At 70.9% G+C, this 112,845-nt stretch carries 102 protein-coding genes and 1 pseudogene (1 of these 103 only partly in view); 38 read left to right on the top strand and 65 right to left on the bottom strand.

The window, feature by feature from the left end:
* Positions 1–389, bottom strand: partial view of a DUF6758 family protein gene (locus ACZ6ZP_RS27165; RefSeq protein WP_351163518.1) — the 5' portion only. Its footprint begins 253 nt before the window's first position; 389 of the gene's 642 nt are visible here — the first part of the coding sequence; the start codon lies at positions 387–389; its stop codon lies off the left edge, out of view.
* 160 nt (positions 390–549) lie between these two features.
* On the opposite strand from ACZ6ZP_RS27165, the gene ACZ6ZP_RS27160 reads away from it, so the two are divergent.
* Entirely contained in the window at positions 550–1,803 is a 1,254-nt protein-coding gene (locus ACZ6ZP_RS27160; protein WP_361464408.1) for an MFS transporter, read from the top strand.
* An 18-nt stretch (positions 1,804–1,821) separates the two neighbouring features.
* Here ACZ6ZP_RS27160 and ACZ6ZP_RS27155 read toward each other — a convergent pair whose 3' ends face one another.
* The gene (locus ACZ6ZP_RS27155) at positions 1,822–2,406 is read right to left on the bottom strand and encodes a suppressor of fused domain protein (RefSeq protein ID WP_351163512.1); all 585 of its coding nucleotides are present in this window, start codon (positions 2,404–2,406) and stop codon (positions 1,822–1,824) included.
* Positions 2,407–2,877: 471 nt separating this feature from the next.
* On the opposite strand from ACZ6ZP_RS27155, the gene ACZ6ZP_RS27150 reads away from it, so the two are divergent.
* On the top strand, positions 2,878–3,999 hold the full coding sequence (locus tag ACZ6ZP_RS27150; RefSeq protein WP_351163509.1) for a magnesium and cobalt transport protein CorA: 1,122 nt from the start codon (positions 2,878–2,880) through the stop codon (positions 3,997–3,999).
* A 24-nt stretch (positions 4,000–4,023) separates the two neighbouring features.
* Entirely contained in the window at positions 4,024–4,536 is a 513-nt protein-coding gene (locus ACZ6ZP_RS27145) for a hypothetical protein (protein WP_351163506.1), read from the top strand.
* A 15-nt stretch (positions 4,537–4,551) separates the two neighbouring features.
* Here the strand turns inward: ACZ6ZP_RS27145 and ACZ6ZP_RS27140 are convergent, their stop codons facing one another.
* Positions 4,552–5,328: a hypothetical protein gene (locus tag ACZ6ZP_RS27140; protein ID WP_468614070.1), complete on the bottom strand. Its 777-nt coding sequence runs from the start codon at positions 5,326–5,328 to the stop codon at positions 4,552–4,554.
* A gap of 207 nt (positions 5,329–5,535) precedes the next feature.
* Between ACZ6ZP_RS27140 and ACZ6ZP_RS27135 the strand changes: the two genes are divergently transcribed.
* The 3 genes from ACZ6ZP_RS27135 to ACZ6ZP_RS27125 are packed head-to-tail and all read left to right on the top strand — an operon-like array spanning position 5,536 to position 8,553.
* Positions 5,536–6,813 carry a magnesium transporter MgtE N-terminal domain-containing protein gene (locus ACZ6ZP_RS27135; RefSeq protein ID WP_351163503.1) on the top strand — a complete coding sequence of 426 codons (1,278 nt, stop codon included), beginning with the start codon at positions 5,536–5,538 and terminating at the stop codon, positions 6,811–6,813.
* The gene (locus ACZ6ZP_RS27130) at positions 6,800–7,375 is read left to right on the top strand and encodes a DUF1003 domain-containing protein (RefSeq protein WP_351163500.1); all 576 of its coding nucleotides are present in this window, start codon (positions 6,800–6,802) and stop codon (positions 7,373–7,375) included. The genes ACZ6ZP_RS27135 and ACZ6ZP_RS27130 overlap by 14 nt, the downstream gene beginning before the upstream one ends.
* A 44-nt stretch (positions 7,376–7,419) precedes the next feature.
* Positions 7,420–8,553 carry an Mrp/NBP35 family ATP-binding protein gene (locus tag ACZ6ZP_RS27125; protein ID WP_351163497.1) on the top strand — a complete coding sequence of 378 codons (1,134 nt, stop codon included), beginning with the start codon at positions 7,420–7,422 and terminating at the stop codon, positions 8,551–8,553.
* A gap of 79 nt (positions 8,554–8,632) precedes the next feature.
* On the opposite strand, the gene ACZ6ZP_RS27120 is transcribed toward ACZ6ZP_RS27125, so the two are convergent.
* The 5 genes from ACZ6ZP_RS27120 to sigE all read right to left on the bottom strand — a co-directional run bounded on the left by ACZ6ZP_RS27120 (position 8,633) and on the right by sigE (position 14,023).
* On the bottom strand, positions 8,633–9,307 hold the full coding sequence (locus tag ACZ6ZP_RS27120) for a hypothetical protein (protein WP_351163494.1): 675 nt from the start codon (positions 9,305–9,307) through the stop codon (positions 8,633–8,635).
* A 186-nt stretch (positions 9,308–9,493) separates the two neighbouring features.
* Positions 9,494–9,967: a sec-independent translocase gene (locus ACZ6ZP_RS27115; protein ID WP_361464412.1), complete on the bottom strand. Its 474-nt coding sequence runs from the start codon at positions 9,965–9,967 to the stop codon at positions 9,494–9,496.
* An 82-nt stretch (positions 9,968–10,049) separates the two neighbouring features.
* Complete coding sequence (locus tag ACZ6ZP_RS27110; RefSeq protein ID WP_469408725.1) at positions 10,050–12,065, bottom strand: S1C family serine protease; 2,016 nt, start codon at positions 12,063–12,065, stop codon at positions 10,050–10,052.
* A 126-nt stretch (positions 12,066–12,191) separates the two neighbouring features.
* On the bottom strand, positions 12,192–13,259 hold the full coding sequence (locus ACZ6ZP_RS27105) for an anti-sigma factor family protein (RefSeq protein ID WP_351163485.1): 1,068 nt from the start codon (positions 13,257–13,259) through the stop codon (positions 12,192–12,194).
* Complete coding sequence (gene sigE, locus ACZ6ZP_RS27100; RefSeq protein ID WP_249587925.1) at positions 13,256–14,023, bottom strand: RNA polymerase sigma factor SigE; 768 nt, start codon at positions 14,021–14,023, stop codon at positions 13,256–13,258. The genes ACZ6ZP_RS27105 and sigE overlap by 4 nt, the downstream gene beginning before the upstream one ends.
* Before the next feature lie 153 nt (positions 14,024–14,176).
* On the opposite strand from sigE, the gene ACZ6ZP_RS27095 reads away from it, so the two are divergent.
* On the top strand, positions 14,177–14,875 hold the full coding sequence (locus ACZ6ZP_RS27095; protein WP_351164015.1) for an O-methyltransferase: 699 nt from the start codon (positions 14,177–14,179) through the stop codon (positions 14,873–14,875).
* A 100-nt stretch (positions 14,876–14,975) separates the two neighbouring features.
* Here the strand turns inward: ACZ6ZP_RS27095 and ACZ6ZP_RS27090 are convergent, their stop codons facing one another.
* Positions 14,976–15,143 (bottom strand): DUF3117 domain-containing protein, encoded by a 168-nt coding sequence (locus tag ACZ6ZP_RS27090; protein WP_003966491.1) that lies wholly within the window; start codon positions 15,141–15,143, stop codon positions 14,976–14,978.
* A gap of 320 nt (positions 15,144–15,463) precedes the next feature.
* On the opposite strand from ACZ6ZP_RS27090, the gene chcB reads away from it, so the two are divergent.
* Positions 15,464–16,264, top strand: a complete 801-nt coding sequence (gene chcB, locus ACZ6ZP_RS27085) for a 2-cyclohexenylcarbonyl CoA isomerase (RefSeq protein ID WP_351163481.1) — start codon at positions 15,464–15,466, stop codon at positions 16,262–16,264.
* A gap of 19 nt (positions 16,265–16,283) precedes the next feature.
* On the opposite strand, the gene ACZ6ZP_RS27080 is transcribed toward chcB, so the two are convergent.
* Positions 16,284–16,874, bottom strand: coding sequence for a DNA-3-methyladenine glycosylase I (locus ACZ6ZP_RS27080; protein WP_351163479.1), 591 nt, complete (start codon positions 16,872–16,874; stop codon positions 16,284–16,286).
* Complete coding sequence (locus ACZ6ZP_RS27075) at positions 16,871–17,278, bottom strand: DivIVA domain-containing protein (RefSeq protein WP_366461268.1); 408 nt, start codon at positions 17,276–17,278, stop codon at positions 16,871–16,873. Before ACZ6ZP_RS27075 ends, ACZ6ZP_RS27080 begins: the two co-directional genes overlap by 4 nt.
* Positions 17,279–17,402: 124 nt before the next feature.
* Here ACZ6ZP_RS27075 and folP point away from each other — a divergent pair, with 124 nt between their 5' ends.
* Complete coding sequence (folP, locus tag ACZ6ZP_RS27070; protein WP_351163473.1) at positions 17,403–18,263, top strand: dihydropteroate synthase; 861 nt, start codon at positions 17,403–17,405, stop codon at positions 18,261–18,263.
* Between the two features lie 49 nt (positions 18,264–18,312).
* Here the strand turns inward: folP and ACZ6ZP_RS27065 are convergent, their stop codons facing one another.
* Together ACZ6ZP_RS27065 and dapE are read right to left on the bottom strand one after the other, a co-directional pair.
* Complete coding sequence (locus ACZ6ZP_RS27065) at positions 18,313–19,068, bottom strand: LOG family protein (RefSeq protein WP_351163470.1); 756 nt, start codon at positions 19,066–19,068, stop codon at positions 18,313–18,315.
* Positions 19,069–19,156: 88 nt separating this feature from the next.
* Positions 19,157–20,248, bottom strand: a complete 1,092-nt coding sequence (gene dapE, locus ACZ6ZP_RS27060; RefSeq protein ID WP_351163467.1) for a succinyl-diaminopimelate desuccinylase — start codon at positions 20,246–20,248, stop codon at positions 19,157–19,159.
* A gap of 62 nt (positions 20,249–20,310) precedes the next feature.
* On the opposite strand from dapE, the gene ACZ6ZP_RS27055 reads away from it, so the two are divergent.
* Together ACZ6ZP_RS27055 and ACZ6ZP_RS27050 are read left to right on the top strand one after the other, a co-directional pair.
* Complete coding sequence (locus ACZ6ZP_RS27055; RefSeq protein WP_469408722.1) at positions 20,311–21,219, top strand: VldE C-terminal domain-containing protein; 909 nt, start codon at positions 20,311–20,313, stop codon at positions 21,217–21,219.
* 303 nt (positions 21,220–21,522) lie between these two features.
* Positions 21,523–21,993: an ATP-binding protein gene (locus ACZ6ZP_RS27050; protein ID WP_351163461.1), complete on the top strand. Its 471-nt coding sequence runs from the start codon at positions 21,523–21,525 to the stop codon at positions 21,991–21,993.
* Between the two features lie 87 nt (positions 21,994–22,080).
* On the opposite strand, the gene ACZ6ZP_RS27045 is transcribed toward ACZ6ZP_RS27050, so the two are convergent.
* The gene (locus tag ACZ6ZP_RS27045) at positions 22,081–23,073 is read right to left on the bottom strand and encodes an ArsR/SmtB family transcription factor (protein WP_469408887.1); all 993 of its coding nucleotides are present in this window, start codon (positions 23,071–23,073) and stop codon (positions 22,081–22,083) included.
* 82 nt (positions 23,074–23,155) lie between these two features.
* Here ACZ6ZP_RS27045 and ACZ6ZP_RS27040 point away from each other — a divergent pair, with 82 nt between their 5' ends.
* Positions 23,156–24,400, top strand: coding sequence for an MFS transporter (locus tag ACZ6ZP_RS27040; protein WP_351163455.1), 1,245 nt, complete (start codon positions 23,156–23,158; stop codon positions 24,398–24,400).
* Here ACZ6ZP_RS27040 and ACZ6ZP_RS27035 read toward each other — a convergent pair.
* Positions 24,313–25,416 carry a bifunctional succinyldiaminopimelate transaminase/glutamate-prephenate aminotransferase gene (locus ACZ6ZP_RS27035; RefSeq protein WP_399979116.1) on the bottom strand — a complete coding sequence of 368 codons (1,104 nt, stop codon included), beginning with the start codon at positions 25,414–25,416 and terminating at the stop codon, positions 24,313–24,315. The two genes, ACZ6ZP_RS27040 and ACZ6ZP_RS27035, sit on opposite strands and share 88 nt — an antisense overlap.
* A gap of 93 nt (positions 25,417–25,509) precedes the next feature.
* Complete coding sequence (gene fdxA / locus ACZ6ZP_RS27030; protein ID WP_030573070.1) at positions 25,510–25,830, bottom strand: ferredoxin; 321 nt, start codon at positions 25,828–25,830, stop codon at positions 25,510–25,512.
* A gap of 143 nt (positions 25,831–25,973) precedes the next feature.
* Here fdxA and ACZ6ZP_RS27025 point away from each other — a divergent pair, with 143 nt between their 5' ends.
* Positions 25,974–26,993, top strand: coding sequence for a GNAT family N-acetyltransferase (locus ACZ6ZP_RS27025; RefSeq protein ID WP_383820679.1), 1,020 nt, complete (start codon positions 25,974–25,976; stop codon positions 26,991–26,993).
* A gap of 40 nt (positions 26,994–27,033) precedes the next feature.
* Positions 27,034–27,870 (top strand): transglutaminase-like domain-containing protein, encoded by an 837-nt coding sequence (locus ACZ6ZP_RS27020; RefSeq protein WP_361464428.1) that lies wholly within the window; start codon positions 27,034–27,036, stop codon positions 27,868–27,870.
* On the opposite strand, the gene ACZ6ZP_RS27015 is transcribed toward ACZ6ZP_RS27020, so the two are convergent.
* Positions 27,863–28,669, bottom strand: coding sequence for a helix-turn-helix transcriptional regulator (locus ACZ6ZP_RS27015; protein ID WP_351163442.1), 807 nt, complete (start codon positions 28,667–28,669; stop codon positions 27,863–27,865). The genes ACZ6ZP_RS27020 and ACZ6ZP_RS27015 overlap by 8 nt on opposite strands.
* Positions 28,670–28,718: 49 nt before the next feature.
* Here ACZ6ZP_RS27015 and ACZ6ZP_RS27010 point away from each other — a divergent pair, with 49 nt between their 5' ends.
* Positions 28,719–29,237: a DUF2000 domain-containing protein gene (locus tag ACZ6ZP_RS27010; RefSeq protein WP_366461420.1), complete on the top strand. Its 519-nt coding sequence runs from the start codon at positions 28,719–28,721 to the stop codon at positions 29,235–29,237.
* A gap of 69 nt (positions 29,238–29,306) precedes the next feature.
* Entirely contained in the window at positions 29,307–30,161 is an 855-nt protein-coding gene (locus tag ACZ6ZP_RS27005) for a transglutaminase family protein (RefSeq protein ID WP_383820674.1), read from the top strand.
* A gap of 18 nt (positions 30,162–30,179) precedes the next feature.
* On the opposite strand, the gene ACZ6ZP_RS27000 is transcribed toward ACZ6ZP_RS27005, so the two are convergent.
* From ACZ6ZP_RS27000 to ACZ6ZP_RS26965, 8 genes are all read right to left on the bottom strand, one after another.
* The gene (locus ACZ6ZP_RS27000) at positions 30,180–30,809 is read right to left on the bottom strand and encodes a response regulator transcription factor (protein WP_351163434.1); all 630 of its coding nucleotides are present in this window, start codon (positions 30,807–30,809) and stop codon (positions 30,180–30,182) included.
* Positions 30,806–32,089, bottom strand: coding sequence for a sensor histidine kinase (locus ACZ6ZP_RS26995; protein ID WP_383820669.1), 1,284 nt, complete (start codon positions 32,087–32,089; stop codon positions 30,806–30,808). Before ACZ6ZP_RS26995 ends, ACZ6ZP_RS27000 begins: the two co-directional genes overlap by 4 nt.
* The gene (locus ACZ6ZP_RS26990) at positions 32,056–32,790 is read right to left on the bottom strand and encodes an ABC transporter permease (protein ID WP_351163428.1); all 735 of its coding nucleotides are present in this window, start codon (positions 32,788–32,790) and stop codon (positions 32,056–32,058) included. The genes ACZ6ZP_RS26995 and ACZ6ZP_RS26990 overlap by 34 nt, the downstream gene beginning before the upstream one ends.
* On the bottom strand, positions 32,784–33,725 hold the full coding sequence (locus ACZ6ZP_RS26985; protein ID WP_361464436.1) for an ABC transporter ATP-binding protein: 942 nt from the start codon (positions 33,723–33,725) through the stop codon (positions 32,784–32,786). Before ACZ6ZP_RS26985 ends, ACZ6ZP_RS26990 begins: the two co-directional genes overlap by 7 nt.
* Positions 33,726–33,868: 143 nt before the next feature.
* Positions 33,869–36,085: a hypothetical protein gene (locus ACZ6ZP_RS26980; protein WP_469408717.1), complete on the bottom strand. Its 2,217-nt coding sequence runs from the start codon at positions 36,083–36,085 to the stop codon at positions 33,869–33,871.
* A 142-nt stretch (positions 36,086–36,227) separates the two neighbouring features.
* The gene (locus tag ACZ6ZP_RS26975) at positions 36,228–36,596 is read right to left on the bottom strand and encodes a DUF6113 family protein (protein ID WP_351164013.1); all 369 of its coding nucleotides are present in this window, start codon (positions 36,594–36,596) and stop codon (positions 36,228–36,230) included.
* A 101-nt stretch (positions 36,597–36,697) separates the two neighbouring features.
* Positions 36,698–37,618 (bottom strand): N-acetyl-1-D-myo-inositol-2-amino-2-deoxy-alpha-D-glucopyranoside deacetylase, encoded by a 921-nt coding sequence (gene mshB, locus ACZ6ZP_RS26970; RefSeq protein WP_351163419.1) that lies wholly within the window; start codon positions 37,616–37,618, stop codon positions 36,698–36,700.
* Between the two features lie 74 nt (positions 37,619–37,692).
* Entirely contained in the window at positions 37,693–37,887 is a 195-nt protein-coding gene (locus ACZ6ZP_RS26965; protein ID WP_160507048.1) for a hypothetical protein, read from the bottom strand.
* Positions 37,888–38,036: 149 nt separating this feature from the next.
* Here ACZ6ZP_RS26965 and ACZ6ZP_RS26960 point away from each other — a divergent pair, with 149 nt between their 5' ends.
* Positions 38,037–40,220, top strand: coding sequence for a S9 family peptidase (locus ACZ6ZP_RS26960; RefSeq protein ID WP_469408715.1), 2,184 nt, complete (start codon positions 38,037–38,039; stop codon positions 40,218–40,220).
* Between the two features lie 163 nt (positions 40,221–40,383).
* Here ACZ6ZP_RS26960 and ACZ6ZP_RS26955 read toward each other — a convergent pair whose 3' ends face one another.
* The 5 genes from ACZ6ZP_RS26955 to ACZ6ZP_RS26935 form a co-directional block, all read right to left on the bottom strand.
* Positions 40,384–41,457 (bottom strand): ABC transporter ATP-binding protein, encoded by a 1,074-nt coding sequence (locus tag ACZ6ZP_RS26955; RefSeq protein ID WP_351164012.1) that lies wholly within the window; start codon positions 41,455–41,457, stop codon positions 40,384–40,386.
* A 52-nt stretch (positions 41,458–41,509) separates the two neighbouring features.
* A complete protein-coding gene (locus ACZ6ZP_RS26950) occupies positions 41,510–42,505 on the bottom strand; it encodes an ABC transporter ATP-binding protein (protein WP_351163413.1) in 996 nt (331 codons plus the stop codon).
* A gap of 6 nt (positions 42,506–42,511) precedes the next feature.
* A complete protein-coding gene (locus ACZ6ZP_RS26945) occupies positions 42,512–43,480 on the bottom strand; it encodes an ABC transporter permease (protein WP_351163410.1) in 969 nt (322 codons plus the stop codon).
* Complete coding sequence (locus ACZ6ZP_RS26940; RefSeq protein ID WP_249587949.1) at positions 43,473–44,396, bottom strand: ABC transporter permease; 924 nt, start codon at positions 44,394–44,396, stop codon at positions 43,473–43,475. Before ACZ6ZP_RS26940 ends, ACZ6ZP_RS26945 begins: the two co-directional genes overlap by 8 nt.
* 66 nt (positions 44,397–44,462) lie before the next feature.
* Positions 44,463–46,094, bottom strand: coding sequence for a peptide ABC transporter substrate-binding protein (locus ACZ6ZP_RS26935; RefSeq protein WP_351163406.1), 1,632 nt, complete (start codon positions 46,092–46,094; stop codon positions 44,463–44,465).
* Between the two features lie 178 nt (positions 46,095–46,272).
* On the opposite strand from ACZ6ZP_RS26935, the gene ACZ6ZP_RS26930 reads away from it, so the two are divergent.
* Entirely contained in the window at positions 46,273–46,857 is a 585-nt protein-coding gene (locus ACZ6ZP_RS26930; protein ID WP_361464446.1) for a Uma2 family endonuclease, read from the top strand.
* Here ACZ6ZP_RS26930 and ACZ6ZP_RS26925 read toward each other — a convergent pair.
* The 8 genes from ACZ6ZP_RS26925 to ACZ6ZP_RS26890 form a co-directional block, all read right to left on the bottom strand.
* Positions 46,854–47,366 carry a GNAT family N-acetyltransferase gene (locus ACZ6ZP_RS26925; protein ID WP_469408711.1) on the bottom strand — a complete coding sequence of 171 codons (513 nt, stop codon included), beginning with the start codon at positions 47,364–47,366 and terminating at the stop codon, positions 46,854–46,856. The two genes, ACZ6ZP_RS26930 and ACZ6ZP_RS26925, sit on opposite strands and share 4 nt — an antisense overlap.
* Before the next feature lie 218 nt (positions 47,367–47,584).
* Entirely contained in the window at positions 47,585–48,736 is a 1,152-nt protein-coding gene (locus ACZ6ZP_RS26920; protein ID WP_351163399.1) for an ABC transporter ATP-binding protein, read from the bottom strand.
* Positions 48,729–49,790: an ABC transporter ATP-binding protein gene (locus tag ACZ6ZP_RS26915; protein WP_351163397.1), complete on the bottom strand. Its 1,062-nt coding sequence runs from the start codon at positions 49,788–49,790 to the stop codon at positions 48,729–48,731. Before ACZ6ZP_RS26915 ends, ACZ6ZP_RS26920 begins: the two co-directional genes overlap by 8 nt.
* A gap of 11 nt (positions 49,791–49,801) precedes the next feature.
* Positions 49,802–50,764: an ABC transporter permease gene (locus ACZ6ZP_RS26910; protein WP_351163394.1), complete on the bottom strand. Its 963-nt coding sequence runs from the start codon at positions 50,762–50,764 to the stop codon at positions 49,802–49,804.
* Positions 50,757–51,686 (bottom strand): ABC transporter permease, encoded by a 930-nt coding sequence (locus tag ACZ6ZP_RS26905; protein ID WP_351164011.1) that lies wholly within the window; start codon positions 51,684–51,686, stop codon positions 50,757–50,759. The genes ACZ6ZP_RS26910 and ACZ6ZP_RS26905 overlap by 8 nt, the downstream gene beginning before the upstream one ends.
* An 87-nt stretch (positions 51,687–51,773) precedes the next feature.
* On the bottom strand, positions 51,774–53,399 hold the full coding sequence (locus ACZ6ZP_RS26900) for a peptide ABC transporter substrate-binding protein (RefSeq protein WP_351163392.1): 1,626 nt from the start codon (positions 53,397–53,399) through the stop codon (positions 51,774–51,776).
* Between the two features lie 637 nt (positions 53,400–54,036).
* Positions 54,037–55,911, bottom strand: coding sequence for a translational GTPase TypA (gene typA / locus ACZ6ZP_RS26895; protein WP_351163390.1), 1,875 nt, complete (start codon positions 55,909–55,911; stop codon positions 54,037–54,039).
* Between the two features lie 298 nt (positions 55,912–56,209).
* Positions 56,210–58,522 carry an ABC transporter family substrate-binding protein gene (locus tag ACZ6ZP_RS26890; RefSeq protein WP_351163388.1) on the bottom strand — a complete coding sequence of 771 codons (2,313 nt, stop codon included), beginning with the start codon at positions 58,520–58,522 and terminating at the stop codon, positions 56,210–56,212.
* 388 nt (positions 58,523–58,910) lie between these two features.
* Here ACZ6ZP_RS26890 and ACZ6ZP_RS26885 point away from each other — a divergent pair, with 388 nt between their 5' ends.
* The 7 genes from ACZ6ZP_RS26885 to ACZ6ZP_RS26855 all read left to right on the top strand — a co-directional run bounded on the left by ACZ6ZP_RS26885 (position 58,911) and on the right by ACZ6ZP_RS26855 (position 67,394).
* Entirely contained in the window at positions 58,911–59,228 is a 318-nt protein-coding gene (locus ACZ6ZP_RS26885) for a hypothetical protein (protein WP_351163386.1), read from the top strand.
* Positions 59,229–59,415: 187 nt separating this feature from the next.
* Positions 59,416–60,249 carry a hypothetical protein gene (locus tag ACZ6ZP_RS26880; RefSeq protein WP_351163384.1) on the top strand — a complete coding sequence of 278 codons (834 nt, stop codon included), beginning with the start codon at positions 59,416–59,418 and terminating at the stop codon, positions 60,247–60,249.
* Positions 60,249–62,186: a fumarate reductase/succinate dehydrogenase flavoprotein subunit gene (locus tag ACZ6ZP_RS26875; protein WP_361464453.1), complete on the top strand. Its 1,938-nt coding sequence runs from the start codon at positions 60,249–60,251 to the stop codon at positions 62,184–62,186. The genes ACZ6ZP_RS26880 and ACZ6ZP_RS26875 overlap by 1 nt, the downstream gene beginning before the upstream one ends.
* Complete coding sequence (locus tag ACZ6ZP_RS26870; RefSeq protein WP_361464455.1) at positions 62,183–63,037, top strand: succinate dehydrogenase/fumarate reductase iron-sulfur subunit; 855 nt, start codon at positions 62,183–62,185, stop codon at positions 63,035–63,037. Before ACZ6ZP_RS26875 ends, ACZ6ZP_RS26870 begins: the two co-directional genes overlap by 4 nt.
* A 112-nt stretch (positions 63,038–63,149) precedes the next feature.
* A complete protein-coding gene (locus ACZ6ZP_RS26865; RefSeq protein WP_469408706.1) occupies positions 63,150–64,409 on the top strand; it encodes an alpha/beta hydrolase family protein in 1,260 nt (419 codons plus the stop codon).
* Positions 64,410–64,482: 73 nt separating this feature from the next.
* Entirely contained in the window at positions 64,483–66,564 is a 2,082-nt protein-coding gene (locus ACZ6ZP_RS26860; protein ID WP_469408705.1) for a TPM domain-containing protein, read from the top strand.
* A 116-nt stretch (positions 66,565–66,680) separates the two neighbouring features.
* Positions 66,681–67,394 carry a PspA/IM30 family protein gene (locus tag ACZ6ZP_RS26855; protein ID WP_366463364.1) on the top strand — a complete coding sequence of 238 codons (714 nt, stop codon included), beginning with the start codon at positions 66,681–66,683 and terminating at the stop codon, positions 67,392–67,394.
* Positions 67,395–67,462: 68 nt separating this feature from the next.
* Here the strand turns inward: ACZ6ZP_RS26855 and ACZ6ZP_RS26850 are convergent, their stop codons facing one another.
* The 9 genes from ACZ6ZP_RS26850 to ACZ6ZP_RS26810 all read right to left on the bottom strand — a co-directional run bounded on the left by ACZ6ZP_RS26850 (position 67,463) and on the right by ACZ6ZP_RS26810 (position 78,990).
* Complete coding sequence (locus tag ACZ6ZP_RS26850; protein ID WP_351163371.1) at positions 67,463–70,141, bottom strand: SpoIIE family protein phosphatase; 2,679 nt, start codon at positions 70,139–70,141, stop codon at positions 67,463–67,465.
* 166 nt (positions 70,142–70,307) lie between these two features.
* Positions 70,308–70,724, bottom strand: a complete 417-nt coding sequence (locus ACZ6ZP_RS26845) for an ATP-binding protein (RefSeq protein WP_351163369.1) — start codon at positions 70,722–70,724, stop codon at positions 70,308–70,310.
* 197 nt (positions 70,725–70,921) lie between these two features.
* Positions 70,922–71,308: a (deoxy)nucleoside triphosphate pyrophosphohydrolase gene (locus ACZ6ZP_RS26840; RefSeq protein ID WP_351163367.1), complete on the bottom strand. Its 387-nt coding sequence runs from the start codon at positions 71,306–71,308 to the stop codon at positions 70,922–70,924.
* Between the two features lie 18 nt (positions 71,309–71,326).
* Positions 71,327–71,512, bottom strand: a complete 186-nt coding sequence (locus ACZ6ZP_RS26835; protein ID WP_351163366.1) for an SPOR domain-containing protein — start codon at positions 71,510–71,512, stop codon at positions 71,327–71,329.
* 231 nt (positions 71,513–71,743) lie between these two features.
* A complete protein-coding gene (locus tag ACZ6ZP_RS26830; RefSeq protein WP_351163364.1) occupies positions 71,744–73,438 on the bottom strand; it encodes a purine-cytosine permease family protein in 1,695 nt (564 codons plus the stop codon).
* A 203-nt stretch (positions 73,439–73,641) separates the two neighbouring features.
* Positions 73,642–74,394 carry a GntR family transcriptional regulator gene (locus tag ACZ6ZP_RS26825; protein ID WP_351163362.1) on the bottom strand — a complete coding sequence of 251 codons (753 nt, stop codon included), beginning with the start codon at positions 74,392–74,394 and terminating at the stop codon, positions 73,642–73,644.
* A 196-nt stretch (positions 74,395–74,590) separates the two neighbouring features.
* Complete coding sequence (locus tag ACZ6ZP_RS26820) at positions 74,591–75,856, bottom strand: alpha/beta hydrolase (RefSeq protein ID WP_351163360.1); 1,266 nt, start codon at positions 75,854–75,856, stop codon at positions 74,591–74,593.
* A 133-nt stretch (positions 75,857–75,989) separates the two neighbouring features.
* Complete coding sequence (locus tag ACZ6ZP_RS26815; protein WP_351163358.1) at positions 75,990–77,210, bottom strand: DUF4190 domain-containing protein; 1,221 nt, start codon at positions 77,208–77,210, stop codon at positions 75,990–75,992.
* Positions 77,211–77,415: 205 nt separating this feature from the next.
* Positions 77,416–78,990: a S8 family peptidase gene (locus ACZ6ZP_RS26810; RefSeq protein ID WP_361464464.1), complete on the bottom strand. Its 1,575-nt coding sequence runs from the start codon at positions 78,988–78,990 to the stop codon at positions 77,416–77,418.
* Between the two features lie 261 nt (positions 78,991–79,251).
* Between ACZ6ZP_RS26810 and ACZ6ZP_RS26805 the strand changes: the two genes are divergently transcribed.
* The 3 genes from ACZ6ZP_RS26805 to fxsT all read left to right on the top strand — a co-directional run bounded on the left by ACZ6ZP_RS26805 (position 79,252) and on the right by fxsT (position 86,373).
* Complete coding sequence (locus ACZ6ZP_RS26805) at positions 79,252–80,358, top strand: threonine synthase (RefSeq protein WP_361464466.1); 1,107 nt, start codon at positions 79,252–79,254, stop codon at positions 80,356–80,358.
* 316 nt (positions 80,359–80,674) lie between these two features.
* Positions 80,675–82,126, top strand: coding sequence for a VMAP-C domain-containing protein (locus tag ACZ6ZP_RS26800; protein WP_351163352.1), 1,452 nt, complete (start codon positions 80,675–80,677; stop codon positions 82,124–82,126).
* Between the two features lie 263 nt (positions 82,127–82,389).
* Positions 82,390–86,373 (top strand): FxSxx-COOH system tetratricopeptide repeat protein, encoded by a 3,984-nt coding sequence (fxsT, locus tag ACZ6ZP_RS26795; protein WP_469408702.1) that lies wholly within the window; start codon positions 82,390–82,392, stop codon positions 86,371–86,373.
* Positions 86,374–86,406: 33 nt separating this feature from the next.
* Here fxsT and ACZ6ZP_RS26790 read toward each other — a convergent pair whose 3' ends face one another.
* The 7 genes from ACZ6ZP_RS26790 to ACZ6ZP_RS26760 all read right to left on the bottom strand — a co-directional run bounded on the left by ACZ6ZP_RS26790 (position 86,407) and on the right by ACZ6ZP_RS26760 (position 92,550).
* On the bottom strand, positions 86,407–88,266 hold the full coding sequence (locus ACZ6ZP_RS26790; protein WP_469408700.1) for an HEXXH motif domain-containing protein: 1,860 nt from the start codon (positions 88,264–88,266) through the stop codon (positions 86,407–86,409).
* Between the two features lie 38 nt (positions 88,267–88,304).
* Positions 88,305–88,490: a hypothetical protein gene (locus tag ACZ6ZP_RS26785; protein WP_351163344.1), complete on the bottom strand. Its 186-nt coding sequence runs from the start codon at positions 88,488–88,490 to the stop codon at positions 88,305–88,307.
* A 103-nt stretch (positions 88,491–88,593) separates the two neighbouring features.
* Entirely contained in the window at positions 88,594–89,676 is a 1,083-nt protein-coding gene (locus ACZ6ZP_RS26780) for an effector-associated domain 2-containing protein (protein ID WP_469408698.1), read from the bottom strand.
* Positions 89,677–89,687: 11 nt separating this feature from the next.
* Positions 89,688–89,987, bottom strand: coding sequence for a trypco2 family protein (locus tag ACZ6ZP_RS26775; protein ID WP_351163340.1), 300 nt, complete (start codon positions 89,985–89,987; stop codon positions 89,688–89,690).
* A 103-nt stretch (positions 89,988–90,090) separates the two neighbouring features.
* Positions 90,091–90,498, bottom strand: coding sequence for a rodlin (locus ACZ6ZP_RS26770; protein ID WP_351163338.1), 408 nt, complete (start codon positions 90,496–90,498; stop codon positions 90,091–90,093).
* A gap of 111 nt (positions 90,499–90,609) precedes the next feature.
* Positions 90,610–91,500, bottom strand: coding sequence for an LCP family protein (locus ACZ6ZP_RS26765; RefSeq protein ID WP_469408696.1), 891 nt, complete (start codon positions 91,498–91,500; stop codon positions 90,610–90,612).
* 639 nt (positions 91,501–92,139) lie between these two features.
* A complete protein-coding gene (locus tag ACZ6ZP_RS26760; protein ID WP_351163334.1) occupies positions 92,140–92,550 on the bottom strand; it encodes a rodlin in 411 nt (136 codons plus the stop codon).
* Between the two features lie 206 nt (positions 92,551–92,756).
* Here ACZ6ZP_RS26760 and ACZ6ZP_RS26755 point away from each other — a divergent pair, with 206 nt between their 5' ends.
* From ACZ6ZP_RS26755 to ACZ6ZP_RS26745, 3 genes are all read left to right on the top strand, one after another.
* Positions 92,757–93,167 (top strand): rodlin, encoded by a 411-nt coding sequence (locus ACZ6ZP_RS26755; RefSeq protein ID WP_351163332.1) that lies wholly within the window; start codon positions 92,757–92,759, stop codon positions 93,165–93,167.
* A gap of 206 nt (positions 93,168–93,373) precedes the next feature.
* Positions 93,374–93,631 carry a chaplin gene (locus ACZ6ZP_RS26750; RefSeq protein WP_383821045.1) on the top strand — a complete coding sequence of 86 codons (258 nt, stop codon included), beginning with the start codon at positions 93,374–93,376 and terminating at the stop codon, positions 93,629–93,631.
* A gap of 121 nt (positions 93,632–93,752) precedes the next feature.
* The gene (locus ACZ6ZP_RS26745) at positions 93,753–94,664 is read left to right on the top strand and encodes a chaplin (RefSeq protein WP_469408695.1); all 912 of its coding nucleotides are present in this window, start codon (positions 93,753–93,755) and stop codon (positions 94,662–94,664) included.
* Between the two features lie 208 nt (positions 94,665–94,872).
* On the opposite strand, the gene ACZ6ZP_RS26740 is transcribed toward ACZ6ZP_RS26745, so the two are convergent.
* Complete coding sequence (locus ACZ6ZP_RS26740) at positions 94,873–96,177, bottom strand: NAD(P)-binding domain-containing protein (RefSeq protein WP_351163328.1); 1,305 nt, start codon at positions 96,175–96,177, stop codon at positions 94,873–94,875.
* Positions 96,177–97,508, bottom strand: a complete 1,332-nt coding sequence (locus tag ACZ6ZP_RS26735; RefSeq protein WP_361464484.1) for a carboxylate--amine ligase — start codon at positions 97,506–97,508, stop codon at positions 96,177–96,179. The genes ACZ6ZP_RS26740 and ACZ6ZP_RS26735 overlap by 1 nt, the downstream gene beginning before the upstream one ends.
* 130 nt (positions 97,509–97,638) lie before the next feature.
* Between ACZ6ZP_RS26735 and ACZ6ZP_RS26730 the strand changes: the two genes are divergently transcribed.
* A complete protein-coding gene (locus tag ACZ6ZP_RS26730; protein ID WP_366463374.1) occupies positions 97,639–98,928 on the top strand; it encodes a glycoside hydrolase family 26 protein in 1,290 nt (429 codons plus the stop codon).
* 10 nt (positions 98,929–98,938) lie between these two features.
* Here ACZ6ZP_RS26730 and ACZ6ZP_RS26725 read toward each other — a convergent pair whose 3' ends face one another.
* The 9 genes from ACZ6ZP_RS26725 to ACZ6ZP_RS26685 all read right to left on the bottom strand — a co-directional run bounded on the left by ACZ6ZP_RS26725 (position 98,939) and on the right by ACZ6ZP_RS26685 (position 109,430).
* Complete coding sequence (locus tag ACZ6ZP_RS26725; RefSeq protein ID WP_469408692.1) at positions 98,939–100,048, bottom strand: GNAT family N-acetyltransferase; 1,110 nt, start codon at positions 100,046–100,048, stop codon at positions 98,939–98,941.
* A complete protein-coding gene (locus ACZ6ZP_RS26720; protein WP_351163320.1) occupies positions 100,048–100,728 on the bottom strand; it encodes a YveK family protein in 681 nt (226 codons plus the stop codon). Before ACZ6ZP_RS26720 ends, ACZ6ZP_RS26725 begins: the two co-directional genes overlap by 1 nt.
* Positions 100,728–101,858, bottom strand: coding sequence for a glycosyltransferase (locus ACZ6ZP_RS26715; protein ID WP_469408690.1), 1,131 nt, complete (start codon positions 101,856–101,858; stop codon positions 100,728–100,730). Before ACZ6ZP_RS26715 ends, ACZ6ZP_RS26720 begins: the two co-directional genes overlap by 1 nt.
* A complete protein-coding gene (locus ACZ6ZP_RS26710) occupies positions 101,855–102,595 on the bottom strand; it encodes a polysaccharide deacetylase family protein (protein WP_469408885.1) in 741 nt (246 codons plus the stop codon). Before ACZ6ZP_RS26710 ends, ACZ6ZP_RS26715 begins: the two co-directional genes overlap by 4 nt.
* A gap of 34 nt (positions 102,596–102,629) precedes the next feature.
* The gene (gene murJ / locus ACZ6ZP_RS26705) at positions 102,630–104,282 is read right to left on the bottom strand and encodes a murein biosynthesis integral membrane protein MurJ (protein WP_383820594.1); all 1,653 of its coding nucleotides are present in this window, start codon (positions 104,280–104,282) and stop codon (positions 102,630–102,632) included.
* Complete coding sequence (locus tag ACZ6ZP_RS26700; protein ID WP_469408883.1) at positions 104,279–105,565, bottom strand: O-antigen ligase family protein; 1,287 nt, start codon at positions 105,563–105,565, stop codon at positions 104,279–104,281. Before ACZ6ZP_RS26700 ends, murJ begins: the two co-directional genes overlap by 4 nt.
* A gap of 98 nt (positions 105,566–105,663) precedes the next feature.
* Complete coding sequence (locus tag ACZ6ZP_RS26695) at positions 105,664–107,145, bottom strand: sugar transferase (RefSeq protein ID WP_469408689.1); 1,482 nt, start codon at positions 107,143–107,145, stop codon at positions 105,664–105,666.
* Positions 107,142–108,296, bottom strand: a complete 1,155-nt coding sequence (locus ACZ6ZP_RS26690) for a glycosyltransferase (RefSeq protein WP_383820590.1) — start codon at positions 108,294–108,296, stop codon at positions 107,142–107,144. Before ACZ6ZP_RS26690 ends, ACZ6ZP_RS26695 begins: the two co-directional genes overlap by 4 nt.
* A gap of 33 nt (positions 108,297–108,329) precedes the next feature.
* Positions 108,330–109,430: a DUF3344 domain-containing protein gene (locus ACZ6ZP_RS26685; RefSeq protein WP_351163309.1), complete on the bottom strand. Its 1,101-nt coding sequence runs from the start codon at positions 109,428–109,430 to the stop codon at positions 108,330–108,332.
* A gap of 344 nt (positions 109,431–109,774) precedes the next feature.
* Between ACZ6ZP_RS26685 and ACZ6ZP_RS26680 the strand changes: the two genes are divergently transcribed.
* The 6 genes and pseudogenes from ACZ6ZP_RS26680 to ACZ6ZP_RS26655 form a co-directional block, all read left to right on the top strand.
* Positions 109,775–110,014: a chaplin gene (locus tag ACZ6ZP_RS26680; RefSeq protein WP_351163307.1), complete on the top strand. Its 240-nt coding sequence runs from the start codon at positions 109,775–109,777 to the stop codon at positions 110,012–110,014.
* A 179-nt stretch (positions 110,015–110,193) separates the two neighbouring features.
* Positions 110,194–110,871, top strand: coding sequence for a hypothetical protein (locus ACZ6ZP_RS26675; RefSeq protein WP_399979006.1), 678 nt, complete (start codon positions 110,194–110,196; stop codon positions 110,869–110,871).
* A gap of 328 nt (positions 110,872–111,199) precedes the next feature.
* Positions 111,200–111,481 carry a hypothetical protein gene (locus ACZ6ZP_RS26670; protein ID WP_351163303.1) on the top strand — a complete coding sequence of 94 codons (282 nt, stop codon included), beginning with the start codon at positions 111,200–111,202 and terminating at the stop codon, positions 111,479–111,481.
* Between the two features lie 117 nt (positions 111,482–111,598).
* Complete coding sequence (locus ACZ6ZP_RS26665) at positions 111,599–111,745, top strand: chaplin family protein (RefSeq protein WP_351163300.1); 147 nt, start codon at positions 111,599–111,601, stop codon at positions 111,743–111,745.
* Positions 111,746–111,993: 248 nt separating this feature from the next.
* Positions 111,994–112,497, top strand: coding sequence for a DUF5949 family protein (locus tag ACZ6ZP_RS26660; protein ID WP_351163297.1), 504 nt, complete (start codon positions 111,994–111,996; stop codon positions 112,495–112,497).
* A 178-nt stretch (positions 112,498–112,675) separates the two neighbouring features.
* Positions 112,676–112,845 (top strand): annotated as a pseudogene (locus ACZ6ZP_RS26655) (vitamin K epoxide reductase family protein); the annotation flags it as partial.

The raw sequence follows: 112,845 nt of genomic DNA, 5'->3' as shown, positions 1-112,845 counted from the left end.
ACGTTCAGATACGGGCCGGGGTCCGGGCCGTCGATGCCCGCGTACCGCGCGCCGAGACCGACACCGAGCTCCTCGGCGATCAGGACCAGCTCGCCGATGCCGCCGAGCGGCGCGGGCCCCGAGCAGGCCACGGCGGTCGCACGGCCCCCGCTGCGGTCGTCGCCCGCGCAGGCCACGCCCGTGAAGAGCCACCCCACCGGCAGCGGCCACGGCATCCACACCGGCACCTGGGCGCGATGCACCACGACTTGGAGGGCCTCGACGCTGGGCGGGATCACAGGCTGCAGCGGATGCACCGTCCCGTGCACATCGCACTGCCAGGAGTCGGCAAAGAGACCGGGAGCCCTGACCCGGCCACCACACTTCGGGCAACTGGGTTCGCCCCTCATAGCGCCCAACGGTCCTCCCCGGTCGTCGCTCCGTCAAGGACGATCACCCGTCCGGTGGCGCCGTCACCAGGCAAAACTAGATGTAGCTTGCATCTTTTAGGCTGGCTAACTAATATGTGTATACGTCAACGATCTCGACGGAAGCCGCTAAGGAGCAGGCATGAACAGCAGCACAGGAGGCCCCGCCGAAGGGGATCCGTTCGACGAGGGGGCGACCAGTCTGCTGCGGCAGCCGAAGGCCGTCTGGGCCACCGCGGGCGCGTCGGTCGTCGCCTTCATGGGCATCGGGCTCGTCGACCCGATCCTCCCCTCCATCGCCAAGGGCCTGGACGCCTCCGCCAGTCAGGTCTCCCTGCTCTTCACCTCGTACTTCCTGATCACCGCCGTCGCGATGCTGGTGACCGGCTTCGTCTCCAGCCGGATCGGCGGCAAGAAGACCCTGCTCCTGGGCCTCGCGCTCGTCGTGGTCTTCGCGGGGCTCGCGGGCACCTCGGGCTCGGTCGGCGAGCTGGTCGGGTTCCGCGCGGGATGGGGGCTCGGCAACGCGCTCTTCGTGTCGACCGCCCTGGCGGTCATCGTCGGCGCGGCGGCGGGCGGCAGCGCCGCCGCGATCCTGCTCTACGAGTCGGCGCTCGGCCTGGGCATGGCGTGCGGGCCGCTGCTCGGCGCGGTGCTCGGCAACGCGAGCTGGCGCTACCCGTTCTTCGGCACCGCGGTCCTCATGGCCGTCGGGTTCCTGTGCATCACGGCGTTCCTGAAGGAGCAGCCGAAGCCCGCGCGGAAGACCTCACTGCTCGCCCCGATCAAGGCGCTCGGCCACGGCGGCCTCGCGTCGGCCGCAGCCTCCGCGTTCTTCTACAACTACACGTTCTTCACGGTCCTGGCCTTCACGCCGTTCGTGCTGAACATGACCCCGTACAAGTCGGGCGCGATCTTCTTCGCCTGGGGTCTGCTGCTCGCGGTCTTCTCGGTGCTCGTGGCGCCTCGGCTGCAGGCGAGGTTCGGCTCGCTGAAGGTGCTCGGCGGTTCGCTGGTGCTTCTCGCGGTGGACGTGCTGGTGCTCGGGTACGGCAACCACACCACCGCCATCGTCTGCACGATCCTGTCCGGCGCCTTCATCGGCGTGAACAACACCGTCTACACCGAGCTCGCGCTCGGCGTATCGGACGCGCCGCGCCCGGTGGCCAGCGCGGGCTACAACTTCGTCCGGTGGTTCGCGGCCGCCGCCGCGCCGTTCTTCGCGCCGAAGATCGAGGAGTGGACCGACATCCACGTCCCGTTCGCGGTCGCGGCGATCACGGCGGTGCTCGGCGCGGTCGTGGTCTGGGTCCGCAAGGACTCCCTCACCCACGAGGCGGCGGAGCTCGAACCGAAGCACGCGGCGGAGGACGGCGTCACCGTCTTCGCGAACTGACGCACCCGGTACGTCGGTTCAGTCCAGGGACACGGACTTGCGCAGCGGATCGCGCAGGTCCGTTCCGCTGGTCAGCCACCGCTCCTGGAGGGCCTGCGCGCCGTGCACCCGCTTCCACGCGCCCTCGTTCGGCGTCATGGGCAGCAGCGGCAGGAACCGGACGGGCTCCATCGGTTCGTCGAGCTCCAGGTCCTCCACCAGACCGCCCGGCTCCGCGACGAGGACCGACGTGAACTGCGCGCCGGGCCACAGCGGTTCACCCACGTCGAGCGAGGCGCCTGGGGCCACGATCAGCCCCTCGACCTGGGGCGACGCGGCCAGCACGGCGAGGGGGCGCAGCACCTTGTCCGTGTCGGCGACCCCGCCCCGCACCGACAGGATCAGCTCCGCGCGCGGGCCCTTGACCGGGTCGGCCAGCGGGGCGGTGGGGTCGGCCATCGGCTGGGACGACATGCCGAGGGTGGCGTACCTGACCACGTCCCCGTCCGTGAATCGCAGCACTTCGACGCGGTCGGTGCCGAGGAAGGTCACCGCGGCGCGGGCGTCCGGTTCACCGAGGCCAGTGCGGAGACGGGCTTCGACCAGAGCAAGAACATCAGCCATGTCGCGAGCATAGAACTCGTCAGTGGCGGGTAAAGGCGGGGCTTGACACTTCAGTCGGCTGATAGTGTTGGCCGCTGGTTCCGGGCAGCACGCAGAGCGCGCTTTCAAGCCCGGGCAGATGACTTCGCGCGCTACGCGCTTGGGACTTCCCCTACGGGGGACCGGCCGGAGGAGGTGGGGCTGCCATGGATCGAAGTCGACCGTGCAGTACCACCCGTTCTTCCGTCTGACACCTCACGCAGCTCTGTAGCTGCCACTGTGCGCCCGCACTCCCCGTGCTCGCGTGCGACGGAAGAGCACTTCGTTTCCACCTGATCTCTCTGAGTTATCTGATCTGAGTCAGTAGCGAAGCTGCCACCGCGATGGTGCGGTGCTCCCCGCTTTGTGGACGTGCCAAACATCCTCAGCAGGACGTCCCCATTCCGGGTAGTTCCACCCGCCGCCGGCGGCCTCCGTCAAAGGAGCCTGCCCATGTCGATGATCCGTGACCTTCGCGCCGCCGTCCGCCCCTCGCTCCGCAAGGACGGCAGCGCCTACAGCTCGTACGACACCACGCGCGACCCCACCGCCGCCTCCGCCGTCGTCGACTGCGCCGTCTACCGCGACGGCCGGCGCGCGGCCTGCGACGACACCCTCACGCCGCACGAGGCGATGCTCCAGGTGCGGCGCGACGGCGGCTTCGCCTGGATCGGTCTGCACGAGCCGACCGAGGCCGAATTCGCCGGTATCGCCGCCGAGTTCGGGCTGCACCCCCTCGCCGTCGAGGACGCGGTCCACGCCCACCAGCGGCCCAAGCTGGAGCGCTACGACGACACGCTCTTCACGGTCTTCAAGACCATCCACTACGTCGAGCACGCCGAACTCACCGCCACCAGCGAGATCGTGGAGACCGGCGAGGTGATGTGCTTCACCGGGCGGGACTTCTTCATCACCGTGCGGCACGGCGGCCACGGCTCGCTGCGCGCCCTGCGGCGCCGGCTCCAGGAGGAGCCCGAGCTGCTCGCCAAAGGCCCCTCCGCGGTCCTGCACACCATCGCCGACCACGTGGTCGACGGCTATCTCGCGGTGGCCGACGCCATGCAGGACGACATCGACGAGGTGGAGACCGAGGTGTTCTCCGCGCCGAGCAAGGGCAAGGGCACCGCGCGCGGTGTCGACGCCGGTCGGATCTATCAGCTCAAGCGTGAGGTCCTGGAGTTCAAGCGGGCCGTCTCGCCGCTGCTCCGGCCCATGCTGCTGCTGAGCGAGCGGCCGATGCGGCTGGTCGACCCGGACATCCAGAAGTACTTCCGTGACGTCGCCGACCACCTGGCCCGCGTCCAGGAGCAGGTCGTCGGCTTCGACGAACTGCTCAACTCGATCCTCCAGGCCAACCTCGCGCAGGCCGCGGTCGCGCAGAACGAGGACATGCGCAAGATCACCTCCTGGGCGGCGATCATCGCCGTGCCGACGGCGGTCTGCGGGGTCTACGGCATGAACTTCGACCACATGCCCGAGCTGCACTGGCGGTTCGGCTACCCGATGGTGCTCGGCCTCATCGGCGGCGTCTGCTACGCCATCCACCGCACCCTCAAGCGCAACGGCTGGCTCTAGCACCCCACTCGGTAGGCTGCGCGCATGACAGAATCGCTGCTCGCCCAGGCCCTCCTGGAAGAGGCCACCAAGAAGTCGGGCCTCATCTGGGTGCGCGGCGAAGAACCGGCCCGCGCCCTGTGGCACGTCTGGCACGAGGGCGCGGCGCACCTCGTCGGCGACGGCCCCGGTGAGCAGCCGCTGCCGGGGCTCGTGGACGGCGGCACCGCCGAAGTGACCGTACGCAGCAAGGACAAGGGCGGCCGGCTCATCGCCTGGACGGCTCTGGTGACCGAGCTCGCGCCGCGCTCCGACGCGTGGGAGGCGGCCGTCGCCGAGCTCAAGGGCAAGCGGCTGAACGCGCCCGACGGCGAGCTGATGCCGCAGCGCTGGGCCGACGAATGCCGGGTCGTCCGGCTCACCCCGCAGGACACGATCACCGACCTGCCCGACGGCTCCCTCGCGGCCCCGCCGCTGCCGACCGGGGCGACCACCCGGCAGCCGGTGCCCGATGCGCTGCCCCGGCTGCTGTTCAAGCGCAAGAAGCGGCGCGCCTAGCGCGTCCGCGCGCCCTCAGGACTGCGGCAGCTGCTCTCCGTAGTCCACCATCTCTTCCTTTTCCGGCTCGCTGAGCGGGAAGTCCCTGCCCCAGTCGCTGAGTCGGAGCGTGCCCGCGTCGCCCGCGCGCTCCAGGCTCAGCGGGTAGGGCTTGCCCTTCAGGGAGACGTCCAGGGTGCCGCCCGCGCCCTTGTCGCCGGTGATCTCGATGCTGGGGTTGCCCGACGTCGTGCCGCGCTCGCCGGTGGCGAGCTTGCCGTGCAGGGTGAGCATGCCCTCCAGGAGGACGTCCTTGTCGGTGAAGCCGCTCAGCTGCTGGTAGGAGGCGTCCTCCTGGGGGACCTTCACGTACTTGCCGTCGAGCTTGGCCGCGGCGCCCTCGTCCGCCTTGCCGGGCTTCTCGCCGCCCTTGGCGTCCTCGTGGGTCCAGAAGGCGGAGTCGGCCTTCAGGAAGAGCTCCTTGCCGACGCGCAGCAGCTGGAACGTCTCGCCCTTGGAGGTCACCGAGCCGATGCCGCCCTCGTCCTTCAGGCGCATGTCGAGCTTGTACGTGTGGCCCTTGCTGACCAGCGTGCCCGAGAGCCGCACCGCGGGCGCGGCGTCGGCCGCCGCGCGTGACTTACTCTGGATCTTGGCGGCGGAGAGTTTCCCGATGCCGTTCGTTCCTGCGTCCGGATCCTCTTCTTCACCGCTGCACCCGGTGAGACCGGCGACCCCCAGGACGAGCCCCGCGCACACCGCGCTCACGAGTGCCGTCCTGCGGGTACGGCGGACCGGGGGAATGAGTGACACAGGGGGCGCTGCCTCTCGTGGGGACGACGGCTACGGCTACGGCAGTACGGCAGCGTACCCGTGCTGACTAGGTGGATCGTCGCCAGTGGGGCCGGACGCTCCGCCGGGGCGTATCCGACCGGGACGGGCTAGCCTGAAGCCCGCATTGCCCGACAGAACGGCACAAAAAACGCTACGAGCACGCTATGAGCAAGGGAGGCACGCGAGATGGCGGCAACCGCCTCCCGGGTCTTCGTCTCGCATCTGGCGGGTACCGCCGTCTTCGACCCGAACGGCGACCAGGTCGGCCGGGTGCGCGACCTGGTGGCGACGCTCCGGGTGCAGCGCAGGCCTCCCCGGCTGCTCGGCCTCGTCGTCGAGCTGTCCACGCGGCGCCGCATCTTCCTGCCCATGACCCGGGTGACCGGCATCGAGACGGGCCAGGTCATCACCACCGGCGTACTGAACGTGCGGCGCTTCGAGCAGCGGCCCACCGAGCGGCTCGTGCTCGGCGAGATGCTCGACCGGCGGGTCAGGCTCGTGGAGTCGGACGAGGAGGTGACGGTCCTCGACGTGTCGGTGCAGCAGCTGCCGGCCCGCCGCGACTGGGAGATCGACCGCATCTTCGTACGCAAGGGCAAGGGCGGCACCTTCCGGCGCAAGGGCGAGACGCTCACCGTCGAGTGGTCGGCCGTCGACGGCTTCTCGCTGGAGGAGCACGGGCAGGGCGCCGAGAGTTTGCTCGCCACCTTCGAGCAGCTGCGCCCCGCCGACCTCGCCAACGTGCTGCACCACCTCTCGCCCAAGCGGCGGGCCGAGGTGGCGGCCGCGCTCGACGACGACCGGCTGGCCGACGTCCTCGAAGAGCTCCCCGAGGACGACCAGATCGAGATCCTCGGCAAGCTCAAGGAGGAGCGCGCGGCCGACGTCCTGGAGGCGATGGACCCGGACGACGCCGCCGACCTGCTCGCCGAGCTGCCCGAGGACGACAAGGAGCGCCTCCTCACCCTGATGCAGCCGGACGACGCCGCCGACGTGCGGCGCCTGATGGCGTACGAGGAGCGCACCGCCGGCGGTCTGATGACGACCGAGCCGATCGTGCTGCGGCCCGACGCGACGGTCGCCGACGCCCTGGCGCGGGTGCGCCAGCAGGACCTCTCCCCCGCGCTCGCCGCGCAGGTCTACGTGTGCCGTCCGCCGGACGAGACGCCGACGGGCAAGTACCTGGGCACCGTGCACTTCCAGCGGCTGCTGCGCGATCCGCCGTTCACGCTGGTCAGCTCGATCCTCGACGACGATCTGCAGACGTTGCTGCCGCAGACCGCGCTGCCTCAGGTCGCCGGGTTCTTCGCCACGTACGACATGGTGGCGGCCCCCGTGGTCGACGAGGGCGGCTCGCTGCTCGGTGCGGTCACCGTCGACGACGTGCTCGACCACATGCTGCCGGACGACTGGCGCGAGACCGAGTTCCACCAGGAGGAGGGAACACCTCATGGCGCCGGCTGACCGGGAGCGGGACAGCCGCGTCGAGCCGCGGACCGCTCCGCGCTTCCGGCTCGACCAGCCGCGGCCGCCGCGCCGCAAGCTGCTTCCGGAGTACGACCCCGAGGCCTTCGGGCGGCTCTCGGAGCGGATCGCGCGGTTCCTGGGCACCGGGCGCTTCATCGTCTGGATGACGATCACCATCATCGTGTGGGTCGCCTGGAACGTCTGGGCGCCGCAGGCGCTGCGCTTCGACCCGTTCCCGTTCCTGTTCCTGACCCTCGCGCTGTCCTTGCAGGCGTCCTACGCGGCTCCCCTGATCCTGCTCGCGCAGAACCGGCAGGACGACCGGGACCGGGTCAATCTCGAACAGGACCGCAAACAGAACGAGCGCTCCATCGCGGACACCGAATATCTCAGCCGTGAGATCGCCTCGCTGCGCATGGGCCTGGGCGAGGTGGCCACCCGCGACTGGATCCGTTCGGAGCTCCAGGACCTGGTCAAGGAGCTGGAGGAGCAGCGGAAGGGGAGCCGCGTGGTATTCCCGTCCGAGGAGAGCGGCGGGCGTGATGTAGGCGACCGTTGACGGCCCTTTCCGGGGCAGGGTTACCGCGCCGTACTATCGGTCGTATGGCTACGGAAGACGCGGTGCGTGAAGCACTGGCGACGGTGAACGACCCCGAGATCCACCGACCGATCACCGAGTTGGGGATGGTCAAATCGGTAGATATCTCCCCTGATGGGGTGGTAGCGGTCACCGTGTACCTCACGGTCTCCGGGTGCCCGATGCGCGAGACCATCACGAAGAACGTGACCGACGCGGTCGCCGCCGTCGAGGGCGTCACGCACGTCGACGTCACCCTCGACGTGATGAGCGACGAGCAGCGCAAGGAGCTGGCGAGCGCACTGCGCGGCGGCACCGCCGAGCGCGAGGTGCCCTTCGCCAAGCCCGGCTCGCTGACCCGTGTCTACGCCGTCGCGTCCGGCAAGGGCGGCGTCGGCAAGTCCTCGGTGACGGTGAACCTCGCGGCCGCGATGGCGGCGGACGGCCTGAAGGTCGGCGTCGTGGACGCGGACATCTACGGCCACTCCGTGCCCCGGATGCTGGGCGCCGACGGCAAGCCCACCCAGGTCGAGGACATGATCATGCCGCCGTCGGCGCACGGCGTGAAGGTCATCTCGATCGGCATGTTCACGCCGGGCAACGCCCCGGTCGTGTGGCGCGGCCCGATGCTCCACCGTGCCCTCCAGCAGTTCCTCGCGGACGTCTTCTGGGGCGACCTGGACGTCCTGCTCCTCGACCTGCCCCCGGGCACCGGCGACATCGCGATCTCCGTGGCCCAGCTGGTCCCGAACGCCGAGATCCTCGTCGTGACGACGCCCCAGCAGGCCGCGGCCGAGGTCGCCGAGCGCGCGGGCTCCATCGCGGTGCAGACTCACCAGAAGATCGTCGGCGTCGTCGAGAACATGGCGGGCCTGCCCTGCCCGCACTGCGGCGAGATGGTCGACGTCTTCGGCACGGGCGGCGGCCAGCGCGTCGCCGAGGGCCTCACGAAGACCACCGGCGCCAACGTCCCGGTCCTCGGCTCCATCCCGATCGACGTCCGCCTGCGCGAGGGCGGCGACGAGGGCAAGCCGGTCGTCCTGACGGACCCGGACTCCCCGGCAGGGTCGGCGCTGCGCACGATCGCGGGCAAGCTGGGCGGCCGCCAGCGCGGCCTCGCGGGCATGACCCTGGGGATCACCCCGCGCAACAAGTTCTGAGCCTTCCCTGCCGTACGCCGATGGGGGCGCCGCTCTTCGTGAGCGGCGCCCCCATCGGCGTACGTGCGAGTGGGAGGCGCTAGGAGGCGTACTCGTGGATGTCCTTGACCCCGGAGAAGCCCAGGCCGTACGCGCTCATGCCGCGCCCGTAGGCGCCCAGGTGGACGCCCTGCTCGGTGGAGCCGGCCAGCACCCAGCCGAACTCGGACTCGCGGTAGTGGAACGAGGTCGGCACCCCGTCCACCGGGAGCGAGAGCGTCGACCAGTCGTCGCCCTGAAGATCGTCCGCGAGGACCCAGGCCGTCTCGGTCTGCTGGTCCAGCCAGTCGTCACGCAGGCTGTGGTCCATCTGGTTGGGCCAGGTGAAGGACAGCAGCCCCACTCCGGCGAGCCAGGCCGCGGACGACACCGAGGTCGCCTCAAGAAGGCCCGTGCCGTCCGGGCTGCGTCGCACCGGGTTGGCCGCGACGGTCACCACGACGGCGAAGCGCTCCTTGTCGCTGTTCCCGAAGGGCCCGTCACTCCGTACCGACGGCTCATCGCCGTGCCCGATGGAGCCGTGCTCCACCGCGCCGTCCGCGGCGGTGCCGACCTGCATCAGCCAGCGCTCACCCGTAAAGGCCTCGTCCAGGCCGTACCAGGGAAAGGGCGCCAGCAGATAGCTGTCGACCGTGCGCCGGGCAGCGGCAGGCATCGCTTCTGCGGTGCCGTCCGCGGCCGGCGCCTGTGCGCCTACGCGACTTGTCGTCTCCATGTACCCGGCCGCCTCCTCGTTCTCATCGGTCCGCAGGGCCCGCCCCCCTCGGGCGTCCTCAGCCGGACAACAAGGCAGGATAGCCACACCCGTTCCGGAAGCTGGGACACCGGTAGGCGGACGGGTGTCTCAAAGGGAGTACCCCGGGACGTGCTCAGGCGCCTGCGGCGGGTGCCTCCGAGGAGGTCAGGTGGCGTCCGCGTCGAACGGCGGGTGGTCGGCGGGCGCGGCCTTCTCGGGGTTCTTCTCCATGTCGATGCGGCCGTCCTTCTTGGCCATGTCGATGCGGCCGCCGGTGGCGCCCGACCCGCTGTCCGAGCCCTCGGCGGATTCACTCTCGCGCCCGTGCACGGCGTCCGTGACCTCGGCCATCTCCTTCTTGAGGTCGAAGCCGTTGCGGATTTCCTTCAGGCCCAGCTCGTCGTTGTCGAGCTGCTTGCGGATGAAGGTCTTCGGATTCAGGTCCTCGAACTCGAAGTCCTTGAATTCCGGGCCGAGTTCACTGCGGATATCCGCCTTGGCGCTGTCCGAGAATTCGCGGATCTTACGGATGGTCCGCGAGGCGTCCTGAATCAGCTTGGGCAGCTTGTCCGGGCCGAAAACGAGCACGGCGAGGATGATCAGCGCCACTACCTCGAGCGGGCCAATGTCTGAGAACACCTTGAGCTCCTTGCCATCCGGACCGGGTCCACGGTACCCGGCGTTCCTGTCCGTCCGGTAGCCGCTGGGCGACAGACGTGGATCAGCTGCCGTCCGACGCTCCGAGCACGAGCGTCACTTTCCGGTCCTTTCCCGCGCGCTGGAGCGTCAATTCGAGGCGGTCCTTCGGGCGGTGGGCGCGGATCTTGACGATGAGCTCGTCCCCGGAGTGGATGCGCCGGCCGTCCACCGCGGTGATGACGTCGCCCGGCTTGATCCCGGCACGGTCGCCGGGGCCGCCCTCGTTCACGGCGGGGCCGCCGTCCTTGCCCTTCTCGCCGACGCGGGCGCCGTCGCCCGTGTACTCCATGTCGAGCGTGACGCCTATCACAGGGTGCGTGGCCTTGCCGGTGTTGATCAGCTCTTCGGCGACGCGCTTGCCCTGGTTGATGGGGATGGCGAAGCCGAGGCCGATGGAGCCCGCCTGGCCGCCGCCGGGCGCCGAGCTGTCGTCGGCGGAGCGGATGGCGCTGTTGATGCCGATGACGCGGGCGTCGGAGTCGACCAGCGGGCCGCCGGAGTTGCCCGGGTTGATGGGTGCGTCGGTCTGGAGTGCGTCGACGTAGCTGACGTCGCTGCCGTCGCCCTTCTCGCCGCCCGCGGTGATGGGGCGCTCCTTGGCGCTGATGATGCCGGAGGTGACGGTGTTCTCCAGGTCGAACGGGGCGCCTATGGCCACCACGGGGTCGCCCACCTGGACGTTCTCGGAGTTGCCGAGAGGCAGCGGCTTGAGTCCGCGCACGCCGGAGACCTTGACCACGGCGAGGTCGTACCCGGAGTCGCGTCCGATGACCTCCGCCTTGGCGCTCTCGCCGCCGCTGAAGGTCACCGATATCTCGCCGCCGGTCCCGGCGGGCTCGACCACGTGGTTGTTGGTGAGGATGTGGCCCTTGCCGTCGAGCACGAAGCCGGTGCCGGTGCCCTGTGCGTCGTCGCCACTGACGTGCAGGGTCACCACGCCGGGCAGCGACCTCGCCGCGATCCCGGCGACGCTGTCCTTGGCGCGGTCCTTGCCCTGCGAGTCCGCCTGCGGCAGCTCGATGTCCGAGACACCGGCGTTCCGCTCCAGGTAGGCGCCGAGGGCTCCGCCGATGCCACCGGCCACGAGGGTGATGACGGTGATCCCGACCAGGATGATCCGCCGCGTCCGCTTCCGCTCCTTCTCCCTGTCGACGGGAACGGCACCGCTCTGCTGGAGGGGGGCGTTCCAGGGGTCGTAGGGCTGACGTGGAGGCCCGGCGGCCTGCTGGTGGGGCTGGACCTGTGGAGAGGGCTGCTGGTGCGCCTGCTGCGGCTGTGGGGCCGGGTAGGACTGAGGCTGGGGTGCGGGCTGCGGGGGCTGGGCCGAGTGGGCCTGCGGGGGCAGAGGGTGCGGGGTGCCGTGGGCCGGAGCCGGGCCGGGGGTGCCGTGGGGCGGGGTTCCGCTGTGGTCCGCGGCCGGGAGCTGCGTGCCGTGCGCCGGGGTGGTCGCCGGGTGCTGCACGGGCGGGGCGGGGGCCCAGGGCCCCGGCTCGCCGTAGGGCGGCGTGCTGTACGGATCGGGGTCGTGCAGCGGGCGGGGGCGGTCGGCGGGGGCCGGATCGACCGGAGCAAGGCTCCCCGGAGCGGGGCCACCTGCGGCAGGGTCACCAGGGGCCGGGCTACCGAGGGCGGCGTCGGACGCGGGTGCGGGTGCGGGTGCGGGGGACGGCACCGCGGCGGAGCTGGGCGCGGGTGCAGGTGACGGCACCTCGGCGGAGGGGGGCACGGCTGCGGGCGGAGGCACCTCAGCGGAGGGGGGCGCGGGTGCAGGTGACGGCACCTCAGCGGAGGGGGGCACGGCTGCGGGTGACGGCACCTCGGTGGAGCCGACGGCAGGCCGGCGGGGCTCTGAGGTTGTCTCGGGTGGGGTTGCCGCCGCCAAGGTGAAGTCGCCGGACGCGTCCTCCGCTCCTCCGGTCTCCCCGGTGGTGCCTATCTCCCCGTCGGGGCCGCCCCGCTCCGCCCCAGTTCCGTCAGGCGCGGACGCCGACCTGGGGCGGCTCCACCACTTCGCCTTCGTGGGCTTGCCCTCGTCCATGCTCTCCCCACACCTGGCCTACGGCGGACGCCGATCACGTGCTCAACTCCGCGCCCGCCACAAGCCTCGGGCAGGCACGGCCCACCCAGGATTCAACCAGGTTCCCGCGCCGAAGCGCAGAGCACGTCAGCGGATCCGCGCGGTCCCCTGCAGCGCGCCCTCGACGGGCGAGGACGCCGCGGTGCGCTTCGGGTCCGCCCCGCCGCCCGAAGCCACGCCGCCCGGAGTCGACACGGCGCCGACCGGGGACGTGCCCGCGGGTGTCACGGGAGAGACCGGACGTATCAGAGGAGACATGATCGCCGCGCCGGTCAGCATCGGCGCCGTCACCTCGTGCCGGGCGGACACGGGCTCGGGCTGCTGGATGCGAGGGCCCCGCACGGGCACCCCGGGCAGCAGGGGACCGGTCGCCTGGGTCGGCGCGACCGGCGCCGCGAGGACGCCAGGCCGCTGGCCCTGCACGGTGAGCGGCCCGCCGCCGCGGCGGCGGACGGAGTCGGGAGCCGTGGTGACACCCGAACCCTGCGAACGCATCGGCGACGCGTTGCTGTTGCCGCTGCCCGAGCCGTTGCCACTGCCCGTGCTGTTGCTGCTGCCCGCGCCCGCGCGCGGCTCACCGGGGTCGGCGGGAATGCCCGTCGTGACACCGCCCAGCGCTATCGCGGCCAGCGACACCGCACCGGCGGCGGCGAAGGCGAACCGCCGCCCCAGCCACAGCGAACGCTCGGCCTCGTGACGACCGACGTCGTGCCGGCTCTCGTCATGGATGCGGAAACCGCGCCCCGTGCTCGGCAGCACCGCGGCATGGGTACCCGACGGCGCATAGCCGAAGGTCTCGGGTTTCACGCCGAAGATTCCGGTGGGGGGCAGCCCTGACTCGGTGTCGGCGGTGGCGAAGCCGCCGCTTCCGGGGCGTCCGGGACCGGAGGGGGGCTCGCTGCCGCCGCCGGGAAGGCCTTGAAGGCGCGCCAGGAAACTCTCGGAGGGAGGAGGCGGGGCCACCTCCGCGAAAACACTCTTGAGCCGGCGCTGCGCGTCGGCCTCGGTCTTGCACTTCGGACAGGTCGCGAGATGAGCGAGGACCCGCTCACGCGCGTCATGGCCCAACTCACCGTCCACCAGGGCGGCGAGTCGGTCCCCCAGATGCTGCTCGGCCAGATGCCGCTCGGCAGGATTCGACCGTGATCCACTCACGCGGTCGCGCCCCCTCCTCCCAGCGCCACGGCTCCTGCGAGCGAGCGGCGCTCGGCGCGGGCTTCGGGCGACCGGTGCTGAAGGGCCTTGCGCAACTGCGAGCGGCCACGGTGGATACGGCTGCGGACCGTGCCCAGCTTGACGCCCAGGGTCGCGGCGATCTCCTCGTACGAGAGACCTTCGATGTCGCACAGGACCACCGCGGCACGGAACTCGGGAGCGAGGGTGTCGAGCGCCTGCTGCACGTCCGCGTCGAAGTGCGTGTCGTTGAAGACCTGCTGCGGGGAGGGCTCGCGGCTGGGGAGGCGCTCGGCCGCGTCGTCGCCGAGGGCGTCGAAGCGGATGCGCTGCTTGCGGCGCACCATGTCCAGGAAGAGGTTCGTGGTGATGCGGTGCAGCCAGCCCTCGAAGGTGCCGGGCGTGTACGTCGACAGGGACCGGAAGACACGGACGAAGACCTCTTGCGTGAGGTCCTCGGCGTCGTGCTGATTGCCGGTGAGGCGGTACGCCAGGCGATAGACCCGTCCGCTGTGCGTGCTGACGATCTCCTCCCAGGTGGGCGGAGTCCACGCCTGCGATTCCGCATCAGCGGCAAAGGTCGCGGTCTGAGCGGAGCTGGCGGTGTGGAATCGGTCAGCGGTGTCGGTCACGGATTTCGGCTCACCCGCCAACCCGAGAAAGCGCCTCAGCGCTCCTCCCCGATCCGCGGACGCAGCCGCACCTCCCCTGTCGGCTCTGGTGGTGTCCAGTGGAGCCCCTACCATAACCACCTCGCCCGTTAGCTCCGGATAAGCGTTTTTACTGGAATTTGGTACGGGCTTCCTGCCAGCTGTCCTGCCTGGTCGAAGGGCCCGCAGCCAGTCTTGATCCATTCGTTACCCCCGGCGTCTGCCTACCCCTACTAAACGCCCGGTCCCATCTGCGGGTTCCCACCCCCAACGGATACAGTCACGGCCAGGCATCCACGGGGACAGGAGAGGGCCATTACCGGCAACCGGCAGACGAGCTGGGCGTTCGCCGACGCCTTTGTCGCCGAGGACGAGGCCACACGCTGGGCCCGTGACCGGGCCCTGGACGCGAGCCTGCCCTCGGTGTCTCCCGGTACCGGCGCCGCGCTGCGCATGCTGGCCGCCACGGCGGACGCCAAGGCCGTCGCCGAGATCGGGACGGGCACGGGCGTGTCCGGGCTCCATCTGCTGCACGGGATGCGGCCCGACGGCGTCCTGACCACCGTCGACCCCGAGCCCGACCGCCAGCAGTTCGCCCGCGAGGCCTTCCGCGCCGCCGGGTTCGCCGGCAACCGCGCGCGCTTCATCCCCGGCCGCGCACTCGACGTACTGCCGCGGCTCGCGGACGGTGGCTACGACCTCGTGTTCTGTGACGGCGACCGCACGGAGTACCTGGACTACCTCGCTGAATCGTTGCGCCTGCTGCGCCCCGGCGGGCTCGTCTGCTTCGAGGGCGTCTTCGCCGACGGCCGGACCGTCGACTCCGGTCCGCAGCCCGCCGACGTGCTGCACATTCGTGACCTGCTGCGCACCGTGCGCGAGAGCCAGGACCTGATGCCGTCGTTGCTCCCGGTGGGCGACGGGCTGCTCTGCGCCGTCAAACGCTGACCGCCGCGTGCGCCCCGGCCCCGCGGGCACCCCGGACATAGCACTGCCCCGGCATGTCTTTACGATGCCGGGGCAGTGAAAAAGTGTGGGCGCTTCCGCGTCAGCCGACGACCTTCTTCAGGGCGTCGCCGAGTGCATCGGCCTCGTCCGGAGTCAGTTCGACGACAAGTCGTCCGCCGCCTTCGAGCGGAACGCGCATGACGATGCCCCGCCCCTCCTTGGTCACCTCGAGCGGGCCGTCGCCCGTCCGCGGCTTCATGGCCGCCATGCTCGTTCCCCTTCCTGAAACCAGCTCATCGCAGCCGACAACCCAGGTGTCACCGGCATCGAACACATTGCTTCCAGGCCATTATCCCGCATGGCAGGACCCGATGACCAACATCGGTCTGCATCGCTTGCGCAACGCGCGCCCGCAAAACCACTCAATTCGGCGATGTGGCTGCGATACTGCGCCGCCTCTTACGCCCCCAGGCCCAGGAATTCTTTGACGCAGGTCACATATCTCCCCTCATGTCGGAGCCCGATGATCTCCGTCATGCTGGGCTCGGACAAAGATGACCGGCGCAGGACCACTGGAGGGGATTCACCATGGCCGACACCGTGCTCTACGAGGTGAGCGACGGGCTCGCGACCATCACGCTCAACCGCCCCGAGGCGATGAACGCGATGAACGTCGAGGCCAAGGTCGCTCTGCGGGAGGCGGTGCGGTCGGCCGAGTCGGACCCCGCGGTCCGCGCCGTCCTGCTCACCGCGACCGGGCGCGCCTTCTGTGTGGGACAGGACCTGAAAGAACACGTGGGTTCCCTCATGGCGGACCGCGCGGCGGGCACCGGACAGACGATGAGCACGGTGCGGGAGCACTACAACCCCGTCCTGCGCGCGCTCACCGGAATGGCCAAGCCGGTCGTCGCGGGCGTCAACGGCGTCGCGGCCGGTGCGGGACTCGGCTTCGCGCTCGCCGCCGACTACCGGATCGTCGCGGACACCGCGCGGTTCAACACGTCCTTCGCCGGGGTCGCGCTGACCGCCGACTCGGGCGTCTCCTGGACGCTGCAGCGCGTGATCGGCCCCGGCCGCGCCGCCGACCTGCTGCTGTTCCCGCGCAACATCGGCGCACAGGAGGCGTACGACCTGGGCATCGCCAACAAGGTCGTCCCGGAGGCCGAGTTGGCCGCCGAGGCCCTGAAGGTGGCCCGCACCCTGGCCGAGGGCCCGACGCTCGCCTACGGGGCCCTCAAGGAGTCCCTCGCCTACGCGGCGGGCCACACCCTGGAGGAGGCCCTGGAGAAGGAGGACGAACTCCAGGCGAAGGCGGGCGCGTCCGAGGACCACGCGATCGCCGTCCAGGCGTTCCTGGACAAGGCCAAGCCCAAGTACCTCGGCCGCTAGAGCGGCGCTCCCAGGGCCCCTAGCGGCCCTGGGGGACGCGGATCACGCAGTCCTCCAGGTGGTCGTTCACCAGGCCGCAGGCCTGCATCAGGGCGTACGCCGTGGTGGGGCCGACGAATCGGATGCCGCGCTTCTTCAGCTCCTTGGACAGGGCCGTGGACTCGGGCGTGATGGCCGGTACATCGGCCAGCGCGCCCGGGGCCTTGCGGGAAGCGGGGTCCGGGGCGTGCGACCAGATCAGCTCGTCGAGATCGCCTTCGGCCCAGTCGGCGAGCACGCGCGCGTTGGCGAGGGTCGCGTCGACCTTGGCGCGGTTGCGGATGATGCCGGGGTCGGCGAGCAGCCGCTCCCGGTCGGCGTCCGTGAACCGGGCGACCTCGTCGATCCGGAAGCCGGCGAAGGCGGCGCGGAAGCCCTCGCGGCGGCGCAGGATCGTGATCCAGGAGAGGCCCGACTGGAAGGCCTCCAGGCAGAGCCGTTCGTACAGCGCGTCGTCGCCGTGGACCGGGCGGCCCCACTCCTCGTCGTGGTACGCCACGTAGTCCTCGGTCGAAAGTCCCCAGGGGCAGCGCAGTCTGCCGTCCGGGCCCGCCACCGCGTCGCCGCTCACTGGTCGTTCTCCTCTTCGGCCGCGTCCTTCGGAGTGTCCTGGTCCTGGGTCATCGTCGGCGGGGCGTGCGTCTTGAGGAGGCCTGGGCCGCCGACCGCGGTGGCCTGGGCGCCGGCGAGCGCCGCCTCGAGCTCCGCGATGTGGGCGTCGCGCTCGGCCAGTTCGGCGGCGAGGCGGCCCAGGGCGTCGTCCACGTCCGCCATGCGATAGCCGCGCAGGGTGAGCGGGAAGCGCAGGGCCTCCACGTCCGCGCGGCGCAGGGCGCGGTCGGGGGGCAGCGGGTCGGCGAACCGCTCGGCCGGCACGTCGGGCAGCGCGGCGCGCTCTCCGCCGCCGACCACAGCCAGCGTCACCGCGCCGACCACCACGACGAGGGCGATGACCAGGAACAAGAACAAGACCATCTCTTCAGGCCCCCACGCTCGACTGCCGTGTTCAAACTGTCAGGGTCTGATCGTGCCATGCGGCTGTGACAGTTAAGGTCGCAGGCGGCCGGACCACGGCACCGACGGAGGAGGTTCACAGGGGATGCTCAGGCTTGGCAGGCGTGAATTCGACGCGCACGAGCCGGTGATCATGGCGATCGTGAACCGGACCCCTGACTCCTTCTACGACCAGGGCGCCACGTTCCGCGACGAGCCCGCGCTCGCCCGCGTGGAGCAGGCGGTGGCGGAGGGCGCCGCCATCATCGACATCGGTGGGGTCAAGGCCGGTCCCGGTGAGGAGGTCACGGCGCGGGAGGAGGCCCGGCGGACGGTCGGTTTCGTCGCCGAGGTGCGCAAGCGGTTCCCCGACGTCGTCATCAGCGTCGACACCTGGCGGCACGACGTCGGCGAGGCGGTCTGCGAGGCGGGCGCCGATCTCCTGAACGACGCGTGGGGCGGGGTCGACCCCCGGCTCGCGGAGGTGGCGGCGCGCTACGGCACGGGCCTGGTGTGCACGCACGCCGGTGGCGCCGAGCCGCGGACCCGACCGCATCGGGTGACGTACGAGGACGTCATGGCCGACATCCTCTCGGTCACCCTCGGCCTGGCCGAGCGCGCGGTCGAGCTCGGGGTGCCGCGTGAGTCCGTGATGATCGACCCCGGGCACGACTTCGGGAAGAACACCCGGCATTCGCTGGAGGCGACGCGGCGGCTCGGGGAGATGGTGGAGACCGGGTGGCCCGTCCTGGTGTCGCTGTCCAACAAGGACTTCGTCGGGGAGACGCTCGACAAGCCGGTCAAGGAGCGCGTGGTGGGGACGCTGGCCACCACCGCGGTGTCGGCGTGGCTGGGGGCTCAGGTGTACCGGGTGCACGAGGTCGCCGAGACCCGGCAGGTCCTGGACATGGTCGCGACCATCGCCGGGCACCGGGCCCCGGCCGTCGCCCGCCGGGGGCTGGCGTAGGACCCGGCCGGGCGGGCCGAGGAGAGCCCGCCCGGCGAGGCGCGGCGAGCTAGCGCCCGACTTCCTTGGTCACCAGGGTGACCGCCTCGTCCACGTCGTCCGTGATGTGGAAGAGGTGCAGGTCGTGCTCGGACGCCTTGCCGCCCGCGACCACCGTGTCGCGCAGCCAGTCGACGAGCCCGCCCCAGTACGCCGACCCGAAGAGGACGATCGGGAAGCGGGTCACCTTGCGGGTCTGGACGAGGGTGAGGGCCTCGAAGAGCTCGTCCAGGGTGCCGAGGCCGCCGGGCAGGACCACGAAGCCTTGCGCATACTTCACAAACATTGTCTTTCGCACAAAAAAGTAGCGAAAGTTCACGCCGATATCGACGTGTTCGTTGAGACCCTGCTCGAAGGGCAGCTCGATGCCCAGGCCCACGGAGACGCCCTTGGCCTCGCGCGCTCCCTTGTTGGCCGCCTCCATGGCGCCGGGGCCGCCCCCGGTGATCACGGCGAAGCCCGCGTCGACCAGCGCCTTGCCGATGCGGACGCCCGCTTCGTACTCGGGCGAGCCGACCGGCGTGCGCGCCGAGCCGAAGACGCTGATGGCGCTGGGGAGTTCGGCGAGCGCGCCGAAGCCTTCCACGAACTCGGACTGGATGCGCATGACCCGCCAGGGGTCGGTGTGCACCCACTCCGACTCGCCCTCGGCGTCGGTGTCGAGGAGCCGCTGGTCGGTGGTGCCGGGGGTGATCTGCTCACGCCGCCGCACCACGGGCCCCAAGTGCTGCTCCTCCGGCGGGCCCTGCCCTTCTGGACTACCCATGAACGTCCCCTTCCGCTGACGGTCTTGCTCGACGTGCCGCTTCAGCGTAGGTCTACGGGCGTTACAGGCGTCGCATCCTCAACGGAACTCAGGATGTCAGCCAGGCGCTCAGCCGCTTCTCGGCCTCCGGGATCAGCGAGACCCGCACGCGCTCGTCGATCTTGTGGGCGAGCAGCGGGTCGCCCGGGCTGTAGTTCACCGCGGGCACGCCCAGCGCGCTGAAGCGCGAGACGTCCGTCCAGCCGAACTTGGGCTTCGCCTCGCCGCCGACCGCCGCCATGAAGGCCGCGGCGGCGGGGTGGTCGAGGCCGGGGCGGGCCCCGCCCGTGTGGTCGTCGACGATGAACTCGTCGATCTCGCAGTCGGCGAAGTACTCGCGCACGAAGGCGAGCGCCTCCTCCTCGCTGCGGTCCGGCGCGTAGCGGAAGTTCACGACGACCGTGCACTCGTCCGGGATGACGTTGGTGGCGACGCCGCCCTCGACGCGCACGGCGTTGAGTCCCTCGTGGAACTGGAGGCCGTCGACGACCGGCTTGCGCGGCTCGTACGCGGCGAGCTTCGCCAGGATCGGCGCGGCCTTGTGGATCGCGTTCGAGCCCATCCACGCGCGCGCGGAGTGCGCGCGCGTGCCCTTCGTCTTCAGGAGGACCCGCAGCGTGCCCTGGCAGCCGCCCTCGACCTGGTTGTCCGTGGGCTCCAGGAGGATCGCGAAGTCGCCCGCGAGCCAGTCGGGGTGCGCGTCGGCGACGTGGCCGAGGCCGTTCAGGTGGGCGGCGACCTCTTCGTTGTCGTAGAAGACGAAGGTGAGGTCGCGGTTCGGCTCGGTCACGGTCTGCGCGATGCGCAGCTGGATGGCGACGCCCGACTTCATGTCGCAGGTGCCGCAGCCCCACAGGACGCCGTCCTCGTCCAGGCGCGAGGGCACGTTGTCCGCGATCGGGACCGTGTCGATGTGCCCGGCGAGGATCACGCGCTCGGCCCGGCCCAGGTTCGTGCGCGCCACCACGTTGTTGCCGTGCCGGTCCACCGTGAGGTGCGGCAGGCGGCGCAGGGCCGTCTCGATGGCGTCGGCGAGGGCTTTCTCCTGGCCGCTCGGCGAGGGGAAATCGACCAGCTGGGCGGTGAGCGCGGCGGCGTCGAGCGTGAGGTCGAGCGACGGATCGTGTGAGGTCTGGGCCATGGCTTCGACCCTAACGCCCCTCGGCCCACCGCCCTGTCGGTGACCTCCAGTACCTTGGTCGCGTGCCTGAGCCCCCCACCCTCGTCCGGCGCGGCCGCCTCCTCCGTATCGGGGCCGCCGTCGCGGTCCTCTGCGCGCTCGTGGCCTATGTGGTGGTGCAGTACGTCTTCGGGGGCAAGGCCGCCCCCCGCTGCCAGGTCGTCTCGGGCAACGGGGACGGGGCGTCGTACGAATTCGGCGCCGAGCAGGCCGAGAACGCGGCGACGGTCGCCGCCGTGGGCACCTCCCGCGGCATGCCGGAGCGCGCGGTCACGATCGCCCTGGCGACGGCCCTTCAGGAGTCGGGCCTGCGCAACATCAGCCACGGCGACCGGGACTCGCTCGGCCTCTTCCAGCAGCGGCCCTCGCAGGGCTGGGGCAACGAGAAGCAGATCATGGACCCCGCCTACTCGGCGGCGCGCTTCTACGCCCACCTGAAGGACGTCCCGGGCTATTCACGGCTCCCCCTGACCGTCGCCGCGCAGCGCGTGCAGCGCAGCGGCTACCCCCAGGCGTACGCGAAGCACGAGCCGGACGCGGCGCTGCTCGCCGCCGCGCTGACCGGCCGCGCCCCCGCCACCCTCACCTGCGAGGGCCGCACGGCCGACGAGCCGGGCGATCCGGCGAAGGTGCGGGCCGCCCTGGCCCGGGACTTCGGCCGTGACGTGTCGCCGGAGAGCGGCCGCGGCGGCGCGGTCACCTTGCCGGTGGACGCGCAGGGCGGCGGTGACCAGCGGGGCTGGGAGCTCGCGCACTGGGCGGTGGCCCAGGCGTCCACGCTCGGCATCGAGCGCGTCGCGTACGGCGGCCGGGAGTGGAGCGCCACGGATTCCGGGAAGGAATGGCGCAAGCCGGGCAAGGCGGACAAGGGCAGCCGTCGCCCCGACGCCGGAAGCGGCGCGGGCGAGGTCCGAATCGTCCTTGGGCAGTAGTACGGCGGGTCACCCGATCGGGGCACGTCGATCACGCACAGGCAACGTGCCGCCCAGACTTTCGCGCACCACGGCCCGCATACGCCAAACCCCTTGCGAACACAGGGCATTGACGATTCAGCAGGCCCTCAAGAGCTGATCCATTTGCCCGTTTTTATCCACAGCCGATAATGCGATGCATTGCCAACTCTTTACGTTGGCCCACCGCAACCTTCGAGGGCTTCGAGCGGTAGTCACTGCGTCCAAGCGCCGGGCCCCATCCGGCCGGACACACCAACGTTCTCTCCCGTCTGAAGGAGCATCATGTCCCTCCCCCTGACCCGCCGGATCGCCCGCGCCGCGCTGCTCATCGCAGCGGGGGCGGCTCCCGTGGTCGGTGCGGCCGGCTCCGCAAGCGCCGCCGAACTTCCGGCCACCCCCGACCTGGGCGGCGTGACCGCCCTCGACGGTGCCGGTCTGGGCAACACCGTCGACGGCGCGGCTCAGAACACCACCGGTCTCGCGGGTGAGACCGGCAGCAAGGCCGTGAAGAAGGGCGTCCCGACCGCGGGCAAGGTCGTCGGCTCGGGCGCCAGGACCACGACTCCGGTCGCCCAGAAGGCCGCGGGCGACCTCGCGGGCAACGCCGGTGACGTGGTCGGCGAGACCGCGGGCACGGCCACCAAGGGCGGTCTGCCCACCGACGCCGTCGGCGAGGGCCTGCCGACGGACTCCGTCACCAAGGGCGGCCTGCCCACCGACCAGCTGCCGGTCAAGAGCCTGCCGCTCGGCTGACCGCCGCGCACCTGACGAGGAGGGCCCGGAGCCACTGGCTCCGGGCCCTCCTCGCGTACGCCCCCCTCGCGTACGACCCCCTCGGCCTCACCCGTCCCCCTGCGCCTCGACGAGGACCTCCCCCGCCGCCGTACGGAAATACAGCACCGAACGCCCCGTACGCCGCCTGCGCACGAGCCCCGCGTCCAGCAGCACCCGCAGGTGGCGGCCCACCGAGCCCAGCCCCTGTCCCGTCAGCGTCACCAGCTGCGAGGTGCTCTTCGGCGCCGCGAGCAGCACGAGGACCGCCGCCCGCCCCGGCCCCAGGAGCCTGCCCAGCGGCTTCGGCACCGCTGCCGCCCGGTCGGCGTCCGCGAGCGCCCCGGAGCACGGGTACACCACCGCGTACCGGTCCGCCGCGTCCCACGACACCCAGCTCTGCCGCGGCGTCACCGGCACGAAGAGCAGGCGCGCCCCGGAGATCTCGCGCGGCGGGTAGTCGTGGGTGTTGACCTGGAGCCTGCTCTCCCCCAGCCAGCGCATCCCCGGCCGCATGCCGTTCAGCGCCTCGGCCCAGCCGCCCTGGCTCAACTGGGCGGTGCGGGCGACGACATCGGCCTCGATGACCGTACGGACGCGGGGCCAGCGCGGCAGCACCGTCCGGGTCCACACCCACTCCAGGAGGTCGGCCAGCCGCTCGGCGAAGCGGCCTGCGCGCAGCAGCTGTGCCGGGAGCGGTCCGCCGAAGGAGACCGCCAGGTGCGCGCGGGCCGTCGCGTCGGGGGTCTCGCGGACCCGCGCCAGCTCCTCGGCGAAGTCGGCCGACGACGAGTCGCCCTCACCCGTGGGCGTCGGCGTGAGGAAGTCCGCGATCCAGCGGGTGCGGTCGCCGCGCGCGGCCCGCACGAGATCCCCGAGGCCGGGCTCCGCGGCCAGGCGCTCGCGGTAGGCGGGCAGATGGGCGTCGAGCCAGGCCCGCTCCCCCGGATGCGTCGCCGAACGCCGCTCCAGCAAGAAGAGGCTCGCGGTGGCCTCGGCCAGCGGCGAGACGACGAAGCGGCTGCCCGCGAGGGTGTCCGCGTTGACCTGCCACCAGCCCATGCCGCCACCCCGCTGCCCGCGCACCTTTCGCCACCGCGCGAAACATTAACGCCTGCGGATGCCGCCCCCGAAGACTCCCGGCATGCGCACCTACCGCGAGCTCTTCCGCACCCCGGAGTTCACGCCCTTCTTCCTGACCGCCTCCTTCCAGGTGGCGGCCCAGACGGTGAGCGGCCTCGCCCTCGGCACGCTGATCTACGACAGGACCGGCTCGCCGCTGCTCTCCGCCCTCGGCATGTTCGGCCCCTCGCTGGCCCAAGTACTGGGCGCCACGGCCCTGCTGTCGGCCGCCGACCGGCTGCCGCCGCGCGCCGCGACGGCGGGCCTCGCGCTGGTCTTCGGCGTGGCCACCGCCGCGCAGGCCCTGCCAGGCCTGCCGCTGTGGGCCGCCTTCGCGCTGCTCCTGGGCCTTGGGACGCTGTCCTCGCTCGGCGGCGGTGTGCGCTACGGGCTGCTGAACGAGATCCTCGCCAGGGAGGGCTTCCTGCTCGGCCGCTCCGTGCTGAACATGTCCGGCGGCACGATGCAGATCTGCGGCTTCGGGCTCGGCGGCGTCCTGGTCGCCACGCTCTCGGCGCGCGGCACGCTGCTCGCGGGCGCCGGTCTCTACCTCGCGGCGGCGGTCGTCGCGCGCTGCGGGCTGCGCCGCAGGGCGCCGCGCGCCACGGGCCGCCCCTCGGTCGCCGAGACCTGGCGCACGAACGCGCTGCTGTGGTCGTGCGGACACCGCCGCACGGTGTACCTCGCGCTCTGGGTGCCCAATGGGCTGATCGTCGGCTGCGAGTCCCTCTTCGTGCCGTACGCGCCCGGTGACGCCGGGCTGCTCTTCGCCTTCGCCGCGTTCGGGATGCTCGTCGGTGACGTGCTCGCCGGACGGCTCCTGTCGCGCCGGTGGCGGGAGCGGCTCGCCGCGCCGCTTCGGCTGCTGCTCGCCGTCCCGTATCTGCTCCTCGCGGTGCGGCCGGGGCTGCCCTTCGCGCTGACGGCGGTCGCGCTCGCCTCGGTCGGGTTCTCGGCGAGCCTGCTGCTCCAGGAGCAGCTGATGGCCCTGACGCCGGACGAGTCGAGCGGGCACGCCCTTGGCCTGCACGCGTCCGGGATGCTCACGATGCAGGGCGTGGGCGCCGCGCTCGCGGGCGCGGTGGCCCAGCTGACGTCGGCTCCGGCCGCCATGGCCGTGCTCGCCATGGCGTCCGTCGCCGTCACGCTCGCCCTCGCGCCGGGCCTGCGGTCAGCGGCTCAGGCGAGCCGCTCGACCGCTGCGGCCACCCGCTCGTCCGTGGCGGTCAGCGCGACACGTACGAAGCGGTCGCCCGCCGGGCCGTAGAAGTCGCCGGGGGCCACGAGGATGCCCAGGCCCGCGAGGTGCCCGACGGTGTCCCAGCAGGACTCGTCGCGGGTCGCCCACAGGTACAGGCTCGCCTCGCTGTGCTCGATGCGGAAGCCGTGCTTCAGGAGGGCCTCGCGCAGGGCGGTGCGCCGGGCCAGGTACCGCTCGCGCTGCTCGCGCACGTGCTGGTCGTCGCCGAGCGCCGCGACGACCGCCGCCTGCGTCGGCGCGGACGTCATCATGCCGCCGTGCTTGCGGATCTGCAGCAGGTCGCCGAGGACGCCCGCGTCACCGGCGACGAACGCGGCTCGGTAGCCCGCGAGGTTCGACCGCTTGGAGAGCGAGTGGACGGCGAGGAGTCCCTCGAACGAACCACCGCACACGTCCGGGTGCAGGACCGAGACGGGCTCCGCGTCCCAGCCCAGCTCCAGGTAGCACTCGTCGCTCACGATGAGCACGCCGTGCTCGCGCGCCCAGGCGACCGTGCGGGTCAGCTCGTCCTTGGACAGGACGCGACCGGTGGGGTTCGAGGGCGAGTTGAGCCAGAGCAGCTTGAGGTTCGTGGGGTCGAGATCGGTGGGGTCGTCGTACGCGACGTACTCCGCGCGGGCCAGACGCGCGCCCACCTCGTACGTCGGGTAGGCGAGGCGCGGGTAGGCGACGACGTCGCCCGGGCCCAGGCCCAGCTGCGTCGGGAGCCAGGCCACCAGCTCCTTGGAGCCGACGATCGGCAGCACGTTCCGGTGCGTCACGTCGCGTGCGCCCAGGCGCCGCTCGCACCAGCCGGTGATCGCGTCGCGCAGCTCGGGCGTGCCCCAGACCGTCGGATAGCCCGGCGAGTCCGCCGCCGCGACCAGCGCTTTCTGGATCAGCTCCGGGACCGGGTCGACCGGGGTGCCCACCGACAGGTCGACGATGCCGCCGGGGTGGGCGGCCGCCGTGGCCTTGTAGGGCTCGAGCTTGTCCCAGGGGAAGGTGGGAAGGCGGCCGGTAAGACCGGAGACTACGGACACGTGCTGACTCCCGTGCTGCGTGTATGGACAAATGCCCCGGTCCCGTACAGCGACGAATGCCGTACGGGACCGGGGCGGCGCTTCAAGCTGCCGTTACTGGTTCTGCGGCGGCAATGCGGCGATGAAGGCGTGGTCGCGCTCGATCAGGCCGAGCTTGCTGGCACCACCGGGCGAACCGAGCTCGTCGAAGAACTCGACGTTCGCCTTGTAGTAGTCCTTCCACTCTTCCGGAGTGTCGTCTTCATAGAAGATCGCCTCGACCGGGCAGACCGGTTCACAGGCTCCGCAGTCGACGCATTCGTCCGGGTGGATGTACAAGGACCGGGAGCCCTCGTAAATGCAGTCGACCGGGCACTCCTCGATGCACGCCTTGTCCTTGACGTCGACACAAGGCTGCGCGATGACGTATGTCACGCTGTCGTTCCTCCTCGATACGGGCGTTGGCGGGCCGTCTTCAGGCTCCGCTCGCCTGGCGCGCGGGAGCGCGGCGTCGTCGATGCCCGCCTCTAGTATCTCCGTTCCCGGGCGTGATCCGAACAGGAGGGGCGTACAGAGCTGTGGAATTCACTGCGGGCGGACGGCTTGAGGTCCGTATCACCCCTGCTGACGTGGGCAGACGCGTGTCGGTCCGACGCCTCAACGACGGGTCGAGGACGGCCGGTAAGTTCACTGACACGGTGGGTGTTCTCACATCGTGGGACGACGGTGTGGTACTGATCACACGCCGTGACGGCGAGCGTGTCCGCATCGTGGAGAGCGACCTGGTGGCGGGCAAGGTGGTCCCCGCGGCCCCGGCCCGCAGGCGCGGCCCCGCGGCGACGTACGCGGAGCTGGCCCGGGCGGCCGCGCGGGCCTGGCAGCCCGTGGAGAGCGAGCCGCTCGGCGAGTGGCAGCTGCGGGCGGCGGGCGGCTTCACCCGGCGGGCCAACTCGGTGCTGCCGACGGGCGATCCGGGACGACCTCTTGACGAGGCACTCGCGTACGTACGTCAGTGGTACGAGGAGCGGGAGCTGCCCGCCTACATACAGACCGCGACCGGGGCCGAGGGCACCCAGGAGCTGCTCTGCGCGGAGCTGGAGGAGCGGGGCTGGGAGCGCGAGGTGAGCTCGGAGATCCACGTCGGCGCGCTCGCGCCGCTCGGCGATCCGGACCTGCCCGACACGACCGTGGAAAGGGTGCATCTTTCACGCTCTTTCGACGAGGCATGGCTGCGGCGGTACAAGCGATTCGGGGTCCCGGGACCTCATGTGCTCAAGGTGCTGGCGGGCGGCCCCTCGGTGTGGTTCGCTTCCGTGCCCGGGGCCTCATCCGACGCGGGGCCCGCGGCCATCGGGCGCTGCGTCGTGGACGGGCGCTGGGCGGGATTCATGGCGGTCGAGGTGGATCCGGCGCACCGCAGGCAGGGACTTGCGACCGCGGTGATGGCCGCGCTGTCCCGGCAGGCGCTCGCCGAAGGCGCTTCGGCGGCCTGGCTACAGGTCGAGGACGACAACGAAGGTGCGCGGAAGCTGTACGGCGGGCTTGGCTTCGCCGCTCACCACACGTACCACCACTATCGATACCCGTCGGCCCGGTAGCTCTACCGGGCCGGCTCGGTAAGTAAGGCACGAGGCACGCATGCACGAGGAGTCAAGGACTGCCGCGTCCCGGCGGCGGTTCGCTGAGGAGGCCAGGTCCGAGCGGCCCGACCTGTCCCTGCTGTGCCTCCTGCTGAGCGCGGAGGCGGACCCCGAACTCGGTGACGACGGGATCGACGCGGCACAGATCGAGCTCGACCGGCTCGCCGGGCTGCTGCCCTACCGCCCCGGCGGGGCCCGGGAGTGGGCGGCGGCGCTCGCCGAACTCCTGGGCGCGCGGTGCGGGTTCATGGGGACGCCAACCGACTACCAGCGGCTGGAGTCCTCCCTCCTGCACGAGGTGCTCCAGCGCCGCCGCGGGCTTCCGATCCTGCTCTCGGTGGTGTGGATCGAGGTGGCACGCCGGGCGGGCGCGCCCGTCTACGGCGTCGCGCTGCCCGGTCACTTCGTGGTCGGCTTCGGCGCCCGTGACGAGCAGGTGCTGACCGATCCGTTCGCCGGTGGGCGGCTTTTGACGGGCGAGGACGCGGAGCTGCTGGTGGCCGGTTCCTCGGGCGGCACGGTGTCCTCCTCGATGCTGACGCCCGCCGATCCGCTCAACATCGTGCTGCGCATCCTCAACAACATCCGCGCGTGGGCCGCGGCCCGCCCCGAACGCTCGGACGTCGCCCTCTGGGCGGTCGAGCTCTCCCTGCTGCTGCCGTCGCATCCGGCGCGACTGCGCTACGAACGGGCCCAACTCCTCGTCCAGCGCGGCGACTTCCTCGCGGGCGCGGCGGAGCTGGAGACCTACGCCGACGTGGTGACGACGGTGGAGCCGACCACGGCGGACCGCGTGCGGGACCAGGCACGGGCCGCGCGGGCCATGCTCAACTGACCGCTCCCGTGCGGGCGTAGCGCCCCGGAGCGATGCCCACCACCCGCTTGAAGTGCCGGGTGAGGTGCGACTGGTCGTAGAAACCGGCGGCGATCGCCACCTCCCCCGGCCGCTGACCGGCCAGCAGGAGACGGCGGGCGCGGTCGACGCGGCGGGACATCAGGTACTGGTGCGGCGCGATGCCGAAGGCCCCGCTGAAGGCGCGCACGAGGTGGCTGGGGTGGGCGTGGACCAGGCGTGCGGCCTCGTCCAGGCTCACGCCGTCGAGCAGCCGCGCGTCGAGAAGGTCGCGGAGGTCGTGGGCGACGCCCCGGCCGGGGGTGTCGGGGATGCCGGTGGTGAGCCTGGGGCGCAGGTGGCCGCGCAGCCGCTCGCTGATCAGCGCAAGGCGGCTCTCGGCCTCCAGCTCGTCGCCCCGGCGCGCGAGGGCCGCGTGCAGCTGGCCCACGCGCTTGCGCAGGACGGGGTCGACCAGGTCGGGGCCGTCCACCGCGGGGCCGATGAAGCCGGCGTCCAGCTGCGTCATGTCCAGGTAGAGCACGCGCTTGCGGAAGCCGTCGGGGGTGGCGGGCGAGCCGTTGTGCGGGACCTGCGGCGGGAGCAGCGAGACGGTGTCGCCCGGGGTGCCGTGCTCGTGGCGGTCCAGGTCGTAGCGGACGGCTCCGTCGTCCACGATCAGCAGCGTCCACGCGTCGTGGACGTGCATCGGATAGGCGTGCTCGGTGAAATGGGCGTGGAAGACCTCCACCACACCCGCGACCGGCGGGCGCCATGCGGATATCTCCTGCCGGGCCACCATGCAAGAAACGTACAAGACGCGGCGTCGGACGGCTCGGCAGTCTTGAGGCATGAGAACCACCGCTGAGACACAGACCGCCGAGACCGCGGCCGCCGGGGCGCAGAGGCCGGGCAGCACGGGTGAGACGCGGACCGCGGGCGTCACGGGCGAGGCGCCCGTCCGCTTCGACACGAAGATCGCCGTCCTGCTCCGTGACGACCTGGAGACCTGGCAGCGCCTCAACGTGACGGCGTTCCTGGTCAGCGGGCTCGGCACGGCGGCGCCCGAGGTGATCGGCGAGCCGTACGAGGACGCCGACGCCACCCCCTACCTGCCGATGTTCCGCCAGCCCGTCCTGGTCTTCGAGGGGTCGAAGGAGACGCTGACCGCCGCGCACGGCCGCGTCCTGTCCCGTTCGCTGCCGAGGGCGGTCTTCACCTCGGACCTGTTCGCCACCGGCAACGACCGGGACAACCGGGCGGCGGTGCGGGCCGTGCCCGGTGATCAGCTCGACCTGGTGGGGATCGCCGTCCACGGTCCGCGCAACGCCGTCGACAAGGTCCTCAAAGGGGCCCGGATGCACCCTTGACCGACGCGGGCGGCACGGCGGGGTGAGATCGGAGCGCTATCGATCGGCCCGGCAGGGCACGAAGCACCTATGCACCCCCAATCCCTGGAGCGGCGACGCCTCTTCGCCGATCAGGCACGGTCGGCGCGGCCCGATCTCGCGCAGCTGTGCCTGCTGATCGGCGCGGAGGCGGACCCGGATCTCGACGAAGCGGGCATGCGTGCGGCGCGGCGCATCCTCGACCGCCTTGCCGACCAGCTGACCGACGAGCTGACCGAGCGGCTGCCCGACCAGACCGGCGGCCCCCGGTCCTGGGCGCTCGCGCTGGCCGAACTGCTCGGCACGCGCTACGGGTTCAAGGGCAGGCCCGGCGACTACCAGCACCTCCGGTCCGTGCTCCTGCACGAGGTGCTGCGCAGACGCAGGGGCCTGCCCATCCTGCTGTCGGTGGTGTGGATCGAGGTGGCACGCCGCGCGGGCGTGCCCGTCCACGGGGTGGCCCTGCCCGGTCACTTCGTGGTCGGCTTCGGCACCCGCGACGAGCAGGTGCTCGCCAATCCCTTCGCGGGCGGGCACCTGCTGTCGTACACGGACGCGGAGTTGATGGTGGCGGGCGCCACCGGCGCGCCGCTCGCGCCGTCGATGCTGAGCCCCGCCGGGCCCCTCGACATCGTGCTGCGCGTCCTCAACAACATCCGCGCGTGGGCCGCGGCCCGCCCCGAGCGCTCGGACGTCGCGCTCTGGGCGGTGGAGCTCTCCCTGCTGCTGCCGTCGCACTCCGACCGGCTGCACTACGACCGGGCCCAACTCCTCGTCCAGCGTGGTGACTTCCTCACCGGCGCCCTGGAGATCGAGACGTACGCCGATGCCCTGGCCGCCACCGACGAGGCGACGGCGGTGCGGCTGCGCCAGGAGGCGCACGGGGCGCGGGCGATGCTGAACTGACCCATCAGGACGGGCGGTTCAGAGCCAGCCCTTGTCCCGGGCGACCTTGACCGCCTCGGCGCGGTTGCGCACGGCCAGCTTCTGGATCGCCGTCGAGAGGTAGTTGCGGACCGTGCCCGGGGAGAGGTGCAGAGCCGTGGCGAGTTCGGCGTTGGTGGCGCCGTCGGCCGCCGCGCGCAGGACCTCGCGCTCGCGGTCGGTCAGCGGGTTCGCGCCCCCGGCGAGCGCCGCGGCCGCGAGCGTGGGGTCGATGACCCGCTCCCCCGCGAGGACCTTGCGGACCGCGGCGGCGAGCTGCGCCGCGGGCGCGTCCTTGACGAGGAAGGCGTCGGCGCCCGCCTCCATGGCGCTGCGCAGATAGCCGGGGCGGCCGAAGGTGGTGAGTACCACGATCTTCAACTCCGGGAGCGCGGCGCTGAGTTCGGCCGCCGCCTCGATGCCCGTGCTGCCGGGCATCTCGATGTCGAGCAGCGCCACGTCCACCGCGTGTTCGCGCGCCGCCGCCAGGACCTCGTCGCCGCGGGCCACCTGGGCGACCACCTCGATGTCCGGCTCCAGGCCGAGCAGCGCCGCGAGCGCCTCGCGGACCATCGACTGGTCCTCGGCGAGGAGCACCCTGACGGCGGGGCCCGCACTGTTCGTCCTCATGCGGAGGATCCTAGAGCCGAAGATCCCGAAGCGGAGCCGCCGCCCTCGTCGGCGCCGCTCTGGCCCGTGCCGTCGCCCTCACCCAGCGGCACCCGGACCGTGAGCCTGAAGCCCTTGCGGTCGCCGGGCCCCACGTCGAGGACGCCGCCCACCGCCTCCACGCGCTCGGTCAGACCCGCCAGGCCGTTGCCCTGGGCCGTGCCGGAGCCACCCCTGCCGTCGTCCTCCACCGACAACTCGACCACAGGGCCGTCCAGGGTGTGCCGCGACGTGAACGCCACCGTGCAGCGGCGCGCACCGCTGTGCCGCACGACGTTCGTCACCGCCTCGCGCAGCGCCCAGGCCAGCGCCGTCTCCCCCTGCTCGGCGGGCAGCACGGCGGGCGCCTGAAGCGGTACGTCGGCCTCGACACCGGCGGCGGTCAGCGCCGTGCGGGCGCCCGCGAGCTCGCCGGCCAGGGTGCGCCTGCGGTAGCCGGAGACCGCCTCGCGCACGTCCACCAGGGCCTGGCGGCTGACCTGCTCGATGTCGGCCACCTGCCGCGCGGCCTTGTCGGGGTGGTCCGGGAGCATCCGCCCGGCCAGCTCGCTCTTCAGGGTGATCAGGGAGAGCGAGTGGCCGAGGAGGTCGTGCAGATCGCGGGCGAGCCGCAGCCGCTCCTCGTTGGCGGCCAGTTGGGCGACGGTGGCCCGTGCCTGGCGCAGCTCGATCGTCGTACGGACCAGCTCGCGTACGCCGGTCATCGCGAAGCCGACCAGGAGGGTCAGCACGGCGAGGCTGCCGAGCAGGTCCTTGACGCTGTCGGTGCGCAGGCCGACCGCGATCATCACGCCGGTGACGGCCGGGATGACCCACATCGCGTGCCGCATCGGCAGCACGGCCCCCGCGGACACCGCCACGTACACGAAGAGCCCCAGCCAGGCCGTGCCGAAGGCGAACGACAGGACGACGGCCAGCACGAGCAGCGTGCCGAACGACACGTGCACCGCACGCCAGTCGAACACCTGGGAGGTGTAGCGGAAGACCAGGGCCAGATAGCAGGCCACGAAGGCCGCAAGGCCCAGCCAGCCGAGCACCGTGGCCGCCCCGCCACGGTCCGTCCCCAGCAGGTCCTCCACCGGACTGGCCATGAAGACCAGCCAGATGCCGATCCACAGCGCCTTGGTCAGGAGCTGGCGGCGGTCCGCCACCGGACGGCCGAAGCTGTGCAGGGGGTGGCCCCGCTCGGTGCAACCGTCGGTGTCCTTCACGCCTTCGATGTGTCCTTCCGGTACAGCCATGCCGCGCCGCCCGCGAAGAGGACGAAGTACCCGACGAGGAGCGCGATGTCCTTGGCGTGCGGGGCGTCGCCCAGTTCGATGGCCTGTCCGAGGGCAGCGTACGCATGGGTCGGCAGCCAGGTCGCGATGTCACTCAGCCACTGCGGGAAGGTGGCCGTGGGCATCCACAGGCCGCCGAGCACGGAGAGCCCGAAGTACACGATCATCGTGATGGGGCGGACCGCGTCACCGGTCGCGAGATAGCCGATGGCCACACCGAGCGCGGCGAAGCAGAGGCTGCCCGCCCAGATCGCGCCGGTCAGCGCCAGCCACTGCCAGGCCTCCAGGCGTACGTCCTTGACGGCCGCGGCGACCACGAACACCACGACGATCGACGGCAGGCTGACCACGGCGGCGCTCGCCGTCTTGGCGATCACATAGCCGCGTCCCGGCAGGCTGGTCAGGCGCAGCTGGCGCACCCAGCCGCTCTCGCGCTCCTTGGCGATGCGCTCGCTGTTGCCCATGAGGACGGCGGTGAGGGCGCCGAACGACGCCATCGACACCATGAAGAAGGCGGGGAGCGCGAGTCCGGTGTCGCCGACCATCTCCGTGCCGCTCCGGCCGCCCGCGATGATCAGGAAGAGCATCGAGGGATAGATCACCGAGAAGAACAGGAACTTCTTGTTGCGCAGGGCGCGGACGATCTCCAGCTTGATCAGCATGTCCCGGCCTCCTTCTTGGCCTCCTCGGCCTCGGTGATCGCCACGAAGGCCTGCTCCAGGCCGAGTCCCGCGACTTCGAGGTTGCGGGGGTAAAGGCCGAGCCCGTACAGCGCGTGCACGGTGGCGTCGGCGTCCGTCGACTGGAGCCGTACGGTGTGCCCGGAGACGTCCACGGCGGTGAGGAAGGGCAGGGCGCCGAGCTTCTCCGCGAGCGCGGCGTCCAGCTCCGGCAGGTCGAAGGAGACCTTCCGCGCCCCGGCCTCCGCCTTGATCTCGGCGGCCGTGCCGTCCGCGAGGATTCGGCCGCGGTGCAGGACCAGGACCCGGTCCGCGATCGCGTCGGCCTCTTCCAGGTAGTGCGTGGCGAAGAGGACCGAGCGGCCCTGGTCGGCCTGCTCGCGCATGGTGGCCCAGAAGGCCTGGCGCACGGTGACGTCCATGCCGGTGGTCGGCTCGTCCAGGACGATCAGGTCGTTCGCGCCGGCGGTCGCGAGTGCGAACCGCACGCGCTGCTCCTGACCGCCGGAGAGCTTGTTGACCTTGCGGGCGGCGAGCTGGGTGATGCCCGCGGCGGCCAGTACGTCGTTCACGCGGTACGGCCTGGGGTGCAGATCGCAGGCGAGCCGCACCAGCTCGCGGACGGTGACGTCCTCCATCAGGCCGCCGCTCTGCAGCATCGCGCCGACCCGGCCCGCGGTGATCGCCTCACGCGGACTCGTGCCGAAGACGCGCACGGTCCCGCTGTCCGCGTTCCGCAGGCCGAGCAGGAGGTCGAGCGTGGTGGACTTGCCCGCGCCGTTCGGCCCGAGGAGGGCGACGGTCTCCCCGGGGTGGAGATCGAGCGTGAGGGAGTCCACGGCGCGGACGTCCCCGAAGCTCTTGGTCACCTGGTCGAAGCTCACCGCGGTGACGGGCGGTGCTGCGGTCGTCGTCATGTGATCCATCGTCGCCAGGGGCGGCCGACGGCGGCAGTGTCGTGTGTGCCGGGTCCGGGATGACAGATGTCATGCCGGAGGTCGTGCGGAAGGCCGGACGGTTCACTTCCGTGAGCCGTCCGGCCTCCGAGTGCGTGCGGGAATCAGCTGGCGTTGGTCTCGATGACGCCGATCCGCTCCGCCGGCGTCTTGCCGAGCAGCGCCTTGTTCATGGCCTGGGCCACGTCCGTCGGCTGGACCGGCGTCTTGTCGCCGTTGCCGCGCTGGATCAGGATGCCGTCGAAGACGTTGCCGTACAGCTTCTTGAGCTCCGCGAGGTTGTAGTGCGCCTGCAGCGTGCCGTTGTCGAGGACCTTGGTCTCCAGGATCTTCGGCAGCGACTTCGAGGGGCCGAACGGGATCGAGGCGTTGCCCGCCTTGATCGTGACGTTGGCGGACATGGCGGGCTTCGCGAAGCGCGTCATGAACTTGTCGACCTCGGCGTTCGCGACGGTCGGCTTGCGGGTCGTGACGGGTACGTCGACGGTGCCGGCGCTGCCGGTCTCGACCTGCTTCTTGTAGCCCTCGGAGACGGCGGTCACCGACGCGTCGACGTCGATACCCTTGCCCTCCTTGCCGTACACGGGGACGGCCTTGCCGGGCACGAACTTGACCGAGCCCTCCTTGGCCGAGCCCGAGCCGCCCGCGGCGCGCTCCAGGGCGGCCGCCAGCTTCTCCTCGTCCACGGGCATGACCGGCTCGGCGACACGCTCGCCGCCGAAGAGCGACCCGATCACCGACACGGGGTTGTAGTCGCTGCCCGCCGCCTCGCGGACGGTGGCCTGGCTGTCCAGGGTCAGGCCCGCCTGGTCCGGCTTGAGCGTGACCGCTTCGCCGTCGACCGACAGCTTCAGAGGCTTGGCGACGCGCTCGCCGATCGCCCCGTCGAGCTTCTTGACGGCCTCGTCGCGCGTGCCGCCGCCGATGTCGACGCCGAGCACGGTGGTGCCCTTCGGCACGTCCGCATGGTTCATCAAGAGACCGGCGCCGTAGGCACCGCAGGCCACGACGACGACCAGAACGCCCACGAGAACGAGCTTGTTGCGCCCCTTCTTCTTGGGCGGGGACGCGGCGACGGGCACGTTCGGCTGCACCGGCTCGGGCAGCTTGGGCGGGGTGTGCGGCACGGGTCCGTCGGTGTGCGGGCCCGCGGCGAACGGCGAGTTCTGGGCGGGCGGTACGACGGGGATGCCACTGGTCAGGGTGTCGCCGGAGACGTTGGTCCCGGGCGAGGGCGCGCTCGGGCCGCCGGGGATGGAACCGGGGCCGCCGTGCACCGGACCGCCGCCCGGGCCCTGAAGGGGGCCCGCCTTCTGCGGCGTGAGGATAGCGGTGTCGTCGCCCATGGCGGGCGCACCGGCGCCCGCGCCCGAACGGGCCGCGGGGTTGGCCGGGTTGGGGCGGCTGCCCGGGTTGGGGCGGTTGCCGGGATTGCCCGGACCGCCCGAGTTCGGCGGTGCCATCGGGTTCGCCCGGCCTGCCGGGTTGGCCTGGTTCGCCGGGTGGGACGGGTCGCCGGAGCCCGGCGACATCGGACCGTCGCCGGTCACCGGGCCGCCGGTCGGGCCCGAGGGGCCGCGGCCGCCGTCACCGGCGCCGCCTCCGGAGAAGTACGGCAGGTCCCCGCGCTGCGGGTCGCCGCCCTGCGGCGCGCCCGTGCCGAGCGGGCCCGATGCCACGGCGCCGGACACGTCGAAGGAGCCCGTACCGGAACCGCCCGCTCCCTGACCGGACGGACCGGACGGACCAGATGAACCGGATGAACCGTTCGAACCGGACGCGGCCGAACCGGTGGGTCCGGCCGAACCGTTCCCGCTCGGGCCCGCACCGCTCTTGCGCGGCGCGAACCAGTCGCTCGTCTTCTCCTCCGCCGGAGCGGAGGGCGACGAAGGACCGGAAGCGGAAGGTCCGGCAGGCGTGGAGCCCGCGCCGGACATCCCGGCGGAAGCGGGCCCTCCGGCACCGTTCGTGGACCCCGGACGCCCCGCGGTGTCCCCGGCGTCGGCCGCGTCCGCCGCCCGGCCGGGGGCCGCGCCCAGCGGACGCGAGGCACCCGCGTCGCTGTCCGTGACGGGCGTGCGCATGACGACCGGTGGGATGGGCCGCGACCCGGGGATGTTGATCCGGATGCGCGTGGTCAGCGTGGTCTCGGTCTTGGGCTCGTCGGGCCGCTCGTCGGCGGCCTGCCGCTGCGCGCCCTCCGCGGCGCCGTCCGAAGCGGCGCCCTGTGCGGGGGAGCCGTACGGCGGCGTCCCCGAGGGGTAAGCGGCTCCACCGCGCCCCTGGGGCCCGGAGGACGAACTGTCAGTTTCACGACTCAAGGCAGGTTCTCCCGGTTGGCTCCGCCGCCCGTCTCGACCTCACTCGGGCGGCTCGGCGGCGCGCACCACCATACTGGCCGCCGTCGGCACTCATCCTGTGACCGCCGTCAAACCCGTGCGGTGCACGGGCTGAAGTGGTACGTCACTTGCCAAGTCGGGCGGCGGGCCCGCCTGGTTGCGGCCGCTGACCGAGGGTGGCACACATCACAGCGACCGCCATTCCGCCCAGCAGGAAGGCGTACGACCCGAGTCCCGCGCCGAAGAGGAAGTCTCCCTCGGGCCGGCTGGCCGTGAGCAGCATGACGGCGACGAGCCAGCCCGCCGCCGGCGCCACCGCCCCCGCTCTGGTGCCGATCGCCCGCGCCCCTCCGTAGAAGAGCCCGGCGGCCCCGAGGAGCGCGAGCAGCAACCCGCCCGGGAACCAGCCCCCTTGGACGAGCGCACCGGCCGTCCCGACGACGGCGCCCAGCACGAAGAGACCGGCGTAGGAACCGATGCGGCCGGGATTCAGCGGCTGGGCGAGTGCGCTGCCGCCCGGCGGTGCGGCGGCGGAACCGGAGGCGGAACCACGCGGTCCGGAAGGCGACGCCGAGGTCGCACGCGAACGAGTGCTCACAGCTTCGTCACCCCTTCGAGGCCCGCGTCTTCGAGCCCCGCGAACAGATCCGTCTCTCGCCCGCCGTCCACCGCACCGGCCTCTCCTCGCACCAACTCGTAGTACTCCACATCAAAGATCGGCTGCGCGAGCCCGTTCGACAGGACGAAGAGCGGACCCTGTACCTCGATCTGCGTGGCGTGCGCGCGCATCGCCGCCGCCTTCGCCCGCGCGAAGGCGGTCCCGTCGATCTCCGCCGTGATCCGTTCGTCCTCGGTCACACCGGGCACGTCCGCGACCACGCCGGGGGTCGTGAACGGCGAGTGCCGCAAGGCACCCTCCATCCACCGGAACCGCTCTTCGACGACGGAGCGCGGCGCGCGGTTCCAGTAGATCTTGGCAATGGTGTGCGGTTCGCCAAGATCCGCCCGGAAGGCGCCCTCGGCCGCGAGGTCCGCGGCACGCATCGCGACCCGGTGGGCCTGGATGTGATCGGGGTGGCCGTATCCGCCGTTCGGGTCGTACGTCACGAGCACCTGGGGCCGCACCTCGCGGATCACCTCGACGAGGTGCGCGGCGGCGGCGTCGAGATCGGCGGACCAGAACGCGCCCGGCCGGTCGTTCTGCTCGATGCCCATCATCCCGGAGTCGCGGTAGCGGCCGGTGCCGCCGAGGAACCGGTGGTCGGTGACCCCCAGCTCCTTCATGGCGGCGGCCAGCTCGCCGATCCGCTGCGGCCCGAGCGCGTCCTCGCGGTCGGGCGCGAGGTGGGCGAGCTCGGGCGGGATGACCTCGCCCTCCTCGCCCAGCGTGCAGGTCACCAACGTGACATGGGCGCCGTCGGCCACGTACTTGGCCATCGTCGCGCCATTGTTGATCGACTCGTCGTCGGGGTGCGCGTGCACGAGCAGCAGACGCCGGGCGGGCAGTTCCGTCATGGGACCACCCTACGAGCACCCCGCACAGTGATCAGAACGTGATGTGCCCGGCTCGAAAATGGATCAGAAATAGATCAGAACTTGATGTCGCCGATCATCCCCGCCACGTTCGTCGTCAGCTCGTTGATCGTCGGGGCGATGGAGGAGCTCGCCAGATAGAAGCCGAGCAACACACAGACGATCATGTGGCCCGTCTTCAATCCTGACTTCTTGACCAGCAAGAAGACAATGATCGCCAGCAGCACCACCGCCGAAATCGAGAGTGCCACGGCGGCTCACCTCCAAGTCCCAGACCCTGCACCAGTGCGGACGCCAGCAGGTACATACCCACTAAGCGCTACGGATCATAACTATCCGTGGGTCCGCATGACTCGGAGCATCGCAGCACAAGGGGGCGCATGCCCCCTAGGCTCAGGGAATGACCATCGAGTTGCCCGCGACCGCGGGGCCCGCCGAGAGCCAGGCGCAGCGGCTCTCCTTCCCTCGACTGCACGCCCGCACGCAGCGGTTCACCCTCGGTGCGCCCCGCGCGTTCACGGTGGCGCCGGACGGGTCCCGCGTCGCCTTCCTGCGCTCGTCGTCCGGCACCGACCGGGCGAACCAACTCTGGGTCCTGGACCTGGAGGACGGCGCGGTCGAGCGCGTCGCGGCCGATCCTCAGGCCCTGTTGAAGGGCGCGGTCGAGCGGCTCTCGGCCGAGGAGCGTGCCCGCCGCGAGCGCAGCCGCGAGGGCGGCGCGGGCATCGTGGGCTACGCGACGGACGCGGCGGTGGAACTCGCCGCCTTCACCCTCTCCGGCCGGCTCTTCGCGGCCGAGCTGCGCGTGGGCACGGCCCGCGAACTGCCCGCCCCCGCCCCGGTGATCGACCCGCGCCCCTCGCCCGACGGCCGCCACATCGCGTACGTCGCCGGGGGCGCCCTGCGGGTCACGGGCGCCGACGGTGCGGGTGACCGGGCGCTGGTGGCGCCGGAGCCCGACTCCGCCGAGAAGGCGACCGTGACGTACGGCCTCGCGGAGTTCATCGCGGCCGAGGAGATGGGGCGTTCGAGGGGCTTTTGGTGGTCGCCCGATTCGGACCGCCTCCTGGTCGCACGCGCCGACGACGCCCCCGTGCGGCGCTGGTGGATCGCCGATCCCGCGCACCCGGAGACCGAGCCCACGCGGGTCGCCTACCCGGCGGCGGGCACGGCCAACGCGGACGTACGCCTCTTCGTCGTGACCCTGGACGGCGCGCGCACCGAGGTGATGTGGGACCGCGCCCGCTACCCGTACCTGGCCCGTGTGCACTGGTCGTCGGCCGGGGCGCCGCTGCTCCTCGTCCAGTCCCGGGACCAGCTCAGCCAGCTCTACCTGGCGGTGGACCCGAACGACGGCTCGACCCGCATGGTGCACGCGGAGGAGGACCCGCAGTGGCTCGAACTCTTCCCCGGCGCCCCCTCCTGGTCGCCCAGCGGCCGCCTCGTGCGGATCGTGGACGAGGGCGGCGCGCGCGTCCTGGCGGTGGGTGAACGCCCCCTGACGGGACCGCAGTTGCACGTCCGCGCGGTGCTCGACGTGGCCGACGACGACGTGCTGATCTCGGCATCGGCGGGCGAGGCCGCGGCCGTCCCGGAGACCGGCGAGGTGCACGTCTACCGGGTCAACGAACTGGGCGTGGAGCGTGTCTCGCTGGAGCCCGGGGTGCACTCGGCGGTCCGCGCGGGCGGCCTCACGGTCCTCGTGTCGGCCACCCTCGACCAGCCGGGCTCCCGCGTCCAGGTACTGCGTGACGGCAAGCAAGTGGCGACCGTCGCCTCGTACGCGCAGCATCCGGGGCTCACGCCGCGCGTGACTCTCACCGAGGGGGGCGCACGCAAGATCCCGTGCGCCGTCCTGCTCCCCACGGATTACCAGGAGGGCTCCGGCCCCCTGCCGGTGCTCCTCGATCCGTACGGCGGCCCGCACGGCCAGCGGGTCCTCGCGGCCCACAATCCCTACCTCACCTCCCAGTGGTTCGCCGATCAGGGCTTCGCGGTGATCGTCGCGGACGGCCGGGGCACTCCGGGCCGCTCCCCCGCCTGGGAGAAGGAGATCCGGCGCGACTTCACCCTGACCCTGGACGACCAGGTGGACGCGTTGCGGGGACTGGCCGCCTCGCACCCCCTGGACCTGGACCGGGTCGCCATCCGGGGCTGGTCCTACGGCGGTTACCTCGCGGGGCTCGCGGTCCTGCGCCGCCCCGACGTGTTCCACGCGGGGGTGGCGGGGGCGCCGGTGACGGACTGGCAGCTGTACGACACGCACTACACGGAGCGGTACCTGGGCAACCCCGCAAAGGACCCCGCGCCGTACGCCCTGAGCTCCCTCGTCACCGAGGAGGGGCTGGTGACGCCGGAGGAGCCGCACCGGCCGCTGATGATCGTGCACGGTCTCGCGGACGACAACGTGGTGGTGGCGCACGCGTTGCGCCTCTCGTCGGCGCTGCTGGCCGCGGGGCGGCCGCACGAGGTGCTTCCGCTGTCCGGGGTGACGCACATGACCCCGCAGGAGCAGGTGGCGGAGAACCTCCTGCTGCTCCAGGTCGACTTCCTGAAGCGCTCGCTGGGCCTCTCCCGGCCCTAGGGGGGCACGGCGATCGGCCGGGGCGACATGGCATGCCCCGGCCGATCTACGGCACCCGCACGGCCGTACGCGGCTCAGCCTGCCGGGTGCGTATATCGCTGACGCGACGCTGCGATTGCCCACGTGTTAAGGCCCGAACGGGGTTCGTTCCCCAGCCCCGCCCCTACGGGACCACCTGCTTCTCCTCCGCGAAGTGGCAGGCCGAGTCGTGGGCCGCGGGCCCCTCGGCGTGGCGGAACTCCGCCGGAACGGCCAGCGCGGGGACCTCCAGAGCGCACCGCTCCTGCGCCTTCCAGCACCGCGTGCGGAAGCGGCAGCCCGACGGCGGGTTCGCCGGGGACGGCACGTCTCCGCTCAGGATGATCCGCTCCCGGTGCTCGCGCGCCTCGGGATCGGGCACCGGCACGGCCGACAGCAGCGCCTGCGTGTACGGATGCGTCGGGTGCTCGTAGATCTCCTCGTCCGAGCCGATCTCCACGATCCGGCCCAGGTACATCACGCCCACCCGGTCGGAGATGTGCCGCACGATCGACAGGTCGTGCGCGATGAACACGTACGACAGGTCGAAGTCGTTCTGGAGCTGGTCCAGGAGGTTCACCACCTGCGCCTGGACCGAGACGTCGAGCGCCGAGACCGGCTCGTCCGCCACGATGATCTCGGGGCGCAGCGCCAACCCCCGCGCGATCCCGATCCGCTGGCGCTGGCCGCCCGAGAACTGGTGCGGATAGCGGTGGATGTACTCGGGGTTCAGGCCGACCACGTCGAGCAGTTCCTGCACCTTCCGCCGCCGCGAGCCCTTGGGCGCGACCTCCGGATGGATCTCGTACGGCTCCCCGATGATGTCGCCGACCGTCATGCGCGGATTCAGCGACGTGTACGGGTCCTGGAAGACCATCTGGATGTTGCGGCGCACCGCCTTCAGGGCGCGCCCCGACAGCTTGGTGATGTCCTCGCCCTTGTAGCGGATCTCGCCCGCCGTCGGCCGCTCCAGGTTCACCAGCATCTTCGCGACCGTCGACTTGCCGCAGCCGGACTCCCCCACGATGCCGAGCGTCTCGCCCCGGCCGAGGTCGAAGTCGACGCCGTCGACGGCCTTGACCGCGCCGATCTGCTTGCGGATGACGATGCCCTGGGTGAGCGGGTAGTGCTTGACCAGACCCCGCACCTGGAGGATCGGCTCACGGCCCGACGCCGAGCCGTGCGCGGCGAACTCGCTCTCGGCCCGCGCCTTGTGCATCAGCTGCCGCGCGGTCTCGCCCTCCTCCTCCAGCTGCTTCTTGCTGACGTGCTCACCGTGCGGCATCGAGCGTCTCCTTCCAGAAGTGGCAGGCGCTCCGGCGGTCGGCGGCCAGACCCTCGTACGCCACCTCGTAGAGCGGCGGCACGTCGGTCCTGCAGACGTCCTGGGCCATGGGGCAGCGGGGGTTGAAGGCGCAGCCCGGCGGGATGTGCATGAGGTTCGGCGGCAGGCCCTTGATCGCGTAGAGCTCCTGGCCCTTCTGGTCGAGCCGGGGAATCGACTCCAGGAGGCCGCGCGTGTACGGGTGCGCGGGGGCCTTGTAGATCTCGTGGACGGGAGCCTTCTCGACGATGCGGCCCGCGTACATGACGGCGATGTTGTCGGCGACGTCCGCCACCACACCCAGGTCGTGGGTGATGAGGATCAGGCCCATGTTCAGCTCGCGCTGGAGCTCGGCGAGGAGCTCCATCACCTGGGCCTGGACGGTCACGTCCAGGGCCGTGGTCGGTTCGTCGGCGATGATCAGCGAGGGTTCGAGCGCCATCGCCATGGCGATCATGATGCGCTGGCGCATGCCGCCGCTGAACTGGTGCGGATACTGCCCGACCCGTTCCTTCGCGGCCGGGATGCGCACCCGGTCCATCAGCTCGATCGCCTTGACCCTGGCGTCCTTGCGGGACATCCCCCGGTGGACGACGTACATCTCGCCGAGCTGCTGGCCGACGCTGACCACCGGGTTCAGCGACGACAGGGCGTCCTGGAAGATCATCGCCATGCCGGCGCCGCGCGTCTTGCGCCGCTCCTCCGCCTTGAGCTTCAGGAGGTCCTGGCCCTGGAAGAGGATCTCGCCGCCGGTGATCTTGCCGGGCGGCATGTCGAGGATGCCCATGATGGCCTGCGCGGTCACGGACTTGCCGGACCCGGACTCGCCGAGCACGGCGAGCGTCTCGCCTTCGTCGACGGTGTAGTTGACGCCGTTGACGGCCTTGGCGACGCCGTCCCTGGTCCTGAACTCCACGTGCAGGTCGCGCACTTCGAGCAACATGGGCGGCTACCTCAGCTTGGGGTCGAGGGCGTCGCGCACCGCGTCGCCGAGCATGATGAACGCGAGCACGGTGATCGCAAGCGCTCCGGCGGGCCAGAGCAGCATGTGCGGGGCGTTGCGGATGTACTGGGAGGCGGCCGAGATGTCGATGCCCCAGCTCACGGTCGGCGGCTTCAGGCCCACGCCGAGGTACGAGAGGGTCGCCTCCAGGGCGATGTACGTGCCCAGCGCGATGGTGGCGACCACGATCACCGGGGCGACCGCGTTCGGCGCGATGTGCCGCAGCAGCATCCGCGAGTTGGACGCTCCCAGGGCCCGCGCCGCCTGGACGTAGTCGTTCTGCTTGGCGGTGATGACGGAGCCGCGGGCGATGCGGGAGAGCTGCGGCCAGCCGAGCAGGACCATGAAGCCGATCACCGGCCAGACGGTGTTGCTGGTGACGACCGACAGGAGCACCAGGCCGCCGAGCACGACGGGGATGGCGAAGAAGACGTCGGTGATCCGGGAGAGGATCGCGTCCCAGAACCCGCCGAAGAACCCCGCGAGCCCGCCGAGCACGCTGCCCAGGATCGCGACACCGAGCGTGGCGCAGACGCCGACGGTGACCGAGGCGCGGGCCCCGTACACGGTCCGCGTGTAGACGTCGCAGCCCTGTCCGTCGAAGCCGAAGGGGTGGCCGGCGGTGGAGCTCTTCTGGGCGTTGGCGAGGTCGCAGTCGAGCGGGTTGCCGGAGGCGATCGCGGACGGCCAGAGCGAGATGAAGACGAGGAAGACGATGATGAGGCCCGAGATGATGAAGATCGGGTTGCGGCGCAGCTCGCGCCAGGCGTCGGACCACAGGCTGCGGGCGGGCCCCGTGCCGGCGGGACCGCCCGGCGTCTTCTCCAGCGTCGCCCCTTCGGTCGCCGCGAGGTCCATCGCGCCGCCCGCACCGGTCGGGGCGATGGCTCCGTCTGGCTCTCGGGGTTCAGGCATAGCGGATCCTCGGGTCGAGTACGGCGTACAGAAGGTCGACGATCAGGTTGGCCACCAGGAAGACCAGGACGAGGACGGTCACGAAGCCGACGACGGTCTGGGTGCTCTGGCGGAGGATTCCCTGATAGAGCTGGAAGCCGACGCCGTGGATGTTGAAGATCCGCTCGGTGACGATGGCGCCGCCCATCAGGGCGCCGATGTCCGTGCCGATGAAGGTGACCACCGGGATGAGTGAGTTGCGCAGCAGGTGCCGGGTGATGACGCGGCGCCTGGGCAGCCCCTTCGCGATGGCCGTGCGGACGTAGTCGGCGCGGCGGTTCTCGGCGATGGAGGTCCGGGTGAGCCGGGTGACGTACGCCAGGGAGACCGAGGCGAGCACGAGCCCGGGCACGATGAGTTCGTTGAGGGGCGCCTCCGAGGAGACGGAGGGTTTCATCACGCCCCATTCGACGCCGAGCAGCAGCTGGAGCAGCAGGCCGGTGACGAAGGTGGGGATCGCGATGACGACCAGCGTCAGGAGCAGGACGACGGTGTCGATGGGACGCCCGCGTCGCAGTCCGGTCACCACACCCAGCGAGATGCCGATGACGATCTCGAAGACGATCGCGACGAGCGTCAGGCGGATCGTGAGCGGGAAGGCGGTCGACATCAGCTCGGTGACCTTCTGCCCGTTGAAGGCGGTACCGAAGTCACCGGTGAAGACATTGCCCATGTAGGTCGCGTACTGCTGCCACACGGGCTTATCGAGGCCGAACTCCTTCTTCAGCTGTTCGGCCGTCGCGGGGTCGCACTTTCGGTCCCCGCACAGGCCCGCGATGGGATCGCCCATCACGTTCACCATCAGGAAGATCAGCAGTGTGGCGCCGAAGAAGACCGGGATCATCTGCAGCAGACGCCGGATCACATAACGTCCCATGAAGGGCTCCGGAAGTAATGGGAGCGGTCGTCCGGCACGTTTCGCCGGACGACCGCTCCCTGGGCCTCAGCTGACCTTGATCTCGTTGTAGACGGGCACGCTGAACTGGTTCAGCGCCACGTCGGAGACCTTGTCCGAGTAGCCGGCGCTGCCGTTCTGGTACCAGAGCGGAATGACCGCCATCTGCTCGGCGAGCACCTTCTCGGCGTCCTGGAAGGTGGAGACGGCCTTCCCGGTGTCGGTCTCGGCGTTGGCCTTGTCGACGAGCTTGTCGAATTCCTCGTTCGACCATTTGCCGTCGTTGGACGGGGCGTCCGTGTAGTACAGCGGCTGGAGGAAGTTCTGGATCAGCGGGTAGTCCATCTGCCAGCCCGCGCGCCAGGCGCCGTCCAGCTTCTGCTGGGAGGCCTTGCTGCGGAAGTCGGCGAACGTGCCGACCGGACTTCCGACGCAGGACTTGTCGTTCCCGAGGGCCTTGTTGATGGAGTTGCAGACGGCGTCGACCCATTCCTTGTGCGAGCCGGTGTCCGCGTTGTACGTGATCTTCAGCGTGCCGCCGGGGATGCCGCCGCCGTCCGCGATCAGCTTCTTCGCCTTGGCCGCGTCGTACGTGCAGGGGTCGCCGCAGAGCCCGGACTTGTAGCCGCCGGCCTCGCCGAGCACCGGCGATGTCCAGTCGGTGGCCGGGGTGCGGGTCTTCTGGAAGATGGTCTCGGTGATCTGCTCACGGTTGATCGCCATCGAGAGTCCCTGGCGGACCTTCTCCATTCCGTCCTTCGACCACTTGCTGTCGTAGAAGGGGAAAGCGAGGGTCTGGATGATGCCCGCCGGGGTGTTGATGTAGCGGTCACCCAGGTCGTTCTTGGCGTTCTTGAGCTGCGAGGCGGGAACGTCGTCGACGAGGTCGAGGTTGCCCGCCATCAGGTCCGTGTAGGCGGTGTTGTTGTCGGTGTAGACCTTGAGGTCCACACCGCCGTTCTTCGCCTTGTCGTCCCCGCTGTAGCCGTCCCATTTCCGCAGGGACATCTTGGATCCCTTGGCGTACGAGTCCACGGTGTACGGACCGTTTCCGACGGGCTTGGCGAGCCATGCGTCGTGGTCGTCGTAGAACGCCTTGGGCAGCGGCGCGAAGGCCGGGTAGCCGAGGGTCTTGGGCCAGGTGGAGAACTTCTGCGTGAGCTTCACGGTGAAGCTGGTGTCGTCGACGACCTTCAGCCCGGAGAGCGTCTCGGCACTGGCGTCGCCCTTCTCCGGGTGGACCTTGTCGTAGCCCTCGATATAGCCGAAGAAGTAGGCGTTCTTCTGGTTGTTCTTCAGGTGGGCGCCGTAATTCCAAGCATCGACGAAGGACTTCGCGGTGACCTTCTCGCCGTTGCTGAACTTCCAGCCGTCCTTGATCTTCACGGTGAAGTTCTGCGAGTCCTTGGTGTCGATCTTTTCGGCGACCATGTTCTTGGCCTCGCCGGTCTTCGGGTCGTAGCGCATGAGACCCCGGAAGAGCATGTCGAGCACCTTGCCGCCCTGCACCTCATTGGTGTTGGCGGGCTCCAGCGGGTTCTGCGGATCCCCCCAGGAGGAACCCACGATCCCGGAGCCGTCGCCGCCACCGCCGCTGTCCCCGCCTCCACCGCAGGCGGTCGCCGCGAGGGCGACGGTCACCGCACATGCGGCCCACTTGGCGTGCGTGGCTCCACGCATGGAGAGCCTCCCTTTCAGGCCTGAGTCAGACTTAGGCCCAAATACACCCCAATGCAGGGTGCTGCGCATCTTTATGGGGGCTTTCCGAGGCTAGTAGGCCTGGGGAAACCCCCGGATGCCCCATGGGGATGACCAACAAGCGGCGAGCAGCGGGAAGCCCCCTCGCTACGCTCGAACCATGGAGTACGCGAAGATGCGCGCGATCGCCGAGGAGCTCGGAGCCTATGCCGAGAACCTTGAGGGCACCTGGCATGTAGAGATCGGGCCTTCGGGCCCGATACTGGCCATGATGTGCCCCTCGAAGCGCCACGAGGGCACGGTTCGCCGCATCTGCAAGCAGCTGGACAGACAGCTCCTCGTCACCCACCCCGGCTACATCTGTGCCAACGGCCCCGAGATCGAGCACCCCTCCATCGGCCGCATGCGCCGCCCCGACGCCCTCGTGATCCCCGAGACCGTGCTCGACGAGGAGGGCATCGCGGTGGATGCCACTCAGGTACTTGCCGTCATCGAGATCGTCTCCCCGTCCAACCCGAACAACGACTACGGCGAGAAGCTGACCGAGTACCCCGCCATGGGCATCGACCACTACATGATCGTCGACCCACGGACCGGCACGATCGAAGTCCACTCGGAGCCGTGTGCCGGCCGCTACCGGAACAAGGAGCCGTACATCTTCGGCGACGAGGTGCCGTTCGGCCCCTGGACGGTGGAGACCGCCGCGTTCCGGCGCTACGAAAAGCCAGGGAACGTCGAGAGCTAAGAGCCCCGCTGGTCCGAGGCGAGCCGCGCGTGCAGCTCGACGTCGTAGCGGACTCCCTCGTACGCGAGCTTCTGCCGCTGCAGGCCCTCCGCCGTGAAGCCGGCGGCCCTGGCCACCCGGCAGGACGCCGGGTTGTTGACCCGGTGGCCCAGCTCGAGCCGGAAGAGCCCCAGCTCGCCGAAGGCCCACCGCGCCAGCGCATCGCACCCGTACGTCGCCACGCCGCGCCGCCGCGCCGAAGGCAGCGTCCAGTACGACACCCAGCCCGTCGCGTGGACGTGGTTCACGGCGCCCACGGCGACATTGCCCAGCGGAGTGCCTTCCCCGTCGACCACCGCGAAGGCGTACGCGATCCCGGCGCGCTCCTCTTGCTCACGCCGCGCGATCCAACGGGACGCGCTCTCACGGGAGTCGACCGGCTCGTCGGACTGCCGGGACATCCCCGGGGCGGCCAGGGCGGCGAGCACGGCGCCGGCGTCCCGCTCCGTCCAGGGCCGAAGGCTAAGCACGACGCCCCGCCCCACTCCCCCGGACGCGGCCCGCGTCACCCACGCCCATCCGACTCCGCCTCCACCTCCACCACGGACACCCGGCCACGCCACCGCTCGCGTTGCCGGGCGGTGGCGGTCTTTTCACTGTAGTACTCCGTCCCGAACTGGACGGGGGCGCCCGGAACCGAGTGGTTCCGGGCGCCCCCGTCGTGTCCGGCCAGAGGCCGAGGGTGAGGTTACGCCGCGTGCACGACGTCCTTCTCCTCCGCGAAGTGGCACGCCGACTCGTGGGCCGCCGGGGTGTCCTGGCCCGCGAACCGCTGCGGGATCGCGAGCAGCGGGGTCTCCTCCGCGCACTTCGCCTCCGCCTTCCAGCAGCGGGTGCGGAAGCGGCAGCCCGAGGGCGGGTTCGCGGGGGACGGCACGTCACCGGTGAGGATGATGCGCTCGCGGCCCTCGCGGGCCTCCGGGTCCGGCACCGGGACAGCCGACAGGAGCGCCTGCGTGTACGGGTGCGTCGGGTGCTCGTAGATCTGCTCGTCCGAGCCGATCTCCGCCATCTTGCCGAGGTACATCACGCCCACGCGGTCCGAGATGTGCCGGACGATCGACAGGTCGTGCGCGATGAAGAGGTAGGAGAGGTTGAACTCGTCCTGCAGCTTCTCCATCAGGTTGATGACCTGGGCCTGGACGGACACGTCCAGGGCCGAGACCGGCTCGTCGCAGATGATGATCTCGGGGTTGAGGGCCAGACCGCGCGCGATGCCGATGCGCTGGCGCTGGCCGCCCGAGAACTGGTGCGGGTAGCGGTTGATGTACTCCGGGTTCAGGCCCACCACGTCCAGGAGGTCCTGGACCTTCCGGCGGCGCGAGCCCTTGGGAGCCACCTCGGGGTGGATCTCGAAGGGCTCCCCGATGATGTCGCCCACCGTCATACGCGGGTTGAGCGAGGTGTACGGGTCCTGGAACACCATCTGGATGTTGCGGCGCACCGCCTTCAGGGCGCGCCCCGACAGCTTGGTGATGTCCTGGCCCTTGTAGAAGACCTCGCCGGCCGTGGCGCGCTCCAGGGTCATCAGGAGCTTGGCGACCGTGGACTTGCCACAGCCGGACTCGCCCACGATGCCCAGGGTCTCGCCCTGGTAGAGGTCGAACGAGATGCCGTCGACCGCCTTGACCGCGCCGACCTGCTTCTTGATCAGGACGCCTTGGGTCAGCGGGAAGTGCTTCACCAAGTTGCGGACCTGGAGGATGGGCTCGCCGCGCTCGACCGGTGCCTCGATGGCCGCGACGGCCTCCTCGGCGGTGGCGGCGTCGACCGTTTCCACCTCGGAGACGTTCGGGGTGGCGTCGGCGGGCTCGTCCGTCTTCTTGAGCGGCTCAGCCATGGATCGTCTCCTTCCAGAAGTGGCACGCGCTGCCGCGGCCCGGCAGCTCCGTGCCGTCCTGCTCGCTCACCGGCACCAGGGCCGGGACGTCCGTACGGCAGATGTCCTGCGCCTTGGGGCAGCGCGGGTTGAAGGCACAACCGGACGGAATGTGGAGCAGGTTGGGCGGCAGGCCCTTGATCGCGTAGAGCTCCTGGCCCTTCTGGTCGAGCCGGGGAATCGACTCGAGCAGACCGCGCGTGTACGGGTGCGCGGGGCGCTTGTAGAGCTCGTGGACCGGGGCCGTCTCGACGATCCGGCCCGCGTACATCACCGCGATCTTGTCGGCGACGTCCGCGACCACACCCAGGTCGTGGGTGATGAGGATCAGGCCCATGTTGTACTCGCGCTGAAGATCCGCGAGCAGGTCCATGACCTGGGCCTGGACCGTCACGTCGAGCGCCGTGGTGGGCTCGTCCGCGATGATCAGGTCCGGCTCCAGGGCGAGCGCCATCGCGATCATGATGCGCTGGCGCATACCGCCGGAGAACTGGTGCGGGTAGTCGTTCACCCGCTCCTTGGCCGCCGGGATCTTGACCTTGTCCATCAGCTCGATGGCCTTGGCCTTGGCCTGCTTGCGCGACATTCCCTCGTGCACCCGGAACATCTCGCCGAGCTGGTAGCCCACCGAGAGAACGGGGTTGAGGGAGGACAGCGCGTCCTGGAAGATCATGGCGATCTTGCGACCGCGGATCTTCCTGCGCTCCTCGTTGGACATCTTCAGCATGTCCTGGCCGCGGAAGACGATCTCGCCCTGCGGGATCTTGCCGGGCGGCATGTCGAGGATGCCCATGATGGCCTGGGCCGTCACGGACTTGCCGGAGCCGGACTCACCGAGGACCGCGAGCGTCTCGCCCGCGTCCACGCTGTAGTTGACTCCGTTGACCGCCTTGACCACACCATCACGGGTGTGGAACTCGACGTGCAGGTCCTTGACGTCCAGCAGCCTGCCGCTCTTTTCCTCACCCGAGCGGGGGGCGGGAACCGAGTTTTCCTTGATGTCGATGCTGGTCATTTACGCCTCCCTCAGCGCAGCTTCGGGTCGAGGGCTTCGCGTACGGCGTCACCCATCATGATGAACGCCAGCACCGTGATACTCAGCATTCCCGCCGGGAAGATCAGCGTGTGCGGGTTGTTGCGGATGTCGTCCAGCGAGTCGGAGATGTCACTGCCCCAGGAGAACTCGTCGCCGCCGAAGCCGAGACCGAGGAAGGACAGCGTCGACTCCGCGACGATGTACGTACCGAGGGCGATGGTCGCGATGACGATCACCGGAGCCAGCGCGTTCGGCAGGATGTGCCGGAACAGGATCCGCTTGGTGTCCGCGCCGAGCGCCCGCGCCGCCACCACGTAGTCCGCGTGCTTGGTCGTGATGACCGCACCGCGCATCACGCGGGCGATCTGCGTCCAGCCGAGGAAGGCGAGCGCGCCGGTGATCACCCAGACGTTCGGGTTGGAGAACGCGTTCAGGATGACCATCGCGCCGAGCAGGAACGGGATACCGAAGAAGATGTCCACGATCCGCGAGAGCAGGCTGTCCCAGAAGCCGCCGAAGTAGCCGGCGAGCATGCCGACCAGGCCACCGAAGAGGGTGATCAGGATCGTCACCCCCATGCCGACCATGATCGAGTTCCGCGTTCCGTAGACCACCCGGGCGTAGATGCTGCGCCCCTGGCGGTCGTAGCCGAACCAGTCGGCCTGGAAGAAGTGGGTGAGGTTCGGCTTCTCGAGGAAGTGCTTGGTCAGATCGCCGTACCGGGGGTCGGCGCTGGTGAACAGGCTCGGGAAGGCCGCCAGCAGGATCACCAGGATGATCAGGGCCGTGGCCGCCAGGAACATGGGCCGGCGGCGCAGGTCGCGCCAGGCGTCTCCCCACAGGCTGCGCGGCTTGCTGGCCGTGCTCGCGGAGTCGTCCGCCTTGGCGTCGGCTTCGACGATGGCCACGGCCTGCGCCTCGTCCGTGGCCGGGGTCTTGGTGAGGTCAGGCATAACGGATCCTCGGGTCCAGGACCGCGTAAAGCAGGTCGACGAGCAGGCTGGCGAGGAGGTACACGAGCACCAGGACGGTCACGATGCCGACGATGACGGCGCCCTCTCGCTGGCTCAGCGCCTTGAAGAGAAGGTTGCCGACGCCGGTCACGTTGAAGATGCCCTCGGTGATCACCGCACCACCCATGAGGGTGCCGATGTCCGTGCCCAGGTAAGTGACCACGGGTATGAGGGAGTTGCGCAGCAGGTGCCGGGAGATGATGCGCTGCCTCGGCAGTCCCTTGGCGACCGCCGTGCGGATGTAGTCCGCCTGCCGGTTCTCCGCGATGGACGTACGGGTCAGGCGCGCCACGTAGGCGAGACCGACCAGGCCGAGCACGAGCGCGGGCAGCAGAAGTTGGGTGAACTCCTCGGAGTCCTGGACCGTGGGCGTCACCCAGCCGAGTTCGTTGCCGAAGATCAGCTGGAGGAACAGTCCGAACACGAAGATCGGGACGGAGATCACCAGCAGGGTGAACAGCGTCACCGTGTTGTCGATGAACCGGCCGCGCTTCACACCTGCCAGGACGCCGAGGCCGATACCGACGATCAGCTCGAAGGTCCACGCCATGGCGGCGAGACGCATCGAGACCGGGAAAGCCTGCGTGATCTCGTCAAGAATGGGTCTGTTTCCAGCGATGGTGTTGCCGAAGTCTCCCTGCAGCAATCCCCACATGTAGTGCAGATACTGCTGCCACAGCGGCAGATCAAGTCCGCGGTCGTGCTTGATCTGTGCGACCTGTGCCGGGTCCGGCGGCTTGTCGCCCCACAGCGCCGCGACCGGGTCGCCGGGGAGCACATTGACCATCAGGAAGATCAGCAGGGTTGTCCCGATGAAGACCGGGATCATCTGGAGCAGTCGCCTCGCGACGTAGCGCCCCATGGTGGTGCCTCCGTCCATTGCGGAGCCCCCCGTCAGCGACGCCCGGGATCGCCGGGCGTCGCTGACGGGAACGGACTCCGACGACTACTACTTCTTCTCGAAGACCTGGACCTGCGTGAGGATCGGGTCGCCTGCCTGGTCGAACTCCATGCCCTTCACGTTGTTCGAGTACGCGGAGAGCGTCTTGTTGTACCAGAGCGGGATGCCCGGGAAGCTGTTCTGCAGAGACTTCTCAGCCTCGCCGTACAGCTTGGCGGACTCGTCGATGGTCTTCGCCGCGTCGGCCTTCTTGGTCAGCGCGTCGAACTTCTTGTCCGAGAAGCCGCCCTTGTTGCCGTCGACGCCGGTGCCGTAGAGGTCGGCGAGGAAGTTGCCGTTGAACGGGTAGTCGAGCACCCATCCGGAGCGGTAGATCGACTTGACCTTCTTCTGGTCACGGATCTCCGTGTCGGCCGCGAAGTCGGTCACCGCGTCGCCGACGCACTTGACGCCGGTCGAGTTGGTGATGCTGTTGCAGACCGCGACGACCCAGTCCTTGTGCGGCTGGTCGGCGTTGTACTGGATGGAGATCTTGTTGCCCGGGACGCCGCCGCCTTCCTTGATGAGGGCCTTGGCCTTCTTGGCGTCGAACTTGCAGTACTCGCCGCAGGCGTCCTTCTGGTAGCCCTTGACGCCCTTGGCGACCCAGCCGGTGGCCGACTCACGCGTGCCGTGGAACACGGTCTTGGCGATGGTGTCGCGGTCGATCGCCATCGACAGGCCCTGCAGGACCTTGACGTCGATGTCCTTCCACTGCTTGGTGTAGAAGGCCGGGTTGATCGTGTTGATCGCCGAGAAGTCCTGCTCGATCGCGCGGTCGCCGAAGTCCTGCTTGAAGTTGGCGTTCTCGCTGTTCGGCACGATCGGCATCGAGTCGACGTTGTCCGACTTCAGGTCGGCGTAGGCCGCCGTGTCCTTGGTGTAGGCCTTGAAGTCGATGCCGCCGTTCTTCGGCTTCTCGCCCTTGTACCCACCCCACGTGCGGACCTGGATGAGCTTCTTGTGGTCCCACTTCGCGAACTTGTACGGGCCGTTGCCGACCGGCGCCTCGCCGTACTTCTTCGGGTCCTTCAGCGCGGCCGAGGGCAGCGGGTAGAAGGGCGCGTAGACGAGCTTGTACGCGTAGTACGGGATGCCGTTGTTCAGCGTGATGGTGAAGGTGTTGTCGTCGACGACCTTCAGACCCTCCATCGCCTTGGCCTTGGCCTTCCCCTTCTCGGGGTGGACCTTGTCGTAGCCGACGATGTCGCGGTACCAGGAACTGTTCTGCTGACCGTTGGCCGGGTTGGCGGCCCAGTTCCAGGCGTCCACGTACGACTTCGCGGTGACGGCCTCACCGTTGTGGAACTTCCAGCCCGACTTCAGCTTGACGGTCCACACCTTCGAGTCCTTGTCGGGGGTGACCGACTCGGCGTTCTCGTAGGTGATGTTGCCCTGCTTGTCGTAGTGGACCAGGCCCGTGAAGAGCGAGTCGATGACGACGCTTCCGTACGCCTCCATGGTGTTGGAAGGCTGCAGGGCGTTCTGCGGCTCGCCGTTCGCGTAGCTGACGATCCCCTTGGGGTCGACCTTGCCACTGTTGCCGCCGCTGTCGCTGTCGCCGCCGCAGGCCGTTGCCGTCAGCGCCACGACACCCGCTATCGCGACCCACTTGGCGCTCTTGGCACCACGCATGGGGTTCCTCCTCATGAGTCCACTTGTTCACTACAAGAGGGGGTACAAGAAACCGCGCCGACACCCCTGACGGCGCGTAGATCGAAGTACCCCAGAGTGCTCGTGAGTCGGCGCTCCCCACAGCGCGTGACCCATTGACCCGAGCTATACGCGGTCAACTATTAGCCATGAGGTACCGCCCGACCACACTCTTTTGGTCTCGGTTCAATCACACCTGGTGCGTACAACTTCCAAAATCCGGACAAACCGATCCGAGATAGATGGTTGCGAAACGGACGTGTTACACATCTAACGGTCAACGGTGTCCGTATTCCGGACAGATGGCCCAGGAAAACCGGTTGCGGCGGACCGCCGCGGAGCCGACTCGCGGCGTCTTCGGGGGCGGCTCTGTGGACGCGCGTAGATGCGCGGAGCGTCGCCGACGGGGCCCGACCCCCGCCCCCGAGGTCTGGGCCAGCGTAGTGCCGCTGAGGGCCCCGCAAGGGGGTAACCCCCGCAGACGCACGAGAGGCCGGTCCCCGCCGCTCCCGGAGGGAGGGACGGAAACCGGCCTCTGATGCCGAATTCGCCGAGCGTCAGCGGCAGTTGTGCCGGGCCCGGACCAAGCGCGAAGCTTTAGCCGCGCTTTGCTCCGGCCTTAGCCGTGCTTGGCGCGCGAGGCGGTGCGGCCGCGCTGCTTGGCGTCCAGGACGACCTTGCGGATACGCACGGTCTCCGGGGTCACCTCGATGCACTCGTCGTCGCGGCAGAACTCCAGGGACTGCTCGAGCGACAGCTTGCGGGCGGGCACGACGTTCTCGGTCGTGTCCGCGGAAGCCGCACGCATGTTGGTGAGCTTCTTCTCCTTGGTGATGTTCACGTCCATGTCGTCGGCGCGCGAGTTCTCGCCGACGATCATGCCCTCGTACACCTCGGTGCCGGCCTCGGTGAAGATGACACCGCGCTCCTGGAGGTTGACCATGGCGAACGGCGTGACCGAGCCCGAGCGGTCCGCGACGAGCGAGCCGTTGTGACGGGTGCGCAGGTCGCCGAACCACGGCTCGTGACCCTCGAAGATCGAGTGCGCGATGCCGGTGCCGCGGGTCTGGGTCAGGAACTCCGTACGGAAGCCGATGAGGCCACGCGACGGAACGATCCACTCCATGCGGATCCAGCCGGAGCCGTGGTTGGTCATCGTCTCCATGCGGCCCTTGCGGGTCGCCATCAGCTGCGTGATGGCGCCGAGGTGCTCCTCGGGCGAGTCGATCGTCATGCGCTCGATCGGCTCGTACGTCTTGCCGTCGATCTGCTTGGTGACGACCTCGGGCTTGCCGACGGTCAGCTCGAAGCCCTCGCGGCGCATCTGCTCGACCAGGATGGCGAGCGCGAGCTCACCACGGCCCTGGACCTCCCAGGCGTCGGGACGCTCGGTGTCCAGGACACGGAGCGAGACGTTACCGATGAGCTCCTTGTCCAGACGGTCCTTCACCTGGCGGGCGGTGACCTTGTGGCCCTTGCCGCCCTTGCCGACGAGCGGCGAGGTGTTGGTGCCGATGGTCATGGAGATCGCGGGCTCGTCGACCGTGATCAGCGGGAGCGCGATCGGGTTCTCGGGGTCGGCGAGGGTCTCACCGATCATGATCTCCGGGATACCGGCGATGGCGCAGATGTCACCGGGGCCCGCCTTCTCGGCGGGCTTGCGGGTGAGCGCCTCGGTCATCATCAGCTCGGTGATGCGGACGTTGGACTGCGACCCGTCGCGCTTGATCCACGTGACGGTCTGGCCCTTGCGCAGCTCGCCCTGCTCGACACGGCAGAGGGCGATACGGCCGAGGAAGTTGTCGGCGTCCAGGTTCGTGACGTGAGCCTGGAGCGGGGCCTCCTCGTCGTACTCCGGAGCCGGGACGGTCTCCAGGATCGTGGAGAAGAACGGCTCCAGGTTCTCGCTGTCGGCCGGGACGGTGCCGTCCTCCGGCTTGGTCAGCGAGGCGACGCCGTCACGGGCGCAGGCGTAGACGATCGGGAACTCGATCTGGTCCTCGTCAGCGTCGAGGTCCAGGAAGAGGTCGTACGTCTCGTCGACGACCTCGGCGATGCGCGAGTCCGGTCGGTCCGTCTTGTTGATGCACAGGATGACCGGCATCTTGGCCGCGAGGGCCTTGCGGAGCACGAAGCGGGTCTGGGGCAGCGGGCCCTCAGAGGCGTCCACGAGGAGGACGACCGCGTCCACCATCGACAGGCCGCGCTCGACCTCGCCACCGAAGTCGGCGTGGCCGGGGGTGTCGATGATGTTGATGGTGATGACGTCTCCGCCATCCTTGGGGTGGTACTTGACGGCCGTGTTCTTGGCCAGGATCGTGATGCCCTTCTCACGCTCCAGGTCGTTCGAGTCCATCATGCGGTCGTCGAGGGACTCGGCTGCATGCGCGGCGAAGGAGCCGGCCTGCTTGAGCATGGCGTCGACCAGGGTGGTCTTGCCGTGGTCGACGTGGGCGACGATGGCAACATTACGAATGTCATGGCGCGTGGGCATACGAGCTGCGCTTCTCCCGGGAAGAGTGGATGGCCGCGCGTACGGTCTGGCACGCGTGCCCTGCCGGGCAGAACACGCCACGGCCTCACCCCAGTCTACGGCCCTTACGTGGAGGTCACCTCCGCGGGGCCCTCCTATCCAGCCTGACCTGGGGTTATAAGGGGTATCAGGGGGTGCTGGGCCCGTGCGGGGGCGTGGGGGGAGAACGTACAGGTCAATGGGTGGAAACGACCTTGCCCGCCGGAGGCGCCGGCGGGCAAGGGAGTTGAGCGGAATCTGAGCCTGACCTGCGGCGGAGCTACTTCGCGGCCGGCTTGCCCGAGGGTTTCGCGCCCGGCTTCAGGAAGCCCATGTCCTCGAAGTTCGGGGACTGGAAGCCGAACGCGCCCGCGTTCGCGAGGTTCGTGCGGGCCGCCATCAGCTGGGGGCGCTGATAGAGGGGGATGGAACCGGCCTCGGCCCAGATGCGGGCGTCCGCCTTCTTGACCAGGGCGCGGCTCTCGTCCTCGTCCAGCTCCCCCATCGCCTGATCGAACAACTGGTCGATGTGGTCCGTACCGACCCGCGTGTAGTTCTGCTCGACGTTCAGCGAACCGTCCGCGGCCGGCACCGGCTTGGCGAAGATCGGGCGCGCGTCCGTGGCCGGGAAGGCCGAGGCGGGCCAGGAGTAGAGGGCGAGGTCGTACTGACCGGACGCGATGTGGTCCTTGAAGTAGCTGTCGTCGGCGACCTTCGCCGTCTCCGTACGGATGCCGATCTTCTCCAGCATCCGCGAGATCCGGTCGGCCACCGTCCGCAGCGACTCCGAGCCCTCGCCGGACGGCAGGACGAAGCGGAGGGTGAGGGGCTTGCCGTCCTTCGCCATGGGGCCGCCCGCCGCCGGGGTCGCCGCGGCGGGCGCCGCGGTGCCCTTGGGGGCGTACGCGCCGGGCGCACCGCCCTTCGCGGCCTGCTTGTCGGCGCGCTTCTCCGCCTGCTGCTTGGCGTGCCCGCCGGGGTCCTTCTTCTTCTCCTTGTCCGCCTCGCGAGGAGCCGTGAGGGACGCCGCCTGGCGGGTCAGCGCCGCCTGCTGGTAGGCCGCCGCGGGAGCGGGCGCCAGCACCGAGGTGCCGCTGTCGCCCGGCTTCTGGTCGTCCTCGCCGACGACGTACGAACCGTCGTCATCCGAGTCCTCCCCCGCGTCCGCGTCGGACTCCGAGCCGGAGTCCCCCTTGGCCTTCTTGGCGTCGGCCTCACCGCCGGCCGTCTTCCCCTTGGGCTCCTTCAGCGGACCGCCCGGCGTCCACCCCGCGTCGGCGAGCAGCGCCCGCGCCTCGGTGGTGTCCTGGTCGCCCAGGGCCCCGCTGTTGTCCGCGTACGCCTGCTGCCCGGCGAGCGCCAGATGGCTGCCGACCGGTTTGGCGGGCAGGCCCAGCGGCGAGAGGACCGCCTTGGCGAGCTCGTCGCGGTCGAGGGCGCGGGCCACCGCGCGCCGCACCCGGTCGTCGGCGAGCGGGCCCTCGGTGCCGTTGAGGGCGAGCTGGGTGTAGGCCGGTTCGAGGGACTTGCGGACGGTGTAGCCCCGCAGGCCCGACTGCTCGGTGGCGTACTTCTTGATCGCCTTGTGGGTCTTCGCGCGGACCTCCTGCTCGCTGTCGGCCGCTTCCTCGTCGGAGCCGTTGGCGATCGCCCAGGAGCGCAGCGCCTTGGCCGGGGTCAGCCGCGCCTCGGGGCCGTGGGCGAGCGGACCCTGGGCGCCCTGGTCGCGCGCCGCGTTCGTGATGCGTCGCGCCTCCGGGGCGTCGATCTCCGCGAGGTCGACCTTGCCCTGCGCGAGCGCGGACGCCCGCTCGTCGCGCGGCACCTCCCGCAGGACGACCTTGGAGAGCTTGGCGGGCCTGCCCCACCAGCGGGGGTTGCGGACCAGCGTGACCTCGTCCGCCTTGCTGTCGAAGTCCTGCACCGCGAAGGGGCCCGCGCTCACCTTGAGCTTGCGCCGCGCACCGTCGTTGAAGGTGTCAGGAGTGCCCATGACCTCCTTCGGATACAGCGGCGAGAAGAGCGAACGCCAGTCCGCGTACGGCTTGTTGAAGGTGACGCGCACCTCCAGGTTGTTCTCGCCGCGCTCGATCTTCTCGATGCGGTCGTAGCCCGCGTTGCGTGCCGTCCAGTACGCGCTGTCCTTCCCGGACAGGGCGCGCTGCTGCGCCGCGAAGTCGTCGGCCCCGATCTCCCGGCCGTCGCTCCACACCGCCTGCTGGTTGAGCTTGTAGAGCACGACCTGCTTGGGCTCGCGCTCGACGACCTTCGCCGACTCCAGGAAGTCGGCGTTCTGCTGCGCCCTGCCCTGTGCGTCGAGGCGGAACATCGACGGCAGGACCGCGCCCGCGATCCGCGACGTGCCCGCGTCGGCGTCCGACTGGAAGGAGTTGAGGGTCTCCGGCATCGCGTCGACGGCCCAGTTCATGGTCCCGCCGTCGGCGACGAGGTCCCGGGCCGCGGGCGCGACGTCCTGACCGGCGGTCGGGGCGCCCGCCTCGTCCTGAGAGCTGCAGGCGGCGAGGGCGGGCAGAGCCAGCACGCCCGTGGCGAGGAACACGGCAGATCTCAGTCTGGCGCGGTCTGGGGTCATGGCGGGTACCTCCGGGGCTCGCCCGGCCGCCCGCTACCAGGACCGGGGCCGGGTTTGATCACGTTTGGCGGTATATGGAGCTGATCACATCTATCGACCCACTGAAGGGGACGAGGTCCGGCACACGGGAGCGACACGGCGTGGGTGCGTCAGATCCCACTCGTGCGGCCCAACCAGGCGTGACCGAGCGTGACGACGGCGGTCGACAGCGGAGGACGGGCAGTCACGTGCGCCCCGAGGCGCGGCCGTGACGGCGGCGTGCACCCCGGCGCGTTTCAGCGCGTACGAGCCGGGAATCCCGGCAGATCCCTTCACAAGCCGGGATGTGACGCGCGACACTCGCAGGCGCATGAACGTTGCCGCCGCACCCCTGAAGTGAGGGCAAGTCATGGCTCTGCAGGATGATCTGACGGCTGTTCAGCGATGCGTCGACGATCTGGTCCGCACCGTCGGCAAGCTGGAGCAGCAGGTCGGCGAGGGTTCCCAGGGTGGTCTTCCCGGACTCGACGTCCGCCGCGTCCGCACGGACGCCGACCACTTGCGCGAGAGCGTCGCGCTTCTTCGCGCCACGGCCCCCGATCCGGGCGCCGTCCCCCAGAAGAAGCGGCCCGACCTGGTCACCATCCCCGATACGCCGTACGACAGCTCTCTGTGGACGGACTCGGACGACGAGGGCCTCGGCGCGAGCGACCGGCATGCCCCTTGAGCCGGTGTGCACCTTGAACCGGTGGGACCCATGAACCGGCCCGCCCCATGACCCGGCACGCCGTCTTGAGGCGCCGCACCCGCCCTGAGCCCCGCCGCCGACCTGAGGACAGTCGACCGAAGGGCGGTCGCCGCGACGACCGCCGACGTGAGGACTGCCGATCTGAGGACAAAGGAGTGGAGCCTCGTTGGCCACTGGCACGGAACCCCATCTGAAAAGCGGTCAGGATTCCGGCGGCGTACGAGCGGCGACGCGCGCCGCGATCAGCGCTGCCCATCTGCGGACCGACCGCTGGTGGCTGGCGCCCGCCGCGACCGCCGCCGGCCTCTTCGCCTTCATCGTCTACTCGACGTGGCGGGCCTTCGCGAACGCGGACTACTACGCGGCCCCCTACGTCTCGCCGTTCTACTCGCCCTGCCTCGCCGAGAACTGCGAACCGATGCGGTCGGGCCCCAACTGGGAGATCTTCGGCAGCTGGTGGGGCCTCTCCCCCGCTCTGCTGATCCTGATCTTCCCGCTCGGCTTCCGCCTGACCTGCTACTACTACCGCAAGGCCTACTACCGCGGCTTCTGGGCCTCACCGCCCGCCTGCGCGGTGGCCGAGCCGCACAAGAAGTACTCCGGAGAGACCCGCTTCCCGCTCATCCTCCAGAACATCCACCGCTACTTCTTCTACGCGGCGGTTCCGGTGGCGGGCATCCTCACGTACGACACCGTGCTCTCGTTCCGCGATGAGCACTACGAGTGGGGCCACATGGGCCTCGGCACCCTCGTCTTCCTGGTCAACATCGTGCTGATCTGGGCGTACACGCTCTCCTGTCACTCCTGCCGGCACATCGTCGGCGGCAAGCTCAAGCACTTCTCCAAGCACCCCGTGCGCTACCGCATGTGGCAGTGGGTTGGAAAACTGAACGCACGGCACATGCTGCTCGCCTGGGCCTCCCTGGTGAGTGTGGCGCTCGCCGACTTCTACGTGTACCTGATCGCGTCCGGCGCCTTCGACGATCCGAGGTTGTTCTGATGTCTCAAGTGGAGCGGCAGCAGTGGGACGTTGTCGTGGTGGGAGCCGGAGGAGCGGGCCTGCGGGCCGCGATCGAGGCACGAGAACAGGGCGCGCGCACCGCCGTGATCTGCAAGTCCCTGTTCGGCAAGGCGCATACGGTGATGGCCGAGGGCGGCATCGCGGCCTCCATGGGCAACGTGAACTCCGGGGACAACTGGCAGGTCCACTTCCGCGACACCCTGCGCGGCGGCAAGTTCCTCAACCAGTGGCGGATGGCCGAGCTGCACGCGCAGGAAGCGCCCGACCGGGTCTGGGAGTTGGAGACCTGGGGCGCGCTGTTCGACCGTACGGCGGACGGGCGGATCTCCCAGCGCAACTTCGGGGGGCACGAATACCCCCGCCTCGCGCACGTGGGCGACCGGACCGGCCTCGAACTGATCCGCACGCTCCAGCAGAAGATCGTCTCCCTCCAGCAGGAGGACGAACGCGAATTCGGCGACTATGAAGCCCGCTTGAAGGTCTTCCAGGAGTGCACGGTCACCCGTGTGCTCAAAGAGGACGAGCGGGTCAGCGGCACGTTCTGCTACGACCGCGAGACCGGCCGCTTCTTCGTGCTCGAAGCCCCGAGTGTGGTCCTGGCGACCGGCGGCATCGGCAAGTCCTTCAAGGTGACGTCGAACTCGTGGGAGTACACCGGAGACGGCCACGCGCTCGCGCTGCTCGCCGGGGCGCCGCTCCTCAACATGGAGTTCGTGCAGTTCCACCCGACGGGGATGGTCTGGCCGCCCTCGGTGAAGGGCATCCTGGTCACCGAGTCGGTGCGCGGCGACGGCGGCGTACTGCGCAACTCCGAAGGCAAGCGGTTCATGTTCGACTACGTACCGGACGTCTTCAAGGAGAAGTACGCGCAGTCCGAGGACGAGGGCGACCGCTGGTACGAGGACCCGGACAACAACCGGCGGCCACCGGAGCTGCTGCCGCGCGACGAAGTGGCGCGCGCCATCAACTCCGAGGTGAAGGCGGGCCGCGGTTCGCCGCACGGCGGAGTCTTCCTGGACGTGTCGACGCGCATGCCCGCCGAGGTCATCAGGCGCCGACTCCCCTCCATGTACCACCAGTTCAAGGAGCTCGCGGACGTCGACATCACGGCCGAGGCCATGGAGGTCGGACCGACCTGCCACTACGTGATGGGCGGCATCGCGGTCGAGTCGGACACGGCGGCGGCCCAGCGCGTGCCGGGTCTGTACGCGGCCGGTGAGGTCGCCGGCGGCATGCACGGCTCCAACCGGCTCGGCGGCAACTCCCTCTCGGACCTGCTCGTCTTCGGCCGGCGCGCGGGCCTGCACGCCGCGCGGTACGCGGCCGGGTTCCCCGCGGCCGACGCGCGGCCCCAGGTGGACGAGGTCCAGGTGGACACGGCCGCGGCCGAGGCGCTGCGGCCGTTCAGCGCGGAGGGCCCCGAGGACGGGGCGACGCCGGAGAATCCGTACACCCTGCACCAGGAACTCCAGCAGACGATGAACGACCTGGTCGGCATCATCCGCCGCGAGGGCGAGATGGAACAGGCCCTGGAGAAGCTGGCGGAACTGCGGGTGCGGGCACGGCGGGCAGGCGTCGAGGGCCACCGCCAGTTCAACCCCGGCTGGCACCTCGCGCTCGACCTGCGCAACATGCTGCTCGTCAGCGAGTGCGTGGCGCGGGCCGCCCTGGAGCGCACGGAGAGCCGGGGCGGGCACACCCGCGAGGACCATCCGGGCATGAACCGCGAATGGCGCCGCGCGAACCTGCTCTGCCAACTCACCGATCCCTCCGGAGGGTTGGCGGCCACGGACCCCGTACGCGGCCAGATCGATCTGGTGCGGGTCACCACCGAGCCCATCCGTCCCGACCTGCTTGCTCTCTTCGAGAAGGAAGAGCTGGTCAAGTACCTGGCCGAAGAGGAGCTTTACGAGTGAGTACCGCTACGCCGAGTCCTTCGGCTTCTTCAGGTCCTTCAGGTCCTTCAGGTCCTTCGGGTCCGTCCAGCTCTTCGAGTACGTCGTACGACGCTCGGTTCCGGATCTGGCGCGGGGACATCGAGGGCGGCGACCTGGAGGACTTCAAGGTCGAGGTCAACGAAGGCGAGGTCGTCCTCGACATCATCCACCGCCTGCAGGCGACCCAGACGCCCGACCTGGCGGTGCGCTGGAACTGCAAGGCGGGCAAGTGCGGTTCGTGCTCGGCGGAGATCAACGGCCGACCACGGCTGATGTGCATGACGCGGATGTCGGTGTTCAGCCGCGAGGACGTCATCACGGTGACCCCGCTGCGGGCCTTCCCCGTGGTGCGGGACCTGGTGACGGACGTCGGCTTCAACTACACGAAGGCACGGGAAGTACCGGCCTTCGTGCCACCGGCGGACCTCGGTCCCGGCGAGTACCGCATGCAGCAGGCGGACGTGGACCGCTCCCAGGAGTTCCGCAAGTGCATCGAGTGCTTCCTGTGCCAGGACACGTGCCATGTGGTGCGTGACCACGAGGAGAACAAGGCGGCCTTCGCGGGCCCGCGTTTCCTGATGCGGGTCGCGGAGCTGGACATGCACCCGCTGGACGCGGCGGCCGAGAGCGGCCTCGACCGCAAGCAGACCGCCCAGGACGAGCACGGACTCGGGTACTGCAACATCACGAAGTGCTGTACGGAGGTGTGCCCCGAGGGCATCAAGATCACGGACAATGCCCTGATTCCCTTGAAGGAACGGGCAGTCGACCGGAAGTACGACCCGCTGGTGTGGCTCGGGAACAAGATCCGGCGGCGGGGGGAGAAGTAGCGCCGCTCCCGCGCTAGGGCGCGGCGTGGAGAGGCCTGGGGGTAATCCCCCAGGCCGAAGAGTCGAGATTTCCTCCATGGTCACGGGGGCCGGGCGAGATCAGCATGGAGGCATGAACTCTTCCTCGGCGATGACCCGGCGCTCGGCGCTCGGCCTCGCGGCGGCCGGTCTGGCGGCCACGGTGCTGGCCGCCCCGGCCCCCGCGCAGGCGCGGTCCGCGCGATCCACGCGGTCCATGCGGTCCACAGGCATCGCGGCGAAGCTCCCCGTGCCCACGGGCCCGCACCGGATCGGCACGGTGTCGACGCGCCTCGTCGACACCTCACGCCGCGACCCGTGGGTGAAGTCCGTGCCGTACCGGGAGCTGATGATCAGCATCTGGTACCCGGCGGCGGAAAGGCCGGGCGCCGCGGGACACCGTCTCGCTCCGTACATGACGCCGGGCGCGGCGAAGGCCTGGAACGCGACAGCACCCCACGGCATCCCCCAGGACGCGATCGACTTCGCGGCCATGCGGACACACGCGCGGGAGGGAGCCCCGGCCGACACGAGCGGGGGCCGACGACCGGTCCTGCTGTACGCGGCGGGCGCCAACGACCCGCGCACCTGGGGCACCTCGGTGGTCGAGGAGCTGGCGAGCCACGGCTATGTGGTGGTGACGATCGACCACACCTACGAGGCGCCGGGGGTGCAGTTCCCCGACGGCTCGGTCAAGGGCGACGCCCCGCTCCTCAAGGCCTTCGAGGAGGCGCAGCGGAACGATGCGGTGCCTGCGCTGCTCAAGCGGGTCCTGGACATCCGGGTGGCCGACTCGAAGTTCGTCCTGGACCGCCTCGGCTCACTGCCGCACGGCCTGTCCGGGGTCGTGGACCAGCAGCGGGTGGGCATGCTCGGCCAGTCGGCGGGCGGGATCGCGGCCGCCGAGACGATGTACGAGGACGACCGGGTCAAGGCGGGCCTGAACATGGACGGCACCCTGGAGAACAACCCCGAACCGAACGGCACGAACCTGACGCCGGTGGCCCGGCACGGCCTGACGGGACCGTTCCTCCTGATGGGCAGGCAGGGCAGCGACCGCACGACGGAACCGTCGTGGCGCGCGTTCTGGTCCCACACGAGCGGCTGGAAGCGGAATCTGACCCTGCGCGGCTCCATGCACCAGACGTACACGGACCTGGCGGCGCTGCTCCCCCAGGCCGGGGTGGACCGCAAGATCATCGAGGAGAACCTGGGCACGGTCGACCCGAGCCGCGCGGTGGCGGCGGAGCGGGCGTACGCGCGATCGTTCTTCGACCGCTGGCTGCGCGAACGGGACGACCACCTCCTTGACGGGCCTTCGGGTAGGTATCCGGAGATGGAGTTCGCGGGGTGAGCGAGGTCGGGCGGCGGCATGTCCTCCCAGCCCCCGGTCGCGCACCCCCCAAGACGGCCATACGCTCCCAAATGTGACGCCGTCCTCGCACCTGACCGTGCGGGCGACAGCGGCAGCCACCGCACTGCTCACGTGGTGCCTGCTGCTCCTGTCCGCCCCCGCGGCATCCGCCGCCCCGGCCGACGACCCGGTCACGCTCTCCCGCGACGGCCAGATCACCGACAAGGTGGGCGCGCTCGGCGACCGCGGGGACGCCACCGGACGGGCGCTCGACCAGCTCTACGACGACCGCGGCCTCCAGCTCTTCGTCGTCTACGTACGCGACTTCTCCGGACGCGGCGCACAGGACTGGGCGGACGCCACCGCCGAGCGCAACGGGCTCGGCCTGGACGACGCGCTGCTGGCCGTCGCCACGCACGACCGCCAGTACGCCTACTCCGTAGACGTCGGTTCCCGGCTCACCGAGGCCCAGCTCCAGGACGTCGCGACCACCGCGATCAAGCCCGCGCTGCGGCAGAACGACTGGGCCGGCGCGGCCATCGGCGCCGCGAACGGCTACCGCGCGGTCCTCTCCGGGCAGCCCGTCCCCACCCCGACGCCCACCCCTGGGGAGGCCGACCCGGGCGGCGGCAGCGGCAGCGGCGACGACGTGGCCACCGGCGACCTCGTCCTGCCCATCGTGGCGGTCGGCGGCGCGGGCGCCCTCGCCGCGGTCGCCTACAGCCGCCGCAAACGGCGCACCAACACGCGTACGACGCCCGGAGGCGGTGGCTGGGGCAAGGGAGCGGCCGGCGAGCAGCCGACCCCGCTGCCGGAGCTCGACAAGCAGAGCAAGCAGCTCCTGGTGGAGACCGACGACGCGATCCGCACCAGCGCCGAGGAACTCGGCTTCGCCACCGCACAGTTCGGCGACGAGGCGGTGCGGCCCTTCACCGAAGCGCTCGCGTACGCACGCGCCGAGCTGACCGCGGCCTTCAAGCTGCGCCAGCGCCTTGACGACGCCCGTCCGGAGGACGACGCGACCAAGCGCACCATGCTGGACGAGATCGTCTCGCGCTGCGCCGAGGCCGGCCGGCGTCTGGACGCGGAAGCCGCGGGCTTCGACCAGCTGCGCGCCCTCGAACGTGACGCGGCGCAGGCCCTGGAGCACGCCGAAACGGTGTTCCGGCAGGTCACCGGGCGTACCAGCAGCGCGGAGAGCACCCTCGGCACGATCCGGGAGCGCTACGCCCCGTCCGCGTCCGCGCCGGTCGTGGGCCACGTGGAGCAGGCCAAGGACCGCCTCCTCTTCGCCACGACGCACCTCAACGAAGCCCGGCAGGCCATCGACGCGGGCGACAACGGCAAGGCCGCCGTCCATCTGCGGGCCGCCGAAGGCGCCGTCGACCAGGCGGGCACCTTCGTGGACGCCGTCGAGCGCCTCGCCGAAGAGCTCGCGCTGGCCGCGGAGAAGCTGCCCGACGCGCTCACCGAGACGGAGACCGACCTCGCCGAGGCGCGCGGCCTCCTGGAGGGCACCATGGCGGGCGCCTCCACGGCAGACCTGCACGGGCGCATCGCCCGCGCGGAGACGGTGGTCGCCGAGGTCCGCAAGAAGATGGCGGCGGGCCCGCACGACCCGATCGACGCCCTGCGCCGGGTCGAGGAGGCCGACACGGTCCTCGACGAGTCGCTCACGGGCGCCCGTGAGCGCGAGGTCGGCCGGCGGCGCGCCGCCTCCCTCCTCGGCCAGGCCCTGCTCACCGCGCGCAGCGCCGTGGGAACGGCTGCGGATTTCGTCGACACGCACCGGGGCGCGGTGGGCAGCGAGGCGAGGACCCGCCTTGCCGAGGCACAGCGGCACCTCTCGGGCGCGGAGGCCGCCCAGGACACCGACGCCGCCTCGGCGCTCGCCGAAGCCCAGCAGGCCGACGCCCAGGCCCGGCAGGCGCAGCAGCTCGCCGAACGTGACGTACGCGGCTACGGCAACCCCTACGGGGGAGGCGGCGGGCGCGGCGGCGGCATGGGCGGCGCGGTGCTCGGCGGCATCATCCTCGGCGAGCTCTTCGGAGGCATGGGCCGCGGGACGGGCGGAGGGGGCTTCGGAGGCGGCGGCCCCGGGAGCTTCGGCGGAGGCGGGACGCGGGGGCGGATGGGCGGGGGCGGGAGGTTCTGAGACCGGCGCATCATGACGCCGCCCTCGCGGCGGACCTTTCGTACGTCCCCTGGAGCCCTCGCACAGAGCCCTCGCACCCCGATCACTCCTACCACCCCACATAGAAGGAGCTCGTCATGACGAAGCAGACGATCCTCGGCCGCGTGGCACAGCTCGCCAAGGCCAACATCAACTCGCTCCTCGATCAGGCCGAGGACCCGCAGAAGATGCTCGACCAGCTGATCCGCGACTACACGAACAACATCCGGGAGGCCGAGGAGGCGGTCGCGACCACCATCGGCAATCTGCGGATGCTGGAACTGGACCACAAGGAGGACCAGGACGCGGCCGACGAGTGGGGCTCCAAGGCGATCGCCGCCAGCAAGAAGGCGGACGAGCTGCGGTCCGGCGGGAGCGCCGTGGAGGCCGACAAGTTCGACGGCCTGGCCAAGGTCGCGCTGCAACGGCAGCTTCAGTCCGAGCGGGAGGCCAAGGACGCGGAGCCGACGATCGCCTCGCAGACCGAGGTCGTCGACAAGCTGAAGTCCGGGCTCGACCAGATGAAGATCAAGCTGACCCAGCTCCAGTCGAAGCGCGATCAGCTGGTGGCCCGCGCCAAGACCGCCCAGGCGCAGAACCAGATGATGGACGCCGCGCAGAGCATCGATGTGCTCGACCCGGCCAGCGAGTTGAGCCGTTTCGAGGACAAGGTGCGGCGCGAGGAGGCCAGGGCGCTGGGCAAGCAGGAGCTCGCCGCGTCCTCCCTGGACGCGCAGTTCGAGCAGTTGGACGGCATGGGCGACGAGGCGGAGGTCGCGGCCCGTCTCGCTGCCCTGAAGGCCACCACGTAACCGGTCGCCCGCAGAGGAGCGGGAGCCCGCGGAGGAACGAGAGCCCTCAGTCAGAGGAACAGGAGCCCTCAGAACAGGCTGAGCAGCGCCTCCGCCGCGTCCATCGGCTCCACGCCGCTCTCCGGCAGCGGCATCTCGAACCACACCGTCTTGCCGCGCGGCGTCCTGCGCGAGCCCCACGCGGCGCTCAGCAGACCGACGAGCTGAAGCCCGCGGCCGCCCTCGTCCGTGTCACGCGCCCGGCGGCGGCGCGGCTGGACCAGCCCCGCGTCCCACACCTCGCACACCAGGGTGCGGTCGAGCAGGAGCCGCAGCCGGATGTCGCCCTCGCCGTACCGCAGCGCGTTGGTGACCAACTCGCTGACCAGCAGTTCGGTCGTGTCGCAGAGCGGTTCCAGGTCCCAGGTGCGCAGCTGCTCGCAGGCCAGTTCGCGGGCCCGGCCCACCGACTTCGGGTCGCGCGGCAGCGTCCAGTCGCCGACGGCCTCGGCGGGCAGGCCCTGGATGCGGGCCATGAGCAGCGCGATGTCGTCCTCTCCGTGGTGCGTGTCGAGGGTGTTCAGGACGTGGTCGCAGACGTCCTCGAGAGCGGGCGCGGGGTCGTCGAGCGCGCGGACGAAGGCGTTGAGGCCCTCGTCGAGGGGATGGTCGCGGGATTCGACGAGACCGTCCGTGTAGAGCGCGAGCAGGGCGCCCTCGGGCAGCTCGACCTCGACCTCCTCGAAGGGTTCGCCGCCGACGCCCAGCGGCATGCCGGGCGGCACGTCGAGCATGAGCGGCGATTCGCCGGGCTCGACGAGCACGGGCGGCAGGTGGCCGGCGTTGGCGAACGTGCAGCGGCGCGTGACGGCGTCGTAGACCGCGTAGACGCAGGTGGCGAGGTAGACCTCCGAGAGGTCCGTGCCGTTCGCGGAACGCGTCTGGCGGGCCGCTCGCGTGGCCTGCTGGGTGCCTGAGGGATCGCCGAGGCCGCGGGCGATCTCGTCGAGCGCGGAGAGGACCTCGGCGGGCTCCAGGTCCAGGAGCGCCAGGGTGCGTACGGCGGTGCGCAGTTCCCCCATGGCGACGGCGGCGCGCAGGCCGCGGCCCATGACGTCGCCGACGACCAGGGCGGTGCGGTGGCCCGGCAGCTCGATGACGTCGAACCAGTCGCCGCCGACCTCGGTGGCCGCGTTGCCCGGGAGGTAGCGGCAGGCGATGTCGAGGCCGGACGCCTCGGGGTCGCCCGGCGGCAGCAGGGAGCGCTGGAGTATCAGCGCGCGTTCGTGCTCGCGGCGGTAGAGGCGGGCGTTGTCGATACAGACCGCGGCGCGCGCGGCGAGCTCGACGGCGAGGGAGCGATCGCGCTCCCCGAAGGGCTCGCTTCCCTTCGTGCGGGAGAACTGGGCGATGCCGACGACCGTGTCGTGGGCGACCATCGGCACGGCAAGCGTCGACTGGATGAGCCCGCCGGTGAGCCTGCTCGCGGAGCCGTCGTCGGCCCCGGAGACCAGCCGCGGCCGTGCGGTGCGCAGGGCGTCGGCGCAGGGCGAGGTGAAGGCGAAGCGGTGCACGGCGCCCACGTCGACGGGGTGGCCGCCCTCGGGGAAGGGCGCGTCGGCGACGGCGCTCGCGAAGGCGACGCGGCGCAGTTCGGCGCTGCCGTCGGCGAGGCCCGGAGGCGTCTCGTCGCCGTCGAGCAGCCCCTGGTAGAGGTCCACGGACGCCAGGTCGCAGAAGCCGGGGACGGTGACGTCCAGGAGCTCGCGCGCGGTCGTCTCCAGGTCCAGGGAGTTGCCTATGCGGGCGCCCGCCTCGTTGAGCAGGGCGAGGTTGCGGCGGGCGTGGGCGGCCTCGCGGGCGGCGGCGTGCCGCCGGGTGACGTCGGTGCCCAGGCCCGCGACGCCTATGGGGCGGCCCGAACCGCTGTGCACGCGGTAGAGGTTGATCGACCAGTGGCGGCGTTCGTTGCTGCCGGGGGCGGGGCCGACGATCTGCATGTCCGTGACGGAGTCGCCGGTCTCCAGGACGCGCTTGAGCGCGGCGGCCATGCGGTCGGCCTCGTGCCGGGGGAGGTAGTCGTGGACGGTGCGTCCGCGCTGCTCGTCGACGCCGCCCCCGAAGACCGCGGCGAAGCGGCGGTTGGCCCGCTGCACCTTCAGGTCCGTGCCGAACAGCAGGAACCCGAAGGGAGATTGGCCGAAAATCGCCTGCGACGCGGCGAGGTCCGTCTCGATCTGCCGGAGCGCCCGTACGTCGACGACGATGCAGACGGCGGCCCGTTCCCCCTCCTCCGTCTCGGTCGGCATCACGTAGACCTCGGCGATGCCTTCGGAGCCCTTGAAGACCCCCGCGCCGGAATCAGCACCGGAAGCCGCGCCGAGACCCGCGTCGGGCTCCGCACCGGAACCCGCGTCGGCCCCCTCGGCCTGCCCGGGCGCCCGGAAGGGGACCGACCCGGTCCACTCCCTGCCGTCCAGGATCTCCGCCATCTTGCGGTGCCCGCTGCTGCGCAGCTCAGGCGCCACGAAGGCTTCGATCGGGTCCCTGCCCACGGCGTCGTCGGCGGACACGCCGAACAGCCGCTCGGCCCGCAGACTCCACTGGTCGATGAGACCGTCGGGGCCGATCGAGAACGAGGCCACCTTGATGTAGTCGTAAATCGAACCGGGTGGACTGCTCTGCCACATCACGTCATCCGCAGCTTCGCCCCTAGCGTCACCCGACGGCCCGTCCTGCTCCGTCGCCTTCGCTGGTATCTCGCTCACGCGAACCGTCCCCTCCAGCTCACCACGTCCGGCACCGGTCACCGGATGCGGCTGCCCGCAGTATCCAGCACTACGGAGCCACGCCACACGGCGTTCACGATCACAGCACGGACTCAACTCTTTTTGGCCCGCCACCGTCTTGTGTCCGTCCTACGCTGCCAGTCTTCTAACCCGGCAGCACCAGCTCGAACCACACCGTCTTCCCCGTCTTCCCCGTCCTGCCCTGTCGTGTCCCCCAGCGCCGTGACACGCGGGCCACCAACTGGATGCCTCTGCCCCCCTCGTCATCGGGGGTGGCATCGCGCTCCAGGGGCGGGTCGGGGAGCGGATCGGAGACCTCCACGAGAAGGGTGCCGGACGGTCCGGCAGGGCGTACGAGACGTACGCCGATGGGGCCGGAGGCGTGCCGCAGGGAATTGGTCACCAATTCGCTCACGAGAAGGACGGTGATGTCACCGAGGGCGGCGAGGTCCCAGGCGGCGAGCTGCTTGCGGACGACGGCACGGGCCGTGCGCACGGCGCCCGGGTCCGCGGGAAAATCCCACTCGGCGCAGTCGCCTTCGGTGTCGATCACGCCGATCACTTCCAGACCAGCAACAGCGGACCCTTGTCCGGTTTCATGGGGTTAATGGGCACATACCCGATATCCCGCCGGAACTACCGCGCACCTGGGCGCACTGTGGCACGAACGGCGTAGGTGGGGCTCAAGCGCGGGGAGAGATGACCTCGCGCGCTCCCCCGCCCGGCGGCACCCGATCCGCCCAGCGACAGTCGATCCGCCTAGCGGCACTCGATCGCGGCCGCCACCGCGGGGACGTCCGCGTCCAGCCACTCCACCGACCAGACCTCGTCCGGCGCGAGCCAGCGCAGTTCGTCGTGGTCCTCCAGGGGCTCGGGGGCTCCCGAGCGGAGCTTCACCGTCCACACCCACAGGACGTATCCCGGCTTGAGCGGCCACTCACCGGGGACTCGCGCGACCGGTTCGGCGTCCACGCCCAGCTCTTCGCGCAGCTCGCGCACCAGGGCTGCCTCGGGGTGCTCGCCGGGCTCGACCTTCCCGCCGGGCAGTTCCCAGCGGCCCGCGAGCTCAGGGGGCGCGCTGCGTCGCGCGGCCAGCAGGCGCCCGTCGTCGTACAGGGCGGCGCCCACCACGATCCGTTCCGTCATGCGACGGAGCCTAAGCGGTCAGTGGGCGTTGCTGTTCTGGCTCAGCTTCTCCACCCAATACAGCTGCTGGTGGCCGTGCTCGTCGAGGCTGTCCGCGATCTTCTCGGCCTCCGCCTTCGTCGCGTACCTGCCCACCCTGTAGCGGTTGCCGTTGTCGTCCTGACGTATCACGAGCCAGGGAAGTACGACCGTCCCGTCATTCATCGCGCCCCTCCGCTCGCCGCCCCCGGCGCGCGCCACGCCTCGATCAGTAAGGAAACCGCAATCCGCATATGCCCGAGCCTACGCCCGACCTTTACTCAGCGGATACGACTTTGCACAAAGAGGTACGCAATTGGCCAACGTCGAGGGGGCGCACTTTGTCGGGTGCGCCCCCTGGTGAGGTTGGTTCAGTCGGTGCGGGCCCGCGTCAGCCTGCGCGACCCCGGCCCCGCGTCACTCGGCGCGCACCGTGGGCATCGGCATGAGCACCGGCACACTCGACGGCGACGTACGGCAGACGTCGCCGCACTCCGCGTCCAGCGAGCAGCACAGGGAGCAGATCGGGCCCGACTGGACCGGGCAGTCGGCGATGTCCGGGAGTTCGTACTCCGTCTCGCAGACGGCGCACGCGTGCGTGGCCGTCACGTCGGGCACCTCGACATGCGGCCCGTTCACCGGGTTCGGGCGCGCAAGGTAGTACTTGCCCTTAGTGGCCCAGGCGATCAACGGGCACAGGACGACGGCGAGTCCGGCCGCGATGAACGTCGAGAAGGCCTCCGCGTACCGGCCGAAGAGGCCGAAGAAGGCCAGGATCGACACCACGGAGGCGATCACCATCGAGCCGAAGCCCGCCGGGTTCACCGCGTACAGGTAGGCCCTCTTGAACTCGATGTACGGGGGACTCCAGCCCATCCTCTTGTTGATGACGAGGTCGGCGGCGACCGCCACGATCCACGCGATGCCCACGTTCGAGTAGAAGCCGAGCAGCTTGTTGAGGGCGGCGAACATGTTCATCTCCATCAGCGTCAGCGCGATGGCGAGGTTGAGGAAGATGTACCAGACCCGGCCCGGGTGCTTGTGCGTGATGCGGGAGAAGAAGTTCGACCACGACAGCGAGCCGCTGTAGGCGTTGGTCACGTTGATCTTGATCTGCGAGACGATCACGAACAGGGCCGCCGCGGGAAGGGCGAACGAGCCGAGCCAGGGCTTCAGGGCCTCGATCTGCGGGGCGATCGGCTCCAGGGCGTGCGTCTTGCCGACGGCTTCGAGGGCCACGAACGCCAGGAGCGCGCCGCCCAGCTGCTTGGCCGCGCCGATGACGACCCAGCCGGGGCCCGCCGCGAGAACGGCCAGATTCCAACGCCTCTTGTTCTGCTCGGTCTTGGCCGGCATGAACCGCAGATAGTCCGCCTGCTCGCCGATCTGCGCGATGAGCGAGAGCGCGACGCCCGTGCCGAGCCCGAAGGCGACCCACGAGAAGCCGCTGCCCGCGCCCTCGGTGCCCCCGAAAGAGGCGAAGGCGCCCCAGGCGTCCGGTGCCTCGAAGGCGAGCACCACGAAGGGCAGCACCATGCCGACGAGCCAGATCGGCTGCGTCCAGGCCTGCACCTTGGCCAGGGCTCCCATGCCGCGGAAGACGATCGGGATCACGATGAGCGTCGTGATCAAGTAGCCGATCTCCACCGGGAGTCCGACGGCCTGGTGCATGGCCTGGGCCATGATCGAGCCTTCGAGCGCGAAGAAGATGAACGTGAACGAGGCGTAGATCAGCGACGTCAGCGTCGAGCCGAAGTAGCCGAAGCCGGCGCCCCGGGTGACCAGGTCCATGTCCAGGCCGTACTTGGCGCAGGCCCGCGCGATCGGGATGCCGGTGACGAAGATGATCGTCGCGGCGCACAGGATCGAGGCGAGTCCGCTGGTGAAGCCGTAGGTGAAGACGATGGACGCGCCGATCGCGAAGTCCGCGAGGTAGGCGATGCCGCCGAGCGCGGTCGAGGCCACCATCGTCGGCGACCAGCGCCGGAACGAGTGCGGCGCGTACCGCAGGGAGTAGTCCTCGCGGCTCTCGTCGGCCGCCATCTTCGCGTAGCTGCGCTGGGGCGGCGGGCCGGCGGCGGCACTGGTGTCGCGGGTGGCCGTATCCGTCATGTGGGCTCCTGTCGTCCGACCGGATTGCGGGTACGGGCGACGAAGTTAGGAGCCGTGCATGACAAGTTGCCGCAGGGGACGATTGCTCCGGCGTTACGGAAGTCGGGCGCGGGTTAACTCGCGATCACGGCGGGCGGACGGGCCCGTCCGGATTCCGGGCGTGCGGGCCAGTCCTGATTCCGGGCGTACGCCGGAGCGTCCGGTCACCTCACCGGCAGGTGGTATGCGATCCGATACCGGTCCGCGGGCACCACGACGTCGGCCGTCTCGACCGGCTTGCCCGACGCGAAGTACGTCCGCTGCACGACGATCACCACATGGCCGGGGACACCGCCGAGCGCCATGAGCTCCTCCGCAAGCCCCGGGCGCGCTCCGACCTCCTCCGCGACGTTGTCCACGATCACGTCGATGGCCGCCATGCGTTCGACCACTCCGCAGCCGCCGAGGGGCCCCTCCTCGGGGAGCATCACCGGAGTGCGTCCGGTGACGGCGAGGGGCTCCCAGGAAGTGGAGAGCATCATCACCTCGCCCGCGTCGCGGTAGACGTACTTGGTGCACATCACGCGGTCGCCCGCGCGGATACCGAGGCGCTCGGCGACCGCGCTGGTCGCCTCCGCCTGTTCGCTGCGGGACTCCCAGGTGCCGCGCGCGCCGTCCTCCGCCTGCTCCTGACGGAAGGGTGTCGAGCCGCCGGAGCCGCGGTAGCCGGTGCGGGCCACGCGGCGGGGCACCGGTCGCTCGCGCACGTACGTGCCGGATCCGGAACGTCCCTCGACCAGGCCTTCGGCCATCAGGACCTTGCGTGCCTCCAGGGCGACCGTGTCCGACACTCCGTACTCCTCGCGGATCCTGGCCTGCGAGGGGAGTCGGGTGTGCGGCGGCAGGGAACCGTCGACGATCTTCTTGCGGAGATCACCCGCGACACGCAGATACGCCGGCTGTTCACCGAAAGTCACTGGCCACTCCCATCAGGTTGACAGACAGCAACAGCCTGGCAACCGTCGGTTGTTGGCCGCAACCCAAGGCCAATGAATCACCCGAAGTGATGAAGTCTGTGCGTGCAGGGCTTTACGCAGGGGCTTTCCCCAGCTATGGCGATCACCTTTCCGCGGCGCTCCAAGGGGCCGCGACGGCACTCCAGAAGGGCCGTGATCAGACGCTCGCGCCCCGGACGGCGAGGAAGCGGGAGACCGCCGAGCGCGCGATCTGGCTCCCCCAGCCGCCCCAGTTCACGTCGAAGCAGTGGTCCGCCCAAGGGAGTTCGACATACGTCGCCGGCGCTCCGGCCGCGTCCAGGCGCCGGGCCAGCTCACGCGCCTGCGCCACCGGCACCGCGCGGTCCGCGCTGCCGTGCAGCAGGAGCGTGGGCGGCACATCGGTCCGTACGAGCCTCGCGGGCGAGCCGAGGAGGTAGCGGGCGGGTGCTGTCTTCGCCGAACCGCCCATCAGGCGCGGGATCATGGGGTCGGCGCGCAGCGCGGTCCCGGCGACGAGGCGCGCCATGTCGGTCGGCCCGTAGAGGGAGATCACCCCGGCGACCGAGCTGTCACGCACCGCACAGGACGCGGGGACGCGGTCATCACCCTCCGTGTAGGCGGCCGCGAGGGCGAGGTTGCCGCCCGCCGAACTCCCCGCGAGGACAAGGCGGTCGGGATCGATGCCGTACGCGCGCGCGTGCCGCCGCACCCACCCCACGGCGCACTTCACGTCGCCGATCTGGTCGAGCTGGGTCACGCGGGGCGCGAGCCGGTAGTCGATGTCGAAGACCGACCAGCCCTGTTCGTTGAACCATCGGTTCCATGCGGGGCTCTGACCGCGGTGCCCCTTGTTCCAGCCCCCTCCGTGCACCCAGACCACGGCCGGGTGACGCACCCCGGCCCGCTTCGGCAGGGTCCAGAGGTCCAGCTTCTCGCGCCGCTCGCCGATGCGGGCGTAGCGGCGGGTGCGCTCCCCGTCGGGGGCCTTGGCGTAGTTGACGCCCTCGAAGTAGGCGGTGGGGGCCAGGGGTTGCCCGAAGGCCTCGGCGGCGCGGTGCGCGGCGGCGTACGGCATGACTCCGTAGACGAGCGCGAGGAACGCGGTCAGGACGGCGAACCCGGCGCACCAGGGGTACCGCCGCCCCGCGAGCACGCCGGCCGCCAGGCCGACGACCGCGGGCGGCACGAGCACGAGCCCCCAGGAGGTGATCGCCGCCGCGACGAGCACCAGGAGGGGGATGCGGGGCAGCGGGGCGGCGACGAGCACGACAAGGGCGGCGTTCAGGAGGGCGACGAGGACGAGGAGCCCGCGGGAGAGGTGCGCGACGCACGAAACCCTGGGCCCGTTCCTGCCGTTGCGGCTGCCCCTTCGGGGAGAGTCCGGCGCCGCGGGCCCCGGAGTGCGCTGGGCCGCGACGGTCGGCGTCATGACGGTCGTCACGCCGAAGAACTATCACAGAAGCGGACAAAAAGCCCTTAAGGTGAGTGGTGTGAGCGGCCGTTGCGGCGACCGGCCCCGCGGCCGGCACACCCCACGCCACACCACCACCAAGCCACACCACCGCCCCCTTCCGTCACACCGCGGCGCCCGCCCCGCCCCCGGCGCCCCCGGCGTCTTCGTGGCTCCCGCCGCCCCCCGGCACGTCACGAGGCGAAGTGGTCGCCAGGCCCAGGGGTTTGCGGGCCGCGGCCTCGCGCTCGCCGCTGATGTGCCGCTGCGCCGGCACGTAGTACGCGTCGAAGGCGTCGGCGTCCTTGGCGGTGGACGCCTTCTTCCACTGCTTGCGGTTCTGCTCGATGGCGTCGACGAGGGCGGCGACATCGGCGTCCGCCTTCGCGGGCCAGTCGTGCGCGCGCAGCAGCCGCGCCTGCTCGGCGAGGCCCTTCTCGACGCGGCCCGCCCACTCCTTGTGGCCCGGCAGGTCGTCCGCGAAGCGCTCCGTGTCGGGTTCGGTCCCGTACGCGTCGTAGAGGGCCTTGTCCGCCTTCAGGTAGGCCAGCTGGTCGGCGTCGAGGTTCGTCGCGTCCCGCCGGACCGTTCCCTTCAGGGTGCGCTCCCGCTCCACGACGCCGTAGAGGCAGGTGATGTGGCGGTCCCCCTGACTCCAGGTCTCCCGGTCGGGCATGAAGTACGTGAGCTCCGCGTCCCCGATGTCGACCCAGGAGTCGAGCACGTAGGAGGCGTCCAGGTCGACGCACTTGCGGGCGGCGAGCGAGGTGAGCGCGTCCTCGCCCGGGAAGGTCTCGTGGTTCACCCGGAACTGGGCGATGACCTCGCCGTCGTGCCGGTCCGAGCAGGGCGCCTCGTCGATCTCGAAGGCGTACTTGGCGCCTTCGAGATCGCTGCCGGGGACGTTGAAGCACTCCCCCTTGCCGATGGGGAACCCGGAGCTGTTCCGGGATTCACGCGCGGCGTCCCTGAAGCCGTCCATGAAGTCACGCGCACCCCCGGTGACGACGGCGAGCACCAGCAGCACGATGCCGAGGGCGGACAGGATGCTGCCCGCGATCGCCATGCCCTTGCCGCGCTCGCCCTTCTTCGCGATCTGCGAGAGCGCGACCAGGCCGAGGACCAGACCGACGGCGGGTATGCAGCACAGGATGCCGAGGACGAGCGAGGCGATCGCGAAGCCGTTGACCGGAGGGCGCGCGTACGGCGAGTACGCGCCGGGCCACCGCTGGTACGGGACCTGGGGTCCGCCCGGGTACGGAGGCTGCGCGGGCGGCCCGTACGGGGCCTGCCCGTAGGGCTGCTGAGGGCGGCCACCGGGGTCGGGCGGCGGGGGTATGTCCACGGGTCCGTGCTCCTGCGTTCGTGCCGGTCGGTCGATGCGGGGGGCTTCGCATCGTATGCGGGGCACGCGCGGGAGACTGAAGAGGCACATCGGGCGACATACGACGCGCTCTCGGCCCCGGAGCGGACCGGGTCGAGGACCCGAAGCCCTTCCCCGAGGACGAGAGCGCGTACGGAGCGGAGCGGCTCAGCTCAAGGCCTGTGGCCTAGAACTGCAGCCCCCAGGAGTCGATCTTGCCGACGTCCTGCGCCGCGTTGTCACTCACCCGCAGCTTCCACGTCCCGTTGGCCGTCTCGGACGACGCGTTCACCGTGTACGAGGTGTTGATGTCGTCCGAACTGCCGCCGGTGCCGTAGCCCTTCAGCGTGTACGCGGTGCCGTCGGGCGCGATCAGCTGCACCTGGAGGTCACCTACGTAGGTGTGCTTGATGGCGACCGGCACGCTCAGGGCGGCGGGGGCGTTGCCCGCGACGCCGCTCACGGTGACCGGCGATTCGACCGTGGCGTTGTCGCTGATCGCGAAGTCGGTCGTGTTTTCGAACTTGGGGCCCGGAGGGTTCGTCGAGCCGGGACCCACGTTCAGGAGGCGGTTGGGCGAGCCCGTCCCCGGGCTGGTGACGACGCCCGTCGATGAGGCGCTGACCAGAGCCGCGGACACCTGCGCCGGGGTCGCCGTGCGGTTGTCCGCGAGGTAGAGCGCCGCGGCGCCCGCGGTGTGCGGGGACGCCATCGACGTACCGGAGATGGTGTTCGTCGCGCTGTCGCTGGTGTTCCAGGTCGAGGTGATGGACGAGCCGGGCGCGAACAGGTCCAGGACGCTGCCGAAGTTGGAGTAGCTCGCCTTGGCGTCGGTGTTCGTGGTGGCGCCGACCGTGATGGCCTCGGTCACGCGCGCGGGAGAGCGCGTCGAGGCGTTGACCGACTCGTTGCCGGCCGCGACCGCGAAGGTGATGCCGGACGCGATGGAGTTTCGTACGGCGGTGTCCAGGGCGCTGTCGGCGCCGCCGCCCAGCGACATGTTCGCGACGGCGGGCTTGACCGCGTTCTGGGTGACCCAGTCGATGCCGGCGACGACCTGCGCGGTGGTGCCCGAGCCCTGGTTGTTCAGGACGCGGACGCCGACGATCTTCGCCTTCTTGGCGACGCCGTGCAGGGTTCCGGCGACGGTGCCCGCGACGTGCGTGCCGTGTCCGTGGCCGTCCTGCGCGGTGTTGTCGTTGTCGATGGCGTCATAGCCGTACGAGGCGCGTCCGCCGAAGTCGCTGTGGCTGATGCGGACTCCGGTGTCGATGACGTACGCCGTGACGCCCTCACCGGCGGAGTCCGGGTAGGTGTAGGAGTTGTTCAGCGGGAGCGTCTTCTGGTCGATGCGGTCCAGACCCCAGGACGGCGGGTTCGGCTGGGTGGCGTCGACCGTGAAGGTCCGGTTCTGCACGACGGAATCGACCGCCGGGTCGGCGGCGAACTTCTTGGCCTCGGCCGCGGAGAGCTCGACCGCGTAGCCGTTGAGCGCCTTCTTGTACGTGCGCTCGATCTCGGCCCCGTACTTCGCGGCCAGGGCCTTGCCCGCCTTGGAGCCCGCCTTCGCGGCGTCCTCGTCGAGGCTGACTATGTAGCTGCCCGGTATCGCGCCGGGGGCTCCGGCGTTCTCGATCGTGCCTTCGGCCTGACCCGGCTGGGCGGTCGCGGGGAGGGCGGAGACGACGCCGAGGGCGAGGGCCGCGACCGCTGTCGCGCTGATCCCGGCCAGTCTTCGGCGGGTATGACGCATCACTGCCATCTGAGGGGTCCTCCTCAATAGGTGGTGCGCTGGTGGGGGATGGTGCCAGAAGTGCCAGAGGTACTGGTGGCGCTGGTGGTGCCCACACGCACGGAGGCAAAAGGCAGGGACATGTCAAGAACCCCGCCCACTCTTGCCCTCGTCGGGACGAAAGATTGGCGGATCCATAGGAATCCCACAAGAGCCAGGACCGGACGTAACACGACCGCCACGCACCCGCCATGACACACCGGTCCCAACCGGCCGAACTAGCCTGCCCGCATGACAGCATTGCCGGATTGTTTCTGCCCCACCGACGGAACGCGGGTCCCCGCGGGCACCCTCGCCTGGTGCTGCCCCGTCTGCCGCGGCCCGCTCGACCTGGACTTCTCCCCCAATCCCGCAGCGCTGAAATCCCTGAACGGAAGGGTCAATTCACTGTGGCGGTACGCGGAGTCCCTGCCGCTGCCCGTCCCCGCGTTCTCGCTCGGCGAGGGCCGCACTCCGCTCGTGCCGCTGGATGGCGCGATCTCGGCCAAGCTCGACTTCCTGATGCCGACGCTCTCCTTCAAGGACCGCGGCGCGGTCATGCTCGCCGCGCTCGCGCAGCGGCTGGCCCCGGAGCGGGTGATCGCCGACAGCAGCGGCAACGCCGGCACGGCGATCGCCGCGTACTGCGCGCGGGCCCGACTGCCCTGCACGGTGTACGTCCCCGAGGGCACGTCGGCCAAGAAGCTGGAGCAGATCGGCGCGCACGGCGCACGGCTCGAAGTCGTCCCGGGCGGCCGCGAGCAGACGGCGCAGACGGCACGGAAGGCGGCCGACGAACCCGGCGTCTTCTACGCCTCGCACGTCCACAACCCCTACTTCCTCCAGGGCACCAAGACGTACGTCCACGAGCTGTGGGAGGACCTGGGCGGGCGCCTGCCGGACGCGCTCGTCGTGCCCGTGGGCAACGGCACCCTGCTGCTCGGCGCGGCCCTCGCGGTACGGGAGCTGCACGCGGCGGGCCTGATCGCGAAGGCGCCCGCGCTGTACGCCGTGCAGGCAGCGGCGGTCGCCCCGCTGGCCGAGGCGTGGCGCACGGGCGCCGACGAGCCCCTGGGCACCACCCCGACGGCACCCACCCTCGCGGAGGGCATCGCGATCCCCCGGCCGCCTCGCGCACGGCAGATCCTGCGGGCGGTGCGCGGCTCGGGCGGCGGCTTCCTCACGGTCACGGAGGACCAGATCCGGCACGCCCAACTGGATCTGGCGGGGCGCGGCTTGTACGTGGAGGCGACCGGCGTCGCGTGCTGGGCCGCCGTACGGGACGGCGCGCTCGGCGAACGCACGGCGGTGGTTCCCCTGTGCGGGGCGGGTTTGAAATCAGGACTCGCGAGCGCTTGAAAACCGCCCACGGCACCCACCGAACCCGACACCCGTCCGCTACGTAACACTCACGGCGGGTGCGGCAAAGAAGGCCCCACTTCGAACGAACTGATCGTTGACGCAAGGAAGTTGGCATCCAACGACCGATGGTCACGGCTGTGTCCTGCTCATGGCCGGAGGCCTGCCCTGAGTCGGACAGGGGCCGTACGCTTGTCGCCACCATCGATATGACGGTGCCGCACCATCGATACATGAGTGCTGACTGCTGACTGCTGGTGGCGATCGGGAGGTCACGGGGGTGGAAGGGCGCAGCCCGGCGAGGGTTCGCAACGAATTGGTCGCCGACATCGTCGACGTACTGCAGGAATCGAGCACGGTACGACAGGAGAACAGCGCCGATCTATGGGTGCGCATGCTGAGCGACGAGCTGGAATCCCCCCTGGAGCCCTTGCGCAACGCGGCACTGCGGCCCTGGCTGCTGAACCTGGTGGAGCGCTGCGCGGAGGTCCCCGACGGGCTGCCGTGTCTGGTGCGCTGCCTGAAGTATCTGGAGCAGCAGTCTTCCGCCATTCTGTCGCTGCTGCGCCTGGTGGACGAATGGGAGGCCGTGGACTTCTTCGACGGCGCCGACCTGCACCCCTTGCAGCCCGTCCTGCGGGACATGCGCTCATCGGCCGAACTCGCCACGCTCGCCCGGCGGGCCAGCCGTTCACGCACCCAGGAGTTGCCCGCGTGGTGCGACTCGGGATGGGCAGTCTTTCTACGACTGGCCGGCGGCAACTCCGCCGCGAAGGAACTCCCCGTGAGCATGGCGTTCCTGGCCCTGGCCGCCGATCGGCTCGTGGAGGACGGACAGATGGAGGCAGCGGAGGAACTGCGTCGCTGGAACCGTCAGCAGGCCAGGACGTGGGGGCTCGAGGAGAAGATGACCGACTGGCAGCGCAGCGGTATCGCGCTGCAGGCGCCGCCGCCCATGGTGCCCGCTTATCTGATGATCCAGTTCGAGCCCGACGGAGTGGATCCCGACCGCTATTTCCTCTCGCACTGGCGCCAGTCGGACGCCGAGGGCTGGCATCCCGTACCGGGCGAGACCCTGCACCTGCACCGCGACGACCTGCCCGCCGAGGTCGAGGTCCTCATCGAGCAGACCGAGGAGCGGTGGGCGGACCTGAGACAGCCGGTCGTCCTGGAATTCATCCTCCCGTGGGAATTGCTCGGGGAACCGGTGGAGTGGTGGCACAAGGAGTCCTCGTCCTCCGCACCGACGCCTCTGGTGATGGACTACTCCGTCCTGATCCGCAGTTTCGAGCGCCTGCGCAAGGCCGCCTGGCACCGGCCCTGGCACAAGAAGTGGCGTCAGCTCAAGGAGCAGCCCGCCGACAGCCATTCGTACTTCAACCGCCCCGGCCAGTCGCACTTCCACCTGGAGCGCGAGCTGAAGGAGGACGACCACGCGGTCTGTCTGGTGCTGAGCCAGCCCCCGGGCACCGACTCGGCGGCGAGTCACCAGGAGTTCATGGCGGGCCTGCGGGCGGGGGTGCCCGCGATGATCTGGCACCGGGGCGACTGCGGGGACCCGGCGTTCAAGGAAGCGGTCGCCGAGATGGTCCAGGACAGGGGCCTGTCCAGTCTGGTGTCGCGCGCCGGAAATTGGCGCAAGGAAGCCCTGGCGCTGGGACCCGAGGGCTGGGACAACCACGTGGGGCGCCATCTGGCGATCCTGCTCGACGATCCGGAACGCAGACCCGGGCCGCCCGGCCCCGACCGTGCGGCGGTGACGACTTGACCGGGCCCGCCGGCCACATGTCCGTGAACCTCCCGCACACGGCGAGAGGGGGTGCCGCGCCGTGAACGCGCCGGCCTCCACTGCCGTACGGCCGTCTCCCGCAGGGCGCACGCAGCGCCCCGCGGGGAGCTTGACGTTCTCCGCCGGAGGCACGGCTTCCGCCGCCGGACGCGTGACTTCTAGCACGTTTTCCGTGCGCCCCGGCCCATGCCGCCGTACCCCCTTGCTTGCAGTGCGGGCGCACTGTCACGCTGCGCTTGTGGATGTCACGCACGCCCGCGCTCTGCGGGACTCCGCACAACTGTCCTGGCCGCCACGACGCCTTGAGGGCGCATATGCATGACGACGGAGGACAGCGGCAGGGGCCGGCAACGCGGGCACGTCGTGAGGCCGCGTCCGTTCTCGGCCGACTCGGCCGTGCGAGGCCAGGCCGGTCGGGCCGACAGGAGCGCGCCGAAGCGGTCCTCGTCATCGACGGTCACGTGACGATGAAGGTCTGGGAACAGGCGGTCGACGACCTGGTCGACGAGCTGAACCGCGAAGGCGACTTCACCCGCGTGCGCGTGCTGCGCCTGCGCCGGACCGACGAGACCGACCCCACCCGCCTGAAGCCGCAGGAGAAACTCGCCGACACCGGGGCCAGCGGGGACACGCGCCGCGTGGTCCTCGTGCTCACCGACGGCCTGGCGGCCGGCTGGCGCTCGGGCGCGGTCATGCCCCTGCTCCGTGCCTGGGGGCGCAACTGCCCGGTCGCCGTGGTGCACGTGCTCCCCCAGCAGTTGTGGTTCCGCACGGGTCTCGACGTCTGCCGGGTGCGGCTGCGCGCCCCCCGCGCCTGGGCGGCCAACGCCGACCTCGACTGGGAGCTGCGCGAGGCCCCCATCGAGTCGCGCGACCCGGACGAACCGGAGGTCGAGGGGGACACGGTCCTCGTGCCGGTCCTGGCCCTGACCAACCGCTGGGCCGAGGCCTGGGCCCGGCTCGTCACGGACCCCGAGGCACAGTGGCTCGAGATGTCGGCGGTCCGGGCGCGCGAGTGGAAGCGCAGGCCCGACGCCGCCCGCGCCCTGCCCTGGACGGACGACGTCCCGGACCCGCGCAGCACGGTGCCCGCGTCCGAGCGCGTGTCGGACTTCCGCGCCGGAGCCTCGCCCACGGCTTTCACCCTGGCCACACGCTTATCCGCCGTCCCCTTGAGCATCCCCCTCATCCGCAAGGTCCTGGAGACCACACCGGGAGCGGGCCCCGCGCACGCCTCGGAGCTCCTGATGAGCGGCCTCGTCCGGCCCAGTGGGGAGCAGGGCGACGACATCACGGACGTGGCGTTCTCCTTCGCCCCCGACATCCGCGAGGAGCTGCTGGCGCTCGGCCGCCGCAGCGACACGGCCCGGATACTGCACGACGTGCGCGCACTGCTGGCGGGTGACGGCACGGAGACCGCCTCGCTGCTCCCCTCCCCCGCCGAACCCCTCGACACCCTGGCCATGCCCCGGGTGAACAGCCGCAACATCGGCTTCCTCCGCGTGGAACTCGCCGCGCTGAGAGCACTCTCCGGACGATTCATGCAGCGCGCCGCCCTGCTGGCAGGGGTACTTGGCTGGCACGATCGTCGGTACGCAGTCAGCCTGGAGAAAAGCGGAGGAACCTCTGTCTCTCGGCCCGATCCTGAAGGAGCATCGGCGATGTCGACTACGCCCCAGCAAACGGTGGAGGGGGACCGCACTTCACAGCCGCGCGTCTGGGGAAACCTGCCGCCGAGGAACCCCAATTTCACCGGCCGCACAGAGCTACTCGAACTGCTCGGCGAGCGCTTGCGGGAGGGCACGACCACGGTCCTGCCCGAGGCGATCCACGGCATGGGCGGCGTGGGCAAGACCCAGCTGGCCATCGAGTACGCGTACCGGCACCAGGGCGAGTACGACATCGTCTGGTGGATTCCCTCCGAGCGGCCCGGTCAGATCGGCCAAGCCCTGGTGGAACTGGCCGGGCGCCTGGGCCTGGAGACCAGCACCGAGGCGAACATCGCGGGTCCCGCGGTGCGCGAGGCGCTGCGCGAGGGCCGCCCCTTCTCGCGCTGGCTGCTGATCTTCGACAACGCCGACAACCCCGAGCAGGTACGCCACTACTTCCCCACCGGGGGCAACGGCACGATCCTGGTCACCTCCCGCAACCGGCGCTGGGGCCTGGTCGGCGGCTCGCTCGAGGTGGACGTCTTCACCCGCGAGGAGAGCAAGGAACTGCTGCGCCACTCCGGCCCGCCCCTCCAGGAGGACGAGGCCGACCGCCTGGCGGAAGCCCTGGGAGACCTGCCGCTGGCCCTGGAGCAGGCCGCCGCGTGGCGCGCCGAGACGGGCATGCCGGCGTCCGAGTATCTGCGCCTCTTCGAGAACAAGCGCACCGAGCTCCTGGAGACGTCTCCGCCCCCGGACTACCAACTGCCGGTCGCGGCGGCGTGGAACGTCTCCCTGGACCACCTGGAGACCCGCAGCCCCTCGGCCCTGCGCCTGCTCCAGCTCTGCTCGTACTTCGCGCCGGACCCGATCTCGCGGTCCATCTTCTCCGGCCTCGGGAACAGCAGCATCTTCCCCGAGCTGGACGCGACGCTGAACGACCCGATGCGGCTCGCGCGCGCCATAAGGGAGGTCAACCGCTACTCCCTGGCCCGCATCGACCACCGTACGAACTCCATCGAGATGCACCGCCTCGTCCAGCTCGTCCTGAACAACCGCATGACCCCCGAGGAACAGGTCCGCATGCGTCACGGCGCCCACACCCTGCTGGCCGCCGCCGACCCCAAATCTCCGGTGTCGCCCGCCAACTGGCCCCGGTACGCGGAGCTGTACAGCCACGTCATCGCGTCCGAGGCGGTCAAGTCGGACCAGCCCTGGGTGCGCCAGCTCGTCCTGAACGTCGCCCTGTACCTCTACCACTGGGGCGACCACGACGTGGCGCTCGACTTCTCCGAGCGGGCCTGGGCGACCTGGCGGGAGGTCTTCGGCGAGGAAGACCAGATGACGCTCATCATGGGGCAGAAGCTGGCCTTCTTCTACTGGAGCGTCGGCCGCCACCGCGAGGCCGCGGCGCTGGTGGCCCAGATCAGGGAGATCTACGAGCGCACGGCCCCGACCGACCGTGAGGACGCGCGCGAGGACGCCCTGGACGCGATCAACCTCGAAGCGGCCGTGCGCCGCGTCGAGGGCGACTTCGCCCTCGGCGCCCAGCTGGACGCCACGGTGTACGAGCGGGCGCGCAGGGCCTTCGGCGAAGAGGACCCGACCACCCTGAACACCGCGCACAACCTCGCGGTGAGCCTGCGTCTGATGGGGGACTACCGCCAGGCGTTCGAACTGGACCAGCAGACCCTCACATTGAAGCTGCGGGTGCTCGGACAGGACCATCAGCAGACGCTGCACACCGAACTCAACGTCGCCATCGACATGCGCGAGACCGGCGACTACGTAGGCGCACGCGCCCGGCAGGAAGCCGTCCTGAACGCCTACCGCGAGGTCTTCGGCCGCGGCAACCCCGCCACGATCGAGACGATGCGCCAACTCAGCGAGGCCTGCCGCAAGGAGGGCGACCACGCCAAGTCCCTGGAGCTGGCCACCGACGCCAGCGCCCGCTTCACGCGCCGGTACGGCGACACCCGCCCCCAGTCGCTCTCCGCGGCCCTGACGCTCTCCATCGCGCTGCGCGAGAACGGCGACCTCGACGCGGCGCGCGAGCGGGGCGTCAAGGCCTGCCGGGTCTACCGCGACATCTTCGACCCCAGCCATCCGCACGTGCTGGCCGCCGACATCGACCTCGCGGTGACGCTGCGGCTCCTCGGGCAGCCCGACGAGGCGCGCCGGCTCGACGAGGCGGCGCTCTCCTCCCTGACCGAGCGGCTCGGCCCGGGGCACCCCATCGCACTGGCCTGTGCCATCAACCTGGCCAGCGATCTCGCCGCGCTCGGCGACGAGGCGGCGGCCCGCGTGCTCGGCCAGGAGACCCTGGAGCGCTGCCGGTTCACGCTCGGCGAGGACCACCCCACCACGCTGGCCTGCGCCATCAACCTGGCGGCTGACCTCATCGCCCTGGGCGAGGAGGCCGACGGCAATACGTTGCGGGCCGACACACTGGCGCGGATGGAGCGCGTGCTCGACGAGCCCCGGCTCCGCACGGCGACCGCGGCTCCGCACCCGGCCACCGTCCAGGCCAAGGCGGGACAGCGGGCCAACTGCGACATCGACCCCGTACCGCTGTAGGCCGCAGGGGCGGGGGCCCGCGCCCTCGCCCCGCTAGCTCTCCTGCGCCTCGCCCCGCCCCAGCCAGCGGGCCAGCTCGACCGGGTCGGCCCCCTGCCCCGTGACGTGCTCCAGCGCGCTCTGCACGGCGCAGGCCCGCTCCGGGAAGTGGCGCAGGAGACGGGACGCGTCCCGAAGCTCCGGCGTATCCGCGATGGCCCGCCCCAGCCCCGCCCAGGCGGCGGACGGCGGCTGCTTCCTGCCGAGTTGGGCGAGGAAGGCCTCGCGCGCGCCCGGCAGGTCGCCCCGCGCCAGGAGGAGGTCGGCGGCGCAGGCACCCTCGACCGCGCTCGGGTCGGCCGCGGGGTCACCGAGGCGGTAGCGGGCCAGGACGGCCGCGGTGTCGAGGTAGCGGGTCTCGGCGTCCGGGACCAGCTTGGGCCGCACGGCGAGCGCGGCGGGAGGCCGGTCCGCGCCACGCCGCCAGGCCCAGACGGCGTCCTCCACGGCCGCCGCGGGCGGCCGCAGATGGTGCGCGCGCCAGCGGGCGCGGTGGTCGTCCGCCGCCTCCTGGGCCAGCGCGAGCTCGGCGGGCGGCACCGGCTCGGCCATCCACTGGAGGCATCGCCCGCGCAGCGCGCCGAGGAGCCGCCGCCCCAGGGCGGTCAGGTGTTCGTGGCGGTGGACGAGCTCCACGGTGGACGACACCTGGGCGCGCCACAGCGCGAACTCGAAGTGCGCCATCGGAGCCTGCGCGGCATCGGCCGCATGCCGGTGGACGCACCAGAACCGGGCGACGCCCGCGAAGGCGTAGATCCCCTGGAGCAGCCCGCTCAGCGGCCGCGGATCGTCCCGCCAGGGAGCGTAGAACAGCTGCTCGCGGGCCCCCTTCGGGGCCGGTGGCGCGCTCAGCGGCCCCAGATGGATCAGACCGCCCAGCTTGGTGTGCTGGAACTCGTGCACCAGCGTGGCGGCGAGCTGCGCCACGTCGTCGGGCCGCGACGCCATGACGCCGCCGAACGCGTCCCCGGCCGTGACGCTGTGTGGCCGATACCTTTCCCTGGCCGGCGTGGGGGCCAGCGACATCAGCCCGACGCGCATCGCCTCCGCGCTCTCCGGCTCGTCGCGCCGCAGGATCTCCCACGCGTCGCTGATGAGGTCCTGCCAGGTGCGCGCCTCGGCGGCGGACAGCAGGCGGGGCGGGCTCGGGTGCGGGAAGGTGCGGTAGGGGTCCAACTCGTCGAGCACCAGGAACTTCCCCGATCCCGTGCCGTCCAGTTCGAGGCGGCGCACCGCGTGCCAGCCCGGCGCGGCCCGCGACCACGGGGGGCCTGCCGTCACCGTCTCCCGGCCGCCGGTGATCCGCAGCAGTCCGTCCCGCGCCTGAACCTGCGCCGTGCCCCACGGCTCCGTCGCCTCCGCGAGCACCGCGCAGCCCAGGGTGGGCAGCGGCACCCGGCCGTGGCGGACCGGAACGGTGAGGGTGAAGTCGAGGCCCGCGCGGGCGGCCGCCGCGGCGGCCAGCGCCGACAGGTGCCCCACGACCACCCACAGGGGTGCGTCCTCGTAGGCCGTCGCGCCCCGCATCCTGCGCAGGGCGAGCGACAGCCACATGCCGGTGTGCGGACACATCAGGATGTCCTCGAAGGCCTGCGGCGCCTCCCGCTGGGCGCGTCCGAGCAACGACCAGGCCGCCCCGTGCGACATGGGGTCCGTCCCCGCGGGCTGCGCCGGGTCGCCCCCGCTCAGGCCGTCGGCAAGGGCCCGCAGGAGCAGCAGGCGCCGGCTGCGCTCTGCGGTGAGGAGCTCCTCCACAGCCGCTCTGCCGCCCTCGCCCCGCGCGAGCGCGAGGACGCTGGGCGCCGAAAGCCGGTGGAACGTCAGGCCGTTCGCTGCCCCGCGGCTATCCGCCATGGGTGCTCCACGGCGCGCACACGGCCGCTCCCACCGTGTCAGTCGAAACGGGAGGGGCTGTACGACATGGTGACGGCGCGGGCGTCGTCGATGTGGCGCAGCAAGGGCTCCAGCGACCCGGCGATGGCACTGCCGTCCATGGAAAGCAGCGCTTCAAGAGAAACCCCCGAGAGATCTACGAGATCGGACTCGACGGCAGGCATCGATTGCTCCACGGCTGCCAAGTCCCCTCCCGCGATTCCGTGCATGCGCAGTCCCTTTCCCCCTCATGATGACCCAGCACGGCACGCTGCGAAACCCCGCATCCGAGCCGTGCCCGACATCAAGTCAGCAGTAACGCTTGGCCAGTTGAGCTGCTTCACGGTCGACGCGTGCTACTTCCACCGACCGTCCCTCCAGGAGACGGACGGTCTCCAGGAGCTGATCGAGTGTGCCCCGGTAGCGCAGACAGGTGCGCACGATGCCGTAGATGTCCATCCTGAGCCGGGAGTCCCGCGGCCGGTTCGCGGCGATCTCCGCGTCGATGCTGGAGAGCACCAGACCCAGGCCGTTCGCGTCCCCCAGCGAGGGGATCTCCACCAATGCGTCGACCAGCCCCACGAGTTCACGCAAGGGCAGGTCAGAGGGGAGATCGGCCAGGCTCGCGGGGACCGTCGCACCCTGCGGACCCGCCGCGGAAGGCAGCCCTCCACGCACGGGCAGACCGGCCTCCCGGTGGAGCTGTTCCAGCGCGGCCGACGAGAGCACGTCGTACCAGCGCTCCACCCTGCTGGCCGCGAGCCGCCCCAGCCCGTCCGAGCGGTGGTGGGCACTGATCACACCGATCACCGCGCCGCCGGACCAGACCACCGCGCCGGACATTCCCTCCCAGGGGGAACGCCCGGGTTCGGGGTCCGCGCGCGGTGCGAGAACGGCCAGTTCGAGTGTGCCCTCGCGGCGGTTGGACAGCACGGAGACGGTCCCCGAGGCATGGCAGGAGTCGCGGTACTGACTGGGAGCGCCGTCGTCGAGAAGCCGCATGCCGTCGTCCCGCAGCTTGAATCGGGGAAAGCCCATCGCGCTGACGGGCAGCACCACGTCGGTCTCGGGCACGGCCGCGTAGCGAGGACTCCCGACGCTCCCGGCACCGGGCGGCGTCGTCATGGTCTCCGTCGTCATGATCTCGAGGAGCGCGACATCCGCGGCCTCGGCGAGCAGCACGACGCGAACGTCGGCGCTCCACTCCCCCGGCAGATCGGCGTCGAAGCGCACCCGCACCGATGCCACGGGACCGGTGACCACATGCGCGGCCGTCAGCACGGTCCTGTCCCCCACGCGGTATCCGGACCCGCGCCGGCCGGGCTCGCGGCCCTCCGTCTCCACCAGCACCTCGGCGACCCGCGACGCCTCAAGACCCCCTGGAACCGACATGAGGGCCGGGCTCAGCGCTCGCGTGCGGTCTGGTCACCGCGGACCCAGGGCCGCTGATCGGTGCCGCGCACGCGGGGTTCCAGGCTGAGGGTGACGCGATGGGTGGTGCTGTTCGTCTGCTGGCCGGAGGCGCCTGCCTCGACGACCCAGAAGCGGATCCTGCCGTCCGCGGTGCCCGACCGCTGGACGGCGAACTCCGCCTCCAGCTGTACGGGGCCCAGCTCGAAGCGCAGCTCCTCGTCGTCCGCCGCGGCCATGGCGGCGGCGAGTTCCCCACGTAACTGCGCGATCATCTCGGCGAGTTCAATCACGCCGAGCCCCTACCCCCGGCGTGTCACCTCCACACGGTGGGGGCGACACGGGGAAACCCGCAGGGGCCGGCCGGCACGACTACGGCCGGCCCCTGGCAGGTTCTCAGCCGTTGCCGGCGCCGTTGCCCGACAGGACCGGGATGTCGGAGAGGATGTGCGACAGCGGCTCGTCGCCCTTCGCCTGCGTGGAGTTCTCGGTGCACTGCTGGTTCTGAGGCGCCGACAGGACCGGGATGTCCTGGACTCCGACGTTCACGAGCGCGACGAGCGACTGGAGGTTCGCCTTGACCGGCAGGCCGACACAGGGCTTGTTCAGCGAACCCTGGACCAGCGTGAGCTGGGGGCTCTGGTTGCCCTTGGTCGCGGAGTTGCCGAACGCCGTCTCGGCTCCGTTGCCGCTCAGGGACGTGGTGCCCGAGTCGTCACCGATCGCCATGGCCTGGGGGGCCATGCCCGCCGAGATACCGGCGACGGAGGCGGCAATGGCCGCGGATGCCAGGAGCTTCTTCATTTTGATTCCCTTCAAGAGCGGGCTCCGTTGGCAGAGCCGCGCGATGATGAACTGCCTGATCGGTCGATGGTTTCGGCCTTTGCCCCGGCTGGCCTAGTAATCAGACGGCCGTCAACGGCACTCCAAGGTGTCGCCCCGGACGGTCGCCGGGCTGCCGAAACGCGGCGGATCGCTCAGCCTGGCCTGCGAGTTGACGGGCGTCAGGGCCCGATCCTTCTTGAGGGCGCGGAAGACCTTGTCGGCCTTGGCCCTGTCCCACTCCAGCGCGCCGTTCAGGGCCGTACTGAAGCCGCTGATCGGCACCGTGGTGAACTCCGTGGACGACGCCGGGAGCCTGCCCAGATCGGCCGCGAGCGTCAGGATCTGCCGGGTGCTGAACCCCCGGTCGACCTTCGCGGAGCCCACCAGCGACCGGCTCAGCCGCGCCGCCCTGACCGGGTCGGCCAGCACGTTCTCCGTACGTACGCTGCTCATCGCGGCGATCAGGAAGCGCTGCTGGCGCTGGATCCGCCCGAAGTCGGCGCTCATGTCCACGTGGCGGGAGCGCACGTACTGCAGGGACCGGCCGCCGTTGAGCAGATGGCTGCCGGGGGCGAGGTCGAGCTTCGTCGTCCTGTCCTTGAGGGCGCGGGGCGTGCAGACCCGCACGCCGCCGACCGTCTCGACGCTGTCCATGAAACGGCGGAAGTCGAGCTGCAAGTACCGGTCCACGCGGACGCCGGTCATCGCCTCGACCGTCCGCACGGACAGCGCGGGACCGCCTTCCGCATAAGCCCCGTTGATCTTCCCGGGGTGGGCCGGGCGCTCTTCTCCCGTGGCCTCGTCACGGTGCGCCGGAATGTCGGCGTAGGAATCGCGGGGAAGGCTGACGACGCTGACGCGGTCCCGGGCCTCGGAGACATGGACCAGCATGAGCGTGTCCGTGCAGTTGCAGGCGACTCCGCCCGCGTGGAAATCCCGCTTCTCCTTGCGCGTGATGGTGTCGCGGCCGTCCGTCCCCATCAGGAGGATATTCGTACCGTTTCCCTCGTTCGGTCGATTCCTCATGTCACCGAAGACATCGACACGTTGGACAGGAAGAGGCAGCGCGGTGGCATTCCCCGTCGCAGCGGCGGCGATCAGCAGGACCGCCGGAATGGCGAGGCGCAGCCGTCGTGCCCGCCGGGATCCGGTCGGTGAGTAGAGGTGAGTGAGCAAGCTGATCTCCGCTGCGGGGGTACCGGGACGAAGAAACGGTAAACCGCTCGACGGCACTCCATGGCGTGGGAGTTCGCGGCGCGCACGAACAACAACTCGTTCGCCCTAAGCGTTCGGTTTCGCCTGATCCCGCGACTGGAACAGATCGCTCGACACACGCCGTCGAAGGCGAGGGAATATGGCTGACTTCAAGCAGCAGTGGAAGCGTCAGGGCCTCATCCCCGTGAGCAGAACTTCTCCGGAACGCCGCGTCGAGGATCCCATCTACAGTTCGTTGCAGGATTCTTGGGAAAGGCAGGGAAAGACCGTTCCTGGCCGCCCCGATCAGGAGTGGCAGGCTCTCATGTCACGCGATCCCTGGCCACGGGGCTGAAACCCGGGCGGAGTTGAACACGACAGCGGGCCGCCGGTGGACGGCGGCCCGCTGTGCGATGCGTGGGGAGATCAGCCGTTGCCGGCTCCGTTGCCCGACAGGACCGGGATGTCGGAGAGGATGTGCGACAGCGGCTCGTCGCCCTTGGCCTGCGTGGAGTTCTCGGTGCACTGCTGGTTCTGCGGGGCCGACAGGATCGGGATGTCCTGGACTCCGACGTTCACGAGCCCGACGAGCGACTGGAGGTTCGCCTTGGCCGGGAGACCGATGCAGGGCTTGTTCAGCGAACCCTGGATCAGCGCCATCTGCGGGCTCATGTTGCCGTACGTGGCGGAGTTGCCGTAGGCCTGCTGGGCGCCGTTGCCGCTGAGCGACGTGGTGCCGTGGTCGTCGCCGATGGCCAGCGCGGACGGAGCTGCGGCGGCGGACATGCCGACGACGGAGACGGCAACCGCGGCTGCAGCCATACCCTTCTTGATCACAACTAATTCCCTTCTGGAGAAACCCCGTTCGCCGGAGCGTGCTGATTAACGCAACGCACCACCCTTAGTTGCTCCGGTTCACTCCATTGGCCCAATACGGGGCGGGTACGGACCCCAACCGAGTGAAGCCCCGAAACTCAAACTCCTGCGGACCGGTTGGGCAGCGCGCAGTGACTCGAGCTTCTGCCAGAAAAGGAACAGACAAAATGATGAAGAAGGCTATGGCCACGGCGGCAGTTGCCGTTTCCGTCGTCGGTATGTCCGCTGCCGCGGCCCCGTCGGCACTGGCCATCGGTGACGACCACGGCACGACCTCCCTGAGCGGCAACGGCGCCAAGCAGGCGTACGGCAACTCCTCGACGCACGGCGACATGAGCCCCCAGCTCTCCCTCGTCCAGGGTTCGCTGAACAAGCCCTGCATCGGCCTCCCGGCCAAGGCGAACCTCCAGTCGCTCGTCGCGCTCGTGAACGTCGGAGTCCAGGACATCCCGATCCTGTCGGCGCCTCAGAACCAGCAGTGCACCGAGAACTCCACGCAGGCGAAGGGCGACGAGCCGCTGTCGCACATCCTGAACGACATCCCGGTCCTGTCCGGGAACGGTGAGTTCAACGGCTGATCTGCCGGTGTGAGGCCGCTCGGGCTGCCTGCCTTCTTCAAGGCCTGGCAGCCCGAGCTCCTTCGTTTTTGTATGCGGTAATTCGGGTGAATTTACTGAACGGGCGGAACCAGCGGTTTCTTCCGCCCCCTCAACTCGTTTGCAGACTGCAGGTCATGGTGCGAGACGTAAATGGAGTTTCGCTCGGTTTCGACTGCCAGATCGGCATGACCACAGAGAAGGGAACATCTGTGAAGCACAAGAAGAGCGCAACGATCATTGCTGGTGTCGTGATGGCCATGAGCATGGCGGCCCCCGCGTTCGCCGACGCCGGCGCCGAGGGTGCGGCCGTCGGGTCCCCGGGCGTTCTCTCCGGCAACGTCGTCCAGGTTCCGGTCCACGTTCCGGTCAACCTGTGCGGCAACAGCGTGAACGTGATCGCCCTGCTGAACCCGGCGTTCGGCAACACCTGCGCCAACGTCTGATAGCACCCAGCTCACCAGGCTGATTCATGGCCGGCCTTGGACTGTCGCTTCGACTCCAAGGCCGGCTTTCCACTTGCTCAGAGAGAAGACGAACTAGATGCGACAGGTCATTGGTAAAGGGATGCTCGCGACCGCGGCCGCGACCAGCATCCTCTCCCTGTCCGGCGGCTCGAGCGCGTTCGCCGCGGGCGCGGACGCCGTGGCGACGGACTCGCCCGGGATCTTGTCGGGGAACAGCGTGCAGGCCCCCCTGGACGTGCCGGTGAACGCCTGCGGCAACACCGTGGACGCGGGCGCCGGACTGAACCCGGCCTTCGGCAACAACTGCGCGAACTCCGAGGCCCCTTCGAAGGGCCACGCGAGCGCGCCGCACCGGGCGACGCCGCCGAAGAGCGCGCCGCACCGGGCGACCCCGCCGAAGCACGCGGCCCCCAGGGAGGACCGCGGGTACGGCGACGCCCCGGACACGCACGCGCCCCCGGCGTCGCACGCGGACACGCACCCGGGCCCGCAGCACGCCGACACGTACCCGGACACGTACCCGGGCACCCAGTCGGTGGCCCAGGGCAGTGCCACGAACTCGCCCGGTGTCCTGTCGGGCAACAACGCACAGGCGCCCGCGGACGTCCCGGTCAACGCCTGCGGCAACACCGTGGACGTGATCGCCCTGCTGAACCCGGCGTTCGGCAACACCTGCGCCAACGGAGCGCCCGCGCCCAAGCCCCCGCGGCAGGAGACGCCCCCGCAGCACGAGACGCCTCCCTCCCACGAGACGCCTCCGCAGGCCGGTGAGCCGCCCGTCGACCGCGCCGTCCCCCAGCCGCCGGTGCGCCCCACCGTGCCGCCGCAGCACGTCGCGTCCTCGACCGACCGGGAGATGCCGTCGGTGGCCCCCGCCGCGCGGCACGCCGCCCCTCAGCTCGCCGAGACCGGTAGCGACCAGGACCTCCTGGCCGCCGCCGCGGCGAGTGCCGCCCTGCTGATCGGCGGAGGAATCCTCTACCGCCGCGGGTTCGCCTCATCCGGCCGCTAGCCGCCCGGACATGCCGCTGGCGGGGAAGAGACACCCGAAGGTCTCTTCCCCGCCAGAACGGGAGGGGGCCGGCCCGCGAGGGGGTGTTGCCTACCCACGGCTAAGACGCCGACGGCTGGCGGAAGACAACCAGGCCCGTCCCATGACGACAGAGTCCACCACCTGAAGGCCGCCCGCGAAGAACCGATTCACCCGTTCGCCGACCGCATCACCTGATCGAGTCTCCGACGGGCGGGGCCGCCGCCCGGCGCTTGACGGCGCCCAGGGGCGCCCGGCGGCCGAGCTCACCGACCGGCGCCGGGACGGCCGGGCCCACGGGCCCCCGCCGCAGGCTCCGCCGAACGCCCCGCACCAGCCGCTGTGCCGTGAAGGACGCCCCGTGCACGAAGCGCATGGCCGGGCCGAAGCTGGACGCCGTCACCAGGCCCGCGAGGAACAGACCGGGGTACGAGGACTCGAACTCGACGGAGGCGTACGGCTCTTGGGCGGCGTTCACCGCCAGGCCGCGGCGCACGTCCGGGGCCAGCAGGCCCAGGCGCGCGCTCGTGGCCCGGAAGCCGGTGGCCGCGATGACGTGGTCCGTCTCCAGGCCCGGCCCGCCGCTCGCGTTGCCCACGGTCTCCAGGCGCACCCGGCCCCCCGCCACCGAAGCCGTGGCGACCTCGTGGTCGAGCAGCACCTCCACGCGTGACTCGACCCGGTCGCGCACCCACCAGGCCCCGGCGGGGCCGAGCGCCGACGCGCTGATGCGGGCGCGCGTGGCCTCGGGGAGCCGCCGGAAGCCGCCCGGCACCTCGGCGTAGAACCAGTTGCGCCATCCGCAGCCCAGGCCGCTGTGCGGAGCGCGGGCGGACTCGCGCCACGGGCGTTTCCACTCCGGGGGCGTGCTGTTCCAGCTCAGCCGGTGCGACCGGGCCAGGACCCGCACGCGCGTTCCCTGTTCGGCGAGGAGCGCGGCGGTCTCCAGGGCGGCCTGGCCGCCGCCGATCACGGTGACGTCCTTGCCGCGGAAGCGGTCCAGGTCCCGGTGGTGGCTGCTGTGCGAGACGTGCTCGGTGCCCAGGCCGTGCAGCGCCGAGGGGATCTCGACGAAGGGGATCACCCCCACGGCCAGGGCCACCGTGCGGCCGCGGACGGTCTGGCCGTCCTCGGTGACCGCCTCGAACCCGCCGGGGCAGGCGCTGACCGACGCCACCATGCGTTCGTCGACGTCCGGCACGGCGTGCTGCGCGAACCACAGTCCGTACGAGGCGAAGGTCTCCACGGAGATCGGTTCGCCGTGCCGGGCCCGCATCCCGTTGCGCCCGCAGTACTCGGCCAGGCCGTAGCGGCGCCGTGGGTCGGAGAGGTTCGACGCCCAGGGCTCCGACTTCAGGAACATGCCCCGCGGCATGTGGTCGCGCCAGGACGCCATGGGTCTGCCGAAGATACGTACGTCGAGTCCGGCGTCGGCCGCGTGGGAGGCGATGGAGAGCCCGTAGGGGCCGGCTCCGACAACCAACAGGTCATGCATCAGCAACTGCTCGCTCTCTCGTCGTCGATACGGGCGGCGTCGGCACGTCCGGAGCCCTCCGGCGCACCCGCCTGGCGCACCATCCGCACCCGCACCTCCTCCCCCGGTGGCCCGGTGGGACGGACCGTGCGCCGCATCCGGCCGAGCAGCCGGCGCGTCACGTGCCGGCACCACAGCACCCACATGGCGAGCGCGGGAGCCATGTCGTCCTGGGCGTGCCAGGCGAGCTCGCGGCGCCGGGACGCGGTGGAGACGGGCCCCGCCGTCAGCAGGACGCGCAGCGCGGCCAGCGGGGAGTAGTTCTCCACGACGAACGCGCGGCCCGGGAGGACGGCGGCGGCCGGCAGCGGGCGGTGCGTCATGTCCAGGTGCTGGGCGCGCACCACGTCCAGGTCGGCCCCGTCGGCGAACAGCCGGAACTGGGCGCCGGGCCGGGGGTTGAAGTCGAGCAGGCAGTGCTCGCCGGTCGCGGAGTCCACCCGGAAGTCGAGGTCGAAGATGCCCCGGTAGCCCAGCGTGTCGACCAGCCTCTCCACCCCGGCCCGCAGGCCCGGGTCGGGCGTCCACTCGCCGACCGCCGTCAGGCCCGCCCCGCGGGGCCAGGAGCGGTGCTTGCGGCCGGAGCCGCCGCCGCGCACGGCGCCCGTACGGTCGACGTATCCGTGCACGAACCAGTCGCGCCCGGGGCCGTCCGGCAGGAAGGCCTGGAGCAGGAGGCGGCTGCCCGCCTCGTCGCTGCGCCGGTAGAGCTCCTGGGCCTCTTTCGCCGACCGCACCAGGACCGTGCTGCGCAGGTCGGTTCCGGCCGGGACCAGCCACGGGCGGCTCCACTTCGCCACCACGGGCAGTCCCAACTGGCGTACTGCGGAGGCTGTTTGTGCGGCGGATTCCGGCTGGAGCGTCACCGGGTGGGGAATGCCGGCCGAGGCGCACACCTGGGCCAGCGTCGCCTTGTCGGCCACCCGTTCCGCGAGTCCGACCGCCTGGTCCGGCAGGAGATAGACGTCGGCCAGTTCTCTCTGCAGGCGACCGATGGCCAGGGCGCCCGCGTCGTCCATCGGAATGAGCACGGACGGCCGAGCCACCCGGTGGGAAATGCGGCGCAGTACGAGGGCGATTTCCTGGAGAGACGCTCCCGGCGGCGGCGGAGGGTGTGTCTGGTGCAGATAGCGGGATCTGCGTACCGGGCTCTCCGCGGAATCCGCGGCCGCCACATGTACCTCCACTCCCGCGCGGCCCAGTGACCGAACAGCTCCGAGCGTGCCGTGATGAAAGGGATTCCGGTCGATCCGCAGCAGAACCGCGGGGACCCGGGTGTCGAGAGTTAGCACAGCCAAATCCTCTCAATTCGATCCCCCATGCGGGCGATGGGCACGCCCAAAGGATTAGGGGCTCGATTGGCGCAATAGAAATACATATGACTGAGTGTCAGTGGACGAAGGAGCAGCATGAGGAGCGGCCATGGCTTTGCAGAGACGCCGGACCACCAGTAGACGGCTGGCATTCATCGCCACCGGAATCGTCGTGTCGGCAGCGCTCGCCGTCGGACCCGGCTATGCGTGGGGAGCCGGACAGGACCCCGATCCACCGGTCCAGATGCCCGCCCTGCCCGGGCTGCCGACGACGGTGCCCGTCCCGTCCCCCTCCGCGGCCCTCCCGGCGACCCCTGCCGTCCCGACCGGCGCGGACCCCTCCCCGACGCCCAGCGCCACGGGTACGGGCACGGGCCCGGCTGCCAAGAAGCCCGCCTTCGGCGCCTACCTCAATTACGGGCCCCAGGGCGTGGAGCGCATCGCCGAGCTCAGCAAGTGGCTGGGCGGCGCCGAGCTGCGCGTGGGGCACACCTACTTGCCGGGCGACCTGTGGAGCAATATCGAGGGGGCGCCGAACTTCCTCGAGAGCTGGGCCGAGTGGCGGCGCGAGAAGGACGACCGGCTCTTCGTGCTCAACGTCCCCATGCTGGAGCGCAACGAGGACCGCGTCGGCGACGCGGAGGTGCGCGCACAGCTCCGCCGGGGCGCGGCGGGCGATTTCGACCAGCACTACCGCGTGCTCGCCGAACGGCTCGTGAAGCTCAAGGTGCCCGACACCGTGGTGGTGCTCGGGTGGGAGATGAACGGCACTACGTACACCCATCGCTGTGGTCCCGACCCGGAGGCCTGGAAGAAGTACTGGAAGCGCATCATCACGACGATGCGGTCGGTGCCGGGCCAGAAGTTCAAGTTCGACTTCACGCCGAACAGGGGCCGGGACGCCATTCCGTGGACCGAGTGCTATCCGGGCGACGACGTCGTGGACATCGTCGGCATGGATTCGTACGACCAGCCGACCGGCACTGATTTCGCCGAGCAGGTCAGCGAACCGTACGGCCTCAGGCAGCACGTGGAATTCGCGAAGTCCCACGGCAAGGAGATCTCCTATCCGGAGTGGGGTCTCTTCCGCAACGGGGACAACGAGGAATACATGCGGAAAATGCTCGCCTGGATGGACGAGCACAAACCGCTGTACAACACCGTCACCGACTACTGCCCGCACGGCGTGTGGCAGTGCGACGACAATCCCAAGTCGTCCAAGGCCTACCGGTCCCTGCTCTTCGGCCGTACGGACACCGAGCCGACCGCCCCGGAGCCGACGCGGCCGGCCACGCCCACGACGCCGCCGAACTGTTCGCCGCTGAACCTCGGCGACTGGGTCGAGCACTGGCTTGGCGGCAAGCTGTGCATGCGCCTGGACTGGTACAAGCGGCCGTAGAAGAGGGCGCTCAGGACCGCTCCCGGCGTTCCCTGCGCCCGCGCAGGAACTCCTTGCCCCGGCTGCGGGCGGCCGCGTCCCACGCGGCGGCCCGCAGCACGGGGGCGGTGCGCCTGCGGGCGAGCAGGAGGCGGTGGTTGGTGGCCTCCTCGGGGCGCCAGTGGTGCTTGTACGGTTCGTTGCCGCGCAGGAGGCTCAGGACACGGCTCCGGTCGCCCTCGGCGTGCTCCGTGCAGGCGTTCAGGAGCATCGTCGCCACGTCCACCTTGCGCTCGCGCAGCTGCGGGTGCGCCCCGTAGAGGTAGCCGCCGACCAGGTGGGGCGAGAGCAGGGTGAGATCGGCGGCCACCACGGCGTCGTCGAGCCGGAACTCGGTGACCACCGCGTCGCCCGCCCTGACCATGAGCCCCACCGACCTGATCAGGTGCTCGGAGAACCGCGGCTGGAGGTGCTCGGAGGTCACCTTGCGCCCCTGCCACTGGAGCTGATGCAGGTGCAGCAGCGTGCGCACGGAGGCATCCACCTCGTCGTGGCGTACGATCCGCCGCTCGACGCCCAGCGCGTCCATCTTCCGGATCTTGGCGCGCGCCCGCTGGGCCCGGGGTGCGGGCAGCCGCCCGAGCAGCTCCTCCATCGACGCGGCGGGCAGCTCAAGGCAGAGCGAGTCCACGAGGCGGAGCCGGGGCCCTCGCCAGCGTTCGTAGATGTGCTCCACGGCGGCTCCTGACCGCACCTCGCGGAAGTCGATCAGGGCGCTGCGGGCCAGCTTCGCCAGGCCGTCGGCCAGCGCGTCGGCGGCCTCGTCGGCGAACGCGTCGTCCAGCAGCACGTCGGTGAAGTCGGAGATCGCGCCGCCCAGCGGCACGAGCGCGGGGAGCGGGACGTAGGCGCGCATCAGCGGCGCCGTCGCGACGAGCTCGCCGTCCTTGCGTACGAGGACGACGCGCAGCCGCCCGCGGGTGCCGTAGGAGAGCCACCACGAGTGCAGCCACGCGTGGCTCTGGAACGGCGTCGCCGTCCGGCACCTGCGGTGCAGCCGGGCCCAGGCCGCCGCGAGATCCCCGAACTCGCCCTCGTCCGTGCACAGTTCGATGGTCAGGGAGCTGTCGGGCACTCCCATCACCTCTCCCGGTTGGCGTCGGCGGACTGTGCGGGGCTCGGCACGGAGGCCGGTGCTGCGTCGTCGCCGTTCTCGCCGTGCTCGCCGCGCCGCGGGCGCACGAGGAGGGCGAGCCCGCCGATCAGGCCTCCCGCGCAGCCGCCCACCAGGGCGGTCATGGGCGCCGACGCCGACGCGGGGGCCTCGGGCTTGACCGCGCGCGAGAGCTGCAGGAGGCGCACCTGCGTGCTGTCCTTGGTGTGGTTCGCGTTGTTGGTCAGGGAGCGCGACACCGCGTTGGCGATGTCACGGGCCTTGCCGGGCTTGGCCGCGGTCGCCGAGATGGAGATCATCGGGGCGTCGGGCGACGTGGCCGCCTGCACGCTCTCGCGCAGCGTCCGCGGCGAGACGCCCGACTCCACCTGGGCGTCGCCGAGCACCGCGACCTGCGTGGCGACCCTGCCGTACGCGGTGGCGAAGCCGAGGGCTGCGGTGGGGTCGGAGCCCTTCTGCGGGACGGCGATCACATAGCTCGTCGCGGTGTACTCCGGTGTCTTCACCAGGCCGTACACGCTGCCGGTCAGGGCGCCGAGCGCGGCGCCCGCCGGCAGGATCCACCAGGCGGGCAGGCGCTTGACGCGGGCGAGGATCGGGGCCGGGAGACCGGCCGGGCGGTGCCGCCTGCTGAGGGTATCGGTCATCAGGAACTCACTCTCGGGGTCGAGCCGGAGGCAGCTGCCTCGTACACATGCATCAGCTGTGCTGCGCTGCGGGTGATGCTGTAGTGGCGCGCGGCCTCCGGGGCGAGGCGCGCCCGCGCCCCCGCCGACCGGACCCCCAGCAGCGCCCGCGCGAAGGAGTCCGCGTCGCCCGTGACGCGCCCGGCGCCGGTGGCGGCGTCCGGCGGGAGGTCCTCCACGGCGGGGCAGCGGACGTAGAGCACCGGCAGACCGGCGGCCAGCCCCTCCACGACGGCAAGACCGAAGGCCTCCTCGGACGACGGCGAAGCGAGGACGTCCATGGCGGCGAGGAACGCGGGGAGGTCGGTCGCCTCCGTGGACAGATGGGGCCGCTCCCCGGCGAACACCACCCGGTCCGCGAGCCCCAGTCGAGCCGCCGTCGCGCGCAGGCCGCCCTCCTCGGGGCCACCGCCGATCAGCAGCAGGCGTACGTCCTGGGGCAGCGCGGCCAGGGCGTGCAGCAGGACGTCGAACCGCTTGCCCGGGGCGAGCCGGCCCACCGCCCCGACCACGAACGCCTCGTCCGGGAGCCCCAGTTGGCGGCGGACGGCGACCCGGGCCCGCGGGTCGAAGCGGAACCGCTCCACCTCGATGCCGTTCGGCACGACGTGGATGCGCTGCCGGGGCACCCCCCACCGGGTGAGCCGCTCGGCGACGGAGGGGGACACCGCCACCGTGGCCCGCCCCAGACGCTCGCCGGTCAGGTACAGCGCGCGGACGCCCGCGGTCAGCGGCCGTCCCTCCATCTGCGAGTCGCCCAGGGAGTGTTCGGTGGCCACGACGGCGCGCGTCCCGGCCAGGCGGGCGGCGATGCGCCCGTACAGGCAGGCGCGGAACAGGTGGGTGTGCACGAGGTCGTATCCACCGCCCCGGATGACCTTCACGAGGCGGGGCACGGCGCCCACGTCACGGTTGCCGGACATGCCCAGGTGGATGACGCGTACTCCGTCGGCCGTCAGGCCCTCGGCGACCGGGCCGGGGTTGGTGAGGGTCACGACGTCGCAGGCGGCGGGCAAGTGGCGCAGGAGCAGGCGCAGTTGCTGCTCGGCGCCGCCGACCCCCAGGCCGGTGATGACGTGCAGGGCCTTCATTCGGCCACCGCCGGTTCGCGGACCGCACGGCGGCGCAGCCGGTTCAGCCGCAGTTTCAGCTGGAGCCGCAGGGCGGTGTCCTCCTGCCCGATGTGGATGCGCGGCAGGGCGTGGACACCGGTCAGCGGGCCCGGGGAGATCGCGCACGCGTAGCGGTAGCCGGCCGCTCGTACGGTGTCGGCGACGCGCTGGTCCACGGTGCCGTACGGATAGCAGAAGCCCTCCACCTCGCGGCCGATCAGGTCGGAGAGCGCGAGCCGGCTGCCGCTGGTCTCCTGCCACAGCAGCCGGTCGTCCGCCCGGGTGAGGTCGACGTGGGTCAGGCCGTGCGAGGCGACCTCCATCCCCTCGGCGGCGGCGTGCCGGATGCCTTCCGCGCTCAGCAGCGGCTTGCGGGGGCCCAGCGGGTCCCAGGCGTTGTCGCCCGCGAGGCGGCCCGGGAGCACGAAGACGGTGGCGCCGAAGTCGTAGCGGCGCAGGAGCGGCAGGGCGTGGTCGACGAAGTCGGTGTATCCGTCGTCGAAGGTGAGGCCGACCAGGCCGCGTCCCTCGCCGCGGGCGCGCGCCGTGAGGAGCCGGGTCATGCTCACCCCGCGCAGCCCCTGGCGGCGGAGCCAGCGCAGTTGGGCCGCGAGGCGTTCGGGCGAGACGGTGATCTTGTAGGGGTCGTCCGCGCAGTTGTCCACGGAGTGGTACATCGCCACCCACATCGGCGCCTGGGGCAGCCAGTGCCGCATGCGCCGCGAACGGGTGGTCTCACCGAGTGCTGTGTCAATGGACATGCCAGAGCTTCCGTGTGGCGGATGTGACGGAACGGATGACGGGCTCGAAGGCCTGGGCCTTCAGGGCCCAGAGCACCAGGAAGAAGACGGCGGCGACGGTCGTGGAGCCGACGGCGAAGGCGCTGAAGGGCGAGTCGACGTGGCTCGCGAAGGCGCCGCCGAACCCGGTGGCGCACACCGTCGCGGCCACCGGTTTGACCAGCTCGCCCAGGACGCGGCGGACCCGGATCGGCACGTTGCGCGGGCCCATCCCGCACAGCAGCACGAAGGCCGTGACGCTGATCCCCGCCGCGTTGGCGAGCGCGATGCCGCGTACGCCCCACAGGTCCACCGCCCAGGTGCCGATCCCCGCGGTCGCGGCGATCCCGACCGTCATCGCGCCCAGCGGGAACCACGTGGCCCGCCCGCCGGAGAAGTAGGAGCGCACGAGCGCGCCCACCAGCGTGTGGCCCAGGAGGCCCAGCGCGTACACGCGCATCACGGCCGCCGTGGCGACGGTGTCGTCCGCGGTGAACGCGCCTCGCTGGAACAGGAGTTGGATGAGCTGCGGCGCACAGGCGATGACCACGGAGGTGCCCAGCAGCACCACGCAGCCGGCCAGGCCCAGGTCCCGCTCGACGCGCGACCTGGCGCGCTTGACGTCGCCTTCGGCCAGGGCCCGCGCGACGACGGGGAGCGTGACCGTGCACAGCATCAGGGAGAGGATCATCGGCACCTGCGCCACTTTTTGCGCGTAGTTGAGGTGCGAGATGGCCCCCGAGGGCAGCGAGGACGCCAGGAAGCGCTCGATGAGCACCTGCGACTGCCGGCACAGCGCGAAGAGCAGCACGGTGGCGACGACGGCCCTGCCCATCAGCGCCGGGGCCGAGGGACCCGTCGCGTTGTCGTTCGGCGCGTCCGCCGTGTCGCGGGTGAGCTGCCGCCAGAGCGAGGGTGCCTGGACGAGCACCATGAGGACGCCGCCGACCGCGACGCCCAGCGCCGCCGCCCTAACGCCGTAGCGCGGGGCGAGGACGAACACCGCGGTGATGATGCCGATGTTGTAGAAGACGTAGATGGCGGCCGGGGCCACGAACCTGCGGTGGGCGCGCAGGGCCGCGCTGCAGTACCCGGCCAGGCCGAACGTGAAGACGCAGGTGGCGGTCAGGAGCGTGCAGTCCACGGCGAGGCGCGGGTCGGGCAGGCCCGGCGCGAGGACCTCCACCAGGACCGGCGCCCCGGCCATCAGGATCAGCGCGACGGCCCCGGAGGCCACCATCAGGCGTGGCAGCGACGCGGCCACCAGGGCGCGGACCGGGTCGCGCCGCGCGCCCTGGCCCCGGCGGGCGAGCGCCATGCTGAAGGCCGGTACGAGGGCGAACGCGAGGCCGTCCTCGATGAGCAGTGTGGTGGCCACCTCGGGGACGGTCCACGCGACGAGGAAGGCGTCGGTCTCGGAGCCCGCCCCGAAGAAATGGGCCAGGGCCTGGTCGCGCACGAGCCCGAGTACCGATCCGGCCACCGTGAGGACCGCGGTGATCAGAGCGGCCTTGGCGAGAAAGCCGTTGGAGGGGTCGGAGCCCCTGACGGGTTCGGCCTCGGTGGCCGGCGCGGGCACCTTGCCCGCCGGTGCCGTGTCCACGGAGTGGGTCGTGGAGGTCATCGCGGCGCCTCCCCCGGCGCGGGCGCCGCGAGGGCACGGCCGGACAGCGCCCACCAGGCCACGAGCCCCAGGACCACGGCCATGAGCACCGTCGAGGGCCCGCCGATGTCGGCGTACGCGAAGTCCACCAGCTGCCAGACGAGCAGACCGCACGCGACGAGCGCGCAGTCCGTGCCCGCGCACCCGCGCACCCGGGTCAGCCGCCGCAGACCGAGCAGCAGGAAGGCCGCCCAGCTGCCCACCAGCGTGCACAGGCCGAGCAGCCCCTGCTCGCTCAGGACGAGCAGATACATGTTGTGCGGGGAGAGCAGCGGCTGCCGGGCGAACGCGGCGCCCGCGCCGGCGGTGTCGCTGGCCGAGGAGAGGGCCAGCGACGCGTGGCTGTCGCGGTGGTCGGGGAAGGCCTTGAGCCCCACGCCCGACACCGGCTCGTCGCGCCACATGTCCACCGCCGCAGCCCACATCGTGTACCGGTCGGTGACGGACTGGTCGGGGGCGTCGGTCACCTGCGTGATGCTGGTGATCCGCTCCTGCAGCATCTGCGTGCCGATGCCGAGGCCGCCCACCAGGACCACGGCCGCGGCGGCCACCGCGGCGAGGGCCCGCAGGGCGCGCCGCACCCCCGCGAGCCCCAGCTGCGCGCCGCACGCCACGACGGTGGCGATCCAGGCGCCGCGGCTGAAGGAGAGCGCGAGCGGGACGGTCAGGAGCAGCGCGCACACCAGCGCGATCTGCCGCTGGCTCAGGCCTGCCTGACGCCCCTTCGGGGAGGCCGGGCCGAGCGCGAGGGCCACCGCGCACACCACTCCGTACGACACCACGGTCGCCATTCCCATGACGTCCGTCGCGCCGAAGGTCCCCACGGCCCTGACGTCCGAGCCCATGTAGGAGGCGCCCGTCCCCGTGACGTACTGGTAGACGCCGACCGAGCCCTGGAAGAGGGCCAGGCCGACGATCGACCAGGCCACCAGGCAAAAGTCGCGGCGGTCGCGGACGAGCATCAGGACCGCGGCCGGTACGAGGACGAAGATCTGCAGGTAGCGCACCAGGCCGGTCATCCCGGCGGAGGCGGTGCTCGCGCCGACCGCCGCGACCGCGATGCCGATCACCGGCAGGCCGAGCACGACGGCGGCGGTCCGCGTCAGCGGCCGCCGCGCCCCGCGCACGGCGCGGGCCACGCACCAGCACACCACCAGGGCGGAGACGGCGTCGGCGGCCGTGCCGCCCCCGGAGCCGCCGTCGCCCGGCGGTACGGGCAGCGCGAGCAGGGCGACCACGGCCATGACGGGCAGCACGGGCCCGGCACCGCGCAGCGCCGATGAGATCGCGGCGGCCGGTGAGCCGGGCGGGAGGAGCGTGATGGAGGCACCGTTCACCCGGGTCAGCTCCCCGTCGGACGTACGAGGGAGGCGGCGGTGCGCAGCAGGATGCACAGGTCCTGCCAGAACGACCAGCTGTCGATGTAGGCGTTGTCGAACCGGCACCGGTCCTCGATCGAGGTGTCGCCGCGCAGCCCCTGGATCTGGGCGAGCCCGGTGATGCCGGTCGGCATGCGGTGGCGCTCCGCGTAGCCGGGGTAGGTCTGGCTGAACTTGCCCACGAAGTAGGGGCGTTCGGGGCGCGGGCCGACCAGGCTCATGTCGCCCCAGAAGACGTTCCACAGCTGCGGCAGCTCGTCGAGCGAGGTGCGGCGCAGGAACTGGCAGAACCGGCTCATGTGCTGCTCGCCCGCGACCGTCCACCGGGTCGCGGCCTCCTGCGGGTCGACGGGGCGGTGCGTGCGGAACTTCAGCAGGGTGAACGGCCGCCCGTCCCTGCCGATGCGCTCCTGACGGAAGATCACCCCGGGCCCTTCGGTGGCCCGCAGGACGGCGGCGCAGGCGAGGAGCACGGGGCTGATGAGCAGCAGCAGGGTCCCCGAGGTCACCAGGTCGAGGGCGCGCTTGCTGACGCTGAAGTGCCGGGACCTCGCGGGCACGAGCGAGCGGCAGGGGAACCCGGCGAGCCGCCCGGATCTGGCCTGTCTCCCCGGCGCGTCGTAGCCCGGCGGCTGCGTCGCGTCGATCGCCCACACGTCGCATCCGGAGCCGCTCAGCGTGCGCAGCCACCCGATCTGCTCCGGTCCCGGCGTCGGCCCGACGACCAGGACGGTGCGTACGGCGTTCTGGATGACGGCGCGGCGCAGCTCCTCGATGGTGGAGAGCACCGGCAGCTCGGCGGCCCCCTCCGGCTCCGTGCGCTCGGCGGGCGCCTCGCCCACGATGCCCACGGGCCGCACCCCGGCCTGCGGATGGCGCAGGACCGCCTCCGCGACGCGCCGCGCGACGGCGCCGTGGCCGACCACCAGGGCCGGGCGCGGCTGGCGCAGCGTGGCCCTGCGGGCCCACCAGTACAGGGAGCCGCGGCCCGCGCAGCACAGCACGCTCTGCAGCGCCGCCGCCGTGCACAGGGTGGTGAGGGAGAGCGGGCTCAGGGCGGGGAAGCTCGCGGCCACCAGCCCCACGGCGCACCAGCTCAGCAGGGCCTGCCAGGCCAGCGACGGCAGTTCGTCGAGGGCGGAGGGCACGGCGAGCGGGCGGTACAGCGCGGCCCGCGTGTTCAGGCCGGTCACGCCGGCCAGGAGCAGGACCACCAGCAGGGGGTGGCGCTGCGGATCGGCGAGCAGCACGCTGCCGAGCAGGGCGGCGGTGCAGTCCACGGCGACCAGGGGCAGGGCCGACGAACGGCGTGTCGATGACCCCCAGCCGATGCTCGTCCTGCGGCCGCCCCCGGCCCCGCGGGGAGGGATGACCGAGGCGGTGGCGATGGCATGGTCGGCCGCCCGTGGCTGCGCGGCAGGGGCGACGGTTCGTTCCGCACTCACGGGTTGATGGACTCCCTGCACTTGATGGGCCCCACGCCCAGTAGCTCGCGGTACACGGCCGCGACAGCGTCCGTGGTGCGCCGCACATCGTGGGTGGTCGATACGTGACGGTGCGCTGCACGGCCGAGGGATTCGCACAGGGGCGGATCGCCGAGCAGTCCGACGAGGGCTCGCGCCAGCGCGTCGGGGTCCTCCGCGGGGACGAGACCGTGCGGCACGAGTGCGGGCGGCAGGCTCTCGCGCGCGCCGTCCACATCGGTGACCACCACGGGCCGGGCGCAGGCCATCGCCTCCAGGGGTACGAGGGCCATGCCCTCCCAGCGGGACGGCAGGACCACGACGTCGGCCGCCTGGTACCAGGAGGTGGCGTCCTGGACGGCTCCGACGAACCGGACGGAGGCGGGCGCCCGTTCGCGCAGACCGGCCGCGTCGGGCCCGTCCCCGACGAGGACGAGCCGGGCCATCGGCATCCACGCGCTGACCGCGGCCCAGGCCCGCAGCAGGACGTCCTGCCCCTTCTGCCGGCAGAGCCGCCCCACGCACACCACCAAGGGCGCCTGCTCGGAGATCCCCAGGGCGCTCCGCGCGGCCTGCGCGGCCATGGGCCGGAAGTGCTCGGCGTCCACCCCGTTGGGGATCACCGACCAGCGCGCGTCGATCCCGGAGCGCCGCCCGGTGAGCCGTTCCGCCTCGCTGACGCAGACCACGTGCGTGGCCCAGCGCGCCCCGAAGCGCTCCCAGCCCAGGGCGAGCCGCGCGGTCGCGCCGCCGACGGCCTCGAAGGACCACGCGTGCGGCTGGAACACCGTGGGGACCCTGCCGCGCAGGGCGAGCCGGGCGGCGAGCCCGGCCTTGGCGCTGTGCGCGTGCACGACGTCGGGCCGGAGCGCGGCGACGATACGGGCGAGGCGCCGCACCTCGCCCGGCAGGCCGGGGCCCGGGGAGCGGGTCGCCGCCCAGCCGTGGACATCGCTTCCCAGGCCGCGCACGGCGTCCGGCAGACGGCCGCCGTCCGGACACGCCACGTGGACCCGCATCCCGGTGGACAGCTGGGACTTCACCAGGTCGGTGACCACGCGGGCCACTCCGCCGTCGACGGGCTGCGCGACATGAAGGACGCTCAGCCGGGGGTCAGATGATGACAGTTGCATGCACGGCGCCTTGCTCAGGGGGAAGGTGGTGCGCTACCGCTTCGCGTCCACAGCGGCGAAGAGCACACCGGCCCACGCGGACTCTCGCTGCGAGGCGAGACGGATGAGCAGGCCCTTTCGGTCGGCCTTGAGGGCTCCGTCGAGCCGGAAGATGTCGGAGTCGTAGCCGAGCGTGTTGGCGTACGCGGGCGTCCTTGCGATCTGCCTGCCCGGCTCGCTGATGGTCGAGTTCAGTACGTCGCGGGCGGGGTTCGCCGCGTCGGAGAGCCGCACGGGCCTGCTCCGGTCGGTCGACACGGTGAGCGTGTCGCCTCTCGTTCCGCGGTCGCCGTTGTACGCGACCATGCCCACGCTGCCCTTGGCACGGGCCGGCACCGGCGCGCCGCCGAGCCGGACCGCATGGCTGCGCCGGCGCGCGTCGAAGGAGTCGAAGCCGTCCCACACGGTCAGGTGCCGCAGCGGCGCGGTCTCGTTCTCGTACGCGACGACCAGCGTCCAGCCGCCCCATGCCCCGGCCTTGGAGTGCCCCATCGCCACGTTGACCTGGGCGACGGTGTAGAGCCCGGCGCCGCTGGCCCTGACGAGGGGGGTGACGTCGGCCGACGCCTGGAAGGCGTCCGCTCCGTTGGCGGTGCGGTGCCCGACCAGGGTGTCGGCCTGCACGTCCCGGTAGCTGCCGCCGGGCTCGGCGATCAGGGCCCTGCCGTTGTCCTTGGGCGGCTTCTGCTCGCCGACGCGGAGGTTGCCGCCCCAGTACAGGCGCGCGTAGGAGACCCGGGAGCCCTGCGGCAGCCGGACCTCTCCGCGGCTGGAGTTGTAGGTGTTCGGGTCCTTGTCGACGTCGACGTAGAACATGTCGAAGTCGTTGTTGGCGGCCGCCTTGCCCCCGCGCGCGGAAGGGCAAGACACCGCGCGCGGGGCCATCGGCTTGCGGCACGTGATGGCCGTGTTGGCGGCGCGGGTGATCCCGCCGTGCTGGAGGGCGTGATAGCGCTGCGCGAACTTGATGCCGGCCGCTTCGGCGGCGGGGGGTGCGGGTGCGGCCAGGGCGGGGCCGCCCGGCGTGGCGACGACCACGAGGGAAACGGCGCACAGCGTCACACGACGCAGCAAGGGGCCCAGGGAATTACGCATGACCGGCGTTGCCCTTTCGGGAAAGGTTCCGGACCAGGAGGGAGAATGTAAATGCGACAGTCACACTCGTCTCGTAACTTCCCGCACTTGTTCTTTCAAATGGCTTCAGGAGGGAGCAACACTAGCCGCTTTCCGCATTAATCCAGGAAGGCTGTCAAGTGTGTCGGAATCGTGAAGTGAGTAACGCTCGGGAGCCTGCCGGGAGCACGGGCCGGGGCCTCGCGTTAACCCTGCGCCGACAGATCACCCTTTTGGGCCCACAACCCTTGCGGGCGAGTTCCGTTGATCCATGGGCCGGGCACCCCGCCCTGCCGATGCATCAACTCACCAAGGAGCAACTCTCCATGTCGCGTACCGCGAAGGCCCTCGCCCTCTCCACCGTTGCCGTGGCCGCCATGGCCGGCAGCGCCGGCATCGCCGCCGCCGACGCCGGTGCCCAGGGTGCCGCCACCAACTCCCCCGGTGTCATCTCCGGCAACGCCGTCCAGGTCCCGGTCCACATCCCGGTCAACGCCTGCGGCAACACCGTGAACGTCATCGGTCTGCTGAACCCGGCGTTCGGCAACACCTGCGTCAACAGCTGACGCTTCGGCAGCACGCACTGAGCGACGGCCGTTCTCCCCCGAGGAGGACGGCCGTCGTCCGTTCCCCGGCGTGCCCCGGACGGCCGCCATGCCCCCGAATGGCAGTCGCTCGGTTGCGGACGATGTCCACCGCTTTCACGGTGAACACAAGATCCGACGCATCACCGAAGGGAACATTCATGCGCGCTCTGCCCGTACGGCGTATCGCGACCACCGTCCTCTGCGCTTCGCTCCTCATCGGGACGGCCGGTCCCGTCATCGCCGCCGAGAGCGACTCCCCTCCCAGCAACGCCCAGGAGGCGGCCCGCGCGCCGGTCGCCGGAGCGGACGCGCTGCTGGCCCAGGCCAAGACCCTGGGCGACGCGGGCGGTGTGCTCACCCCGGTCACCGACCTGCTCACCGCCGTACTGAAGGCCGACAAGGGTCAACTGCCCGCCGCGGAGGCCGCGAAGCTCGCCGAGCCGGTGAAGGCCGCCATCACCAAGGCCTCGGCAGCGGCCCCCAAGGCTCCGGAGGCCCCGGCCCTCCCGCAGACGTCCACGCTCCCGGAGGCCCCGGCGCTCCCCAAGGCGATGCCGGACGACGCCAGGGCCGCGGCCGACCCGAAGGCCGACGCCCTGAAGGCACTGCAGACCGCGGTCGACACCCTGCTCAAGGCGGCGACCGGCGGCGACGTGGCCGCGGTGGCGGGCGCGGTTCCGACCGTGCTCACCGGCCTCGTCAACGTCGTCGCGGCCACGCTGCTCGGCGGCGGCCTGCCCGCGCCGGACCTGGCAGGCCTTCCGGCCCTGCCCAAGCTGCCGGAGGCCAAGCTGCCGGCCGCGCCCAACGTGCCCCAGGCGCCCGCGCTGTCCTGAGCCTCGGTCAGCACACGTCGGCACACGTCGGCACCCGTCAGCCCCCGTCAGCCCCCGTCAGCATCGATCTCCACCCGTCGCGTCGGCCTTCCCGGTCGGCGCGACGGGCTTTTCATGTCCCCATCGCCATCCATCTCACGGCCCCTCTCACGACCCCTCTCGCCGCCCATCTCGCCGCCCATCTCATACGAGAATGAGACACCGCCTTCGTTCGGGTGGGTTCCGTGAATTTCCGCCGCACAGAGTTTCCGCCGTACACAGCGCTCGTTACCCATGGCGAAGTGAAAATCCCCTCTGGCGACCGTCCGTCGCCGAAGAAAGGAACACGATGAAGCCCCTGAAGGCTGCCGCCGTCGTTGCCGGATCCATGGTCATCGCTGGTGCCGCCGCACCCGCCTTCGCCGCCGACCTCACGCCCACCAGCCTGAACGGTGCACTGGACACGATCGCCAGCCAGACGTCGTCGCTCGACGCGGCCCCGCTGGCCACCAACGCCCTGGACACCGAGAACAAGGACTCCGTCGTCAACACCGTTTCCGGTGCCGCGAAGGACCTGCACGCGGGCGGCGGCGCCGGCAAGCTGCTCGGCGGACTCCCCGTCGGAAAGTAGAACCCTTCCCGCTTTCCCGCGGACGGCGTATCGCGCCGAATGAAGGCCGAATGAGGGCCGAATGAAGGAAGCAATTGCCTGGGCGTGTTTCCTGCGGAGGATTCCGCGGACCGCTCCATGAGGCAACGCCTCGCCGCCGACGGCAGCGGTTCCAGTGCCGGGAGCGCGGCCGGCGGCTCGCCCGGCGTCATCTTCGGCACCCTGGCCGAGGTCCCGGTCCACGTACCGGTGAACGTCGCGGGCGACGCGGCCGTCACCAGCTGACGTTCTCCCCGAGAAGTGCTGCCGCGAGCGAACGCCACGCGGCGATGAGGGCCGGTTCCGCAGACGCATTCTGCGGAACCGGCCCTCGGGGTTTTCCCGGCCCGCACGCCTTCCCAGGGCCTCAGTTCGACTGAGGGGCCCCGGAGTTCGACCGGCGCGTGCCCCGATCGTGTGATGGCTGGCCCCCACTCACCCAGTCAAGTGACAGACGGGTCCGAGGCGTAGGGACACATCGATACGGTTCCGGGATGACCTCGACATCGAGCGAAACCCGCACCTTCCGGCCCGCCGATCTGGGCACCCTCACCGTGGTCCCCTGGAGTGGTGAACACCCCGAGGACGAGGAGGACATGCCCTTCCTGCTCGCGTACTCGCTGGGCGACGGCGAAGGCGGTCCCGAGGCCTCGACCGAAGCCATCGAGATCCTGCTGCAGAACACCGGGCTCCCCATCGGCGGCCCCGTCGTCGAGAGCTCCCGCAACCCGAGCCTGCCCGTCACCCTCCTCGTCGAGGCCGGCCAGGCCGTCCTGAACATGCCGCACCTCAACGCCCAGTGCGTCGTACCGCCGGAGTGGCTCGAGGCGGTGGGCGAGCGGGGCCACGCCTACTTCATGTTCACCACGCGTCCCTGGCCCGAGGCCAAGCCCGGGGTTCCGCTCGCCGAGGAGGCCCTCGCCGCCTTCGCGGGCGCCGAGGAGACCATGACCAACGCCGCGCACTGCCTGCTCTCCGCGCGAAGCCTGCGCGGCTAGGGGCGGCCGAGGGGGTGCCCGGACGCGGCGGGGCCCGCCGGTCGGGACGGACCGGCGGGCCCCGGCGCGGTGGTGACGCGGGTGGTCGCCCACAGGGCCTGTCCTGCCGAGAGATGCCCCACTACTGCAAAAGGGTGCCGGGCCCCGCAGCCCATGAACCCAGTGAGGACCGCAGCCGATGCACACCAAGACACCTCTGCCCGAAGCCCGTCAGCCCGAAGCCCCCTCAGGGCGCGTGGAGCCGCCACCCGCTGGCGTCGGTGGGAGCCGTGCGTTCGCGCTGCTCCTGGTGATCACGGGTGCGGCGGGGCTGCTGGCGGCGTGGGTCATCACGCTGGACAAGTTCAA

This window comes from Streptomyces sp. NPDC054047, assembly GCF_055585065.1.
The sequence above is the reverse complement of the archived record's forward strand: the minus strand, read 5'-3'. Positions and strand labels throughout refer to the sequence as shown.

Coding starts and splice junctions, on each gene's coding strand:
- ACZ6ZP_RS27160 (WP_361464408.1), top strand. CDS start 550: ATGAACAGCAGCACAGGAGGCCCCGCCGAAGGGGATCCGTTCGACGAG.
- ACZ6ZP_RS27155 (WP_351163512.1), bottom strand. CDS start 2,406: ATGGCTGATGTTCTTGCTCTGGTCGAAGCCCGTCTCCGCACTGGCCTC.
- ACZ6ZP_RS27150 (WP_351163509.1), top strand. CDS start 2,878: ATGTCGATGATCCGTGACCTTCGCGCCGCCGTCCGCCCCTCGCTCCGC.
- ACZ6ZP_RS27145 (WP_351163506.1), top strand. CDS start 4,024: ATGACAGAATCGCTGCTCGCCCAGGCCCTCCTGGAAGAGGCCACCAAG.
- ACZ6ZP_RS27135 (WP_351163503.1), top strand. CDS start 5,536: ATGGCGGCAACCGCCTCCCGGGTCTTCGTCTCGCATCTGGCGGGTACC.
- ACZ6ZP_RS27130 (WP_351163500.1), top strand. CDS start 6,800: ATGGCGCCGGCTGACCGGGAGCGGGACAGCCGCGTCGAGCCGCGGACC.
- ACZ6ZP_RS27125 (WP_351163497.1), top strand. CDS start 7,420: ATGGCTACGGAAGACGCGGTGCGTGAAGCACTGGCGACGGTGAACGAC.
- ACZ6ZP_RS27120 (WP_351163494.1), bottom strand. CDS start 9,307: ATGGAGACGACAAGTCGCGTAGGCGCACAGGCGCCGGCCGCGGACGGC.
- ACZ6ZP_RS27110 (WP_469408725.1), bottom strand. CDS start 12,065: ATGGACGAGGGCAAGCCCACGAAGGCGAAGTGGTGGAGCCGCCCCAGG.
- sigE (WP_249587925.1), bottom strand. CDS start 14,023: ATGGTAGGGGCTCCACTGGACACCACCAGAGCCGACAGGGGAGGTGCG.
- ACZ6ZP_RS27090 (WP_003966491.1), bottom strand. CDS start 15,143: ATGGCGGCCATGAAGCCGCGGACGGGCGACGGCCCGCTCGAGGTGACC.
- chcB (WP_351163481.1), top strand. CDS start 15,464: ATGGCCGACACCGTGCTCTACGAGGTGAGCGACGGGCTCGCGACCATC.
- ACZ6ZP_RS27075 (WP_366461268.1), bottom strand. CDS start 17,278: ATGGTCTTGTTCTTGTTCCTGGTCATCGCCCTCGTCGTGGTGGTCGGC.
- folP (WP_351163473.1), top strand. CDS start 17,403: ATGCTCAGGCTTGGCAGGCGTGAATTCGACGCGCACGAGCCGGTGATC.
- ACZ6ZP_RS27065 (WP_351163470.1), bottom strand. CDS start 19,068: ATGGGTAGTCCAGAAGGGCAGGGCCCGCCGGAGGAGCAGCACTTGGGG.
- dapE (WP_351163467.1), bottom strand. CDS start 20,248: ATGGCCCAGACCTCACACGATCCGTCGCTCGACCTCACGCTCGACGCC.
- ACZ6ZP_RS27050 (WP_351163461.1), top strand. CDS start 21,523: ATGTCCCTCCCCCTGACCCGCCGGATCGCCCGCGCCGCGCTGCTCATC.
- ACZ6ZP_RS27045 (WP_469408887.1), bottom strand. CDS start 23,073: ATGGGCTGGTGGCAGGTCAACGCGGACACCCTCGCGGGCAGCCGCTTC.
- ACZ6ZP_RS27040 (WP_351163455.1), top strand. CDS start 23,156: ATGCGCACCTACCGCGAGCTCTTCCGCACCCCGGAGTTCACGCCCTTC.
- ACZ6ZP_RS27020 (WP_361464428.1), top strand. CDS start 27,034: ATGCACGAGGAGTCAAGGACTGCCGCGTCCCGGCGGCGGTTCGCTGAG.
- ACZ6ZP_RS27015 (WP_351163442.1), bottom strand. CDS start 28,669: ATGGTGGCCCGGCAGGAGATATCCGCATGGCGCCCGCCGGTCGCGGGT.
- ACZ6ZP_RS27010 (WP_366461420.1), top strand. CDS start 28,719: ATGAGAACCACCGCTGAGACACAGACCGCCGAGACCGCGGCCGCCGGG.
- ACZ6ZP_RS27005 (WP_383820674.1), top strand. CDS start 29,307: ATGCACCCCCAATCCCTGGAGCGGCGACGCCTCTTCGCCGATCAGGCA.
- ACZ6ZP_RS27000 (WP_351163434.1), bottom strand. CDS start 30,809: ATGAGGACGAACAGTGCGGGCCCCGCCGTCAGGGTGCTCCTCGCCGAG.
- ACZ6ZP_RS26995 (WP_383820669.1), bottom strand. CDS start 32,089: ATGGCTGTACCGGAAGGACACATCGAAGGCGTGAAGGACACCGACGGT.
- ACZ6ZP_RS26990 (WP_351163428.1), bottom strand. CDS start 32,790: ATGCTGATCAAGCTGGAGATCGTCCGCGCCCTGCGCAACAAGAAGTTC.
- ACZ6ZP_RS26985 (WP_361464436.1), bottom strand. CDS start 33,725: ATGACGACGACCGCAGCACCGCCCGTCACCGCGGTGAGCTTCGACCAG.
- mshB (WP_351163419.1), bottom strand. CDS start 37,618: ATGACGGAACTGCCCGCCCGGCGTCTGCTGCTCGTGCACGCGCACCCC.
- ACZ6ZP_RS26960 (WP_469408715.1), top strand. CDS start 38,037: ATGACCATCGAGTTGCCCGCGACCGCGGGGCCCGCCGAGAGCCAGGCG.
- ACZ6ZP_RS26955 (WP_351164012.1), bottom strand. CDS start 41,457: ATGCACAAGGCGCGGGCCGAGAGCGAGTTCGCCGCGCACGGCTCGGCG.
- ACZ6ZP_RS26950 (WP_351163413.1), bottom strand. CDS start 42,505: ATGTTGCTCGAAGTGCGCGACCTGCACGTGGAGTTCAGGACCAGGGAC.
- ACZ6ZP_RS26945 (WP_351163410.1), bottom strand. CDS start 43,480: ATGCCTGAACCCCGAGAGCCAGACGGAGCCATCGCCCCGACCGGTGCG.
- ACZ6ZP_RS26940 (WP_249587949.1), bottom strand. CDS start 44,396: ATGGGACGTTATGTGATCCGGCGTCTGCTGCAGATGATCCCGGTCTTC.
- ACZ6ZP_RS26935 (WP_351163406.1), bottom strand. CDS start 46,094: ATGCGTGGAGCCACGCACGCCAAGTGGGCCGCATGTGCGGTGACCGTC.
- ACZ6ZP_RS26930 (WP_361464446.1), top strand. CDS start 46,273: ATGGAGTACGCGAAGATGCGCGCGATCGCCGAGGAGCTCGGAGCCTAT.
- ACZ6ZP_RS26920 (WP_351163399.1), bottom strand. CDS start 48,736: ATGGCTGAGCCGCTCAAGAAGACGGACGAGCCCGCCGACGCCACCCCG.
- ACZ6ZP_RS26915 (WP_351163397.1), bottom strand. CDS start 49,790: ATGACCAGCATCGACATCAAGGAAAACTCGGTTCCCGCCCCCCGCTCG.
- ACZ6ZP_RS26910 (WP_351163394.1), bottom strand. CDS start 50,764: ATGCCTGACCTCACCAAGACCCCGGCCACGGACGAGGCGCAGGCCGTG.
- ACZ6ZP_RS26905 (WP_351164011.1), bottom strand. CDS start 51,686: ATGGGGCGCTACGTCGCGAGGCGACTGCTCCAGATGATCCCGGTCTTC.
- ACZ6ZP_RS26900 (WP_351163392.1), bottom strand. CDS start 53,399: ATGCGTGGTGCCAAGAGCGCCAAGTGGGTCGCGATAGCGGGTGTCGTG.
- typA (WP_351163390.1), bottom strand. CDS start 55,911: ATGCCCACGCGCCATGACATTCGTAATGTTGCCATCGTCGCCCACGTC.
- ACZ6ZP_RS26890 (WP_351163388.1), bottom strand. CDS start 58,522: ATGACCCCAGACCGCGCCAGACTGAGATCTGCCGTGTTCCTCGCCACG.
- ACZ6ZP_RS26885 (WP_351163386.1), top strand. CDS start 58,911: ATGGCTCTGCAGGATGATCTGACGGCTGTTCAGCGATGCGTCGACGAT.
- ACZ6ZP_RS26875 (WP_361464453.1), top strand. CDS start 60,249: ATGTCTCAAGTGGAGCGGCAGCAGTGGGACGTTGTCGTGGTGGGAGCC.
- ACZ6ZP_RS26865 (WP_469408706.1), top strand. CDS start 63,150: ATGAACTCTTCCTCGGCGATGACCCGGCGCTCGGCGCTCGGCCTCGCG.
- ACZ6ZP_RS26855 (WP_366463364.1), top strand. CDS start 66,681: ATGACGAAGCAGACGATCCTCGGCCGCGTGGCACAGCTCGCCAAGGCC.
- ACZ6ZP_RS26840 (WP_351163367.1), bottom strand. CDS start 71,308: ATGACGGAACGGATCGTGGTGGGCGCCGCCCTGTACGACGACGGGCGC.
- ACZ6ZP_RS26835 (WP_351163366.1), bottom strand. CDS start 71,512: ATGAATGACGGGACGGTCGTACTTCCCTGGCTCGTGATACGTCAGGAC.
- ACZ6ZP_RS26830 (WP_351163364.1), bottom strand. CDS start 73,438: ATGACGGATACGGCCACCCGCGACACCAGTGCCGCCGCCGGCCCGCCG.
- ACZ6ZP_RS26810 (WP_361464464.1), bottom strand. CDS start 78,990: ATGGCAGTGATGCGTCATACCCGCCGAAGACTGGCCGGGATCAGCGCG.
- ACZ6ZP_RS26805 (WP_361464466.1), top strand. CDS start 79,252: ATGACAGCATTGCCGGATTGTTTCTGCCCCACCGACGGAACGCGGGTC.
- fxsT (WP_469408702.1), top strand. CDS start 82,390: ATGTCACGCACGCCCGCGCTCTGCGGGACTCCGCACAACTGTCCTGGC.
- ACZ6ZP_RS26790 (WP_469408700.1), bottom strand. CDS start 88,266: ATGGCGGATAGCCGCGGGGCAGCGAACGGCCTGACGTTCCACCGGCTT.
- ACZ6ZP_RS26780 (WP_469408698.1), bottom strand. CDS start 89,676: ATGTCGGTTCCAGGGGGTCTTGAGGCGTCGCGGGTCGCCGAGGTGCTG.
- ACZ6ZP_RS26770 (WP_351163338.1), bottom strand. CDS start 90,498: ATGAAGAAGCTCCTGGCATCCGCGGCCATTGCCGCCTCCGTCGCCGGT.
- ACZ6ZP_RS26765 (WP_469408696.1), bottom strand. CDS start 91,500: ATGGGGACGGACGGCCGCGACACCATCACGCGCAAGGAGAAGCGGGAT.
- ACZ6ZP_RS26755 (WP_351163332.1), top strand. CDS start 92,757: ATGATGAAGAAGGCTATGGCCACGGCGGCAGTTGCCGTTTCCGTCGTC.
- ACZ6ZP_RS26750 (WP_383821045.1), top strand. CDS start 93,374: ATGACCACAGAGAAGGGAACATCTGTGAAGCACAAGAAGAGCGCAACG.
- ACZ6ZP_RS26745 (WP_469408695.1), top strand. CDS start 93,753: ATGCTCGCGACCGCGGCCGCGACCAGCATCCTCTCCCTGTCCGGCGGC.
- ACZ6ZP_RS26740 (WP_351163328.1), bottom strand. CDS start 96,177: ATGCATGACCTGTTGGTTGTCGGAGCCGGCCCCTACGGGCTCTCCATC.
- ACZ6ZP_RS26730 (WP_366463374.1), top strand. CDS start 97,639: ATGGCTTTGCAGAGACGCCGGACCACCAGTAGACGGCTGGCATTCATC.
- ACZ6ZP_RS26725 (WP_469408692.1), bottom strand. CDS start 100,048: ATGGGAGTGCCCGACAGCTCCCTGACCATCGAACTGTGCACGGACGAG.
- ACZ6ZP_RS26720 (WP_351163320.1), bottom strand. CDS start 100,728: ATGACCGATACCCTCAGCAGGCGGCACCGCCCGGCCGGTCTCCCGGCC.
- ACZ6ZP_RS26715 (WP_469408690.1), bottom strand. CDS start 101,858: ATGAAGGCCCTGCACGTCATCACCGGCCTGGGGGTCGGCGGCGCCGAG.
- ACZ6ZP_RS26710 (WP_469408885.1), bottom strand. CDS start 102,595: ATGCGGCACTGGCTGCCCCAGGCGCCGATGTGGGTGGCGATGTACCAC.
- murJ (WP_383820594.1), bottom strand. CDS start 104,282: ATGACCTCCACGACCCACTCCGTGGACACGGCACCGGCGGGCAAGGTG.
- ACZ6ZP_RS26700 (WP_469408883.1), bottom strand. CDS start 105,565: ATGGCCGTGGTCGCCCTGCTCGCGCTGCCCGTACCGCCGGGCGACGGC.
- ACZ6ZP_RS26690 (WP_383820590.1), bottom strand. CDS start 108,296: ATGCAACTGTCATCATCTGACCCCCGGCTGAGCGTCCTTCATGTCGCG.
- ACZ6ZP_RS26685 (WP_351163309.1), bottom strand. CDS start 109,430: ATGCGTAATTCCCTGGGCCCCTTGCTGCGTCGTGTGACGCTGTGCGCC.
- ACZ6ZP_RS26680 (WP_351163307.1), top strand. CDS start 109,775: ATGTCGCGTACCGCGAAGGCCCTCGCCCTCTCCACCGTTGCCGTGGCC.
- ACZ6ZP_RS26675 (WP_399979006.1), top strand. CDS start 110,194: ATGCGCGCTCTGCCCGTACGGCGTATCGCGACCACCGTCCTCTGCGCT.
- ACZ6ZP_RS26670 (WP_351163303.1), top strand. CDS start 111,200: ATGAAGCCCCTGAAGGCTGCCGCCGTCGTTGCCGGATCCATGGTCATC.
- ACZ6ZP_RS26665 (WP_351163300.1), top strand. CDS start 111,599: ATGAGGCAACGCCTCGCCGCCGACGGCAGCGGTTCCAGTGCCGGGAGC.
- ACZ6ZP_RS26660 (WP_351163297.1), top strand. CDS start 111,994: ATGACCTCGACATCGAGCGAAACCCGCACCTTCCGGCCCGCCGATCTG.